85 protein-coding genes and 2 pseudogenes are annotated in these 88,011 nt (G+C 63.9%); 40 read left to right on the forward strand and 47 right to left on the reverse strand.

Annotated elements, in window-relative coordinates:
• The 3 genes and pseudogenes from B7G52_RS24050 to B7G52_RS10440 form a co-directional block, all read left to right on the forward strand.
• Positions 1-159 (forward strand): annotated as a pseudogene (locus B7G52_RS24050) (ABC transporter ATP-binding protein); the annotation flags it as partial.
• 138 nt (positions 160-297) lie between these two features.
• Entirely contained in the window at positions 298-1,182 is an 885-nt protein-coding gene (locus tag B7G52_RS10435) for a branched-chain amino acid ABC transporter permease (protein ID WP_096697542.1), read from the forward strand.
• 51 nt (positions 1,183-1,233) lie between these two features.
• Entirely contained in the window at positions 1,234-2,196 is a 963-nt protein-coding gene (locus B7G52_RS10440) for a branched-chain amino acid ABC transporter permease (protein ID WP_096697614.1), read from the forward strand.
• Between the two features lie 231 nt (positions 2,197-2,427).
• On the opposite strand, the gene B7G52_RS10445 is transcribed toward B7G52_RS10440, so the two are convergent.
• The 3 genes from B7G52_RS10445 to B7G52_RS10455 form a co-directional block, all read right to left on the reverse strand.
• A complete protein-coding gene (locus B7G52_RS10445) occupies positions 2,428-3,366 on the reverse strand; it encodes an electron transfer flavoprotein subunit alpha/FixB family protein (protein WP_096697543.1) in 939 nt (312 codons plus the stop codon).
• The gene (locus B7G52_RS10450) at positions 3,366-4,115 is read right to left on the reverse strand and encodes an electron transfer flavoprotein subunit beta/FixA family protein (protein ID WP_096697544.1); all 750 of its coding nucleotides are present in this window, start codon (positions 4,113-4,115) and stop codon (positions 3,366-3,368) included. Before B7G52_RS10450 ends, B7G52_RS10445 begins: the two co-directional genes overlap by 1 nt.
• 68 nt (positions 4,116-4,183) lie before the next feature.
• Positions 4,184-4,789: a TetR/AcrR family transcriptional regulator gene (locus B7G52_RS10455; protein ID WP_096697545.1), complete on the reverse strand. Its 606-nt coding sequence runs from the start codon at positions 4,787-4,789 to the stop codon at positions 4,184-4,186.
• Positions 4,790-4,934: 145 nt separating this feature from the next.
• On the opposite strand from B7G52_RS10455, the gene B7G52_RS10460 reads away from it, so the two are divergent.
• The 29 genes and pseudogenes from B7G52_RS10460 to B7G52_RS10600 all read left to right on the forward strand — a co-directional run bounded on the left by B7G52_RS10460 (position 4,935) and on the right by B7G52_RS10600 (position 39,632).
• On the forward strand, positions 4,935-6,071 hold the full coding sequence (locus tag B7G52_RS10460; RefSeq protein WP_096697546.1) for an acyl-CoA dehydrogenase family protein: 1,137 nt from the start codon (positions 4,935-4,937) through the stop codon (positions 6,069-6,071).
• Positions 6,072-6,141: 70 nt separating this feature from the next.
• Positions 6,142-7,350 carry an acetyl-CoA C-acetyltransferase gene (locus B7G52_RS10465; RefSeq protein ID WP_096697547.1) on the forward strand — a complete coding sequence of 403 codons (1,209 nt, stop codon included), beginning with the start codon at positions 6,142-6,144 and terminating at the stop codon, positions 7,348-7,350.
• Positions 7,351-7,395: 45 nt separating this feature from the next.
• Positions 7,396-9,528, forward strand: a complete 2,133-nt coding sequence (locus B7G52_RS10470) for a 3-hydroxyacyl-CoA dehydrogenase NAD-binding domain-containing protein (protein ID WP_096697548.1) — start codon at positions 7,396-7,398, stop codon at positions 9,526-9,528.
• Positions 9,529-9,579: 51 nt separating this feature from the next.
• The gene (locus tag B7G52_RS10475; protein WP_096697549.1) at positions 9,580-11,199 is read left to right on the forward strand and encodes an acyl-CoA carboxylase subunit beta; all 1,620 of its coding nucleotides are present in this window, start codon (positions 9,580-9,582) and stop codon (positions 11,197-11,199) included.
• An 8-nt stretch (positions 11,200-11,207) separates the two neighbouring features.
• Positions 11,208-13,169 carry an acetyl-CoA carboxylase biotin carboxylase subunit gene (locus B7G52_RS10480; RefSeq protein WP_096697550.1) on the forward strand — a complete coding sequence of 654 codons (1,962 nt, stop codon included), beginning with the start codon at positions 11,208-11,210 and terminating at the stop codon, positions 13,167-13,169.
• Between the two features lie 55 nt (positions 13,170-13,224).
• Positions 13,225-14,388, forward strand: coding sequence for an acyl-CoA dehydrogenase family protein (locus B7G52_RS10485; protein ID WP_096697551.1), 1,164 nt, complete (start codon positions 13,225-13,227; stop codon positions 14,386-14,388).
• A gap of 13 nt (positions 14,389-14,401) precedes the next feature.
• Positions 14,402-15,562: an acyl-CoA dehydrogenase family protein gene (locus B7G52_RS10490; RefSeq protein WP_096697552.1), complete on the forward strand. Its 1,161-nt coding sequence runs from the start codon at positions 14,402-14,404 to the stop codon at positions 15,560-15,562.
• Positions 15,534-16,502 (forward strand): MoxR family ATPase, encoded by a 969-nt coding sequence (locus B7G52_RS10495; RefSeq protein WP_096697553.1) that lies wholly within the window; start codon positions 15,534-15,536, stop codon positions 16,500-16,502. Before B7G52_RS10490 ends, B7G52_RS10495 begins: the two co-directional genes overlap by 29 nt.
• On the forward strand, positions 16,486-17,862 hold the full coding sequence (locus B7G52_RS10500) for a VWA domain-containing protein (RefSeq protein WP_170954739.1): 1,377 nt from the start codon (positions 16,486-16,488) through the stop codon (positions 17,860-17,862). The genes B7G52_RS10495 and B7G52_RS10500 overlap by 17 nt, the downstream gene beginning before the upstream one ends.
• Before the next feature lie 34 nt (positions 17,863-17,896).
• The gene (locus B7G52_RS10505) at positions 17,897-19,537 is read left to right on the forward strand and encodes an MBL fold metallo-hydrolase (protein WP_096697555.1); all 1,641 of its coding nucleotides are present in this window, start codon (positions 17,897-17,899) and stop codon (positions 19,535-19,537) included.
• Positions 19,538-19,575: 38 nt separating this feature from the next.
• Positions 19,576-20,067 (forward strand): PaaI family thioesterase, encoded by a 492-nt coding sequence (locus B7G52_RS10510; RefSeq protein WP_141397424.1) that lies wholly within the window; start codon positions 19,576-19,578, stop codon positions 20,065-20,067.
• Between the two features lie 31 nt (positions 20,068-20,098).
• Positions 20,099-21,880: an acyclic terpene utilization AtuA family protein gene (locus tag B7G52_RS10515; protein ID WP_096697557.1), complete on the forward strand. Its 1,782-nt coding sequence runs from the start codon at positions 20,099-20,101 to the stop codon at positions 21,878-21,880.
• Between the two features lie 45 nt (positions 21,881-21,925).
• A complete protein-coding gene (locus B7G52_RS10520; RefSeq protein WP_096697558.1) occupies positions 21,926-23,122 on the forward strand; it encodes an acyl-CoA dehydrogenase family protein in 1,197 nt (398 codons plus the stop codon).
• 29 nt (positions 23,123-23,151) lie between these two features.
• Positions 23,152-23,820, forward strand: coding sequence for a TetR/AcrR family transcriptional regulator (locus B7G52_RS10525; RefSeq protein WP_240523392.1), 669 nt, complete (start codon positions 23,152-23,154; stop codon positions 23,818-23,820).
• Positions 23,821-24,047: 227 nt separating this feature from the next.
• Positions 24,048-24,551, forward strand: a complete 504-nt coding sequence (locus B7G52_RS10530; RefSeq protein WP_096697559.1) for a MaoC family dehydratase — start codon at positions 24,048-24,050, stop codon at positions 24,549-24,551.
• Between the two features lie 80 nt (positions 24,552-24,631).
• Complete coding sequence (gene dctP / locus B7G52_RS10535; protein ID WP_240523393.1) at positions 24,632-25,639, forward strand: TRAP transporter substrate-binding protein DctP; 1,008 nt, start codon at positions 24,632-24,634, stop codon at positions 25,637-25,639.
• Positions 25,629-26,162: a TRAP transporter small permease gene (locus B7G52_RS10540; RefSeq protein ID WP_205853048.1), complete on the forward strand. Its 534-nt coding sequence runs from the start codon at positions 25,629-25,631 to the stop codon at positions 26,160-26,162. The genes dctP (B7G52_RS10535) and B7G52_RS10540 overlap by 11 nt, the downstream gene beginning before the upstream one ends.
• A gap of 11 nt (positions 26,163-26,173) precedes the next feature.
• Complete coding sequence (locus B7G52_RS10545) at positions 26,174-27,442, forward strand: TRAP transporter large permease (RefSeq protein WP_096697618.1); 1,269 nt, start codon at positions 26,174-26,176, stop codon at positions 27,440-27,442.
• Between the two features lie 19 nt (positions 27,443-27,461).
• Entirely contained in the window at positions 27,462-28,901 is a 1,440-nt protein-coding gene (locus B7G52_RS10550; protein ID WP_096697560.1) for an MmgE/PrpD family protein, read from the forward strand.
• Positions 28,902-28,915: 14 nt separating this feature from the next.
• Positions 28,916-30,091 carry an acyl-CoA dehydrogenase family protein gene (locus B7G52_RS10555; protein WP_096697561.1) on the forward strand — a complete coding sequence of 392 codons (1,176 nt, stop codon included), beginning with the start codon at positions 28,916-28,918 and terminating at the stop codon, positions 30,089-30,091.
• Positions 30,088-31,278: a CaiB/BaiF CoA-transferase family protein gene (locus B7G52_RS10560; protein WP_096697562.1), complete on the forward strand. Its 1,191-nt coding sequence runs from the start codon at positions 30,088-30,090 to the stop codon at positions 31,276-31,278. Before B7G52_RS10555 ends, B7G52_RS10560 begins: the two co-directional genes overlap by 4 nt.
• A 2-nt stretch (positions 31,279-31,280) precedes the next feature.
• The gene (locus B7G52_RS10565; RefSeq protein ID WP_205853049.1) at positions 31,281-32,045 is read left to right on the forward strand and encodes a GntR family transcriptional regulator; all 765 of its coding nucleotides are present in this window, start codon (positions 31,281-31,283) and stop codon (positions 32,043-32,045) included.
• Positions 32,038-33,261 carry an MFS transporter gene (locus tag B7G52_RS10570; protein ID WP_096697563.1) on the forward strand — a complete coding sequence of 408 codons (1,224 nt, stop codon included), beginning with the start codon at positions 32,038-32,040 and terminating at the stop codon, positions 33,259-33,261. The genes B7G52_RS10565 and B7G52_RS10570 overlap by 8 nt, the downstream gene beginning before the upstream one ends.
• A pseudogene (locus B7G52_RS10575) lies at positions 33,258-34,074 on the forward strand (CoA ester lyase). The gene B7G52_RS10570 and the pseudogene B7G52_RS10575 overlap by 4 nt, the downstream one beginning before the upstream one ends.
• Positions 34,071-34,769 (forward strand): class I SAM-dependent methyltransferase, encoded by a 699-nt coding sequence (locus tag B7G52_RS10580; protein WP_096697564.1) that lies wholly within the window; start codon positions 34,071-34,073, stop codon positions 34,767-34,769. Before B7G52_RS10575 ends, B7G52_RS10580 begins: the two are co-directional and overlap by 4 nt.
• 469 nt (positions 34,770-35,238) lie before the next feature.
• Entirely contained in the window at positions 35,239-36,360 is a 1,122-nt protein-coding gene (locus tag B7G52_RS10585; RefSeq protein WP_141397425.1) for an NUDIX domain-containing protein, read from the forward strand.
• Positions 36,357-37,469, forward strand: a complete 1,113-nt coding sequence (locus tag B7G52_RS10590; protein ID WP_096697566.1) for a nitronate monooxygenase — start codon at positions 36,357-36,359, stop codon at positions 37,467-37,469. The genes B7G52_RS10585 and B7G52_RS10590 overlap by 4 nt, the downstream gene beginning before the upstream one ends.
• A 13-nt stretch (positions 37,470-37,482) precedes the next feature.
• The gene (locus B7G52_RS10595) at positions 37,483-38,367 is read left to right on the forward strand and encodes a CoA ester lyase (protein WP_205853050.1); all 885 of its coding nucleotides are present in this window, start codon (positions 37,483-37,485) and stop codon (positions 38,365-38,367) included.
• Complete coding sequence (locus B7G52_RS10600) at positions 38,364-39,632, forward strand: acetyl-CoA hydrolase/transferase family protein (protein WP_096697568.1); 1,269 nt, start codon at positions 38,364-38,366, stop codon at positions 39,630-39,632. The genes B7G52_RS10595 and B7G52_RS10600 overlap by 4 nt, the downstream gene beginning before the upstream one ends.
• Positions 39,633-39,903: 271 nt before the next feature.
• Here B7G52_RS10600 and B7G52_RS10605 read toward each other — a convergent pair whose 3' ends face one another.
• The 20 genes from B7G52_RS10605 to B7G52_RS10700 form a co-directional block, all read right to left on the reverse strand.
• Entirely contained in the window at positions 39,904-40,215 is a 312-nt protein-coding gene (locus tag B7G52_RS10605) for an enoyl-CoA hydratase-related protein (protein ID WP_096697569.1), read from the reverse strand.
• Between the two features lie 165 nt (positions 40,216-40,380).
• A complete protein-coding gene (locus B7G52_RS10610; RefSeq protein ID WP_096697570.1) occupies positions 40,381-41,154 on the reverse strand; it encodes an SDR family NAD(P)-dependent oxidoreductase in 774 nt (257 codons plus the stop codon).
• A gap of 51 nt (positions 41,155-41,205) precedes the next feature.
• The gene (locus B7G52_RS10615; protein ID WP_096697571.1) at positions 41,206-41,949 is read right to left on the reverse strand and encodes an ABC transporter ATP-binding protein; all 744 of its coding nucleotides are present in this window, start codon (positions 41,947-41,949) and stop codon (positions 41,206-41,208) included.
• Positions 41,942-42,661 carry an ABC transporter ATP-binding protein gene (locus tag B7G52_RS10620; RefSeq protein ID WP_096697572.1) on the reverse strand — a complete coding sequence of 240 codons (720 nt, stop codon included), beginning with the start codon at positions 42,659-42,661 and terminating at the stop codon, positions 41,942-41,944. The genes B7G52_RS10615 and B7G52_RS10620 overlap by 8 nt, the downstream gene beginning before the upstream one ends.
• On the reverse strand, positions 42,658-43,668 hold the full coding sequence (locus B7G52_RS10625; RefSeq protein ID WP_096697573.1) for a branched-chain amino acid ABC transporter permease: 1,011 nt from the start codon (positions 43,666-43,668) through the stop codon (positions 42,658-42,660). Before B7G52_RS10625 ends, B7G52_RS10620 begins: the two co-directional genes overlap by 4 nt.
• 2 nt (positions 43,669-43,670) lie before the next feature.
• Positions 43,671-44,543 (reverse strand): branched-chain amino acid ABC transporter permease, encoded by an 873-nt coding sequence (locus B7G52_RS10630; RefSeq protein WP_096697574.1) that lies wholly within the window; start codon positions 44,541-44,543, stop codon positions 43,671-43,673.
• A 55-nt stretch (positions 44,544-44,598) separates the two neighbouring features.
• Positions 44,599-45,807, reverse strand: a complete 1,209-nt coding sequence (locus tag B7G52_RS10635; RefSeq protein ID WP_096697575.1) for an ABC transporter substrate-binding protein — start codon at positions 45,805-45,807, stop codon at positions 44,599-44,601.
• Between the two features lie 53 nt (positions 45,808-45,860).
• Positions 45,861-46,631: an SDR family NAD(P)-dependent oxidoreductase gene (locus B7G52_RS10640; RefSeq protein WP_096697576.1), complete on the reverse strand. Its 771-nt coding sequence runs from the start codon at positions 46,629-46,631 to the stop codon at positions 45,861-45,863.
• 14 nt (positions 46,632-46,645) lie between these two features.
• Entirely contained in the window at positions 46,646-48,157 is a 1,512-nt protein-coding gene (locus B7G52_RS10645) for an aldehyde dehydrogenase (RefSeq protein WP_240523394.1), read from the reverse strand.
• A 184-nt stretch (positions 48,158-48,341) separates the two neighbouring features.
• The gene (locus B7G52_RS10650) at positions 48,342-49,136 is read right to left on the reverse strand and encodes a crotonase/enoyl-CoA hydratase family protein (protein ID WP_096697577.1); all 795 of its coding nucleotides are present in this window, start codon (positions 49,134-49,136) and stop codon (positions 48,342-48,344) included.
• A complete protein-coding gene (locus tag B7G52_RS10655; RefSeq protein WP_096697578.1) occupies positions 49,133-50,149 on the reverse strand; it encodes an acyl-CoA dehydrogenase in 1,017 nt (338 codons plus the stop codon). Before B7G52_RS10655 ends, B7G52_RS10650 begins: the two co-directional genes overlap by 4 nt.
• Positions 50,146-51,297 carry an acyl-CoA dehydrogenase family protein gene (locus B7G52_RS10660; RefSeq protein ID WP_096697579.1) on the reverse strand — a complete coding sequence of 384 codons (1,152 nt, stop codon included), beginning with the start codon at positions 51,295-51,297 and terminating at the stop codon, positions 50,146-50,148. Before B7G52_RS10660 ends, B7G52_RS10655 begins: the two co-directional genes overlap by 4 nt.
• 3 nt (positions 51,298-51,300) lie before the next feature.
• Positions 51,301-52,323 carry a TRAP transporter substrate-binding protein DctP gene (gene dctP / locus B7G52_RS10665; RefSeq protein WP_096697580.1) on the reverse strand — a complete coding sequence of 341 codons (1,023 nt, stop codon included), beginning with the start codon at positions 52,321-52,323 and terminating at the stop codon, positions 51,301-51,303.
• A gap of 43 nt (positions 52,324-52,366) precedes the next feature.
• Positions 52,367-53,656: a TRAP transporter large permease gene (locus B7G52_RS10670; RefSeq protein WP_096697581.1), complete on the reverse strand. Its 1,290-nt coding sequence runs from the start codon at positions 53,654-53,656 to the stop codon at positions 52,367-52,369.
• Positions 53,653-54,216: a TRAP transporter small permease subunit gene (locus tag B7G52_RS10675; protein WP_096697582.1), complete on the reverse strand. Its 564-nt coding sequence runs from the start codon at positions 54,214-54,216 to the stop codon at positions 53,653-53,655. The genes B7G52_RS10670 and B7G52_RS10675 overlap by 4 nt, the downstream gene beginning before the upstream one ends.
• A 9-nt stretch (positions 54,217-54,225) precedes the next feature.
• Positions 54,226-55,017 (reverse strand): enoyl-CoA hydratase/isomerase family protein, encoded by a 792-nt coding sequence (locus B7G52_RS10680; RefSeq protein WP_205853051.1) that lies wholly within the window; start codon positions 55,015-55,017, stop codon positions 54,226-54,228.
• The gene (locus tag B7G52_RS10685) at positions 55,014-55,472 is read right to left on the reverse strand and encodes a MaoC family dehydratase (protein WP_096697583.1); all 459 of its coding nucleotides are present in this window, start codon (positions 55,470-55,472) and stop codon (positions 55,014-55,016) included. Before B7G52_RS10685 ends, B7G52_RS10680 begins: the two co-directional genes overlap by 4 nt.
• 10 nt (positions 55,473-55,482) lie before the next feature.
• Positions 55,483-56,655 (reverse strand): CaiB/BaiF CoA-transferase family protein, encoded by a 1,173-nt coding sequence (locus B7G52_RS10690; RefSeq protein ID WP_096697584.1) that lies wholly within the window; start codon positions 56,653-56,655, stop codon positions 55,483-55,485.
• A gap of 4 nt (positions 56,656-56,659) precedes the next feature.
• Positions 56,660-57,826: an acyl-CoA dehydrogenase family protein gene (locus B7G52_RS10695; RefSeq protein WP_096697585.1), complete on the reverse strand. Its 1,167-nt coding sequence runs from the start codon at positions 57,824-57,826 to the stop codon at positions 56,660-56,662.
• Positions 57,823-59,049 carry a CaiB/BaiF CoA-transferase family protein gene (locus tag B7G52_RS10700; RefSeq protein WP_096697586.1) on the reverse strand — a complete coding sequence of 409 codons (1,227 nt, stop codon included), beginning with the start codon at positions 59,047-59,049 and terminating at the stop codon, positions 57,823-57,825. The genes B7G52_RS10695 and B7G52_RS10700 overlap by 4 nt, the downstream gene beginning before the upstream one ends.
• 190 nt (positions 59,050-59,239) lie before the next feature.
• Between B7G52_RS10700 and B7G52_RS10705 the strand changes: the two genes are divergently transcribed.
• The 8 genes from B7G52_RS10705 (at position 59,240) to B7G52_RS10740 (ending at position 66,029) form a co-directional block, all read left to right on the forward strand.
• Positions 59,240-60,511 carry an MFS transporter gene (locus tag B7G52_RS10705; RefSeq protein ID WP_096697587.1) on the forward strand — a complete coding sequence of 424 codons (1,272 nt, stop codon included), beginning with the start codon at positions 59,240-59,242 and terminating at the stop codon, positions 60,509-60,511.
• 7 nt (positions 60,512-60,518) lie between these two features.
• A complete protein-coding gene (locus tag B7G52_RS10710) occupies positions 60,519-61,256 on the forward strand; it encodes an IclR family transcriptional regulator (RefSeq protein ID WP_096697588.1) in 738 nt (245 codons plus the stop codon).
• A gap of 340 nt (positions 61,257-61,596) precedes the next feature.
• A complete protein-coding gene (locus tag B7G52_RS10715; protein WP_096697589.1) occupies positions 61,597-61,917 on the forward strand; it encodes a hypothetical protein in 321 nt (106 codons plus the stop codon).
• 35 nt (positions 61,918-61,952) lie between these two features.
• The gene (locus tag B7G52_RS10720; protein WP_096697590.1) at positions 61,953-62,210 is read left to right on the forward strand and encodes an IS3 family transposase; all 258 of its coding nucleotides are present in this window, start codon (positions 61,953-61,955) and stop codon (positions 62,208-62,210) included.
• 41 nt (positions 62,211-62,251) lie between these two features.
• Positions 62,252-62,737, forward strand: a complete 486-nt coding sequence (locus B7G52_RS10725; protein WP_141397426.1) for a DDE-type integrase/transposase/recombinase — start codon at positions 62,252-62,254, stop codon at positions 62,735-62,737.
• 301 nt (positions 62,738-63,038) lie between these two features.
• Positions 63,039-63,857 carry an IclR family transcriptional regulator gene (locus tag B7G52_RS10730; protein WP_096697592.1) on the forward strand — a complete coding sequence of 273 codons (819 nt, stop codon included), beginning with the start codon at positions 63,039-63,041 and terminating at the stop codon, positions 63,855-63,857.
• The gene (locus B7G52_RS10735) at positions 63,854-64,615 is read left to right on the forward strand and encodes an enoyl-CoA hydratase-related protein (protein ID WP_096697621.1); all 762 of its coding nucleotides are present in this window, start codon (positions 63,854-63,856) and stop codon (positions 64,613-64,615) included. Before B7G52_RS10730 ends, B7G52_RS10735 begins: the two co-directional genes overlap by 4 nt.
• A 7-nt stretch (positions 64,616-64,622) precedes the next feature.
• The gene (locus B7G52_RS10740) at positions 64,623-66,029 is read left to right on the forward strand and encodes an MmgE/PrpD family protein (protein WP_170954741.1); all 1,407 of its coding nucleotides are present in this window, start codon (positions 64,623-64,625) and stop codon (positions 66,027-66,029) included.
• Between the two features lie 9 nt (positions 66,030-66,038).
• Here B7G52_RS10740 and B7G52_RS10745 read toward each other — a convergent pair whose 3' ends face one another.
• The 24 genes from B7G52_RS10745 to B7G52_RS10860 all read right to left on the reverse strand — a co-directional run bounded on the left by B7G52_RS10745 (position 66,039) and on the right by B7G52_RS10860 (position 87,839).
• On the reverse strand, positions 66,039-66,875 hold the full coding sequence (locus B7G52_RS10745; protein ID WP_096697622.1) for a 1,6-dihydroxycyclohexa-2,4-diene-1-carboxylate dehydrogenase: 837 nt from the start codon (positions 66,873-66,875) through the stop codon (positions 66,039-66,041).
• 20 nt (positions 66,876-66,895) lie between these two features.
• The gene (locus B7G52_RS10750; RefSeq protein ID WP_096697594.1) at positions 66,896-67,402 is read right to left on the reverse strand and encodes an aromatic-ring-hydroxylating dioxygenase subunit beta; all 507 of its coding nucleotides are present in this window, start codon (positions 67,400-67,402) and stop codon (positions 66,896-66,898) included.
• On the reverse strand, positions 67,399-68,733 hold the full coding sequence (locus tag B7G52_RS10755; RefSeq protein ID WP_096697595.1) for a Rieske 2Fe-2S domain-containing protein: 1,335 nt from the start codon (positions 68,731-68,733) through the stop codon (positions 67,399-67,401). Before B7G52_RS10755 ends, B7G52_RS10750 begins: the two co-directional genes overlap by 4 nt.
• A gap of 61 nt (positions 68,734-68,794) precedes the next feature.
• Positions 68,795-69,154: a non-heme iron oxygenase ferredoxin subunit gene (locus B7G52_RS10760; RefSeq protein ID WP_205853052.1), complete on the reverse strand. Its 360-nt coding sequence runs from the start codon at positions 69,152-69,154 to the stop codon at positions 68,795-68,797.
• Positions 69,155-69,254: 100 nt separating this feature from the next.
• Entirely contained in the window at positions 69,255-70,277 is a 1,023-nt protein-coding gene (locus B7G52_RS10765; protein ID WP_096697597.1) for an amidohydrolase family protein, read from the reverse strand.
• A complete protein-coding gene (locus tag B7G52_RS10770) occupies positions 70,277-70,999 on the reverse strand; it encodes a TetR/AcrR family transcriptional regulator (protein ID WP_096697598.1) in 723 nt (240 codons plus the stop codon). The genes B7G52_RS10765 and B7G52_RS10770 overlap by 1 nt, the downstream gene beginning before the upstream one ends.
• A complete protein-coding gene (locus B7G52_RS10775; protein ID WP_170954742.1) occupies positions 70,992-72,221 on the reverse strand; it encodes an MFS transporter in 1,230 nt (409 codons plus the stop codon). Before B7G52_RS10775 ends, B7G52_RS10770 begins: the two co-directional genes overlap by 8 nt.
• Positions 72,222-72,229: 8 nt before the next feature.
• Complete coding sequence (locus B7G52_RS10780) at positions 72,230-73,042, reverse strand: SDR family NAD(P)-dependent oxidoreductase (protein WP_096697600.1); 813 nt, start codon at positions 73,040-73,042, stop codon at positions 72,230-72,232.
• Entirely contained in the window at positions 73,039-73,950 is a 912-nt protein-coding gene (locus tag B7G52_RS10785) for a VOC family protein (protein ID WP_096697601.1), read from the reverse strand. Before B7G52_RS10785 ends, B7G52_RS10780 begins: the two co-directional genes overlap by 4 nt.
• Positions 73,951-73,961: 11 nt before the next feature.
• On the reverse strand, positions 73,962-74,453 hold the full coding sequence (locus B7G52_RS10790) for an aromatic-ring-hydroxylating dioxygenase subunit beta (protein ID WP_096697602.1): 492 nt from the start codon (positions 74,451-74,453) through the stop codon (positions 73,962-73,964).
• Positions 74,454-74,469: 16 nt separating this feature from the next.
• On the reverse strand, positions 74,470-75,744 hold the full coding sequence (locus tag B7G52_RS10795; protein WP_096697603.1) for an aromatic ring-hydroxylating dioxygenase subunit alpha: 1,275 nt from the start codon (positions 75,742-75,744) through the stop codon (positions 74,470-74,472).
• 80 nt (positions 75,745-75,824) lie between these two features.
• Positions 75,825-76,529 carry an ABC transporter ATP-binding protein gene (locus B7G52_RS10800; protein ID WP_096697623.1) on the reverse strand — a complete coding sequence of 235 codons (705 nt, stop codon included), beginning with the start codon at positions 76,527-76,529 and terminating at the stop codon, positions 75,825-75,827.
• Positions 76,519-77,280 carry an ABC transporter ATP-binding protein gene (locus tag B7G52_RS10805; RefSeq protein WP_096697604.1) on the reverse strand — a complete coding sequence of 254 codons (762 nt, stop codon included), beginning with the start codon at positions 77,278-77,280 and terminating at the stop codon, positions 76,519-76,521. The genes B7G52_RS10800 and B7G52_RS10805 overlap by 11 nt, the downstream gene beginning before the upstream one ends.
• 1 nt (position 77,281) lies before the next feature.
• The gene (locus B7G52_RS10810; RefSeq protein ID WP_096697605.1) at positions 77,282-78,310 is read right to left on the reverse strand and encodes a branched-chain amino acid ABC transporter permease; all 1,029 of its coding nucleotides are present in this window, start codon (positions 78,308-78,310) and stop codon (positions 77,282-77,284) included.
• Positions 78,307-79,170, reverse strand: coding sequence for a branched-chain amino acid ABC transporter permease (locus tag B7G52_RS10815; RefSeq protein WP_096697606.1), 864 nt, complete (start codon positions 79,168-79,170; stop codon positions 78,307-78,309). The genes B7G52_RS10810 and B7G52_RS10815 overlap by 4 nt, the downstream gene beginning before the upstream one ends.
• 75 nt (positions 79,171-79,245) lie before the next feature.
• Positions 79,246-80,442, reverse strand: coding sequence for an ABC transporter substrate-binding protein (locus tag B7G52_RS10820; RefSeq protein WP_096697607.1), 1,197 nt, complete (start codon positions 80,440-80,442; stop codon positions 79,246-79,248).
• Between the two features lie 284 nt (positions 80,443-80,726).
• Entirely contained in the window at positions 80,727-81,800 is a 1,074-nt protein-coding gene (locus tag B7G52_RS10825) for a 2Fe-2S iron-sulfur cluster binding domain-containing protein (RefSeq protein WP_096697608.1), read from the reverse strand.
• Positions 81,801-81,904: 104 nt separating this feature from the next.
• A complete protein-coding gene (gene paaI, locus B7G52_RS10830) occupies positions 81,905-82,369 on the reverse strand; it encodes a hydroxyphenylacetyl-CoA thioesterase PaaI (protein ID WP_170954743.1) in 465 nt (154 codons plus the stop codon).
• A gap of 372 nt (positions 82,370-82,741) precedes the next feature.
• Positions 82,742-83,146: a non-heme iron oxygenase ferredoxin subunit gene (locus tag B7G52_RS10835; RefSeq protein WP_240523395.1), complete on the reverse strand. Its 405-nt coding sequence runs from the start codon at positions 83,144-83,146 to the stop codon at positions 82,742-82,744.
• 28 nt (positions 83,147-83,174) lie between these two features.
• Complete coding sequence (locus tag B7G52_RS10840; RefSeq protein WP_096697611.1) at positions 83,175-83,954, reverse strand: ABC transporter ATP-binding protein; 780 nt, start codon at positions 83,952-83,954, stop codon at positions 83,175-83,177.
• A gap of 5 nt (positions 83,955-83,959) precedes the next feature.
• Entirely contained in the window at positions 83,960-84,769 is an 810-nt protein-coding gene (locus tag B7G52_RS10845) for an ABC transporter ATP-binding protein (protein ID WP_240523396.1), read from the reverse strand.
• The gene (locus tag B7G52_RS10850) at positions 84,766-85,782 is read right to left on the reverse strand and encodes a branched-chain amino acid ABC transporter permease (protein ID WP_205853053.1); all 1,017 of its coding nucleotides are present in this window, start codon (positions 85,780-85,782) and stop codon (positions 84,766-84,768) included. Before B7G52_RS10850 ends, B7G52_RS10845 begins: the two co-directional genes overlap by 4 nt.
• A 9-nt stretch (positions 85,783-85,791) precedes the next feature.
• A complete protein-coding gene (locus B7G52_RS10855) occupies positions 85,792-86,667 on the reverse strand; it encodes a branched-chain amino acid ABC transporter permease (protein ID WP_096697612.1) in 876 nt (291 codons plus the stop codon).
• A 2-nt stretch (positions 86,668-86,669) separates the two neighbouring features.
• Positions 86,670-87,839, reverse strand: coding sequence for an ABC transporter substrate-binding protein (locus B7G52_RS10860; RefSeq protein WP_096697613.1), 1,170 nt, complete (start codon positions 87,837-87,839; stop codon positions 86,670-86,672).
• Positions 87,840-88,011: the final 172 nt, after the last annotated feature.

Genomic DNA, 88,011 nt, shown 5'->3' on the forward strand with positions numbered 1-88,011 from the left:
AAGGGTTACACCATCGTGCTGGTCGAGCAGAACTTCCGCTTCGCCGCGCCACTGGCCGACCGCTTTTACGTGATGGAGCACGGCACCATCGTGAAACAGTTTGCCCAGAACGAGCTGACCCAGAACATGGGCATGCTGCAGGAATACCTGGGCGTGTAACACCCGCTCGGCGCCAGACAAACCATTTTCGCTTTTTGCCCCCAACTCACCAGGAAACCCCATGAAACTCAAAACCCTCGTAGCCGCTCTGGCCAAGTCCAAATGCTCGCTACTCAAGAATTAAGCTGACGGGTTTTCATGGAAATTTTCGGTATTCCCCATCAAGCGTTTCTGGGCCAGTTGCTGCTGGGCCTGGTCAATGGCGCGTTCTACGCCATGCTCAGCCTCGGGCTGGCGGTCATCTTCGGCCTGCTGGGCATTGTCAATTTTGCGCACGGCGCACTTTATATGCTGGGCGCATTCGCCGCCTGGATCATGCTGGACAAGTTCGGCATCAATTACTGGTTTGCGCTGGTGCTGGCCCCGCTGACGGTGGGTCTGCTCGGTGTCGTGATCGAGCGGCTGTTCCTCAAACACCTGTACAAGCTCGACCCGCTGTACGGCATGCTGCTGACCTTTGGCCTGGTGCTGATTGCCGAGGGCATTTTCCGCGAGCTGTACGGTGTCTCGGGGCAAAATTACAACGTGCCGGAACTGCTGTCCGGCGCCACCAATCTGGGTTTCATGGTGCTGCCGAACTACCGCGCCTGGGTGGTGCTGGTGTCGCTGGTGGTCTGCCTGGGCACCTGGTTCCTGATTGAACGCACCCGGCTCGGCGCCTACCTGCGCGCCGGCACCGAAAACGCCGCGCTGGTGCAGGCCTTCGGCATCAACGTGCCGATGATGGTGATGCTGACCTATGGCGCCGGCGCCGCCCTGGCCGCGCTGGCCGGTGTGCTGGCCGCACCCATCATCCAGGTCAACCCGCTGATGGGCTCGAACCTGATCATCGTGGTATTTGCGGTGGTCGTGATTGGCGGCATGGGCTCCATCATGGGCTCGATCCTGACCGGTCTTGGCCTCGGCGTGGTGGAAGGGCTGACGCGGGTCTTTTATCCGGAAGCCTCCAACATTGTGGTGTTTGTCATCATGGTAATCGTGCTGATGGTCCGGCCTGCGGGCCTGTTCGGCAAGGAGGCCTGAGCCATGAGCAACGCCACGACCGCGGTTACCCCCCAGACCCCCAAAGCCCTGATGACCAAAGCTGCCCAACTTATTCGAATCACCTACATCGCGCTGCTGATCCTGGCGCTGGTGGCGCCCCTGCTCGGGCTCTACCCGGTGTTTTTGATGAAGCTGTTGTGCTTCGCCATTTTTGCCGCGGCTTTCAACCTGCTGCTGGGTTTTACCGGCCTGCTGTCGTTCGGCCACGCGGCGTTTTTCGGCTCAGCCGCTTACGTCACAGGCTGGTTCATCAAGGCCCAGAATTTCACGCCAGAGCTGGGGATCCTGGCCGGTGTCATTGCCGCCGGTCTGATCGGCCTGGTGGTCGGCATGGTGGCCATCCGGCGTCAGGGCATTTATTTCGCCATGATCACGATGGCCCTGGCGCAGATCGTTTATTTTGTTGGCCTGCAAGCACCTTTTACCGGGGGTGAAGATGGCCTGCAAGGTGTGCCGCGCGGCGCGCTGCTGGGCCTGCTGCCGCTGACGTCGGACACCACCATGTACTACCTGGTGGTTGCGGTGTTTGTCGCCTGTTTCCTGACCATCTCACGCATCGTGCATTCACCGTTCGGCCAGGTGCTCAAGATGATCCGAGAAAACGAGCCGCGCGCGATTTCCCTGGGCTATCAGGTGGACCGCTACAAGCTGCTGGCTTTCGTGTTGTCGGCCGCGCTGACCGGCCTGGCCGGCGCGCTTAAAACCGTGGTGATGGGCTTTGCCACGCTGTCCGACGTGCACTGGTCGATGTCGGGTGAAGTGATCCTGATGACGCTGCTGGGCGGCGTCGGCACCTTCTTCGGCCCGGTGCTTGGCGCCGGCATTGTGATCTCGCTGCAAAATCTGCTGGCCGACAAAGTCGGCTCCTGGGTGACTGTGATCATCGGCGTGATTTTTGTGCTGTGCGTGCTGACCTTCCGCAAGGGGATAGTCGGTGAACTGCAGGCGTATCTGGAGCGGCGCCGGCGCACTGCGGCAGCGCCTGACGCTTAACCTTAAACAACACCTGGGCTGGTACGGCTTCCACCATCATGCCAGCTTGAGCATTGCCGCGTACGGCGTCTTGCGGGCCCAACGGCTGCACCATCCGGATGATGGTTAGTAGAAAAAAACATCACCTAACGCTAGGCGCCTGTCCTACCCACACATTACAGACCTCGGGACAGTCCAGCGGTCGCACCGTCTCGTGCCATCCCGGGGCCCGCGCGCCGGCAACGCAGCGGCCTATAGAGCCGCCACCAGTTCCGGCACCGCGACGAACAAATCGCCCACCAGGCCATAGTCGGCCACCTGGAAGATCGGTGCTTCGGCGTCCTTGTTGATCGCAACGATCACCTTGCTGTCCTTCATGCCGGCCAGGTGCTGGATGGCGCCCGAGATGCCGACCGCCACGTACAACTGCGGCGCCACGATCTTGCCGGTCTGGCCGACCTGGTAGTCATTGGGCGCGTAGCCGGCATCGACGGCGGCGCGCGAGGCGCCGATCGCCGCGCCGAGCTTGTCGGCCAGCGGCTCCAGCACGGCGTGAAATTTGTCGGCCGCGCCCAGGCCACGCCCACCGGACACGATGACCGATGCGGCGGTGAGTTCCGGCCGTTCCAGCTTCACGACCTCACGTCCGACCAATGTGGTCAACCCGAGATCGCCAGCCGCGGCCAGCGTCTCGACCGCCGCCGTGCCGCCCGCACCGACCGGGTCGAAGGCGGTGGTGCGAATGCTCAGCACCTTGATGGCATCCTTCGATTGCACGCGGGCCAGCGCGTTGCCGGCATAGAACGGGCGCTGGAAGGTGTCGGGCGATTCGATGGCGATCACGTCCGACACCTGGGAGGCGTCCAGCAATGCCGACACACGCGGCAGCACGTTTTTGCCAAAGGCCGTCGCCGGCGCCAGCACATGGGTGTAGCCAGCATCGGCGCGCACGCGTGACTGCACCAGCGCGGCCAGGTTCTCGGCCAGATGGGCTTCGTAGTACGCCGCGTCAGCGTGCAGCACCTTGGCGACACCCGCGACCGCCGCCGCGGCCTGGGCAACGGCCGCGCAGTTGCGGCCAGCCACCAGCACATGAATATCACCGCCGATGCGCGTGGCCGCAGCAATCGTGTTCAGCGTTGCCGCTTTGAGTACGGTGTTGTCGTGTTCCGCAATGATCAGGGTTGTCATCAGATCACCTTCGCTTCTTCTTTGAGTCGTTTGACGAGTTCGGCCGTGTCGGCTACCTTGATGCCGGCCTTGCGCGCCGCCGGCTCGCTGACGTGCAGTGTCACGGTGCGCGGCGCGATGTCGATGCCGAGCTCGGCCGCCTTGATCACCTCCAGCGGCTTTTTCTTGGCCTTCATGATGTTGGGCAGCGTGATGAAGCGCGGCTCATTCAGGCGGAGGTCGGTCGTGATCACGGCCGGCAGCTTCATGGCCAGGGTTTCCAGGCCACCGTCGATCTCGCGCGTGATGGTGGCGGTGTCGCCGCTGATCTGCACCTTGGAGGCGAAGCTGGCCTGGGCCCAGCCCATTAGCGCGCCAAACATCTGGCCAGTCTGGCCAGCGTCGTCATCGATCGCCTGCTTGCCGAAGATGGCGAACTGCACGCCTTCTTTGGTGGCCACGTGCTGCATCAGTTTGGCCACCGCCAGCGGTTCGAGCCCGGCGTCGGTTTCAATCAGCACGCCGCGATCGGCGCCGATGGCCATCGCGCTGCGCAGCGTCTCCTGGCAAACGGTCGGGCCGCAGGACACGACGATCACTTCAGAAGCGACACCGGCCTCCCTGAGGCGCACCGCCTCTTCGCAGGCAATCTCGTCGAACGGGTTCATGGACAATTTCTGGTTCGCGAGATCGACTCCCGAACCGTCGGACTTGACGCGGGCCTTGACGTTGTAGTCCAGCACCCGCTTGACGGCGACCAATATCTTCACTTTATCTCCATGTGATTAAAAAAACAAACAATTCAAAAACGGCAGGAACGGGGCCGAATCCTGCCCGTTCAATCACGGTTCACTCCCGATGCGGCCACACGAGGAAACAGCATCGTGTACATGCGCTGCGCCAACGCATCGACGTCCAGTCGCCCGCCAGGCCGGTACCACTGCGCCGTCCAATTGAGGGCACCGAGCACCGTCTGGCGCACCAGCACGACATCGGCGTCGACCAGGCCCAGAGTCGCGGCCTCGTTGATCGGCTCCATCCACAAGGCCTCGTAGGCGTCGCGTGATGCCATCACCCGGGTCTGCGCGTCCGGCGACAGGCTGCGCCACTCGTAGAGCAGCACGGTCATGGCGTCGAGCCGCGGACCGAGCAAGGCCTTCAGGTGGCTGCGCACCATCGACAGCAGCCGCTCGGGCAGCCGGCTCTCTCCAGCCAGCCCGTGGCGCACCGACGCCATGATGTCGCGAACACCCTCCTCCATGATCGCCACCAGCAACTCCTCCTTGGTGGCGAAGTGATAGAAGAGCGAGCCCGAAGTCATGCCCATGGCTTGGGCAATCTCGCGCACCGAGGTGCGCTCGAAGCCCTGGCGCCGGAACCGGCTCGCCGCGGTCGCCAGGATCGCGTCCCTGCGCGGGAGTGGGTTGTTTCGCTCCTTTGTCATGCCGTATACTATAGCATCTAACAAGCGTTTGGTTGATGATTTTATCCATCGCGTGTTGGGAGCTTCCGGCGCCTTTCCGCGTGGACGATCCACTCTTCGCAAGAGTCGGCCATGCCAGCGTCAATCTGATTTCAAGGACAGACCCATGCTCAATCGCACCATCTTCGGTGAAGAACACGAACTCTTCCGGGACCAGGCTCGCCGCTTTCTGGAAGAAGAAGTCATCCCCCATCACGCCGGCTGGGAAACCGATGGCATCGTGCCGCGCGCCGTCTGGCGCAAGGCCGGCGCCGCGGGCCTGCTGTGTCCCGCCATACCCGAGCAATACGGCGGCGGTGGCGGCACGCGCCTGCACAGTGCCGTGCTGATTGAAGAAGTAGCGCGCGCCGGCACGAGCGGAATCGGCTTCGGCCTGCACTCCGACATCGTGGCACCCTACATCCTGGCCTACGGCACCGAGGAGCAAAAGCGCAGCTGGCTGCCGAAAATGGCCACCGGCGAGGTCATTGGCGCCATCGCCATGACCGAGCCGGGCGCGGGCAGCGACCTGCAAAACGTACGCACCAGCGCCGTGCGCGACGGCGACGAACTGGTCATCAACGGCCAGAAGACTTTCATCACCAACGGCCAGAACGCCAACCTGGTGATCGTCGTCGTCAAGACCGATCCGACGCTGGGCGCCAAGGGTACCTCGCTGGTGCTGGTCGAGACCGATCGGCCCGGTTTCACGCGCGGGCGCAACCTTGAGAAGATCGGCATGAAGGCGCAGGACACCTCGGAACTCTTCTTCGACGGCGTGCGCGTGCCGGCCGGCAACATCCTCGGCGGCGAGGGCAAGGGCTTTTTCCTGCTGATGCAGGAACTGGCCTGGGAGCGCATGCAAATCGCCATCGGCGCGGTGGCAGGCGCCGAGGCCGCGCTCGAATGGACGCTGGCCTATACCAAGGATCGCAAGGCCTTCGGCCAGCGCGTGATCGACTTCCAGCACAACCGCTTCAAGCTCGCCGAAATGAAGACCGAGGTGCAGATCGCACAGGTCTTTGTCGACCGCCTGCTCGGCCTGCTGATGGACGGTCAGCTTGATGCGGCCACCGCCGCGATGGCCAAGTACTGGACCACCGACCTGCATTGCAAGGTGATCGACCAATGCCTGCAGATGTTCGGCGGCTTCGGCTACATGTGGGAGTACCCGATTGCCCGCGCCTATGCAGATGCGCGCGTTGCACGCATCTACGGTGGCGCCAACGAAATCATGAAGGAAATCATCAGCCGAACGCTGTAGCATCCGCCGCCAGCCGCTTTCCGCCATCTTGCCTATCGCTTCCATAGATTCAAAAAGAAGGAAACCCACCATGACCGACGCATTCATTTACGACGCCGTGCGCACGCCGCGCGGCAAGGGCCGCAGCTCGGGTGCGCTGCACGGCACCACGCCCATCAGTTTGGCCATCACCGCGCTGCAGGCACTGCGCGACCGCAACACCCTGGACACCGCCTTCGTGGACGACATCATCCTCGGCTGCGTCGAACCCGCCGGTGAGCAAGGCGCCGACATCGCGCGCGTTGCGGCCATCGCCGCCGGGTACCACGAGAGCGTTGCCGGCGTGCAGGTCAATCGCTTTTGCGCCTCGGGGCTCGAGGCCTGCAACATGGCCGCCGCCAAGGTCATGTCGGGCCAGTCGCCGCTGGTCATCGGCGGCGGCGTGGAGAGCATGAGCCGCGTGCCCATGGGCACCAGCGGCGGCGCCTGGGCGATTGACCCAGCAGTGGCGATTCCGACCTATTTCGTGCCGCAGGGCATTTCGGCCGACCTGATTGCCACCCTTTACGGCCACAGCCGCAGCGACGTCGACAGCTACGCGGTCGAAAGCCAGCGCCGCGCTGCGCTCGCCTGGGCCGAGGGCCGCTTCGCCAAGTCGATCGTTCCAGTCAAGGACGTGAACGGTTGCATCGTACTTGAGCGCGACGAACACATGCGCGCCGAAACCACACTAGAGTCGCTCGCCAAGCTGGAGCCGGCCTTCAAGGTGCAGGGCGAAAAATACGGTTTCGACGCGGTGGCCGTGCAGCGCTATCCGGAGATCGAGCGCATGGTGCACGTGCACCACGCCGGCAACTCGTCGGGCATCGTCGATGGCGCGGCCGCGGTGCTGATCGGCAACGCCGAGGTCGGTAAACAGCTCGGCCTGAAAGCCCGTGCCCGCATCCGCTCGTTCGCGTCCATCGGCAGCGAGCCCACCATCATGCTGACCGGCCCTTCCTACTCTGCGGAAAAGGCGCTCAAGCTCGCCGGCATGAAGGCCAGCGACATCGACCTCTATGAATTGAACGAAGCCTTCGCCTCGGTCGTGCTGCGTTTCATGGAAGTGATGAAGGTCTCGCACGACAAGATGAACGTCAACGGCGGGGCCATCGCGATGGGGCACCCCCTGGGCGCGACCGGCGCCATGATTCTGGGCACCCTGCTCGACGAACTCGAGCGGCGCAAGCTCTCCACCGGCCTGATCACGCTGTGCGTGGGCGCCGGCATGGGCACCGCCACCATCATCGAGCGCGTCTGAAGCCCCGGCACGACGCGAACCTCATCACAGACCTGGACCACCACCATGACGATTGACTACAAGCTTGATGCCGACGGCATCGCCACCATCACCTGGGCCATGCAGGACGTGCCCATGAACGTCCTCAACCAACAATCGATTCCTGCCTTCGCCGACGCCGTGAAGCGTGCCCAGGCGGATTCCGCCGTCAAGGGCGTGATCGTCACCTCGGCGAAGGCGGACTTCATTGCCGGCGCTGACCTCAACATGGTGCTGGCGCTCAAAGATGCCGCTGGCATGCTGGATTTTGTGTCGTCGTTACACAGTCTGCTGCGCGGCATCGAGACGGGCGGCAAGCCATACGTGGCGGCCATGAATGGCACCGCGCTGGGCGGCGGCTATGAAATTGCGCTGGCCTGCCATCGGCGCATCGCCGCCGACAACCCCAAAGCACTCATCGGGCTGCCCGAAGTCACGCTCGGCTTGCTACCAGGCGGGGGTGGCACGCAAAGGCTGCCACGCGTGATCGGCGTGCGCAACGCCCTGCCCTTCCTGCTGGAAGGTAAGAAACTCGCACCCAAAAAGGCACTGGAAGCCGGCCTGGTTGACGAGGTCGTTCCGGCCGATGAATTGCTCTCTCGTGCCAAGGAGTGGTTACTCGCCGACGGTGCCAAGAACGCCACCAGGCCATGGGACCAGAAGGGCTTCAAGCTGCCCGGAGGCGCTGTGCAAAGCCCCGCCGGCTACGAAACCTTCACCGCAGGCAACGCCATGCTGCGCGCCAAAACCTTTGGCAACTATCCCGCACCTGAGGCGATCTTGAACTGCGTCTACAACGGCTGCCAGGTCGACATCGACACCGGCTGCAAAGTCGAAATGCGCGAATTCGCGAAGCTGGCGACGGGGGTCGAATCCAAGAACATGATCCGCTCGCTGTTCTTCGGCATAGCCTCCGCCAGCAAGCTGGCCTCGCGGCCTAAGGGCGTGCCCAAGGCCAGCTACCGCAAGGTCGGCATTCTGGGGGCCGGCATGATGGGCGCGGGCATTGCCTTCGCCGCCGCGGAGGGCGGCATGGACGTGGTGCTGCTCGACAGCAGCACCGACGGCGCGGCCAGGGGCAAGGCCTACAGCGAAGGCCTGTGGAACAAACGCGTTGGGGCCAAGCGCCTGACCGAGGCCGAGCGTGATGCCAAGCTCGCGCTGATCAAACCGACCACCGACTTTGCCGACCTGGCAGGCTGTGACATCGTGGTCGAAGCGGTGTTTGAAGACCGTGCCATCAAGGCCGACGTGACGCGCAAGGCCGAGGCGGTGATCGCCAGTAGCGCGATCCTTGCCTCCAACACCAGCACCCTGCCAATCAGCGGGCTGGCTGAAGCATCGACGCGTCCAGCCAACTTCATCGGCTTGCATTTCTTCTCGCCAGTCGACAAGATGCCGCTGGTGGAGATCATTCGCGGCCAAGCCACCAGCGACGATTGCCTGGCCCGTGCCATGGATTTCGTCAAGGCGATCCGCAAGACGCCCATTGTCGTCAACGACAGCCGCGGCTTCTACACCAGCCGCGTGTTCTCCACCTACGTCGGCGAGGGCCTGGCGCTGCTGGCCGAAGGCGTGAAGCCGGCCCTGATCGACAACGCCGGGCGCATGGCCGGCATGCCGGTGGGGCCACTGGCGCTGGCCGACGAAGTCTCGCTCGAATTGATGGCGCGCATCCGAAAACAGACCGCCGCCGACCTCGGCAAGGCCTACCAGCGCAGCGCCATCGACGACGTCTGCGACCGCATGGTGGACAAGTTGGGGCGACTGGGTAAAAAGACCGGCAAGGGCTTCTACGACTACCCGCAAGATGGCCAGAAGCAACTGTGGGCAGGCCTGGCGCAGGAGTTCCCGCTGGCGGCCACGCAACCCACGGTCGAAGAGGTCAAGCAGCGCCTGATGTTCATCCAGTCGGTCGAAACCGCACGCTGCCTCGAAGAGAAAGTGCTGCTCGCACCCATCGATGCCGATGTCGGCGCGATCCTGGGCTGGGGCTTCCCAGCCTACTTGGGTGGCCCGATCGGCCAGATCCACAGCCTGGGGGTGTCCGCCTTTGTCAAAGCCTGCGAGAGCCTGGCCGAGCGGCACGGTGCGCGCTTCGCGCCGCCGCAACTGCTGCGCCGCATGGCCGACCATGGTGAGCGTTTTTACGACCTGTAAGCAGGCCTGTTACCACATTCGTTCACTGCGACCTTTCAGCGAGAACCGCCCATGCCCGCCATTCAAAGTCAAGTCGACCCGCAGTCAGAGAGCTTCCAGCGCGAGCGCGCACAGATGCTCGCGCTGATCGACAGTTTCCGCACGCTCGAAGACCGTGTGCGCAACACGTCGAACAGCCAAGAAGCCAAGTTCCGCGCCCGCAAACAGCTGCTGCCGCGCGAGCGCATCGCGCTGCTGCTCGACCGCGGCTCGTCGTGGCTGGAGTTCTCGACCCTCGCCGGTTTCAGGATGCACGACGACGACGGCGAGAAGAACGTGCTGGGGGGCGGGATCATCTGCGGCATCGGGGTGGTGTCGGGCATCCGCTGCGTGGTGATCGCCTCCGACAGCGCGATCAAGGGCGGCACCATCACGCCGATGGGCCTGCGCAAGAGCCTGCGCGCCGAAGCCATCGCACTGGAGAACAAACTGCCGGTGGTGCGACTGGTCGAATCGGGCGGCGCCAACCTGATGCATGTGGGCGAGGTGTTCATTGACGGCGGCCGCGGCTTCGCCAACCAGGCGCGGCTGTCAGCCAGGGGCATTCCGCAGGTCTGCGTGATGCACGGCCACTCGACCGCCGGCGGCGCCTACCTGCCCGGCATGTCCGACTATGTGATCATGGTGCGCGGCCGCGCCAAGGCCTTCCTGGCCGGCCCGCCCTTGCTCAAGGCCGCCACCGGGGAGGTTGCCACCGACGAGGAACTGGGCGGTGCCGAGATGCATTGTTCCATGTCGGGCGTGGCCGAGTATCTGGCCGAGGACGATACTGACGGCATCCGCATCGCGCGCGACATCCTGGCGCGTCTGCCCTGGAACGAGTGTTTGCCGATGCGAGCGGTGAAGACTTGGAAAGAGCCGCGTTATCCGGTCGAGCAACTGGCCGGCGTCGTGCCCACCGACTTCCGCCAGCCCTATGACATGCGCGAACTGCTGGCACGGTTGATCGACGACTCCGACTTCCTTGAATTCAAATCGCTGTACGGCTCCAACACCGTGTGCGGCCACGGCGCCATCGAGGGACACCCGTGCGGCTTCATCGGCAACAACGGGCCCATCGACCCGCAAGGCGCCACCAAGGCGACCCAGTTCATCCAGCTGTGCTGCCAGTCGGGCACCCCCATCGTCTACCTGCAGAACACCACCGGTTTCATGGTCGGCAAGGAGGTCGAGCAAGTCGGCATGATCAAGCACGGCGCCAAGATGATCCAGGCCGTGGCCAATGCCACCGTGCCGCAGATCACCATCATGACCGGCGCCTCCTTCGGCGCCGGCAACTACGGCATGTGCGGCCGCGCCTACGACCCGCGCTTCATGTTCGCCTGGCCCAACGCGCGAGTGGCGGTGATGGGCGGCGAGCAGGCCGCCACCGTGATGCGCATCGTCACCGAGGAAAAATTAGCCCGGACCGGCCAGGAGCCACCGGCTGCCGCAATGGAAGCCATGAAGAAGGAAATCCTGGCACGCTTTGACATCGAATCGCATTCGCTGTTTGCCACCGCGCGCCTGTGGGACGACGGCATCATCGACCCGCGCGACACCCGCCGCGCGCTCGCCACTACCCTGGCGGTGTGTCGCGAGGCCGGGTTGCGGCCTCTGAACTCGAACACCTTTGGCGTGGCACGGATGTGAGAACCCTGATGAACTTCACCAAAATTCTGATCGCCAACCGCGGAGAAATCGCCTGTCGGGTTATCCGCACAGCCAAAGCACTGGGCTACCGCACGGTGGCTGTCTACAGCGAAGCCGATGCCCAAGCGCTGCATGTTGCCATGGCCAACGAGGCCGTGTGCATCGGCCCGGCGCCGGTCCGTGAGAGCTACCTCAATGTCGCGGCGCTGCTGGCTGCGGCGCACAGCACGGGCGCTGATGCGGTACACCCCGGCTACGGATTCCTGTCAGAGAACGACGGCTTTGCGCAGGCTTGCCTGGACGCCGGGCTGGTATTCATCGGCCCGGACCCGCAGGCCATCCTGAAAATGGGCAACAAGGCCGGCGCCAAGCGTCTAATGCTGGCGGCGGGCGTGCCCTGCGTGCCGGGCTACCAGGGAGTGGACCAGTCCGATGCCACATTGCTCGCACAGGCACGCGAGATCGGTTTCCCGATCATGGTCAAAGCGGCGGCGGGCGGTGGCGGACGCGGCATGCGGCTGGTCGAACACCCGCAGGACCTGGCGGTCGCACTGGTCAGTGCCCGTTCGGAAGCGGGTAATGCCTTCGGCAGTGAAGAACTGATTCTCGAACGCGCGGTGATCGAACCGCGCCACGTCGAAATCCAGGTCTTCGGCGACCGGCACGGCCACATCATCCACCTCGGCGAGCGCGATTGCTCGATCCAGCGTCGGCACCAGAAGGTGTTCGAGGAAGCGCCCTCCCCGGCGGTCACGCCCGAGCTGCGCGCGCAAATGGGCGCGGCGGCGGTGGCGGCTGCGCGCACCGTGAACTACGTCGGCGCCGGCACGGTCGAGTTTCTGCTGGATCGCGAAGGGCATTTCTACTTTCTGGAGATGAACACACGGCTGCAGGTCGAACACCCGGTGACCGAGTGCATCACCGGTCTGGACCTGGTGGCGTGGCAGATCGCCGTGGCCCGTGGCGAGCCCTTGCCGCTGACGCAGGAGCAAGTGCAATTGAACGGGCACGCCATTGAAGTGCGCCTGTATGCCGAAGACCCGTACGCGGGCTTCCTGCCGCAAAGTGGCGATGTTGCGCTCTGGAGCCCGCCCACGGGCGAGGGCGTGCGCGTTGATCATGGACTGACATCAGGTCAGACCGTCAGCCCGCACTACGACCCCATGATCGCCAAGATCATTGCGCACGGCGCGACCCGCGACGAGGCCCGACGACGCCTGATCGGTGCGCTGCAACGCACCCGCCTGCTCGGCCTACCCCACAACCGTGCCTTCCTCGAAGCCGTGGCCGGCCACCCGGCCTTCGCCGCTGGCGAAACGACCACTGCCTTCATCGCCCAGCACTTCGACAGTGCGGCGCTGGTGCGGCCCCAACCCGACTCGTTGGCGTTGGCGCTGGCCAGCACGCTGTGGTTCGAAGCCAGCGCCACGCCGGTCGCAGCCGCGCCCTGGCGCTCCAGCGGACCGGCACGCTGGCCGATGCTGATCGGCGAGGGAGAACACCGCCATGCCGTGCACATCACGGTCACAGGAACCCACAGCTACACGCTCGAAGTGGGCGCGGCGCTGCACCACATCACCCTCAGCGGGCGCGAAGGCGAGTGCCTGCGCCTGATCGCCGATGGCGTGCAGCAACACGCGGCGGCGGTGTTTGCCGGCGACGTGTTGCACCTGGAACTGGGCGACCTGAGCGCCAGCTTTGAAGACCTGACCTATGCCCCACCGGCCGCGGCTTCAGGAAGCGCGGAGTCACGGGTTCTCGCACCCATGAATGGACGGGTGCTGGCAGTTGACGTCCAAAGTGGCGACATGGTCACCAAGGGGCAACGCCTGGCGGTGCTCGAAGCCATGAAGATGGAGCATCAACTGCTGGCCCGTCGCGATGGCGTGGTGGACCAGGTTGCGGTGCGCGCTGGCGACCAGGTTGCCACGCGCGCATTGTTGGTGTCACTGATCGAGCAGCCTGATTGAGGCGCGCACCGCTCTGCACGCACGACACACGCCACACCCACGAGGAGTAAAACCCATGCCTGCCGAAACCCTGCCTGCCAAGAGCCCCTTCTATACGCCCGAGCACCTGGCGTTCCGTGACGCGATGCGCCGCTTCGTCGCCAGGGAAATCAGCCCGCATGTGGACGCCTGGGACGAAGCCGAGTCCTTTCCTGTCGAGTTGTACCGCAAGGCGGCCGAAATCGGCCTGTTGGGCCTGGGTTTTCCCGAGCGCCATGGCGGCAACGACGGCGACCTGTTCATGACCATCATCGCCGCGCAGGAACTTGCGCGTTGCGGTGCTGGCGGTGTCCTGGCGAGTCTGCTGTCGCACACCATCGGCTGTCCACCCATCGTCAACGTGGGAAGCGAAGCGCTCAAGCAGCGCGTATTGCCGCCGGTACTGCGGGGCGAGAAGATCAGCGCGCTCGGCATCACCGAACCCTCCGGCGGTTCGGACGTGGCCAACCTCAAGACCACGGCGCGCAAGGATGGCGACCACTACGTCGTCAACGGCTCGAAGATATTCATCACCTCCGGCATGCGCGCCGACTTCTACACCGTGGCGGTGCGCACTGGCGGGCCGGGGCCAGGCGGCGTGTCACTGTTGCTGATCGAGAAAGGCACGCCCGGCTTCGCGCAAACGCCTTTGAGAAAAATGGGCTGGTGGTGCTCCGACACTGCTGCCCTGTATTTCGATAACTGCCGTGTGCCGGTGGAGAACCTGGTCGGGCAGGAGAACCAGGGCTTCAAAGCCATCATGAAAAACTTCAACCGCGAGCGCATCTTCCTCGCCGCCGGTGCCAACGGTTTTGCCCATGTCTGCCTGGACGAAGCGCTGGCCTGGTCGCGTGAGCGCGAGATGTTCGGCGGCAAGCTGATCGACCAGCAGGTCACCCGCCACAAACTCGCCGACATGGCCATGCGCGTCGAGGCGACGCAGGCCATGCTGGAATTGCTGGCCTGGCGCGTCGAACAGGGCGACACACCGGTAGGCGAAATCTGCCTGCTGAAGAACCAGGCCACTCAAACCATGGCCTATTGCGCCAGCGAGGCGGTGCAACTGCACGGCGGCGCCGGCTTCATGCGCGGTGTCAAGGTGGAGCGCATTTACCGCGAAGTCAAGGTCAACGCCATCGGTGGCGGCGCCGAAGAGGTGATGCGCGACCTGGCGGCACGCCAGCTCGGCTTTTACGCCTAGCCTGCACTTGCAAATGAACCGCTCCGAGTCCCCGGCGCAAACCCTGCCAGACCCGGCACGGCCCGAGGCCATGCGCCGTGCCCTTGCCGACGCGCCAGCGCCTGACTGCGCGCACGGCTTCCCTCGTGCCTGGTGGCGTCACCTCGGCGCCAGCGGCCTGCTCGGTGTGGGCTTTGACCGCGATGGCGAGCCGTCCGTCGCAGACGCCCCGCAGGTCAGCGCGCTGGCCGGCATCGTCGCCCGGGAATCCGCCAGCCTGGGCCTCGGCATGGCGTGGATGATGCAGCAGATGCTGGGGCGCTTCGTGCTGGCGCCGAATCTGCGTAGCGACCGGCATCGTGCCCTTTTGGCATCCATGACGCGGGGCGACGCGCTGCTGGCACTCGCGATCTCCGAGCCCGGCGCAGGCGCGCACCCCAAACACCTGAGCTGCCGGGCGGTTCAGTACGGCAGCGACTGGATTCTTGACGGCCACAAGGCCTTCGTCAGCAACGGCCCGGCCGCCGATGCCATCATCGTGCTGGCCGTCAGCGGCGAACACGAGGGGCGCAAGCGCTTCGATGCTTTCGTCGTTGAGGCCAACACACCGGGCCTGGCCCGCGAACTGGACGACAAAGTGCGCGGACTGGCACCGCTCGGCCATTGCGGCCTGCGCCTTGTCGGCTGCCGGGTGCCGGACAGCCAGCGCCTGGGCGAGCCGGGACAGGCGTTCGACACCATCGCGCGGCCGCTGCGCGCGATCGAAGACGCGCTGCTGCTGGGGGCTATGCTCGGCGCCATGCAAGCCGAGCTGGATGCCCTGGCACGCTGGTTCCGCAATGCAGCCCGCACGCCGGCTTTGACCCGGGACCTGGGTGGCTTGCAACTCGAACTCGACGCCCTGTCACCCGTGGCCCGTCATGCTGCCCAGCACCTGGACCAGCACGGGCCGGACGAGGCGCTGGCGGCGTTCAATCTGGGCGCGCGCCGCCTGTTTGATCGCTGGCAAGGCGCCTGTGAATCCTTTGCCGCGGCCCTGGACGACCATGAACCGGCCCTGCTCACCCTGGCGCGTGATCTGCGCCTGGTGCTGGGCATAGCCCGCGGCATCGCCGAATCCCGACAACTTCAAGCCGGCGAAAAAATGCTGCGCCCCAAGGAAACCCATGAAAACACTTTACCAACCCCACTTTGATTCCATCGATGGCCTGGCGCAGCGCCTGGCTGCGGTCGACTACATTGCGAGCCGCGAAATCGCCACCACCGTCTATCTGGGCTTCAACCTGGAAAAGCCGATCCTGGTCGAAGGCCCGGCCGGCGTCGGCAAGACCGAACTGGCCAAGGGCATGGCCGAGATTCTCGACGTGCCCCTGATCCGCATGCAGTGTTACGAAGGCCTGGACGAATCCAAGGCCTTGTACGAGTGGAAATACGGCAAGCAGTTGCTGTACACGCAACTGCTCAAGGACAAGCTGGGCGAGATGATGCAAGGCGCGGTGGGACTGGCGGCGTCCATGGACCGGCTGCATGCGCACGACGACCTGTTTTTCAGCAAACATTTTCTGGAGCCCCGCCCGCTGTACCAGGCCCTGCACCAGGAGCGCGGCTGCGTGCTGCTGATCGACGAGGTCGACAAGTCCGACCCCGAGTTCGAGGCTTTCCTGCTCGAAGTGCTGTCGGACTTCCAGATCTCGGTGCCCGAACTCGGCACCATCAAGGCCAAGGTCAAGCCCATCGTCTTCCTCACCAGCAACAACACGCGCGAGATGAGCGACGCGCTCAAGCGTCGCTGCCTGCATTTGCACATTCCATTCCCCGAGGCGAAGCTGGAGCGGCGCATTCTGGAGCGCCGCGTGCCCGGCTTGTCGGCAACCCTGAACCGCGAGCTGGTCGCCTTCATTCAGGCGGTGCGCCAGATGGACCTGAAAAAGCAGCCCTCGGTCAGCGAGACCATCGACTGGGCCAAAACGCTGCTGCTGCTGCACGCCGAACACTTGAGCCTGGACATGGTAAAGGGCACGCTCAACGTCTTCCTCAAGTTTGAGCAGGACATTGCCTCGGCCAGTGAGCAACTGCCGGCCCTGCTGCAGCAAGCGCGCAAGGATGCGGAGAGTCCCCGTGCAAGCCACGCTTGAAGACTTTTTCAAGGCGCTGCGCGGCAGCGACCTCGAGATCAGCCTGAACGCCCAGATCGATGCGGCGCGCGCCGTGGAGCTGGTGGGCTGGAGCGACCGCACCCTGCTCAAAAGCGCGCTGGGCACGACACTGGCGAAAACCACCACGGATCGAGCCCTTTACGACGAGGCCTTTGATCGCTTCTTCCGTTTCAGTTCCTTCGAAAACATGGCTGCGCAAGACCTGCCGGGCCCAGCCCGCGATGACCAGGCCGCAAGCGGTTCCGGCGGGCCGGGCGGCTGCCAGGGCAGCGGCGGCCAGACCTTGTCGCAGTTGCTGCTGTCGGGTGACTCGGCGGCACTGGCCAAGCGCATGCAGGAAGCCGCGCGCGAGGTGGGCCTGACCGACATCTGGTTCTTCACCCAAAAAGGCTACTACACCCAGAAGATCCAGCAGGCCATGGGACTGGAACTGCTGGACCGCGAAATCTCTGACGCCAAACGCCAGACGCTGGCGCCCGAGCGCGCCATAGAACTCGAACTGGCGCGCAAACGGTTGTTTGTAGAGGTGCGCAATTTTGTCGAGCGCAAGCTCGCGCTCTTCGGCACGGCACCCACGCGCCAGTTGCACGACGACTTCCTGCAATCGCAAAAGCTCTCCAACATCGAAAAACGCGATTTCGCGCGCATGCACGTCATTGTCAGCAAGATCGCCAAGCGGCTGGCCGATCGCCACTCGCGGCGCAAGAAAAAGCGGGTGCGCGGCCAGCTCGACTTCCGCAAGACCCTGCGCAAGAACGCCGCCTACGACGGCGTGATGTTCGAGACCTTCTGGCGCTCCAAAGTGGTGGACCGGCCGCGCGTGGTGGCCATCTGCGACGTCAGCGGCTCGGTACGCCAGTACGCGCGCTTTTTGCTGCTGTTCCTGCACAGTCTGGGCGAGCAGGTGAGCGACCTGCGCAGCTTCGCTTTCACCAACCACCTGGTCGAGGTGAGCGACACCTTCGAGTCGCTGCCGGTCGAACAGGCGGTCGACAAAGTGATGCAGGCGGTGGGCGGCAGTGGCACCGACTACGGGCAGACGCTGCTCGACATCAAGGCGCAGTTGCTCGATGACATCGATCGCCGCACCACCGTGCTGATTCTCGGCGACGCGCGCAACAACCGCGGCCAAGCCCAGGCGCAAGTCATGCAACTGCTCTACCAGCGCGCGCGCCGGGTCATCTGGCTCAACCCCGAGCCGGTCTCGTTCTGGGGCCTGGGCGATTCGGAGATGAAGCGCTACGCCCCCTATTGCCACATCGCGCGCGAATGCAATTCCCTCGCACACCTGGAAAGCACGCTCGACGCCTTGCTGCGCACCCACTCGGCCAGCGCCTGAAGCCCATCCCACCCACGCTCAACGGACACTGCCCATGGCCCGCCCCACATTGCAACTCCACCCCCGCAAAGAGCCGGTCACCGCGCACCCGGCCGCCACCCTGCTGCTGCTGCGGGACGGTGCGCTTGGCGTCGAAGTGTTGATGACCCGGCGCTCGCCGACAGCCAGCTTCCTGCCCGGCGCCTATGTGTTTCCCGGCGGGCGCGTGGACCCCGACGACCACCAGGCGCACACGCTCGCGCGTACGCCCGGCACAGGCGGACGCTACCGCACGGCGGCGCTGGCGGCGCTGCGGGAAACCTTCGAGGAACTCGGCATACTGCTGGCGGTGCAGGCCGATGGCAAGCCCATCACCCGCACCCACCTTCAAGCGCTGGACCGCCGCCAGGCGCTGTACCCGCAACTGCAAGCCAAGGGCTGGTCACTGACGCTTGATCAGGCGCGCATGCTGGCCTGCTGGACCACCGACCGCAGCGTGCCCAAGCGTTTCGACACCGCCTTCTTCGCCGCGCTCATGCCGGACCAGCAAGACCCGGTGGCCGACGAAATGGAACAGTTCGAGCCCGTCTGGGTCAGGCCCGAGGATGCTCTGACGCAGCACCAGGCCGGCAACTTTTTCATGATCTTTCCCACCATCCGTACCTTGCACTGGCTGGAGGATTTCGCGCAGGCCGAGCAGGCCCTGGCGGCTTGCACTGAGGACGATCCGCTGTGGAATTCCTGTCCGCGCGGCGGGCTGGTCGGTGGTCAGCCAACGCGTTTCATGGAGCACGAAGCGCCGTACGGCGAACTCGCGCTGGTCTGCCCGGACGGGCAGCTCGCGCACCCGCTGGACTGGCAACACGAGCGGCCGGTGCCCCTGTTGCGGCACCTGCATCGCCTCACCGCCCCCAACGCCAGCGTCATGACCGGCCCCGGCACCAACAGCTACATCGTCGGCAATGCGGCCAGTGGCTACATCGTCATTGATCCGGGCCCCTTGCTGGAGGACCACATTGACCGCCTGCTGGCCTTCACTGCGGGCAAGGTCACCGCCATCATCTGCACCCACTCACACCCTGACCACTCCCCCGCGGCACGCCCCCTGGCCCAGGCCTGCGCCCTGGTGACGGGCCGGACACCGCCCGTGCTGGGCCTGGCCTCCGCCGCCACCGCCCGCTCTACGGCAGCATTCACCCCCGACCGCGCCCTGGCTGACAGCGAGCGCCTGACGCTGCATGATGGTGAACACGCCATCACCCTGCGCGTAGTGCATACGCCGGGGCACGCCGCCAACCACCTCTGTCTCATCCTCGAAGAAGATGGCTTGCTGTTCTCCGGAGACCACATCCTCAGTGGCAGCACCACCATCATCGACCCGCCGGACGGCGACATGAGCGCCTACCTCGATTCGCTGGACCGCCTGGCCCTGGCCTGCAAGCAAGATCGCATCGAATTCATCCTGCCGGCGCACGGCCATGTCATCGGCGAGGCCGCACAGGCCATCGCGCAGCTCAAGGCACACCGTCTGCGGCGCGAGGCCAAGGTACTGGCCGCCATGCGCTGCGCACCGCGAGCCGGCCTGGACGCGTGGCTACCTCTCGCCTATGACGACACCCCCAATGCGCTTTGGCCGCTGGCCAAGCGATCGCTGACGGCCCATGTGCAACGCATCGAGCAACTGGCGATGCTTTGAATCCCATACGCTTTTTAGACAACCCACAGGAGCCCAATTTGAATACCAACGCCCCCCACCTTGACCGCATCGCCGCCTGCAAGCGAAGCTGGAACGATAGCCCCTTTCTGAAGGCGCAAGGGCTGGAAGTTGAAGAAACAGCCGTAGGCCGGGCTATTGTGCGACTGCCTAAAGCCCTCCCCACCCAACGCGGCGGCGGTGGTTCGGACACCGTGCTCAATGGCGGCGTCATCTCTTATATGTTTGACGGCGCGCTTGGCTGGGCCATCATCTCCTCGCTGCTGGCCATGCCCGAGGCGGCCGACATTGACCCCTTCGAGCTGCGCCAGTTCACGATCAACCTCGACATCACCTTCCTCAACGCCGCCATGGGCGATAGCTTCGAGGCGCGCGGCAATGTTGTGCGCATCAGCCGCACCACGGCATTTGCCGAAGGGGAGTTCCTGGATGCCAATGGCACAGTCTGCGCCACCGCCAAGGGCATCTGGCGCGTGTTCTGGCCGCGCAGTATTGCCACCACCCCGCGCTGACCCCGCTCCCCCAAAAAAACCGGAAATATTCATGAAACAAACCACCCTTCGCATCGGCAGCGCCTCGGGCTTTTGGGGCGACAGCGAGTTCGCCGCCGCCCAACTGGTGCAGCGCGGCAACATCGACGTCCTGGTGTTCGACTACCTGGCCGAAATCACCATGTCGCTGCTCAGCCGCGCCAAGGCCAAGGATCCGGCACTGGGCTATGCACCGGATTTCGTGGCCACCCTCCAGCCCCTGATGAAGGAGCTGAAGTCGCGCGGCATCAAGGTCATTGCCAACGCCGGTGGCGTCAACCCGTCCGCCTGCCGCGCCGCGCTGGTGGCGGCGGCGCAGGCCGAAGGCGTTGACCTGAAAATCGCCGCCGTGCTGGGTGACGACCTGATGCCCCAGGTCGAGGCACTGCGGGCGGCCGGTACCCAGGAGATGTTCGCAGGCAGCCCGTTCCCGCAAAAGGTGATGAGCGCCAACGCCTATCTCGGCGCCTTCCCGATTGCGGCCGCGCTGGCGGCCGGCGCCGACATCGTGGTCACTGGCCGCTGTGTCGACAGCGCGGTCACGCTGGCGCCGCTGATCCATGCCTTTGGCTGGACCGCCGCCGACCACGACCTGCTCGCGCAGGGCAGCCTGGCCGGCCATCTGATCGAATGCGGCACGCAGGCCACCGGCGGCAACTACACCGACTGGGACACGGTACCGGGCTGGGACGACATGGGCTTTCCCATCGCCGAGTGCCGCGCTGACGGCAGCTTCGTCATCACCAAGCCCGAAGGCACGGGCGGGCTGATCTGCCCGTCCACGGTGGGCGAGCAGATGCTCTATGAAATCGGCGACCCGCGCGCCTACATCCTGCCCGACGTGGTGTGCGACTTCACCGGTGTGACACTCACACAAATCGGCCCCAACCGTGTCGAGGTCAAGGGCGCGCGCGGCCTGCCTCCCACCGACCAGGCCAAGGCCAGCATCACCTACGCCGACGGCTTTCGCGCCATGAGCCTGTTCATGATCGGCGGCATCGATGCCGGGCCTAAGGCGCAGCGCGTGGGCGCGGCCATGCTGGCGCGCATGCGGCGCCACTATGCCCAGCGCGGCTGGCCCGACTTCACCGAAACCAGCATTGAAGCCATCGGTGCCGAAGACACCTACGGCCCCCATGCGCGGCCCGATGCGCGCGAGGTGATGCTCAAGATCGGCGTGCGCCACCCGGTCAAGGACGCGCTCGAACTGTTTTCGCGCGAAGTGGCGCCCATGGCCCTGATGTCGGCCCCGGCCATCACCGGCTTCACCGGCGGGCGGCCCAAGGTGCAGCCGGTGGTACGGCTATTTTCCTGCCTGGTACCCAAAACACAGGTGGTGGCGAGCATCGACATGGGCGAGCAGACCGTGGCAGCACCGCCATGGCTCGGAAAACCGTTTGATCCGGCGACCCTGCCCCAGGTCGACGGCCCGCTGCCCGCTGCCGATGCCTTTGCGCGCGGCACGCGCACGGTGCCGCTGGTGCGACTGGCGTGGGGACGCAGCGGCGACAAGGGCGATGCCGCCAATATCGGCATCCTGGCGCGCCAACCCCATTACCTGCCCTTCATCCGCGCCGCCCTGACCGAGCAGGTGGTGGCAGCCTGGTTCGCCCACCTCGTCAAGGGCAGCGTGCAGCGCTTTGACCTGCCCGGCACGCACGCGCTGAACTTTCTGATGCACGAAGCCCTGGGCGGCGGCGGCATCGCTTCGGTTCGCATGGACTCGCAGGGCAAAGCCTTCGCGCAGATGCTGCTCGACTTCCCGGTGCCGATTCCGGCTGACATGGCACTTTGACAACTTTCGCCCCCAGCCCCCCAACCCAAGACGGAGACACACACCATGAACACCCCGGCCACCACCGCCATTGGCAACACGGCTTCTGCAAGCCTGCGCGAGCGCATTCGTGACGTGCAGGAGGCCGCCCGCGGCGTCACCACCCTGTACCCGCGCAGCTACATTCTCCAGTGCATCAAGGAAGATCGCTTCCCCGACGAGCTGTGGCAAAAGCTCGGCGAGTTCGGCCTGCTCGGCCTGTCCGTCCCGGAAGAGTACGGCGGCTCCGGCGGCGGCGTGCTGGAGATCACCGCGCTCAACGAGGCGCTGGCGCTGGCCGGCGTGCCCACCCTGTTCCTGGTCGTCACCGGGCTGGGCCGGGTGCCGATCATGCGCCACGGCACACCCGAGCAAATCAAGAAATACGTCACACCGACCTGTACCGGCGAGAAGAAGCTGTGCTTTGCGATCACCGAACCCAATGCCGGCACCAACAGCTTCGCCATGACCACGCTGGCCACGCCCAACGCCGACGGCGGCTGGACGCTCAACGGCCAAAAGGTCTTCATCTCCGGCGCGCGCGATGCCGACTACATGCTGGTGATCGCACGCACCACCAAGGCAGGCGAGGTGAAGCACCGCACCGACGGCATCTCGCTTTTCGTGCTGGACATGAAGACGCCCGGCATCCAACTGACACAACTCAACATCCAGGTCGAAACCGCCGAGCGCCAGTACATGGTGTTCTTTGACAACGTCAGGCTGCCCGCCGACGCGCTGATCGGCGAAGCCGGCAGGGGCGCCAAGCTGATGTTCGAAGGCCTGAACTCGGAGCGCCTGCTGGCCGCTGGCGCCGCCATCGGCCTGGGCGACTATGCACTGGCCAAGGCGGTGGCCTACTCAAAAGATCGCAAGCCCTTCGGCAAGCCGATCGGCTCGTACCAGGCGCTGCAGCACCGCATGGCGCAGGCCAAGGCGCAGATCGAGGCGGCGCGGCTGATGACCTACAACGCGGCCGAGCGCTTCGACGCCGGCGAAGACGCCGGTGCGCACGCCAACATGGCCAAGCTGCTGGGCTCGCAGGCGGCGGTGGCCGCCGTCGAGGCCGCGCTGCAAACCCACGGCGGCTACGGGTTTGATCGCGACTACGACATCATCACGCTGTGGCCCATGATCCGCTTGCTGGAAATCGCACCGATCAACAATGAGATGCTGCTCAACTACATCGGCGAACATGTGCTGGGATTGCCCAAGTCATACTGAGCCGATGGCCGCCGTGCCCACCTTGCGTCTTGATTCGTTTGCTGAAAATGTGCGCCACACGCTCCCGATCTGACCACTCAGCGGTCAAGCGGCCGAGAGGCCGCCCACGCAAGACGCTGGAAGAGCGGAATGAGGGCCTCGGCCGCCAAGCCATCATCAAGGCCGCGGCCAAACTGTTTCGATGCCACGGCTTCAACGGCACGAGCACGCGCGACATCGCCTGCGCCGTCGGCATGCATTCCGGATCGCTGTTTTATCACTTCAAAAGCAAGGATGCGCTGTTGTACGAAGTGATGCAGGAAGGCTTGCGCAGCGCGGTGGCGCGCCAGATGATCGTGCTGCTTGCCGAACATGACGCTGCGACCACGCTGCGGCAATTGATCCGATCGCATTTCGACACGCTGCTGGGACCAAACAGCGACTTCATGCAGGCGGTGCTCTACGAGTCCCGCTCCCTCAACACTCGGCAGCGCAACGTCATCGCGAAACTGCAAGGTGATTACGAGGCCGCATGGACGCCGGTGCTCCAGGAACTGTCGTTGACCGGCTGCCTGCAAGCCGAGGTGCCCCTGGCGCGTCATTTGCTCTTTGGTGCACTGAACTGGTCAGTACAGTGGTTCGACGCAAAAAATGGGGCTTCGCTTGATGACCTGACTGATGCAGTGATGGCGCTGATGATACGTAAGAAGTCGCGATAGCGCATGGCTCATGATCGGTCTTCACACCAAGCCTTCGGCTGCCAAGTGGTCGTGAGCCACCAAGCGCACGAAAATCCCGACAGACTCCCCAAGGAGACATTACGACTGGGCGCCGTCAACACGAAGTAAGTAATGTCGAAGTAAGTACAGTATTGACAAGCCATTTTTGGCAACTCATAATGTCCGGACATTAGGATGTTCATCACAAAAGAATTCCAGAAAACAACATGATCAAAACGACCGCCCCCACCCGCCACCGCGCCAGCCTTGGGCGCTACTTCGAAGACTTCGTCGTCGGCGACGTCTACGAGCACTTCCCCGGCCGGACCATCACGGAGACGGACAACATCCAGTTTTCCCTTCTCACCATGAACAACCACCCGATGCACTGCGACCACGCCTTCGCCGCCAAGAGCGAGTTCGGAAAGCCGCTCGTGAACAGCGGCCTCACGCTCGCGATCGTCCTCGGCATGACTGTCGCGGACGTCAGCGGCAAGGCCATCGCGAACCTGGGCTGGACCGATATCCAGCTCATCGCCCCCGTGCATCCCGGCGACACCATTTACGCCGAATCAGAGATGCTCGAGAAACGCGAGTCGAAGTCGCGCCCGACACAGGGCATCGTCACCGTGCGGACCATCGGCAAGAAGGCCGATGGCGTCGTGTTCATGTCCTTCGTGCGCTCCGTTCTCATTCCCAAGCGCGGCCACGGGGTACAGGACATCGTCTGAGCCGTTCCACCCCGGGGACGGACGAGCGAGCGATACCCAGCTGCGATCACGCAGCACCAACCATAACCAAAGGAGACAACATGATGAAGCGTTTTGTTTTGAGGGCGGCCACCGCCACCATCGCCACTGTCCTCGCACTGGCCGGCCCGGCGCTGCAGGCCACCGAAATGGTCCTGCCCAGCGAGGTCGCCGCCACGCACTGGAAGACCAATTACATGAACGAATTCGCCGAGACGGTGAAAAAACGCACCGACGGCGCGCTCGTGGTCAAGGTCTTCCCGGCGAGCCAGCTCTACAACGACCAGGACGCGATGGCCGCCCTGGGCACGGGGGCGGTGCACATGGTGTGGCCGGTGTCGGTGCGCCTCGAGACCATTGACCCGCGCACCGGCATCATCAACCTGCCCTTCGCGATCACCGACGAGCAGATGATGAACCGCTGCTTCGCCGACGGGCTGACCAAATTCATGAGTGCCTACGTCGAGCCGAGGAAGCTGCAGGTGCTCGGTTTCCTGCGTACCTCGGACCTGATGTTTCTCTTTCGCGACCGCGACGTCCAGAAGCTTGAGGACATAAAGGGAACCAAGGTGCGTGTAACCGGCGGAAAGGTGTTCCTGGACACCATGCGATCCCTCAACACCAGCCCGGTGTCGATGGCCGCGTCCGAAATGAGCACGGCGCTGGCGCAAGGTGCCATTGACGGCATCTTCACATCGCCGGCCGGCTGGGCCGAGATGGTCGGCATGACCGCCAAGTACGCCTGGTACGTGCCCGGCATGTCGGTCGCCACCTATGCGGTGGTGGTGGACAAGGTCTGGCTCGACGCCCTGCCCGCCGCGCACCGCAAGGCAGTGACGGATTCGATCGATGATATCTCCCGGCGCCAATGGGCCGAGGCCATCGAAATCGACAAGAAGCTGATCAAGAAGATGACCGACCAGGGTGCCGTGTTCCGCACCGCGTCGGCAGTCGAGGCCAAGCGCTGGAGGGAACGGGCCGTGCCGGGCAACAAGACCTTCACCGACAAGTACCCGGACGCGGCGCAGAAGCTCGCAACGCTCGACAGGTCGTGCTCCGGTGGCAAATAATAGCCACCCCGCGAGCGGGTGGGACCGGTTCGAATCCGGACCGGTCCTCAGCCTCGCCGCGTTCCTGTTCCTGGCCGCTACCGTTGTGATGCTGTCGGAGGGGCTCAACCGGTCCCTGCGCGACGTGAGCTTTTTCTGGGCCGAGGAGTCGGTGCGCTTCCTCATGATCTGGGCTTTCTTCCTCACGCTCGGCGTGGCCGGCCGGCGCGGCCACCACATCCGCACCGAGATGCTGGTCGACGCGATGCCGCCGCGCATCCGCCGTGCCATGCATTTCGCATCGGTGATCGCGGGCCTGACCTTCAGCGCGGCTCTCTTTGCCGCGTCCGTGCCGCAGCTGGTGCGCTACTACACGATGGGCATGATGTCGGAGTCGAATCTTGACATCCCGCAATGGGTGGTGTTTCTCGCGATGCCGCTCGGGGCATTGTTGCTCGGGGGCTACTACGCGAGCTCGCTGGTGACGGTGCTGCGCGGCCGAGACCCGTTCGCCACCAGTGGGCCCACGGGCTCCGAACTCTGATGGAGTCCAACATGCTGATGCTTTTCGCCGTAGCGCTGATGCTCGCGCTCCTCGCCATTGGTTCGCACGTGACGGTGGCGCTGGGCCTGGTCGCGACCGGGCTGATTCTCATGATCGACGGCGTACCCCTGACCGTCGTCGCCCAGACCGCTTTCAAATCCGTCAACAGCTATCCGCTGATGGCGGTGCCGATGTTCATCCTGGCGGGCAACCTCATGATGCGCGGCAACATCGCCGGCCTCATCATCGACCTGGTCGGCAGCGTCGTGCGCGCCGTCCAGGGCGGACTCGCACTCACCGTGATGGTCACCTGCGTCTTCTTCGCGGCCATCTCGGGCTCGAGCGTGGGGTCGGCGGCGGCCATCGGCGCGGCCACCATCGAGGGCCTGAAGCGCGAGGAATACCCGGCGCGTTTCTCGGCCGCCATCGTCGCGGTCGGCGGCACGCTCGGGCTCATGATACCGCCCTCGCTGGGCTTCATCCTCATCGGCTCCATCGTGGGTCTGCCGGTGGACAAGCTCTTCATCGCCGGGGTCATGCCGGGCCTCATGGAGGCCGCGTTCCTCCTCGGTGCGGTGGCTTGGATGTCGCGGCGCTATGGCTACGGCATCACGACAACCCGTGCCGACTGGGGCGGTTTCGCGAAGCGCCTGCCGAAAGCGGGCGCCGCAGTGCTCATGCCCGTGCTCGTCATCGGCTCCATCTATACCGGCTACCTCACGCCCACCGAGGTCTCGGCCTTCGCCGCCATCTACGCGGCGATCCTGTGCCTTCTCGTCTACCGCAGCGTCACCGTGGGCGGTGTCTGGACAGTGGTGAGGGATTCGGTGCTGCAGACCACGATGATCTTTGCGGTCGTGATGGGCGGAAGCCTCGTGGGCTTCGTGCTTGCGCGCATGGGCGTCTCGGCCGGCGTGGTGGAGTACATCACCGGCATCAACATGAGCGCCTGGCAGTTCCTGCTCGTGGCGAACCTGATCCTGCTGGTGCTCGGCATGTTCCTGGACGGCGTGGCGATGATCGTGCTGACCTCTCCGCTGCTCTTCCCCATCGCCACGGCGCTCGGCATCAACCCGATCCACTTCGCCGTGATCATGGTGGCCAACGTGGAAATCGCCACGCTCACCCCGCCCATCGGCCTGAACCTTTTCGTGATGAGCGGCATCGCGAAGCTCCCTGTCCACGAGGTGGTGCGCGGCGTACTGCCGTTCTACGCCGTGCGTCTCACGGGGCTCATGCTGATCACCTATATCCCCGCAATTTCCCTGATGCTTCTGTAGCACGCCTGAAAGGAATCCCATGTCAGATCTATCCATTCCCGCAGACAAGTTGCGCGAAACGGCCGCGCAAGGCCCCACCATCGCCACGACGCTCGCCGCCTTCGCCGAGAGCCTGCGTCCTGAGGCGATTCCCCCCGCCGTCCTCGAGCGCGCGAAGTATCTTATCCTCGACGCCGTCGGCATCGCGCATGCCTCCACCCGCTACGAGTTCGCGCACCGCTCGCTCTCGGCGGCCACCGAGCTATCCGCAGGGATGGGCGACACGCCGGTGATCGGCCTGTCCGCGCGGCTGCAGTTGCGCGACGCGATGCTCATGAACGGCATCCTCGTGCACGGCCTCGACTACGACGACACGCACGTGCAGGGCGTCATCCACTCGACCGCCGCCTGCTTCCCCGCCGCGCTCGGCGTGGCGGCCCACGCAGGGCTCAGCGGCGGAGACCTCCTCACGGCCTACGTGGTGGGCATGGAGGCGGGCACGCGCCTGGGCTCGGTCGCCAGGGGCGGCTTCCACCAGATCGGCTTCCACCCCACTGGACTCGTGGGCGCCTTCTCCGCCACGCTCGTCGCGGGTCGCCTGTTCGGCCTCAACGCCCAGCAGCTCGCCATGGCGCAGGGCATCGCGCTGAGCACCGGCTCGGGCAGCCTCGAGTTTCTCAACGACGGCGCATGGACCAAGCGCATGCACCCCGGATGGGCCGCGGGCGCCGGCCTCACCGCCGCCTCGCTGGCGCGCCACGGTTTCGTCGGTCCGAAGCAGGTCTACGAGGGCCGCTTCGGCCTCTTCGCGAGCCACCTCGGGCAGTACGCCAAGGACATTGACCTGTCGCTCGCCACCGCCGGGTTGGGCGAGGTCTGGGAGACCGCCAAGGTTGCAGTGAAGCCCATTCCCGCCTGCCACTTCACGCACGCCTGCGCCGACGCGGCCGTCATCCTTCGCGACAGGCATGGCCTTGAGCCCGCCGACATCCGCTCGGTGCGCGCGCTCGTGCCGCAGGAAGTCGTGAAGACGGTGTGCGAGCCGGTGGCCACCAAGAAGCGCCCGCAGAACAGCTACGACGCCCAGTTCAGCATTCCCTACATCGTCGCCACGGCGCTCGCCCGCGGCAGCTTCGGCCTCGCGCACCTCGAGAGCGCGGCGCTCGCCGACACGGAAGTGCTGGCCCTCGCGCAGCGGGTGGAGTACGAGGTGGACCCGGCGTCCCCCTTCCCGAAGTACTACTCGGGCGAGGTCATCGTCACGACCCACGACGGGCGCGAACTGCGCCACCGCGAGGAGATCAACCGCGGTGCCGCCGACCGCCCGATCTCCGGCCCCGACATCGAGAAGAAATTCATGGACAACATGCTGCTCGCCGTGTCCAAGAGCCGCGCCGAGCAGGTGCGCGACCTCGTGCTCAGCATGGACCGGGGCCTGCAAGCCCGTGACCTCGCCGAAGGCCTCGCCGCCCGCGGCTGAATGCCACCTCTCACATGACGCAAAAAGGAACGCCCGTGACACCGGAACAACAGCAAAACGAACAAATGATCCTCGACTCGGTCGACAGATTCCTCGAGGCCGAGGTGCGCCCGCACGCCCACCGGCTTGAGGCGGCAGACGAGTACCCGCAGGCCATCGTGGACAGGATGAAGGAGCTGGGCCTGTTCGGCTGCATCATCGACCCCGAGTACGGCGGTTTCGGCCTGTCCACCACGACTTACGCGAAGATCATCGAGCGCATGTCGGTGGTGTGGATGAGCGTTTCCGGCATCCTCAACTCGCACCTCATCATGGCCGCAGCCGTGCAGCGTAGCGGGACGGAAGCGCAAAAGCGCCACTACCTGCCGAAATTCGCCACCGGCGAGTTGCGCGGCGGTGTCGGCCTGACCGAACCCGACTGCGGCACCGATCTACAGGCCATCCGTACCGTGGCCGTGCGCGACGGCGACCACTACGTCGTGAATGGCGCTAAAACCTGGATCACCAACAGCCTGTATGGCAACACCCTCGCGCTGCTGGTAAAGACCGACCCGCAGGCGCAGCCGCGCCACAAGGGCATGAGCCTGTTCATCGCCGAGAAGGGGCCGGGCTTCAAGGTCGAGAGGAAGCTGGAGAAGCTCGGCTACCGCGGCATCGACACCTGCGAGCTGGTGTTCGAGGACTACCGCATCCCGGCCGACCGCCTGATCGGCGGTGTCGAGGGCAAAGGCCTGCAGCAGGTGCTCAGCGGCCTGGAGCTCGGGCGTATCAACGTGGCCGCGCGCGGGGTGGGCGTGGCGCGCGCGGCGCTGCAGGACGCTGTCGCCTATGCGCAGACCCGCAAGACCTTCGGCAAGCCCATCTGCGAGCACCAGGCTATCCAGCTCAAGCTCGGCGAGATGGCCACGCGCGTGGAGGCATCGCGGCTGCTGGTGGAGTCGGCGGCCAGTGCCTATGACCGCGGTGATCGTTGCGACATGGAGGCCGGCATGGCCAAGTACTTCGCCACCGAATCGGCGATGGAAAACGCGCTTGAGTGCATGCGCATCCACGGCGGCTACGGCTACTCGAAGGAGTACAACGTCGAGCGCTACTTCCGCGACGCGCCGCTGCTGCTCATCGGCGAGGGCACCAACGAGATGCAGCGCATCATCATCGCCAAGCAACTGATCGAACGGAACCCCGCATGAGTTTGCCTCTTACCGGCGTTCGCATCATTGCCGTCGAGCAGTACGGCGCGGGGCCCTTCGGCACGCAACAGCTGGCCGACATGGGCGCGGAAATCATCAAGATCGAGAACCCGGTCGAGGGTGGGGACGTCGGCCGACTGGTCGGTCCGCACTACTTCGGGCCGGGTGACAGTCACTTCTTCGAGGCCTTTAACCGCAACAAGAAGAGCCTGACGCTCAACCTCAAGCACCCCGAGAGCCAGGCCGTGTTCGCCGATCTGGTGAAAAGCGCTGACGCAACTTTCGACAACCTGCGCGGCGACTTGGCGAGCAAGCTCGGTCTCACCTACGCGGACCTCGGGGTGCACAACCCGCGCATCGTCTGCGGACACCTGTCGGCCTACGGGCGCACCGGCCCGCGCGCCGCGTGGCCGGGCTACGACTACCTCATGCAGGCCGAGGCCGGCTACCTTTCCCTCACCGGCGAACCCGACGGCCCGCCCGCGCGCTTCGGGTTGTCGATCGTCGACATGATGACCGGCGTCACTGCGATGACGGGGCTGCTGGCAGGCATCATCGACGCGCGCGCCAATGGCAAGGGGCGCGACATCGACGTGAGCCTGTTCGACGTGGCGCTCACCAACCTGAACTACGTGGCCGCGTGGTACCTGAACGAAGGCGTTGTGGTGCGACGCGAGCCGCGTTCTGCGCACCCCTCGCTCACGCCCAGCCAGCTCTACCGCACGAAGGATGGCTGGCTCTTTGTGATGTGCAACAAGGAGAAGTTCTGGCCCCTGTTCGCGCAGGCGATCGGCAAGCCGGAGTGGGCGGCACACCCCGATTATGCGAACTACAAGGCGCGCCTGGCCAACCGCGACCAGCTCACCCGCGAGCTCGACGCGGTGCTGGGCACGGCAACCACTGCCGAGTGGCTGGAGCGGCTTTCCGGCACCGTGCCGGTGGCCCCGGTGTACGACGTGGCCCAGGCCTTGGACAGCCCATTCGTGCGCGAGCAGGGCTGCATCATGGAGGCCCCGCACCCAGCGCGCGGAACGATCCGAACGCTCGCCTCTCCCATCCGTTGCCCCGGCGAGACGGAGAAGGTTGGCATCGCGCCGGCGATGGGCGAACACACGAGGGAACTTCTGCACGGGCTCGGTTACGATGAAGATCGTATCGACCACCTGTCCAAATCCGGAGCCATCTGAACGTGCAATCTTCTTCCCCCCTGCTCGCGCGTCAACCCCAGTATGCCCTCGTCGCGCAACGCCTCATCGAGGACATCACCAGCGGCCGTTATCCCGTGGGGAGCCTCATGCCCACCGAGTTTGACCTGTGCACTCAGTTCGGCGTGAGCCGCCATACGGTGCGTGAGGCGATCCGCCGATTGCTGGAGCGCGGACTGGTCACGCGCCAGCGGGGGATTGGCACGACCGTGAAGGCGAACCGGGTGGCGAGCCGCTATGTCCAGACCACCGCGACGATCGCGGACCTGCCGCGCTACGTCGAAGACACACTGCTCGTTACCACGCAGGCCGAGGACGTGATCGCAGACGAGGCGCTCGCCGATCTCCTCAAGTGCCCGCCCGGGCAACGCTGGGTGAAGGTGACGGGCTTTCGCCATGCCGACAAGGACAAGCTCCCGATGGCGCTCACCGACATCTACATCAATGCAGCCTACGGGGGCATCCGCAAACTCATCGGCACGCTGAAGGTACCAGTCTACACACTGATCGAGAAGCAGTACGGCCTGACCATCGTTGAGGTGCAGCAGGAGATCAGCGCCACCATCATTGGCACGGCCGACGCCAGGCGCCTGAGCGTCAAGCCGGGCTCAGCGGGCCTCGTCGTCACGCGCCGCTACCTGACTGACAATGACCGCACCATTGAGGTGGCCATTAACCTGCACCCGGCCGACCGCTTCTCCTACTCAATGTCGATGCGCCTGCAGATACCGGCCGATGCGGATGCGTAGCACGCTGTTTCCGCTGGCCGCGACGCTCGCGGTGCAAGTTTTTGTGTCGATGGCGGTGGTAACGGTGCCTGTGCTTGCCCCGGCCGTGGCGGCCGAAACCGGCGTTTCAGCCAGTTACGTCGGTATTTTCATTGCGATGGTGTACGGCGCCAGCATGGCCGCGAGCCTCGTGTCCGGCCCGCTGGTGCAGCGTTTCGGCGCCATCCGCCTGAGCCAGGCCTGCCTGATGGCCTGCGCGGTCGGGCTGGCCTGCGTGGCCACGGGGACACCCGCCTTGTTCGTCGTTGGCGCCATCTTCCTTGGCGCGGGCTATGGCCCGGTCACCCCGGCCAGTTCGCATATCCTCGCCAGGAGCACGCCGCCGGAGAGGCTGTCACTCGTTTTTTCGCTCAAGCAGACCGGCGTGCCGCTCGGCGGTGCGTTGGCCGGTGCCGTGGTGCCGACGCTGGTGCTGTGGGGTGGCTGGCGCGCGGCTGCACTCGCGGTGGCCGGCGCCTGTCTAGCTACCCTCGCCCTCGCCCAACCCCTGCGCGAGGTGCTCGATGCCGACCGCGACCCCGCGCGGCGGCTGGCGGCATCCAGCCTCGCGAAGCCGCTGCACTACACGCTGGGCGACTCGCTGCTGCGCCGCCTGGCCTTCTGCTCGTTCTTCTTCGCGGCGCTCCAGCTGTGTCTGATCACCTTCCTCGTCACGCACCTCACGCTGAACGTCGGCATCTCGCTGGTCGAGGCAGGACTCATGCTCGCTGCCGCGCAAGTCGGCGGCGTGGTCGCGCGCGTCGGCTGGGGCGTGATCGCGGACCGCTGGGGCCGGCCCATGCGTCTGCTCGGCCTCCTGGCCATTGCCATGGGGGCGGCCGCAGTTGCGACGGGGCGTTTCACGCCGCAGTGGCCGCTTGCCTCCGTCGCCCTGGCGTGTGCTGCCTTCGGCGCCACGGCGATCGGCTGGAACGGTGTCTACCTAGCGCAGGTGGCGCGCCTCGCCCCGCCGGGCAAGGCCGGGGACGCCACAGGCGGATCCCTGGTATTTACCTACGCTGGCGTCCTATTCGGCCCGCCGGCGTTCACTTTTCTCGTCGGATGGGGTGTGAGCTATGCGTCAGCTTTCGTAGTGCTCGCCGTGCCGGCTGTTGCCTGTGGGCTGTGGCTGATTTGGCGGGACGGGAGTCGAAACGAGCCCGGGCGCGGCGCGCCCGGCAAACTGGAGAACGGATGATGGATCGGTCTTATCTGTTCGTGCCCGGCAACCGGCCGGAGCGATTCGACAAGGCGTATGCTGCGGGAGCGCACGCGGTGATCGTGGACCTGGAGGATGCGGTGGCCCCGGCCGACAAGGCGGCCGCGCGGAAGGCGGCGCGTGCCTGGCTCACGGCGGAGAAACCCGTGTGGCTGCGCATCAACGGCCCCGAAAGCGAATGGTTTTCCAGCGATCTCGACCTGGTGGCCCTCGCCGGCGTGAAGGGCGTGATGCTTCCAAAGGCTGAGGACACTGTGGCCATCGCCGAAATCCGCGGCCGGGTGCGCGCGGGCGCACGCATCATTCCGCTCATCGAGTCAGCGCTGGGCCTGTGGCGGGCCGAGGCCATCGCCTGCGCGGAAGGCGTCGAGCGCCTCGCCTTTGGCTCCGTCGACTTCCAACTGGACACCGGAATTGCCGGTGAGCGCGAGGAACTGCTCTTCGCTCGCTCGCAGCTCGTGCTCGTCTCGCGGGTCGCGGGCCGCGGGCCGTCTCGCACCGGTGGACGGCGTGACGGTCGCTCTAGACGACGAGGCCGTGCTGCGCGAGGACGTGGAGCGCGCGCGGCGCCTCGGTTTCGGGGGCAAGCTCTGCATTCACCCGAAGCAGGTGGCGGGCGTGAACGCGGGCTTTCGCGCCCCCGACGCGGACCTCGCGTGGGCGCGTCGCGTTCTCGAGGCGGCAGATGCCGCTGCCAATAACGCAGTTCGCCTCGACGGCAAGCTCATCGACCGACCGATCATAGACCGGGCGCGCGCAATCCTCGCCGTCGTGGAGGGGCCGCGATCATGATCACGGTGCCGAAGGAAGTCATCGTCGACGAGATCGAGCTATTGCGACGGCTGGTGCCGCTTGCCGGTGCGCGCGTGGTGGAGCTCGGATGCGGCAGGGCGGACGTCGCACGGCGTATGCTGGAACGACAGCTTGTGGCCTCGGTGACGGCGTTTGAAGTCGACGAGGTGCAGCACGCGCGCAACTTGGCCGATCCGCATCCGGCAGGCCTTCACTTCCTGGCGGGCAGCGCCGAAGATATTCCCTTGCCAGACGCCTCTTGCGATGTCGTGATCATGCTGAAGTCGCTGCATCACGTCCCCATACCCCGGCTCGACCGGGCGTTTGCGGAAATTCGGCGCGTGCTGGTTCCTGGCGGCTATCTCTATGTCTCGGAGCCCGTGTACTCGGGGGACTTCAACGAGATCGTGCGGCTCTTCCACGATGAAGGCAGCGTGCGCGCGGCAGCTTACGACGCGCTGCAACGCGCCGCCGCAGGATTGCTCACCCATGTCGAGGAGACGGTCTTCAGTACGCCACTCACGTTCCGTGACTTCGACGATTTTATTGACAGGATCGTTCGCGCGACGCACTCCACTCTCATTCTCGAGGGTGAAACACTTGCCGAGGTCCGCCGCCGCTTCAATCGCTTCGTAACTCCGGAAGGCGCTCGTTTCGTGCGAGAGATGCGCGTCAATGTGTTGCGGCGGCCGTAGCGACCGGCCGAGCTAGACCTTACCGGGCACCTCGATGGCTTCACGCTGAAGCAGGCGCCCCCGATGTCGTTTGCCGCCGTCTGGCGTATCCGTGGGCGAGTTGCCTCACCGGATGCTGGCTGTGTCTCGGAAATACGTTGACATCGCCTGCGGCCTGACTGACTGCTCGGATGTCGCAGCGCTGACCATTGACGAGACTTCATGCGCCATGCGCCACAGTTATGCCACCCGGGGCACTGACGCCGATGCCAGGCGCATTTCGGCACACTAAATTGGTCGATACAGTGGTTCGACGCAAAGCAGGGAACCCGCTTGATGACCTGACCGATGCAGCGATGGCGCTGTTCATAGGCAAGAAGTCGCGATAGTCAGCATCCGTCCGGATTACGTTGGGACTCGACGCTTAGGCTTTGTTAATAAATAAGAATTGACTTTTTTGATCACATACAAGTATTATTTGTCCACTATCATGGACAAAATCACACCCCGCAATGCAGCCACGGTCGCTGTGGCTCGCGACGGCCCCGCCGGCCTCGAAACGCTGCTGCTGCAGCGCGCCGAGCGCGGCGACCATAACAGCGGCGCCTGGGTGTTCCCCGGCGGGCTGGTCGATGCAGCGGACGCCGATGTACCTGTTAGCGGCCTGTCGGACGAACAGGCAAACGCCACTCTCGCTGTGGAACAAGGCGGGCTCGCGTTCTACGTGGCCGCGATCCGCGAATGCCTGGAGGAAGCGGGTCTGCTCTTCGCCACAGACGGCATAGGCCAAGGCGTTCACCTGAGGAGTGACGCCGGGGCGCGCCTACTCGATCTGCGTCCAGCGCTTCAATCCGGCACCGCCTCGATGGCAGAAGCCTGCCGCGAGCTGCAGCTGCGCCTCGCTGCGGACCAGCTTTTTTATGTCGCGCACTGGCTAACCCCGGTGGGGCGCACGAAGCGCTTCGACACCCGCTTCTTCGTGGCCATCGTGCCGCAGGGACAGGAGAGCGCACACGACCAGGTGGAAACGCTGGACCACATCTGGATCCGTCCTTCGGCTGCCCTCGCACCTGAAAACACCCGGCGCCTGATGACACCGACGCGCGCCGTGCTGGAACTGCTTACGCGTTTCGCGGACACGGCAGCCCTCGTCGAATGGGGGGGGTCATCACGCGAAGTTATGCGCGTGCTGCCGCGCCTTGCCACTGGGGAGTCCGGCCAGCGTCCCGTCCTGCCGCATGAGGCGCCTTGGGAGGAAATCGGTCTGATCGATCCCGAGGGCAAAGGCACCGCCTGGTGCGAGCCGCGCGCCAACGTTCCGGTCCGGCTTTCGTCGACGCTGTGGCGCGTGATGGCCACGAACGGCGCGAACACCTATATCGTCGGCACCGAAGAGTGCGTGGTCGTCGCGCCGGCAAGCGCAGCCCGGGCCCACCTCGACGCCGTCATCGCCGCACTGGCAGGACGCCTGACCACCGTCATTTGCGATGATGAGGATCAAATTGCAGCCGCTGAACAGCTGCAGCGACTCACCGGCGCCGCGCTAGTCATCGCACCGCGGCGCGGCTTCCTGCGGCTCCTCACCGCTTCCTCCCCAGGAAACAAGCCATGAAAAACCGCCTCTGCGAGATGTTCGGCATCGAAGTACCGATCTTCGCATTTTCCCACTGTCGCGACGTTGTGGTCGAAGTGTCCCGTGCCGGTGGCCTGGGTGTCCTCGGCATGGCGCGCATGAGTGCCGAGCGTGTTCATGAGGAGCTGACATGGATCGACGAGCACATCGGCGGCAAACCCTACGGCGTCGACATCCTGAACCCTGCAAGCTACGAGGACTTCGGTGACCGCAAGTTCGATCCCGAGCGCCTGTTTCCGCAGGAACACCGCGATTTCGTGCGCAAAATGCTCGACGAAGCCGGAATCCCGCCTCTGCCGCCCGCCGATGCCGACCGCATCATGAAGGCGATGGTAGGCGAGTTCACATTCACGCCCGCCGAGAGCGCGAAGATGCTCGACGTCGCTTTCCGGCACCCGATTAAGCTAATCGTCAACGCGCTTGGCTCGCCCTCGAAGGAGCTTGTCGAGCGGGCCCACGCGAAGGGCGTGAAGATCGCGGCGATGGCTGGCGCCCCCAAGCACGCGCTGCGCCACAAGGAAGCGGGCTGCGATTTCGTTATCGCCGTCGGCACCGAGGCCGGCGGGCATACAGGCAGCACCACCTCGATGGTGCTGTGGCCGCGAGTTGTCGATGCGGTGGCGCCGATGCCCGTGCTCGGTGCTGGCGGCGTCGGCCGGGGCCGTCAGATGGCGGCCGCACTGGCGCTCGGCTGCGAGGGCGTGTGGTGCGGCTCGGTCTGGCTCAAGACGCGCGAGAGCGAAGTGACGCCCGAGATCAAGCAAAAGATGTTCGAAGCTGGATCCGAGGATGCTGTTCTCACCCGCACCGTCACTGGCAAACCCTGCCGCACCCTGCGCAGCAGCTTCACTGACGCGTGGGAACAGCCCGGCGCGCCCAAAACGCTGCCAGCGCCTCTGCAGGCCCTGCTGTGGTGGGGCCAGGGCCGCACGCGCGTCGAGCGTGTGCGAGCAAAGGAATTCCTCACCTATCCTGTCGGCCAGATCGTAGGCGACATGACCGAAGAAACGTCCGTGCGCAATGTCATCCACGACATGCTGCTCGAATTGTCCGAATCCAAGGAGCGGCTGGATGGCCTGCTCGATTGAAAGTCGAAAACACATGATGATGATCCGAAGCCTCTTCTTCGCACCCGCCAACCGGGCCGACCTCGTTGCCAAGTTTCCGCGCTTCCCGGCCGACTGCTACGTCGTGGATCTGGAAGACGGCACGCCGCTGGCCGAGAAGGAACCCGCGCGCGCCGGGCTGGCCGCACTGGTGGCGGCAGCGCGCAAGCAGCCGGTGGACGGGTTACTGACCGTGCGGGTGAACGAGCCCGAATCGGACCAGTACCTCGAGGACCTGGACGCCGCCCTGCGCGCCGACATCGATGGGATCGTCATTCCCAAACTGGAAAAGGTCGAGCAGCTCTATCCGGCGCTGCATCTCATGCGTCGCCTCGACCGTGACGCGCCGCGCGCGGCGCCGCGCTTCATCGTGGGTGGCATCGAGTCGATCACCGGCGTGACCAATTCGGCGGCGCTGTGCGCCGCGCATCCGGCCATCGCCGCCGTCTACTTCGGCGCGGAAGACCTGGCGAGCGACCTTGGCGCCCGCCGCACCGCCGATTCGGCGGAAGTGGCCTACGCACGCTCGCGCGTGCTGCTGCACGCGAAGGCAGCCCGCATCTTGGCGCTCGACCAGGCCGTGCTGGAAATCCGCGACGACAACCATTTCGAGCGCGACGCCACCACGGGCCGCGACATGGGCTACGACGGCAAGATCTGCCTGCTGCCGCGCCAGCTCGAGGTGGCCAACCGGGTGTTCCGCCCCAGCGACGCCGAACTCGATCACGCGCGCCGCCTCATCGCACGCTACGAGGAAGCGATGGCCCGCGGCATCGGCACCATCGATTTCGAGGGCAAGATGGTCGACGGCCCGCTCCTGAAGCGCGCACAGCGCATGGTCGGGTTCGCCAACGCGCTGGCCGCGCGGGGAACGAAATGATCCGCATCGACCCCTCCAGCCTCGACCTGCGCGAATGGATCCGCAAGGGCGACCACATCCTCGTTGCGCAAGGAACGGCCGAGCCGCAGACGCTGACCGAAAAGCTCGTCGAACAACGCGCCGAACTCGGTGGCGTGAACACCTTCCTTTGCGCGATGTTCTCGGACACCTTCCAGCCCGGTGCGGTGGACGGCCTCGGCCTACGCGGCATCGGCGGTGTCGGCACCAATCGCCGCCTGATCAAGGCCGGGCGGATGCGCGTCGTACCGGCGCATGTCTCACAGATCCCTGCGTTCATCGAAAGCGGCGCCATCGGCTGCGACGTGGCGTTCGTGCAAGTCAGCCCGCCTGACGAAAGCGGCCGGTACAGCCTCGGCCTGGCGGCGGACTACACGCGCATCGCCGTGGACAAGGCCAGGATCGTCATCGTCGAAATGAACCAGCAGGTGCCGCAGTCGCTCTGCGACGGCGCCCTGACCGAAGCCGACATCGACGTGCTGGTCGAAACGGACCGCCCGCTCCTGGAGCTGCCGTCAGCCGCCGTTGGCGACCTCGAGCGGCAGATCGCCGCGCACGTGGACCGGTTCATCCCGGACCGGGCGACGCTGCAGGTGGGCATCGGTGCGATCCCCGAGGCCATCATCGCGATGCTGTCCAGCCGCAAGGACCTGGGCATCCATTCCGGCATGGTGGGCGACTCGGTCGTGGACCTGATGGAGTCCGGCGTCGTGACCAACGCGTACAAGGAGATAGACCCCGGCGTCACGGTGAGTGGCGTCCTCTTCGGCACGCGCGACAAGCTCTATCGCTTCGCGCACCGCAACCCGGCGCTCCGGCTCAAGCCCATTCCCTACACGCACGGCACGTCCGTGCTGTCGCAGCTCTCGCGCTTCATCTCCGTCAACTCCGCCATCGAGGTTGACCTGACGGGTCAGGTCAACGCCGAACTGGCTGGCGGCGACTATGTGGGTGCGGTCGGCGGGCAGGTCGACTACGTGCGGGCCGCGGGCCAGTCACCGGGCGGCGCGTCGATCATCGCCTTCCCGAGCGCGGCCAAGGGCGGCACGGTGCCGCGCATTGTCGCCAGGCTGGGCGGCCCGGTCACGACGGCGCGCGCCGATGTGGACATCATCGCCACCGAGAACGGCGCCGTGCGGCTGCGCGGCCTGGACCTGCAGCAGCGGGTGCGCGCGATGATCGACCTGGCTGCGCCCGACCACCGGGAAGCGCTGGCTCGCCAGGCGCGCGAGATGTACGGCACCTGAAGGCCCGACCAGATACTGGCGACAGTCCCTAGGTTAAGTTCTCCAAAAATATCTTCCGCACAACTGCGGTAAACACGATCGAACAGATGTCCCGCCGCGCGCTGAGCGGCTCGGCGGTCAAGAGCAGTTCCATCAAGGCGCGTTACTGCACCATGTTCACAAGCCGCGCTGCCCGCGGCATGCCGCGGTCGACCCGAGCCTCGGTGAGGCCAAAGGTGGCGTGCTCGGCGGCCAGGCACAGGTCATCTGGGCGAACAGCCAGCCGCAGGCATTAGGCCACACCATTCACCGCCGCGATGGTCGGCTTGGTCACCGTCAGGCTGTCGCCAATGATCGGAAGGAACCACCGCGGCGGGACGCCGAGCGCATTCTGCGCCGCTTCCATGAGGTCCATGCCGGCACAGAACGCGTTCCCGCCGGACCCGGTGAGGATCGCGGCGCACGCGCTCTCGTCTGCCTCGAATCGTTCGAATGCCTCGTACAGCCTTTTGCGCACGCCTTCGTTGATGGCGTTCAGTTGCGCCGACCGATCGATCGTGATCTGCACAATCGCACCTTGCTGCTCGTAGCGGACTTCGCTCATGCCGTGGCCTTTCGTCTCATCATCGCCGTGCGGCGACACACCACGACGACGCCGACCGCACCCGGCTTGTCGGCGAGCCGGCAATACAGCACGTAGCCCTGCGCGAACCGGCGCGCAGTCTGTTGAAACTCGCGCTGCTGCGCGCTGAGCTGGAAGTCCGTGGTTTCAGGTGACGAGGAAGCCGCCGTCCACTGGCAACAACACGCCGGTAATCGCCGAGGCATCATCGGAGCACAAGAACAGGCCGGCGCGCGCGATCTCCTCAGGTTGCATCATGCGACCCATCGGCACCTTGACCAGGAAGGCCTTTTCCAGGTCGGCGGGCGAGATCACTTCCGGATTGCGGCCGACGAACGACGGCCACAGCGGCGTTTGTACCGGCCCCGGGCAGATGGCATTGGCGCGAATGTTGTACCGACCGTTGGCCAGCGCGATGCACTGCGCGAGGATCTGCAGGCCGGCCTTGGCGATCGAGTAGCTCGGCGAGGCCGGCGAGGCCTTGACGCCCGAGGCCGAGCTGGTGAAGAGGATCACGCCGCCGCCGCCCTTGCGCATCACAGGCAGCACGTGCTTGGCGCCGAAGAAGCCGCCTTTGACGTGGATTGCGATCTGGCGGTCGAACTCTTCCTCGGTAGTCTGCTCGATCGAGCCCGGCCCAGCGATGCCGGCGTTGTGCCAGAAGATGTCGACGCGGGCGTATGCCTTGACGGCCTCGTCTACCATCCGCTTCAGGTCGGCTTCCTTGCCGGTGTCGACCCGCACGAAGATCGCATCGCCCCCGCCCTTCTTGATCTCGTCGACTACGGCCTGGCCGTTCGCCTCGTGGATATCGACGACGACCAGCTTCGCGCCCTCGCTCGCGAACAGTAGGGCCGCGGCCCTTCCCATGCCTGAGCCCGAGCCGGTGATGACGGCCACCTTGCCTTGCACACGTCCCATGGATTGTCTCCTTTCAGTGATTCTTCAGTGTTTCCATCGCGCCGAGCCATCTCACAAAGAGCTGTTCTCGGCAAAGTTTTCAGCGCCGAGATAGGCACTGCGAACCGCCGCGTTATTGACCAACTCGCTGGCGGCACCTTCCAATACCACCTTGCCACGAGCCAGTACATAGGCAAAGCTGGCCACCTCAAGGGACAGGCCGACATTTTGTTCCACCAGCAAAATGGCGATGCCTCGCGCCCGCAATCCATTGAGCGTGGCAAATATCTCGCCAACGATGCGCGGCGACAGTCCGGTGGAAGGCTCGTCCAGAATCAACAGCTGCGGCCGGGTCATGAGCGCACGGGCAATGGCTACCATTTGCTGCTCGCCACCCGAGAGACTACCGACCAGTTGCCGCGATCTTTCCTTTAGTCTGGGAAACATCTCAAAGCATTCGGCTAAGCCTTCTTTTCGGCCTGCCTTTGCACCGCCGAAAGTTCCGCCGGCCAGCAAGTTTTCTTCCACAGTCATTTCAGGGAATAGTCTTCTGCCTTCGGCAACAGTGGCAATGCCAATCCGCGTTCTGACGTAGGCTGCATGCTTGCCGATGTCCTCGCCATCGAATCTGACCGTTCCGCTGGTGATCGGCAACAAGCCATTGATAGCCTTGACGAGCGTCGTTTTACCGGCACCGTTTGAACCAATCAATGCGATGATCGAGCCCCTTCGTACTTCGAGGCTTACATCATTGAGCACAGACAGCCTACCGTAACCCGCGCTCAGGTGTTTGATGTCCAGCGCAACGTCATGCATGTTTGTTTCCTAGGTAAGCTTCCTGTACACGGGCATCGGCCAGCACCTCGCTTGCCGTGCCGACAGCGAGAACCTCGCCAAAATTGAGGACGACGACCTGGTCGCACAAGGCCGTCACGGTCGGAACGGAATGTTCGATCACCAAAAGACCGAGGCCCTCATCACGCAGACGCATGAAACGCTCGTGCATCTGCGCGGCTTCAACGGGCGTGAGCCCGGCCAGCATTTCATCCAGCAGCAACAGTTTGGGTTCCGTGGCCAAGGCACGGGCCACCTCCATCGCACGCAGGTCTGCCACACTCAAACCATCAGCATCCCGGTCGCCCAGATGGCTAATGCCGACGCGCTGCAGTACTTCGCTGGCCTTGTCCCGCGCCTTGGCGGTCCCTGGGTGCCGCACCATCGCGCCGACCATGACGTTTTCCAGAACGGTCATGCCTTCAAACGGTCGCACAATCTGGAAGGTACGGCCCATGCCCAGCCTACAGATGCTATGCGGCGGCAACGTCTCGGTGCGCACCCCAGCCAGAGTCACCGTTCCTGAATCGCAACGATGGAATCCAGAAATGCAGCCAAACAAGGTGGTCTTGCCGGCACCGTTGGGACCAATGACGCCGACAATTTGCCCGGCCGCCACCTTTAGCGAGACGTTTTGCAAAGCCTTCAATCCACCAAATGCCTTGCTTACGCCTTGAACATTCAGCAGCATCATAACGGGCTCCCCCCGAGTCCGGGTGCAACGGGCAATGCCGGGTCGGCAGTGTCGGTTGTGCGCTTTTCCGTCCGAAAAATTCTCAAGGAGGCCAGACCTTGTGGCAATGCCAGCGCCACGACGATCAACAACAGCGCATAAACGACCGACGGCGCTCCAGGAAGCGAAGTACCGAGCACCGTGCGGATGGCCTCGCCCAGCGGCAACAAGAGCGCCGCGCCCAGGATCGGCCCCCACAAGGTTCGCATGCCACCGATGATGCAAAACACCAGTATCTGTATCGACAGGTCAACGCTCAGCACCGAGCGCGGATCGACGAATGAAATGTATTGGGCATAGAATGCGCCACCCAGCGCGGTCAGCATCGCCGAGATGACAATCGCCAGCAGCTTGTAGCGAAACGCCGGAATACCGAGCGCTTCTGCCGCTTCCTCGTTGTCACGCAACGCTCGCCAGTAGTAGCCCACCCGCATCGTCAGCAGCAGCCGTCCGATGACGAGAACGGCAATCAACAGGATGGCGGCGATGACGGCATACGGCCATTTCTCGCGAAACTGCAAATAGCCCCATCCCCAATGCGCAAAGTCCAGCGACAGTCCGTCGGAGCGTCCCAAAGGACGCGATGCACCGGCCGACAGGTAAGCAATCTCGGCGCAAGCCAGGGTCAGCAGACCAAAATAGTGGCCCTTCACTCTGAAACGAAAGCATAGCGCGCCAATGACCAGCGCCATCACAGCCGCCAGGGCTACGCCAACCAACGCGCTGATCCACGGTGACATGCCATGGGCTGAATACATGTAGGCTACCGTGTAGGCCCCGGTTCCGGCAAACAGCGCATGTCCGAGCGACATGAGCCCGGTATAGCCAGCCGCCAGGTTCCACGACACCCCCCAGTAGCCATAGAGCATGATCAAAATGAGGACGTTCATGATGGCGCGATCACCCATCCCCACATAGAAAGCAATGGCGGCAAGCAGCACTGCCGCCCCGATCAGAACAGGCTTCATAGTTATTTCCTTGGCACCAGAAGACCTTGCGGCCGCCAGAGCATGACGACGACCAGCAGGCCAAACGGAATGGCAGCGCCGAGCGATGCGGGCAACCAAACGCCAGCCAGGCGTTCGGAGACTCCAACCAGTAGTCCGGCGACGATAGCGCCAAAAAAATTGCCGAGGCCACCGGCGATGACAATCACAAACGCGATGAGGGTAAATTGCGTACCGACGGTAGGATTCACGTAAAGCATCGGAGTGAGCAAAGGCCCGGCGACGCCCAGCGTTCCGATGCCGATGATGGTCGCCCACAACGAGACACGATGCAGGTTAATGCCGCTAAGAGCAGCGCCTTCGGGGGACTGCGACACCGCACGCATCATCAGGCCGAGGTCGGTAAATCTTAGCAAGCCATACAAGACCGCAATCAGGACGATGGATGCAGCCGCAGCAACCGCATGCGGCAGTTGCAAGGAAACGAAGCCCATCGAGATCGCCCGGTTGGCCCACTCTGTATTGACCACGAGGTTGTCGGCCTTGAACCCCATCAGTGCCAGGTTCTGGATCAACAACGCGACGCCGATGGTGACGGCGATGGAGCTAATTTCCGATTTCCCCATGATGCGTTTGACGACCAGTTGGTACAGCAGCGCACCCACGAGGCCCATCAACGGCACCATCCAGACGATGGATGCCACTGGATCGACCCCAAACAAGGACCATGCAAAAAAGGTCCCGTACATGGCGAGCATCAGGAAGTCGCCATGCGCGAAATTGACCACGCGCATGACCCCGAACATCAGCGTCAGCCCCACGGCGATGAGGGCGTACAGCCCGCCCGAAAGCAAGCCGCTTACGATGGCCTGCAACACGACATCCATTGAATTCATAGTTCACGCCTTTAGGCTGTTGTTGGGTTCAGAGCGGAGCGGATCCGGCCTACGCTTACTTGTATGGAACGATCGCGCCAGCGGCCACCTCGGGGGGCCAGACGGTCACAAATTTGCCGTCTATGACTTGGGCGACCACACTGCCAACCAAATGCTGACCCGCAATATCAAAGCCAAACAACTGCCTGCTGGGCAGCAGCGTGAGCGGTCCAGTCGCGGATTTCAGAGTTGCCAGCGCATCCCGAACGGCTTGTGGCTTGGTCGACTTGGCTTGCTCGATCGCCTCAATGATCGCCCAAGTGGAGACGTAAGCCTGAGCCGACGTAGGCGGAGGCATGGCTTTGTATTTGGCTTCAAATGCCGCCACGAATTTCTTGACCGATTCTTTGTTGACGTCGGGCATCCATTCGACCACTCCGAAGCTACCTTCAACGGCCTTGCCGCTTTGCAGAAGCGCAGGCTGCACCTGCCCCTGTCCGTAGCCGAGAACCAAAGGCTTGAAGTTCTGCGAAGCCATCGTACGGAACAGCACGATGGAGTCGTTCACATAGGCGGCCATGACCACGAGGTCGGCGCCAGCGGCGCGCATCTTGGTGACCTGTGTGGAGAGATCGGAAACGCCGGTCCTGAAGCTGTCATCAGCTACCACGGCGATATTTTTGGCGGCAAACAGCGCCTTGTAGTTGTCGGCAACCGATTGGCCATAAGGCCCGTCTTCATAAATGACGGCGACCTTGCTCACGGCGGTCCCACGCGTTTTCATATAGTCCAGAAAGCGGCCGGCATCTTCGACCGCCCATTTCGCTTTGGGACTAACGCGGAAGACATACTTCATGCCCTTTTCGGTGAGGTTGTCGGCAACCGCGCTGGTAATCACAAAAGGAACGGCATTGCGCTCGGCGACTTGCGCCACCACGACAGTGACGGCCGAACTCCAGGCGCCGGTAAGCGCACTCACCTTCTCGCGTTCGATCAGACGCTCGGCTTCACCGCGTCCCGCCTCCGGTTTGGACTGGGTGTCTGCGACGACGAGTTGCACCTTGGCGCCATTCAGCGAGCGAATGCCGCCGCGCGCATTGATCTCCTCCACAGCCAGCTCGTGGCCTTTCATGAGCCAGCCGCCATCCGACGCGGTAACGCCGGTGAGCGGCGCCAGCACGCCGATCTTGACCGTCTCCTGTGCCAAGGCGGTGCTGGTCAGGGCGCCCAGCGCCAAGCCTAGGCACAATGAATGAATAGTCTGTTTTTTGAAAAATTTGAACATGTTGTCTCCTTTTAGTTTAGAAAATACCCGCTTTCTGTGGCAGCGGGCTTGTGTTACCGACTGGTAAATCCACCATCGATGGGTAGCGCCACCCCGGTAACGTACGAGGCGTCGTCAGACACCAGCCAAAGCGCCGCTTTGGCCACCTCTTCAGGCTGGGCCACACGCCCGAGAGGAATGCTGGCAACGAATTTGGCCTTGTTCTGCTCCGCGAGGGCGGCGTCACCGCCACGCGAAAGAAAACCCGGCAGCATCGGCGTATCGACCAGTCCCGGGCAGACGACATTGACGCGAATGCCTTCCGGACCCATGGAAAGTGCCAGCGACTTCGCCAGACCCACAATGCCGAACTTGGCCAACGAGTAGATCGGGCTGAACTGCGAACCGACGAGACCGGAGATCGATGCCGTAAACAGAACGGAACCGCCCTGACGTTGCCGCATATACGGCAGCACTTCTCCGACCGAGACGACGGCAGACCGCACGTTCAAATCCATCGCATGCTGGTAGGCATTCATGTCGAGACCCTCGAAGCCGCCCGGCCCTGGCTCGCCGGCATGGGCCCAGAGGATATCGATGCCACCCATGTGCTTCGCACTATCGTGGATGATCCGACGGCATTCGGTTTCGGACATCAGGTCGGCAATGACGGCGTGCGCCTGGCCACCGGCCGACTTGATCTGAGCGACCGTGGCCTGCGCATTTTTCTCACTGTAGTCGACGACGCAGACCGTGGCACCTTCACGTGCAAACAGTAGCGCGGCGGCTTTTCCCATACCCGACCCTGCGGCGGTGATGACTGCAAGTTTTCCTTTTAAACGCATGATTGGCTCCTTAGTTAGTTGGCGTACATATCGGGATAATTACCCGTCAAATTCACAACGGTTGAACGGGTCTGGAGATAGGCATCAACCGCTTCCATGCCGTTTTCACGGCCTAATCCACTCATCTTGAATCCGCCATACGGGATGGCCCAACGGATATACCGATAGGTGTTGATCCAGACCGTGCCGGCCTGGATGCGTGAAGCCACGCGATGCGCGCGTCCGATGTTTTGCGACCAGAGACCGGCCGTGAGGCCATAGTCGGTATCGTTGGCGATCGCAATCGCTTCCTCTTCGTCATCAAAAGGAATCACCGAGACCACCGGGCCGAAGATCTCTTCCCGGGCCACGCGCATCTTGTTGTCAACATTGGCGAACACCGTGGGCGCGACAAAATAGCCTGCGCCAAGATCGCCCTCGGAAATGCGAGCCCCTCCGGCCAACAACGTTGCGCCTTCACCTTTTGCGATATCGATGTAGCGCAGCGTCTTGCTGAGCTGCTCGGCATGCGCCTGCGGCCCCATCTGCGCGGCAGCATCTTTGGGCATGCCGACCCGGATCCGCCCGGCCCGGCGAGCCAGTTCCTCTGCGACCTGTGTGTACACGCTGCGCTGAACCAACAGCCGCGACCCCAAAGCGCAGCTCTGGCCGCACACCGCGAACGAACTATGCGTGGCCGCATTGATCGCATGCGCCAGATCGGCATCATCGAAGATGATGTGAGGCGACTTGCCACCGCACTCGAACGAGTAACGTTTGAGATTGACCGCACCGGTTCGCATGATCTCCTGCGCCGTTCTATGCTCACCTGTAAATGATATCTTGCTTACACCAGGATGCGCGACTAACCGAGCGCCCACGGTCGGTCCGATACCGCTCACGATATTGATGACGCCCGGGGGTACGTCGCAGGTTTCCAGCAGACGCGCAAACTCATACGCGGATACCGGCGTTTGCTCAGCAGTTTTGACAACAACCGTGCACCCCGCCGCAAGCGCTGGAGCGAGTTTCCATGTCATGGTTAAGAGAGGCACGTTCCACGGCACAATCGCACCGACGACACCGACCGGAACGCGTGTCGTATAAGCCAGCATGCCATCCTCGATCGGGATCGTGCGGCCTTCAAGTTTGTCCGCCATGCCCGCAAAATAATAGTAGTACTGGGCCTGCACACGAATGTTGGCCAGCGCATCGCGCAACAACATCCCGTTGTCTCGAGACTCAAGTTCGGCGAGGCGCTCCGCATGCGCTTCAAAGAGTGCGCCAATGCGCCGCAACAATGCCGCACGCTGCGCCGGACTCCAACGCGACCAAGGCCCCGCCAGCGCTTCCTGCGCAGCAGAGACAGCACTGTCAATATCGCGAACGCCGGCGAATGCAACACGAGCCCAAACCTTACCGGTTGAAGGGTCTATAGATTCATTCTGCTCGCCGTCAATCGGAGCCACCCACTGCCCTCTGATATAGAGTTTGTCTTGTGTATATATCTCCGTCACGCCAGTCTCCTTCGTCTGATTAAATTCCAATTTTTCTTCTCAAGCACACCAACGCTTCAGAAGGCTTCTCGCGATTCAATGTGGGCTCCAGTCAATTTACAGTCCTGCCGGCGTCCTCAACCTGTACCTGCGATATCGATACTCACGGGCATACCAATACGCTCCTCCAACTGATTCCCCAACCCAGGGTCGCCATCGTTGGCGCAGCCCGGACCTAAAAGTCGTCGCCGAAGACCGGCTTGCGCTTTTCGACGAAAGCGTTCACGGCCTCGACGTGCTGCGGGGTCTTGTGCGCCAGCGCCTGGAAGCCCGCCGACATCTCCAGCAGGCTTTCCAGCCGCATGTGCTGGCCCTCGCGCAGCAACCGCTTGCTCAGGCGCAGCGCGCCGCCCGGGTTCGCGGCGATGCGGCTGGCGAGCGAGCGCGCCTCGTCCATCAGGCGGTCCGCCGGAACGACGCGCGACACCAGCCCGCATGCGAGCGCTTCCGCCGCGGTGACCGAATCGCCGGTGAAGGACATCTCCGCTGCTTTCGACATCCCGACGACACGCGGCAGCAGCCATGCACCGCCGTCGCCCGGGATGAGGCCCACCTTCACGAAACTTTCCGCGAATGAAGCCGCCTCGGACGCGATGCGGATGTCGCACATGCAGGTGAGGTCGCAGCCGGCGCCGATCGCCGGGCCGTTCACGGCGGCGATGGTCGGCACTTCGAGGTTGTAGAGGGCCGTGGCCACGCGCTGGATGCCTTCGCGGTACCACGTTCTCAACGCCGCGGGCGACGCGTCGAACAGCTCCCGCATGTGCTTGAGGTTGCCGCCCGACGAGAACACCGTGCCGGCGGCCGTGAGGATGACGGCGCGCACCGAAGCATCCTTGGTGATTCGTTCGCAGGCCTGCACGAACTCCTGGGGAGCCATGTTGCCGGTGAGCGCGTTGCGCGTTTCCGGCGAGTTCATCGTCAACGTGACGACCGGGCCGGATTGTCCGTAAAGAAGGAAGGGGGTCACGCGGAGATCTCCTCGTTGGTGGGAATGAGGCTGGCGCGCATGAATTCCAGCGCGCCACGGCCGTCGGCGATGAAGGCACGCCCGAGTTCGCGGTTCCAGTGCTGCTCCGAGCCGAAGTCGGCGCGCCATTCGTGGAGGCGCCGGGTGAAGAGTTGTAGGTCGAGTTCGGCGGTGACGCCGATGGCGCCATGGATCGCATGCGCCAGTGGCGCCGCAAGCGACGCGGCTTCGCTCGCGCGGGCCTTCCCTGCCGCGGCGCGCAGGGGCTCGGGCAGGCAGCCCGCAGCCGTGCAGCCGATCTGTGCCGCCATTCGGGTTGCCGCGACATTCTCGGCCACGACGGCGAGCTGGTGCTGGATCGCCTGGAACTTGCCGATCGGCTTGCCGAACTGGACCCGGTCGTTAGCGAACGCCACCGTCATCGCCAGCACTCGTTCCATCGCGCCCGCGAGCTGCGCCGCCGTGATGGCCGCCCCGGCCGCCATCCAGTCGACGCGGGTGCCGGCGCGGATGGTTTCGGCGGGCAGTGTGTCCCAGTGGAAATCCGCGCGCAGGCTGCCATGGATGCCGCTCGGCTCGCGCCGGGCCGCAGCCACGGGTAACAACAGCCAGCCATCGCCCTGCGACAGCGCAACCCACTGCGCCGTCATGCCGCAGGGCACTTGGTGGCCACGCACACCGCCTTGGGGAAGGGTTTCAACACGCGCCGCGATCGCGATAGGCCCCCCAGGCGCGCTGGCGCCCTCCTGCGCGAGTAAGGCCCGCACGAGAAGCGTCGCAGCCACGGGCACAGGCAGCACAGAGGCGCCCGCCAACACGAACAGTTCGAAGGCCTGGGCCAGAGAGAGTCCCGCGCCGCCCGCCTCTTCAGGCACCATGGCATCGAGGAAGCCGGACTCCTCGAGCCTCTCCCACAACGCGTCCGCCTTCCCGCCTGCCTCGATGGCGCGCACGGCCGACAAGGGGAATGCATCGGCGAGGAGACGCTCGAAATGCGCTGCCAGATCGTTCATCGCAACCCCAGACCGCGGGCGATCAGCCCACGCAATACTTCGCGCGTGCCGCCGCGCAGTGAAAAAGTCGGCGCGAACTGCGTCACGTAGGCAAGCGTGCGCATCAGCGCCGGCGAGGCCACGTGGCGCGTGTCGCTCGCGATTGCGTCGGCAATCGCAATCGGGATGTACTGTTCGAGCTCGGTGCCCAGGTCCTTGACCAACGAGGCCTCGGTCATCGGGCTGCCGCCCGCACCGACCCGCGCGGTCACGGCCACGGACATGGAGCGCAGCGCCGCCAGGTGGCCGACGATGCGCCCGGCCAGCGCCAGTGCCTGCTCGTCCGGCGCCCGCACATCGCGCAGGTGATCGATCCAGGTGTCAAGCAGCACCATGCTGGAATAGAGCCGCTCCGGGCCGCTGCGCTCGAACGCGAGTTCCGCGTTGACCTGCTTCCAGCCGGAGCCTTCCTCGCCGATCAGGGCGTCGTGCGGGAGTTCCACGTCATCGAAGAACACCTCGCTGAAGTGGCGGTCGCCGGTCAGGTCCTCGATCGGGCGCACGGTGACACCGGTCGCCTTCATGTCGATCAGCAGTTGCGACAGGCCCACTTGCCGGTCCTCGGGCGTGCCCGAGGTGCGCACCAGCGCGATCATCCAGTGCGAGTGGTCGGCGTTGGTCGTCCATATCTTCTGGCCCTTCAGGCGCCAGCCGTCCGGCGTGGGCGTCGCCCTCGTGCGCACGCTGGCCAGGTCCGATCCGGACTGCGGCTCGCTCATGCCGATGCAGAAGAAGAGCTCGCCCTTGCAGACGCGCGGCACGAAAAAGCGCCTCTGCGCCTCGGTGCCGAAGCGCAGGACCATCGGCGCGCTCTGGCGCTCCGCGATCCAGTGGGCGGAAACGGGTGCACCGCGCGCCAGCAGTTCCTCGACGAGCACGAAGCGGGCGAACGCATCGCGCCCGCCGCCGCCGTATTCCTGTGGCAAGGCCATGCCGATCCAGCCGCGCTCGCCCAGGGCGCGGCTGAAGTCCGCGTCGAAGCCGAGCCAGGAGCGCGCCCGCCGGTCGGGCGGCACGCCGCGCAGCTTCTCGTCGAGGAAGCTGCGGACTTCGGCACGGAGGGCTTCCGCCTGCAGCGGCAAGGGCTGCAGGGACAAGGTCTCGATCACGCCTTACTTCAGGCCGGCGCGGAAGGCGTTGAGGATCTCGGTGCCAGGCTTGCCGCGCTTGTCGAGCGTGTCGGCCCAGTCCTTGGCGACTTCCTGCGAGAGCGCAGCCAGCGTCGCCTTGTCGGCGGCGGGCAGCGGCGTGAGCTTCACGCCGGCTGCCTTCACCTTCTCGATGTCGCCCGCTTCGTCCTTTTCCACCTGCAGGCAGACGCTCTTGGTGAACTGTTCGCCCATCGTGGTGAGTTCCTGCTGGACGGCCGGCGGCAGCGACTGGAAGCGCTTCTCGCTGATGACCCAGTTGGCCACGAAGGTTCCGAAGTTCTCGCCGATGGTGCCGGCCTTCGACAGCTTGTGGATGTCATAGGGCGGCAGGCTGTTGAACGGAAACAGGACGCCGTCGATGGTACCGCGCGAGAGCGACTCATACACCTCGGGCGTGGGCATCAGCACCGGCACGGCCTTCATCTTCTTGAGCAGCAGCTCCTTGGCGGAGCCCGAAGCGCGGATCTTCATGCCCTCCACTTCCTTGAGCGTCGTAAACGGCTTGCGCGTGACGACCTGATAGGGTGGCAGCACGATGGTGAACAGCAGGCGCACGCCGTTCGGCTCGAACTCCTTCTTGGACAGCGTGCCGCCCGGCTTGGCCAGGTTCCAGTACGCCATGGTCGCCATGCACGAACCGGTGAACTGCAGCGGCAGCTCGGCGACGACGGACAGGGGCATCTTGTCCGACACGAAGCCCGGGGCGACATAGGCGATGTCGACCACGCCCGCCTGCGTCAGCGCCAGCAGGTCCTTGGCCTTGCCCAGCTGTTCGGCCGGGTAGTACTCGAACTCGTAGCCCTTGGCGGCCGGGTTGGCCTTCAGCCGCTCGATCATCGGGAGCGTAAAGTACTTGGGCAGGTAGTGGCCGACCGGGAACGAGTCGGCGATCTTGATCTTGACGGTTTGGGCGTGCGCCCCACCGGCGGCAAGGAGCGCCGCGGCGGCGATGGCCAGGGGCGCCTTGTGAATGAGCTTGGACATAATGTAACCTTTCGTTATGGTGAGGAAGAAAGCGGATCCGGCTTCAGGGCGCCATCTGTTTGGGCAGCCACAGGATGATGGAAGGGAATGCGACCAGCACCGCCAGCAGCATCAGGTGGCTGATGACGTGCGGCCAGACCCCCGCGAAGATTTCCTGCAGGGGGCGCTTCGCGTAGCGCGCGACGACGAAGACGTTGAGCCCCACCGGTGGCGTCACGAGGCCGACCTCGGCGACGACGATGACGATGACGCCGAACCACACCGGATCGAACCCCAACGCCTTGATCAGGGGCAGCACGACCGGCACCGTGAGGATCAGGATGGCGACCTGGTCCATCAGGCAGCCCAGGACGAGGTAGCCGAACAGGATGATCACCAGCACCATCCAGGGCGACACGCCGAGCGAGCCGACCCAGTCCACGATCATCTGCGTGCTCTGGGTCAGGGTCAGAAAGTAGCCGAAGATCTTGGCGCAGACGATGATCATGATGATCATGCAGCTCGCATGCGCCGCGTGCGTGAGCGCCTTGGCTAGGCTCTTGCGGTTGACCGTTCCCTCCTTGATCGCCAGAAGGAAGGCCCCGAAGGCGCCGATGCCCGAGGCCTCGGTCGGCGTGGCGATGCCGCTGTAGATGACGCCGGTGACGGCCATGAAGAGCACCAGCATCGGGCCGACGACCTTCAGCGAGCGGATCTTCTCCATCATCGTGTAGGCCTGCCCGCGGGGCGCCGAGGACGGGTCGATGAGGACCAGCGCCCAGACCGTGGCCATGATCGTGAGGGTCACGAGGATGCCGGGAATCACGCCCCCAATGAGGAGCTGGCCGATGTTGACGTCGGCAATGATGCCGTACAGCACCAGGGCGATGCTGGGGGGAATCAGCATCGCCAGCGTCCCGGAGATGGCGACCACGCCACCTGCGAGCTTGGGGTCGTAGCCTTGCTTGAGCATGGCCGGCATCGTGGTCGACGAGAGGGTTGCCGCGGAGGCGGTGCTCGAGCCGGAAATCGCGCCGAAGCCGGCCCCGGCGAGCGCGGTGGCCATGCCCAGCCCGCCCGGTACGCGGCCCACCCAGGTCTTGGCGGCGTGGAAGAGGCCGTCCGCCACCCCGCTCAGGATGACGAACTCCGCCATCAGGATGAACATGGGAACAGAGATCAGTTCGTAGCTGCCCGCGGTGGACAAGGGGGTCGTCGTGATGACGCCCGCCAGCACGTCGAGCCCGCCGATCATGAACAGGCCCAGGCTGCCCGCGATCGCCAGCGAGAATGCGACCGGCGTCCCGAGCGCCAGCAGAGCAAACAGCAGGAGGGTAATACCGGCAGCGATCATTGCGCCGTCTCCTCGGTGCCGGCGATGGGTGGCAGCGCCAGCAGCTCGCGACCGCTCGCGAGCGTGCCCAGGTAGCCGATGGCGTTGAGGATCAAGCGGATCGTGAGCAGGCCGAACCCGATCGGCAGCATGATGCTGATCGTCCAGGTCGGGACCGCCAGACCGCTTGTCGATTCGGCCGCTGTCGCGAGGTCGGCCATCGTGTTGCGCGCCGAGACCCAGGTGCAGATGGCGAACGCGGGGATCGAGACCAGCGTGGCGACCGCCTCGAAGACATACCGCGCACGGGGGCTGATGTAGTTGTGGACGATGTCGACAGACACGTGGGCGTGGGCCTTGAGGGTGTGCGACACCGCGAAGAAGAAGAGCCCCGGCATCAGGTAGCTGGAGACCACTTCATAGGCCCACTGGATGGGCGCGTTGAAGAGGTAGCGCAGGGACACGTCCGCCACGACGATGAACATCAGCGCGAAAAGCATTGCGCAGCCGACGAACATCACGACGTTGTCGATTGCATCGACGCCACCGCGGATCGTTTGGTAAGCAATTGGTTTTGTCATCCGTTTTCCTCAACGCCCTTTCCAGGCGGGTGTTCTTTTTTCTCGGAATGCGCGAGGACCCTCCTGGGCGTCCTCGCTCAGGTAAACCTTCTCGAAAAGGTGCGTCGCCGCACGCTGCGCGGCGGAGCGCCCCATCTCGTTAGACAGGTAGACGAGTTCGCGGGCGGCCCGCACCGTCAGCGGCGCGTTGGCGGCGATTCTTGCGGCCATCGCCATGGCGCGCGGCAGGACTTGTAGCCCCGGCACCACGTGATTCACGAACCCGATCTCGTACGCACGCTGCGCAGTAATCGGCTCGGCCGTCAGCAGCAATTCCATCACGGCCCGCTGCTGCACCATGCTCATGAGCGGCGCTGCCCAGGGCATGCCGCGTCCCACCCGCGCCTCGGTGATGCCGAAAGTCGCGTGGTCGGCGGCGATGCACAGGTCGCACATCTGGGCCAGCAGCCAGCCGCCCGCGAAGGCCAGCCCGTTCACGGCGGCGATGGTGGGCTTGGTCACCCGGATGCTGTCACCTATGATCGGCAGGAAACCCGGCGGCGGCACCGCCAGACCCGATTCGGCGGCCTCCTTCAAGTCCATGCCGGCGCAAAAGGCCTGGTCCCCGGTTGCGGTGAGGATGGCGACCAGCGCCGAGTCGTCCTGCTCGAAGCGCTCGAATGCAGTGAAGAGGCCGGAGCGCACTTCGCCGCTGATCGCGTTGCGCTGGTCGGGCCGGTTGATCCGGATCACGACCACGGACCCGTGCTGCTCGTAAAGCAGGCTCGGATTGATCGCTTCTATGCTTCCGGGCGCGTTCATGCAGTCACTACCTTGCGCCGCATCATGGCCGTGCGCCGGCAGACAGCCACGATCTCGCCGCGCTGGTTCAGACCCGTGTGCTCGAACTCGACCAGACCGGTGTCGGGGCGCGACTTGCTGGCACGCACCGACACCACGCGGGTGCGGGCCTTGAGCGTATCGCCATGGAACACGGGCTTGGGAAAACGCACGTCGGTCATGCCCAGGTTGGCTACCGTCGTGCCCATGGTCGTGTCGTTCACCGTCATGCCAACCAGGATACCCAATGTGTACAGGCTGTTGAAAAGGCGCTGGCCCCATTCGGTGCCGGCGGAAAAATGGGCGTCCAGGTGCAGCGGCTGCGGATTCATCGTCAGGAGGCTGAACAGCGTGTTGTCCATTTCCGTGACGGTGCGCGACCAGTCGTGCATGAATTCTTGGCCCTCAAAAAATTCCTCGAAATGCAATCCTGCCATGTTGTCCCTCCTATGTCTTCAGGTCATACCCGCAGCCCGTAAGTTCGCCCCGCGGGACGCCCCAGGCCGCTGCCCATTCCTCACCACCGTCTTGCCCAGGCGGCTCGGGCAGGTCGGGGACGGTGGCGCTGAAACGTGGTGCCGGCGCCGGCTGGACGACGCCCGCGATCTCGATGAAATTGCGGCGCGCGGCGCTGTGCGGATGTCGTGGCGCTTCGGTCGGCGAGAGCACGGGCGCGAAGCAGCTGTCGCTGCCTTCGAGAATTTCGCACCACTGCGCGCGGGTTCGTGTTTCGAAGATCGCCGTCAGGCGCCCACGCAAGTGCGGCCAGTTCGCCCGATCGTCGAAAGCGGTCAGGTCCAGCGCGTCGATGCCGGCCTCAGCGAGCTTTTTTCGAAACACCTGCTGGAACTTCGCCTCGATCGGCGCCAGGCTGACGTACTCACCGTCGGCGCAGCGATATACATCGTAAAAGGGCGCGCCAGAGTCCAGCAGATTGGTGCCGCGCGGGCCCTTTTGAAGCCCGGCGGCGATGAGCCCGTGCAACGGCGTCATCAGCGCACCCACACCATCAACCATCGCCGCGTCGACTACCTGCCCTTGCCCAGTGGCGCGGGCATGGAGCACCGCGCTCACCATGCCGAAGGCCAGCATCAGGCCGCCACCCCCGTAGTCGGCGACCAGATTCAACGGCGGCGTCGGCGGGCCGCCTTCACGGCCGATCGCATGCAGCGCGCCGGTGAGCGCCAGGTAGTTGAGATCGTGGCCCGCGGCGTGCGCGAGCGGGCCTTCTTGGCCGAAGCCGGTCATGCGGCCGTAGATGAGTTTCGGATTGTCGGCCAGGCACACATCAGGGCCGAGGCCGAGGCGCTCCATCGTCCGGGGACGGAATCCTTCAATGAGCGCATCCGCCCGCGCCACAATGCTGCGAGCCAGAGCCAGGCCAGCCCCGCCCTTCAAGTCGACGCGCATGGACCGCTTGCCGCGTTGCAGCAGGTCGAACTGCGGAGGGCGCGGAATACCCAGGCTGCTGGGCTCGGTGCGGTCCAGGCGCAGCACCTGCGCCCCCAGGTCGGCCAGCAGCATGCCGCAGAACGGCGCCGGGCCGATGCCCGCGAACTCGACGACGCGCAGCCCTGCCAAGGGGCCGCTTCGCGCAAGGTCGTGCGTGCCGGCTGCCATGGGGTCAGTACGACTTCGGCAAGCCGAGCACCCGCTCGGCGATGTAACAAAGCACCAGCTGCGGGCTGATCGGCGCGATACGCGGGATCAGCGATTCGCGCAGGTAGCGCTCGACGTGGTATTCCTTCGCATAGCCGAAGCCACCGTGCGTCATCACTGCCTGCTGGCAGGCATTGAAGCCCGCCTCGCCCGCCAGGAACTTCGCCGCATTGGCGCTCGCGCCGCAGTCCTTGCCGCTGTCGTACTCCCACGCCGCCCTCATCACCATGAGGTTGGCCGCCTCCAGTTCCATCCAGTTCTGCGCGAGCGGGTGCTGGATGCCCTGGTTCATGCCAATGGGGCGGTTGAAGACGTTGCGATCCTTGGCGTAGGCCGTGGCGCGCTGCAGAGCCACACGGCCCAGCCCCACGGCCTCGGCCGCGATCAGCACGCGCTCCGGGTTCATGCCATGCAGGATGTATTCGAACCCACGACCTTCCTCGCCGATCAGGTTCTCCGCAGGGATTTCGAAGTCCTCGAAGAAAAGTTCGTTGGAATCGACGCACTTGCGTCCCATCTTCTCGATCTCGTGCACCGTGACCCGGCTGCGGTCGAACGGCGTGTAGAAGAGGCTCAGGCCGTGCGTGGGCTTCTTGACCTCTTCCAGCGGCGTGGTGCGTGCCAGCAGCAGAATGTTGTCGGCCACCTTGGCGGTCGAGATCCAGACCTTCTGACCGTTGACGACATAGCGGTCGCCCTTCTTGACCGCGCGCAGTTTCAGTTGCGTCGTGTTCAGGCCCGTGTTCGGCTCGGTCACGCCGAAGCAACTCTTGGCCTCGCCCCGCGCCACCGGCGGCAGCATGCGGCGCCGCTGTTCCTCGTTGCCGAAGACGGCCACCGGGTTCAGACCGAACAGGTTGATGTGCACGGACGACGCGGCCGACATGCCGCCGCCCGACTGGGTGATGGCTTGCATCATGATGGCCGCCTCGGTCACGCCCAGCCCGGCCCCGCCGTATTCCTCACCGATGCACATGCCCAGCCAGCCATCGTCGGCCAGCGCCCGGTAGAGCTCTTCGGGGAAGCGCCCGTCATGGTCGCGGTCAAACCAGTACTGGTCATCGAATTGCGCGCAGATGCGCGCGATGGCCTCACGGATGCTTTCCTGTTGTTCGCTCAGTTCGAAATTCACGCTGTGTTTTCCTTGGAAGAGGGAGCCGGCGGGGCCTGCACGGCGCCGCTGGCGAGAAACGAATCAATTTCCTCGGCGCTGTAGCCGGCCTGGCGCAGAATCTCCACGCTGTGCTCACCCTGGCTGGGCGCATGCTTGATGGGGCCGGTCGGCGTGCCGAAGAAGCTGACAGGGGCGCGCATCGAGCGGATGGTGCCCTCGGTGGGGTGCTCCACCGTAGTAAAAAACCGGGTGGCGGTGAGGTGCGGATCCTCGAGCACGCTCTCGAAGTCGTGCATCGGCATCATCGGGATGTCGGCCTCTTCCAGCACGCGCATCCATTCGGCCGTCGTGCGCTCCCCGAAGATGTCCGAGAGCCGCTCGTAGACGAAGTCGATGTTGCGCGAACGGTTCGCGAACGTGGCAAAGCGCGCGTCTTCCTTTTGCAGGGACTCGCGGCCGATGGCGCGCAGAAAACCTTCCCACTGTTTGTCGTTGTAGACAAGGGCGCAGATGTAGCCGTCCTTCGTACGGTAAGGACGCCGGTACGGCGAAAGCTGCCGCGCGTAGCCACCACCGTCGAGCGGAGGCTCGTACGTCAGGCCGCCGAGGTGGTCGCCGAGCACGAAGCCCACCATGGTCTCGAACATCGGGATGTCCACGCGCTGTCCACGGCCGGTGCGGCCCCGCGCGATCAGGCTGGCAAGGATGCCGCCCACCGCCGTGATGCCAACGATGCGATCCGCCATCGCCGTGGGCACATAGCGGGGCGTGCCGTCGCTGGCGCGGGCAATCAGGTACGAGAGCGTGGACGCACCCTGTATCAGGTCGTCGTAGGCGGGCCGCGCGGCATAGGGGCCATCCTGGCCGAAGCCGAAGAGGCCGGCGTAGACGATGCGCGGATTGATCTTTTCCACGGCCTCGTAATCCAGGCCGAGACGCGCCATCGCTTGCGGGCGCACGTTGTAGACCAGCACGTCCGCTTCGGCGATGAGTCGATGAAGCACCGCGATGCCTTCGGGACGCTTCAGGTCCAGCGAGAGCGATCGCTTGTTGCGGTTGGTGTTAAGGAAGATGGGCCCCATGTCGTCATGGCGAGCAGGCCCGATCTGGCGCACGACGTCCCCTTGTGGCGCCTCGACCTTGATCACGTCGGCGCCCATGTCGCCGAGCGCCTGCGTGGCGAACGGGCCCATGAGGACCGACGTCATGTCGATGATGCGAATGCCGTGCAAGGGTCCCATCGGGGCGTATTCTCGTGGTTGAGGGAAGGTTAAATTCAACAGGCTGACATCATTGTTCATACCAGTGGACATTTTGTCAATAGGGTATTCACCGATCAATGGTGGAATTCTCTAGTGAAAGTGGCCTGAGATAGCGAGCATACATCGCCATGGCTAGAATTCATATTCATATACCTGTACATTACATTTCATGTACAAGAATGCAGTCAATCCTGCTGCAAGCGCCCGCTTGCCGGCCCTGGTGCTGGGGCTCTGCTTCCTTTTCAATTTCCTGGCCCGCGGCATAGGCGACACGTTCATGGTGTTCCTGCTGCCGCTGCAGGCCGAATTCGGCTGGCAGCGGTCGCAGATGACGGGCGTCTATTCAACTCTGATGGTCATCAGCGGCTTGAGTTCGCCGCTGGCTGGGCTACTGATCGAGCGCTGGGGGCCGCGCAAGCTGTATTCGGTGGGCATCGCCGTGTTGGCGTGCGGCTACTTCCTCGCGGCATTCGCAACGAAAATCTGGCACTTCTACTTGTACGTGGGATTACTCGGCGGCCTGGGCGCGGGCGCGATCGGCATGGTGCCCGCCACCGCCCTGCTGAGCCGGTGGTTCTCGCACCGGTTCGGCGCGGCCACCGGCATTGCTTACGCGGGATTCGGTTGCGGCTCGCTCGTGATGGTGCCCCTCACGCAGGCGTTGATCGATGCCTCGGGCTGGCGCGCCACCTACCGGTGGGCTGGCGAAGCCTTGCTGGTCGTGCTGGTCCTCTCGCAGTTCATCCCCTGGCGGGCCATCCTCGTGGGGCGCGCCGATCCGCTGTCGCCCAGACTGGCTCGCGGCGCGGCCGACGCGAAGAGCGCGTCCGCGGGGTTGCGCTCGGCATTGGGGCAGCGGCGCTTCTGGCTGATGGTGCAAATCATGTTCTTCACCGCCGTGGGCATGTACCTCGTGATCGTCCAATCGGTTGCCTATCTCGTCGACGTGGGCTTCCCGCCACTGAAGGCGGCGAGCGCCTTCGGGGCCGCGGGCATGCTATCCGTGGTCGGCGTGTCCAGCGCCGGCTGGATCGCCGACCGCTTCGGCTACAAGCTGTCCGCCACCGCGAGTTTCATCGGCACGGCCTCGGGAGTCGCCATGCTTTACAGCCTCTCGTTCGGGCCCAGCACCGTGCTCCTCGCGTGCTACGTTCTGTTGTTTGGACTCTTCCAGGGCGTCCGGGGGCCACTCATCGCCAGCCTGAGCTCGCGGCTCTTCGCGGGCCCCGGCCAAGCGGCGATTTACGGCGTGATCTACGCGTGCATGGCGATCGGCTCCGGCATCGGCGCCCTGCTCTCCGGGGTGCTGTACGACGCAACAGGCAGCTATAGCCTGGCGTTCATGCTGTCACTCGGGTGCCTGGCCATTGCGGCCGCGCCGTTCTGGACGTCCGACCTGCTGCGGCATAATCGGGCCGCCGATCAATCCACCCTTCGATAGATAACCTGTGAACGTCAAACAAGCTGCGAACGTGCTCGATCTGCTCGAGTTCTTTGCCAAGCACCGCCAGCCGGCCACGCTTGCGGAGGTGTCGAAGCTGCTCGAGTGGCCGCGCTCAAGCACCTTCAACCTGTTGGGTACGCTGGCGGCGCGCGGGTTCCTCTATGAGCCGCGCGCCCGCGGTGGCTACTATCCCTCGCCGCTCTGGTTCTCGCTTCTGCAGCAGATCGAAAGCGCGGAGCCGATCCCCGAGCAACTGCGAGAACTGCTTCACGCCCTTGTCCAGCGCACCGGCGAGACGGCGGTGCTGGCCGCCTCGAGTAGCGCATACGCCGTGTTCCTGGATGTAGTGGAATCGCCCCATGCCATCCGCTATACCGCTTCGCCAGGCAAGCTGGTCCCACTTCATGTGACGGCCACCGGCCGCGTCCTGTTGTCGCAAATGACGACCGCTGAACGCTCGGCCGTGCTGCGGCGGGCGAACTTCGAGCGCTATACGCCCTCCACACTCATGAGTGTGGCCGCGGTCGAAAAGGAAATCCAGCGCTCGCTGGAGCGCGGCTGGTTCGAGGGCAACGCCGAGTTCACGCCGGACTTGGGCGGCGTAGCGCTGCCTCTGAAGATGCCGCACCGCCAGTTCGCCCTGCTGTTGGCCGGGCCGATGTTCCGCGTGGGCGAGCGCACCAAGGAACTGGTGGAAGCGATCAAGGGCGAGATCGAGCGGCACTTGGGAAATCCCACATGACAGCGCCGGCTCCGCCCGGCATTCATTACAGATGAGCTTCACGGCAGATTGCCGCGGGACGGTTTGGAGCATCGCCAGACTTTGATCGTGAATCGTCCACCGCACCTAAGCCCGGACGCCGCGATCCCCCCAAAAGAGCCGACTCGACACTGACGACAAGCGCATGTCATAGCAAGCTAGGTATCTGGCGCTCCCGAGTTCGACACTTTGCGCCACCAAATCACCTCTCTTCCCAATAGAAACAAGGACTTAGCAGCGTAATTCAAATTATCTGTGGTGGCACGTTTGAAGTTGACCCCATTTCGCGGACACCTTATTGTTCTCAAAGAAGGAGTCCAAAATGCCTATTACCAAACCGCCGTATCCGGCGCAATTTCGCCAGCAAATGGTCGAACTGGTGCAAGCTGGGCGCAAGTCCGGTGACCTGGTCAAAGAATTCGGCTGTCACATCACCAGCATCTTGAGTTGGGTACGCAAGGCGCAGCCGACCTCAGCCGCGTCGCCAACCGATTCTGGCCCACTGAGCGCGGTTGAACGACAGGAACTCATGGAATTGCGTCGCAAGTACCACCAAGTCCAGATGGAACGCGATATCCTGGCAAAGGCTACGGCCTGGTTTGCCAACAACGGCGACAAGACGTTCACGTCGTCTACGCGCTGATTGAAGCAAATCAGGCCGAACTCCCCGTGCGGACCATGTGCAAAACACTCAGAGTCTCCGCCAGCGGCTATTACGGCTGGCAGGGACGTCCAGTCTGCAAGCGCCAGCAGGCCAATACCACTTTGGCTGCAAAAATTCGTGAGGCATTTGTCGCCAGTGACGAGACCTACGGTATGCCTCGCATCCGCGCTGAGTTGTTGGATGCCGGGGTGGTGGCCAGCCGCAAGCGCATCGCCCGCTTGATGCGCCAAGGCCACATGCGGGTGTCAGCCGCCGACGCAGCTACGTGGTAACCACCCAGCGTGATGTGCGCCAGCGCCCGGCACCAGACCTGGTGAATCGGGAATTTGTGACCACGGACATCAACCAGTTGTGGGTGGCCGACATGACCTACATCCCGACGTGGACCGGCTTTCTGTACCTGGCCATGGTTATCGATGTCTTCAGCCGAAAGGTGGTGGGTTGGGCCTTTGGCGAGCGCATGACAGCCGACTTGGTGATTCTGGCGCTCAACATGGCACTGATGACCAGGAAGCCAGATTCTGTGATTCATCATTCAGATCAAGGCAGCCAGCGCCTGGCCACGCTGTCGGTCTCGCACCTGTACAACCTGCGCAAGAGCACCGACTACCAGGCCCAGCGGGTGCGCTTCACCAAGACCCGAGCGGTGTGCAACCCCATTGGCGTGCGCAAGGCCCCACGGCCCAACGGGCGCGCTGGCTGGGTGCGCATCGACACCGTGCACCAGGGCGACCTTGATGGCGTCAAGGGGGTGTACTTACAGCGCCGAGCGCTGACTGTGCGGCTTCTCCTTGCATGACCGCACTTAAAACACATTCCTAAAATATAGTCAACTCTCTTATTTTGACGCGAGTCCTTAGCGTGCTTTGTTCTCCGTTTTCTGAAGCGACCCCATCTGTATCTCCACCGGTCAAGTCGAGCTTCCTCCACGATGCGTTGCCAGGAAACCCCCGATTGACGGTTTTGCATCCTAACGTTATTCTCATATTTGAACAAGTATTCTGATATCAGAATCAACAGGAAGCATTGATCCAATGAGCACTCCAAAAGCCGCCCGGCGGAAACGAACGGGGGTTGCACACCGGGTAGACGGGGTGCCGATGTCGCTGACACGTGTGCTGCGACTGCTGCAGCTGCTGGCCGACCAGCCCTTGGGCATGGCCCTTGCGTCGCTGTGCGTGTCGATGAATGCACCGAAAACCAGCGTGCTCTCGCTGTTGCGAGGCCTCACTGCGCATGGCTACCTGCAACGCAGCGACGCGGTGTATCGATTGGGCCCCGAATCGTTCTCTCTTGGGGCTTCGCTGGTTTCAGCCAGCTCGCTCGACGTCGTGGCCATGCCGTTCCTGAGCGAAGCGGTGGCGAGATCCGGCGAGACAGCATTGATCGCCAAGATAAACCGCGCAGCGGGTCAACTCATCTACAGCCCAATCATCGAGAGCACGAAAAGGATTCGATACGCTGTACCGGCCGGAACGACACGACCGCTGTTTGCCTCGTCCGCCGGGCGCGTGCTACTCGCGTTCCAGGACGACGCATGGCGCGACGAATATCTGCAAAGCACCGATCTTCGTGCAATGACGCCGCGCTCCGTCACCGACCGAAAGCAACTGGCGCGCATCATCGAGCAGGTTCGAAAAACCGGCGTGGCCGTCACGATCGGGGAAGTCACACCGGATGTGGCCGGTTTTTCGGCCCCGATCTTCGAGCCCGGCGGCCGTGTGAATGCGGCGCTGATCATTGCCGCGCCTATCGAGCGCGGTCGCGTTGCGGCTGCTGACCTGCAGCGCCTGGTGATGGAACTCGCCGCAAACATTTCGCGTGCGCTCGGCTACCGTCCGGAACCGGACCCGCGTGAATTGGCGGCACGCGACCACAAAGAACCGAACAACAACTTGACCAGGAGATTGAGCCCATGACCAACGAACTTCTCTACGAGGTCAGCGACGGCATCGCCGTCATTACCATCAACCGCCCCAAACGCCGCAATGCGCTGAACCGCGCCGTGCGCGAAGGATTTTTCGAGGTCTGGCGCCGCTTCGAAGCCGACGGGCAGGCCCAGGTGGCCATCCTCACCGGGGCCGGTGACAATTTCTGCGCCGGCATGGACCTTGTGGAAGCCGCCGACACGCAATTGCGCATCCCGCCAGCGGGCTTCATCGCCGTGCTCGGCGACAACATCGAGGTCACCAAGCCCGTCATCGCCGCCGTGCAGGGCTATGCCTATGCGGGCGGTTGGCTGCTGTCGCAGATGTGCGACCTGTGCGTGGCGGACGAAACCGCCAGGTTTGCCATCACCGAGGCCAAGGTCGGACGCGGCATGCCGTGGGCCGCGCCGGTCATCCACATGCTGCCGCAGCGCATCCTGATGGAAGTCGCGATGACCGGCGACCCGCTGACAGCGCAGCGCGCCTACGAACTCGGCTACATCAACCGCCTGATGCCCAAGGGGCAAGCATTGCAGGGCGCCAAGGAACTGGCGGCCCGGCTCATGGCCAATGCGCCGCTGACAGTGCGCGCGGCCAAGGAAATGGTGCGCCTGTCCACCGAGATGGGCCGCACCGCCGCGCTGCGCGCCTCCAACCGTGCGTTCGATGCCGTCTACCTCAGTGAAGACGCCTTGGAAGGCCCGCAGTCTTTCCGGGAAAAGCGCAAACCGGTCTGGAAGGGGCGCTGAAATGAGCGTGACCACGACCACAAAACCCGCACCGTCGGCCGCCGTCCAAACCTCTGGCATCACGCGGCAACTGGCCGCACGCAGCGCTGCCCTGTGCTACAACGATCTGCCGGAGGATGTGCGCCTGCGGGTCCGGCAATGCCTGCTCGACTGGATCGGGGTGACGCTGGCCGGCGCGTGTGAGCCGCTGGTTCACATGCTGGCCGAAGAAGCCCGTGAACAGGGAGGCCACGCCCAGGCCACCGTCGTCGGGCACGCCATGACGACCTCCAGCCGGCAGGCGGCGTTGATCAATGGCTCGGCCTCGCACGCGCTCGATTACGACGACGTCAACATGGCCTGCACCGGCCATCCCTCGGTGGTCCTGATCCCGGCATTGCTGGCCCTGGCCGAGTCGCGCGGCGCCAGCGGAAGCGACTTCATGACCGCCTTCGCCGCCGGCTATGAAACCATGTGCCAACTGGGGTTGGCGTGCGGCGACGCCCAGTATTCCAACGGCTTTCACACCACGGCCACGCTCGGCACGCTCGGCGCGGCCGCCGCCTGCGCGCGCTTGCTTCAGCTCGACGCCGATGACACCGCGACCGCGCTGGGCATCGCCAGCACCATGGCGGCCGGGCTGAAATCGATGTTCGGCACCATGTGCAAGCCCCTGCATGCCGGGCGCGCCAGTGCCGACGGACTGCAGGCAGCCCAGTTGGCCGCGCGTGGTTTCACCAGCCGTGACGACGCCATGGAATGTCCGCAAGGCTTCGTGGCGACGCACGGCGGCACCGCATCGCTGGAAGCGGCCCTGGCCGCGCCGGACAGCGGCTGGCACCTGCGCCACAACCTGTTCAAGTTCCACGCCGCCTGCTACGGCACCCATGCCGCCATTGAGGCCGCGCGCCACTTGCGCCTGCAACACGCGCTGCGGCCTGATGACGTACGCCGCGTGACGGTGCGTGCCAGTGCCGCCAGCGAGGGCGTGTGCAATATCGCCGAGCCGCGCACCGGGCTGGAGGCCAAGTTCAGCCTGCGCCACACGGTGGCGATGGCGTTGGCGGGGGTCGACACCGCCGGACTGGACTCGTTCAGTGACGAGGCCGTGCGCGCGCCTGAGGTAGCGGCCCTGCGTGAGCGCGTGCAAGTCTTGCTCGCGCCACAATGCCCGGAGCTCACACTCAGTGAGGTGGTAATCGAAACCCAGAGCGGCGCCGTGCTGCGCCAGCGCCACGACAGCGGGCGCCCGGCCAGCGACCTGCTGGAGCAGCAGCAGCGCCTGGAGGAAAAGTTTCGCCGACTGGTCAAGTCCGTGCTCACACCTGACGAGAGCGACGAACTGATCGATCTGGTGGCACGGCTCGACCACCTGAGCGATCTCTCGCCGCTGGCCGGCATGCTGGCCCGCCAGACCTGCGGCGACCGGCACTGACTGACGGCGTCAGCCGAGGTCACCGCCGGCCACCGGCAGCGTCACGCCAGTGATGTAGCTGGCCTCGTCCGAAGCCAGAAACAAAATGGCCGCCGCCTGTTCGTCGGGTGTGCCGTAGCGTTTCATGAAGGTGGACTCCACGGACTGATCGACAATCGCCTGGTACCAGGCGCGCTCCTGCTCCGACATGGACCCGGTATTGCGGGGAATGCGCCGGGGCCCGACATCGGTGCCACCAGGGGCGACGGCGTTGACGCGGATGCCCTGCTGCGCATACTCGAACGCCAGGCAGACCGTGATCGCATTCACTCCGCCCTTGGCCGCCGAGTACGGCACCCGGTGGATGCCGCGCGTGGCGGTCGAAGAGACGTTCACGATGCTGCCGCCACCCTGCGCCAGCATATGGGGCAGCACCGCATGGCAGCACCACAGCGTGGGGAACAGCGAGCGATTGATCTCGGCGCTGATCTGTTCCTCGCTGTAATGCGCGAAGGGCTTGACCCAGATCGTGCCGCCCACATTGTTCACCAGCACGTCGATGCGTCCATCGATCGCGTGCGCCTTGGCCATCGCCTTCTTGCAATCCTTGTACTTCTCGACATCGACCAGCAGCGCCGTCGCCCGGTGGCCCGCAGCCAACAGCTCGTCGCGCACTTCCAGCACGATCTTCGAGCGATCCAGCAGCACGACGTGGGCGCCCTCCCCGGCCATGGCCAGTGCCACGGCACGGCCAATGCCCTGCGCCGCGCCGGTAATGACGGCGGTCTTGCCGCTGAAGCGCAAGCGGTTGCGCTGGGGTGCGGCCTTTTTTACGGCCTTTTTTCCTGTCTTTTTGGGTGTGGCCATGGCCCCCTCCGTGAATTTCATCAAACGCTGTAGATGTCAAGCACCGTATCAATCAGGTCGTTCAGCACGATGATCTTCTTCTTGCCAATGCGCCAGCCGCTGCCCGAATCCTTGGCCTGCGGCAGAAGCAGGTATTCGTAGTGCCCGTAAAAGCTCTGCGAGCTGCTGTTGCGGAAAAGATGCGTGACCCAGTTCGCCTTCACGATGCAGCGTCCCTCGGCATCCAGGGTGGCACGCACGTTCGACACCATGTGGCAGGTGCGCGGCAACGGCGTGGAGGCGGCCGAGCGGCCGGTGCGCAGCCGGAACACACGGTCCTCCAGGCCGGTGCGGTCGCCGTAATACATCAGCGAGACTTCGTTTTGCGGGTCGCTGGTGTACTCGTCCTCCGAGTCCCAGGCCGGGATCCAGTACTCCGCCTTGGGGTCGAACAGGGCCAGCCACTCGTCCCAGCGGCGCTCATCGACATATTCGGCCTCGCGGTACAGCAAGGCGGTTACCGAGTTCAGCAGTGTGGTGTCGCTCATGATTGGGCTCCCTTGGATTGCGCCTGCATCAACTCGGCCCAGCGCTGGTGCTGGGCAATGAAGATGCCTTCGTCCGACACCTTCGCGCCACTGCTGCCCGGCGCAATGCCGAGTTCGACCGCGACGTCGTCAGGGCCGGGGATCTCGTGCGCGGCGCCGCGCGACATGTCGCTCCAGCGCACGATGCTGTGGCTGCGGCAGCCCTTCTGCGTTTCGTTGAACTCGGACAGGTCGTCTGGCGTAGCCATGCCCGACGCGTTGAAGAAGTCCTCGTACTGCCGGATGCGCTTGGCCCGCTCTGCCGGCGCTTCACCGACCGGTGCGAAGCAATAGATGGTGACCTCGGTCTTGTCGACCGACAGCGGCCTGAACATGCGGATTTGCGTGCCCATCTGATCCATCAGGAACATGTTGGGGTAGAGTAGCAGGTTGCGCGAGCGACCCACGGCCCAATGGGCCTTCTCCTTGCCGATGCGCGCCTCGAGTTCTTCGCGGCGCGCATAGATGGGCCGGTCCTGCGGATTGGTCAGGTCGGTCCAGATCACCGTGTGCCCATTGCCGAGGTCGTAGTAGCCGCCGCGGTTACGCGTGAAGTCGCCCACCGCCATGACCTTGAGCGCCTTTCCCTCGGCGTTGATCTTGGCGCGGTTCTTGATCATCTGCACGTAGTTGGCATGGACCGAGTCGACGTGGTAGCCGTCGACACCGTTCTCGGCCTGCAGCTTCCAGTTGCCTTCGAAGGTGTAGACCGAACGACCCTTGAGCACCTCGATGCCGGCGGGCGCCTGCTCGACCACGATGTCGATGAAGGTCTTGCTCTCGGCCAGGTAGTCTTGCAGCGGCTCGGCCTCGCGGTTCAGGGTAGCAAACAAAAAGCCGCGGTAGCTCTCCAGCCGCACCCTGGTCAGGCCGCGCTTGCTCTTGTCGAAGCCCTCCGGGTAACCAGCTCCCTCCTCGTTCATCGCCGCCAGCAGATTGCCTTGCGCGTCGTAGGCCCAACCGTGGAACGAGCAGACGAAGTTGCTGGCACTGCCTTTGGAGGTGCGGCACAGCGTGGCGCCACGATGCGAACAGATATTGACGAAGGCGTTGAGCTTACCGGTCTTGTCGCGGTTGACGACAATCGGCGCGCGACCGATCCAGCCGGTGATGTAATCCTTGGGTTTGGGCAACTGGCTTTCGTGCGCGACGTAGACCCAGACTTTTTCCCATATCTGGCGCTGTTCGATCTCGAACAGTTCCGGATCGACAAAGATACGACGGTCCACGGCGCGCAGGCCGTCTTCGTGGTGAATGAACTCTTCCAGCAGGGGGTTCGGGGCAGCATCCATGGCATTTCTCCTTCAGGTTGATCGACCGGAGGCGGCTGGGCCGCCCCCACAATAAAAACATTCAGACCGGGGTATCGGCACAGGTGCCGGCATCGAGTGCTGCGAAAACCTGCTCGTCTTCGACCTTGACCGGATAGACCGTCAGGGCCTTGGTGCATGGAAAGGCGGTAGCGGAACCAGTGCGGATATCAAAGCAGCCACTGTGAAACGGACACTCGATGTCACCATTGATAATTTCTCCGTCCGACAAAGACGCTTCGCCGTGGGTGCAGGTGTCGTTGATCACGAAAAATTCATCGGCAAGACGCACCAGGGCCAAGGGTGGATGGCCCCCAAGATTGACCTGCAGGGCGCAACCGGGCTCCACGTCTGTGGTTCGCGCGATGAAGGTCATTGGCTTGGTAATACTCACAATACTCACAAAAGACTCCGGATTTCCAGATAAAGTTTTTCAATGCGCCCGAACCGGCTGGCTTCCGCCATCCGAACAAACTGAACAACGTGGGCCAGCGCCGCAGCCTTCATGCTGTCCCCTGCAAGCCCAGCCAGCGCGCCGCGTTGCCGTGGCGCAGCAGCGCCAGCGCCGGCTCGTCCAGCGCCAGGGCCGCCAACCGGCCGACCGGGTCCGGGTCCATGATCGCGAACGGGTAGTCACTGCCGAGCATGAGCTGCGTCGGCCCGAATGCGCGCAGCAGGTAGGCGATGGTGGATGTGTCGTAAACCAGATCGTCGTAGTACATGGCGCGGGCGGCCTCGCGCGGCGCCGTCGGCATCGCCGCCTGCAGCGCCGGGAAGCACTCCCAGGCATGCTGCAAGCGGGGCAGCAACTGAGCCAGCGTGCCGCCGCCATGGCTGAAGGCGATGCGCAGGCGCGGACAGTGCGCCAGCGTGCCGCCGGTGAGCATGGAAGCCGCCGCCAAGCCGACCTCGCCCGGGAAAGCCAGCGCCTGCTCAAGAATGGGTGGGCCGACCAGCCGATCCATGCCAGCCGGCCGCAGCGCATGCACGAAGATGGCGGCACCCCAGCGTTCGGCGGCTTCGAAGAAAGGAAGAAAGCGCGCGTCGCCGATGCTCACGCCATTGATATTGCTGCCAATCTCCACCCCGGCCAGACCGAGCTGATGCAGCAGGAAATCAAGCTCCCGGATCGCCAGATCAACGTCCTGCAGCGGCACCGTGCCCAGGCCTGTGAAGCGGGCCGGCGCGGCCTGCACCATGCCGGCGATCGCATCATTCAGAAAGCGCGACAAGACCTGCGCATCCTCGCCGACCAGCCCATACGACAGCAACTCGGGCATCGGCGAGAGCACCTGCCGCACGATGCCCATGGCGTCCATGTCGGCCAGCCGCACGGCACAGTCCCAGCACTGGTGCGACACGGTGCGATAGACCTGGCCGTCCAGCATCACATGGCGGTGGCAGGGCTGCGCCTCGGTCATCGACGGCCAGCGTACGCCCAGCCGATGGCCCAGATAGGGCGGAAACTCCGCCGGCACGACGTGCGTGTGAATATCGACGTTACCGACGAGAACGGAAGGGTTCATCAGCGCCGCTCCTGGACGGATCCGGCGTCGGCGCCGGGTTGGCGCGGCGACGGACCGATGGACTTGATGTAGGCGCCCACCATGTCCTGCCACAGCGACAGCAGTTGTGCCACGCGCTCGGGCTCGGGCGACCACAGCGCACGAATGCCCAGTCCGCGCACCAGGCTGACGGTGAGCAGCAACAGGTCCTCGGAAGCCGCCTCGGGCAGACCGAGTTCGCGCATCACCGACAACCACGCCTGCTCGACCGGCCGCCTGTAATTGCGCACCACCTGCACGGCGGCTTCCTTCAGCGCCGGGTCCTTGCCGCCGGCCAGCAACATGTCCAGTCCGACATAAAAATAGTCGCTGAAATAAAACGCCGACGCGTCCTTGATCAAGGCTTCGAGCGGTCGATTCGATTGCTTCGCCGTTTTCGCCAGCGCCAGCCCATGGGCGAGCGCCAGTTCGAACACATGCTCCATGGCCGCGACCACGAGTTCGTGTTTGCTCGGAAAATGATGCACCTGCGCGCCCCGCGAAACGCCCGCGCGCCGGGCCACTTCGGGCGTGGTGAAGCCGGCAATGCCGCGTTCCTTCAATACCTCGAAGGCGGCGGTGAGGATGCGCTGCTTCATCTCGTCGCTGCGCGCCTCCTGCGTGCGACGCACCCTGGGCTGCGGCGTGGCCGAACCGGACCCGACCAGGTCGCGCCCGCGCGCTGCGCGTGAAGTCTTATCCATGGGCCACCCTCGCGGCGGCACCGGGCCGCATTTCAGGGGCCCGCGCGGCCAGCACAATCAACAGCGCAGACAGCGCCGAGGTCAGCAAGTAGGCCGGTCCGACTCCGCGCCAGCCGCTGGCCGCGACCAGCGTCGCCGCCAGTGGCGGGCCCAGCAACGCGCCGATATTCGATGCCTGCACCACCAGGCCGTTGACTGAACCAAAGTTCTGCCGCCGTGCGGCGACAGCGGGCACACAGGCATAAATGGAAGCCGGCAGCACCCCGCCGATGAAGGAAAAAACAACGCACAGCGCGAAACGCAGCGCGGGACCGACGTCCGCGGAGAAAGCAGCCCAACCGGTGACACCCATGACCAGGCCGGAGCCCAGAATCAGCTGCGCGGGCGCAAGGCCCCGCTGCGACAGGTAGCCGCCCAGCCAGTTGCCCGGTGCATTGGCAATGATCACGGCCGCGACAACGAGCGTGGCCTGTCCCAAGCCCAGGTCGAATTCATCGTGCAGGAAAGTTGGCAGCCACACCATCATCGCCATCCATTGCAGCGTGTAGACGGTGAAGCAGCCGGCCAGCAGCCATGGCGTGGTCGCTCGCAGACCGTGCAACAGGCCGGGCGCGGTCTGCTGCGCCGCCGCGGCGCGGCCGCTGCCCGGGAAAGCACGCAGTACCGCCAGCAACAGCAGCACCGACCCAAACACCCCCATCCACCAGCCACCGCGCCAGCCCAGCAAGCCGATCAGCAGCGGCGCGGCCAGCAGCATCGCCGTCATGCCCAGCGCTGTGTAGCTGCTCCACAGTCCGAGTACCAGGCGCTGGCGCGGCAGCCCGGCCACTTCGCGCATCAGCGCCGGAGCGGCCACAACGATGCAGACAAAGCCAAGCCCTTCGACCACGCGCGACAAAAACAGCAGGCCGATACCGACACTGCTGGCACCGAGCAGGGCGCCCATGCCCAACGCCAGCAGGCCGAGCTTGAGAACCGTGCGCCGCCCAACCCGGTCGGCTACCAGGCCGGCCGCCAGCGCGATGAGCGCGGCAATCAGGTTGAACACCGAAGAGATCCAGCCGAGCTGCACCAGGCTCGCGCCAAAATGGTCGCGCAACGCCGGCATGGCGGGCGGCAGCTTGCCGACCTGGGTGGCGGCGAAAATACCGCACAGCAACAACAGGCCGACCCGCGGCCAGTCGGTGTCGGCCGGCTGCGCCGGGGCCAGTGCAGGTTTCATAACGTTCATCACGGCATCGTACTGCCGCCGTTGACACTGATCACCTGCCCGGTCACGAACGACGCTTCGGCCGAGGCGACGTAGCTGACCATCGATGCCACCTCGGCCATCTCGGCGGCGCGCCCCATGGGAATGATGCTGAGGAATTTGTCCACCAGCGCCGGATCCTTCTGCCCCAGCTCGACCAGTTGCGGCGTGCTGACCGCGCAGGGCGCCACCGTGTTGACCGTGATGCCGTCGCGCGCGAACTCGCGCGCCAGGCCGGTGGCCAGCGCATGCGCACCGCCCTTGGCGGCGTTGTAGGCGGCGTGGTCCCACAGGCCGCTGTACACCGAGTCAGCGCCCAGCGTCACGATGCGGCCATAACGCTGCGCCTTCATCGTCGGCAGCGCGGCGCGGCAGCACCAGAGCACCGTCCACAGGTTGCGGTCAATGGTCTGCTTGAGCGTCTGCGGCGTGTGTTCGAGAAACGGCAGGATCACGCCGCCGCCAGCGTTGTTGACCAGAATGTCGATGCGGCCAAAGGCGGCCAGCGTGGCGGCCATCAATTCGTTGGCCGTGGCTTCCAGCGACAGATCGCCGACCTGCGTGATCACCTCGGCCCCGGCTTCGCGCACCGCCTGGGCGCTAGCCGCAAGCCGCTCCCCATCGGTATCGGCCAGCGCCAGGCGGGCACCGTCGCGCGCCAGCCGCAAGGCGATCTCCAGCCCGATGCCGCGCGCCGAGCCGGTCACCACCGCCACCCGGCCGCGGTGCGGTTTGGCCTGGGTGGCCCAAGGTGCCGCTTGTGGCGCCGGGTTCGATGGATGGGTGGTGTTCATGTCGACTCCTGCGCTTCAATCGCGCCGACCTTGGCGAATTCCGGCTTGGGCACGCTGCCCCAGGTATCGAGCGCCAGTGGGTGTGCCTCCAGCATGCGCGCCTCACGCGCGCCCTTCTCTGGAAACTCCTCCATGCCGAAGCTGTACTCTACCGTCATGCCGTCGGGGTCGAGGAAGTACAGGAATATGCTGCCCGAGGGCTTGTGACGGCCCGGCCCGAAGACGATTGGCACGTCATGCTTTTGCAGCCGGTTCATCGCGATCCCGATGTCATCCATATCGCTGACCATGAAGTTCACATGGTTGAGGTGGTTGCCTCCGGCCGAACGGCCAATGGCGAACGAGTGATGCAGCGGGTTGGGCTGACAGCGCATGAAGGCAAAGCGGCCGGCGACGAAATCGGACACCGCAAAGCCCAACTGCGTGGTCAGGAAGTCCGTCATCTCGTCAAAGCGATCGACCGACAGCACCACATGGCCCAGACGGGCGATCTTGGTCACGCTCTGGCGAAACGGCAGCGCCATCTGCAACACCCGGGTGTAGTACTCGAAGGTCAGGCCCGAGTTCGGTTCGACGTAGCGCAGGCCGTCGCCCTGGCGCAGCGCAGCGCGTTCTTCAACCGGTATATCTTCGACCGCCAGCCCCAGGCTCGCGAGGTGCTTGCGTGCGTGCTCCATCTCGGCCCGGCTTTCGAGCTCGAACGCAATGCGCTTGACGCCCGGTGCGGTGGCCGGATACAACACCACGTTGTGATGATCGGCGCCGCAGCGAAGAAATGCCGGGCCGGCGCCGAACGGCTCCGACAGATCGAGTCCGACCATGTCAGTATAAAAACGGACCGAGCGCTCGAGGTCGGTCACATTCAGGGCCACATAGCCCAGCTTTCGATAGCGGAAGGGGATGCTCATGGCGGACCTCTTTAGAGAATGATGCTCACGCGCCCTTGCGGGCGCAGCGAATCGAGGTCGAGCGTACAGCGCTTCCTGGCGATGCGCAGGCCGGCGTCGCTGCGAACGATGGCATGTTCGCTGCTGCCGATATAGGTATCGGTCACGCCGGACTTGGTGCGGTAGGTGACGAAGGCGCTGCTCACCCGGCAGCGGTCGCCGCTGCTGTCCAGGATGCGCACATTGCTCACCAGATGGCGGGTCTTCGAGCGCGGGTATTCCGCAAAGGCTGTTTTCTTCATCAGCCGCTTGACGCGCTCGCTCAGGCGGAAGGCATCGTCGGCAATGAAGAACAGATTGTTTTCCGGGGATGCGTCCTTGGGCAGATCGGTGGATGGCACCTCATAGCGAGCGTCGGCGGTGTAGAGGGCCAGCCACTCCGGCAGTTGCCAGTCGTCGAGCAGGGCTGCCTCAAGGTACAAAAAGTCTTCAATTTCGCCGCGGGTGAATGCTTGTGCTTGCATGGTGGGGGCCTCCTCTTCAGCGTGCGTTGTTGGCTTGTTCGATGCGGGCGTTCCACTCGGTCCAGAAGGCGCGCATCTGGATTTCGTCGTCCATTGCCGGCTGCGCCTTGCCCATGCCCTTGGAGATGTCGTTCCAGCCGGCCTCGCGCATGTTTTCATAGCCGGCCTGGCACTGCTGCAGCGCCTCGACGTCGTCGGGCGTGGCGAAGCCGCCCGGCCCCAGGAATTCGAGAAAGTTCTCCAGCCGCGACTTGCGCGACCATTCGCTTTCGTCCGCCGGCGCCAGCGCCCAGGCATTGACATGCAACTGGTTAGGGGCAAGCGGGTAAAAAGTGCGCACCGTGACCGCCATGATGTCGTTGATGATCAGGTTGGGGAAGATCAGCAGGTTGCGGTTTTTCAGCGCGATGCGCTGGGCTCGTTCCTCGCCAAAACGCTGGGTCAGGCCATCGACGAGGCGACCGATATCGGCCTTGCCCTGCTCGCCCCAAGCCGGAATCCACTGCCCGATCGGACGACCCCAGGGACCGGTGTATTCGATCACCGCATGACCGTTGCCCAGGTCACGGCCCACGCCCACCAAGCCCACGGCAGCTAGCGAACCGGCGGTGCCCTTCAGGTAGTCAAGGTAACTCGCATGGGTGGTCGCGGCGTGGTAGCCGTCGATGCTGTTCTCGACCAGCAGCTTCCAGTTGGCACGGATGCTGTATTCCTGCGTGCCGCCGACAATCACCATGCCGGCTTCGGACGGGTCGGCCACCAGGTCCAGGTATTCGCGCGCATTGCCCAGGTAGGTGGGCAGATCAACGATGTCGGGGTCAAAGGCCACGAAGTAAAAGCCGCGGTATTCCTCCAGCCGGGGAGCCGGCACCAGGTTCGCGCCGCCGTGGTCGTTGAAGCCGTCGCAATAGGACTCCTTGCCCGGCTGGCTCTTGAGCGCGCCGTCGCTGCCGAACACCCAGCCGTGGTAGAAGCACTGGAAGTTCTTGGCCTTGCCCGCGCGGTCGCGGCACACCGTGGCGCCGCGATGCGGGCAGGTGTTCATGAAGGCGTTGACCCGGCCGTCGGCATCGCGGTTGAAGATCAGGTTGCGCCCGGCCACCGTACGGGTGACGAACTGGGCCGGTTCGGTGACCTCCGAGGCATGCCCCAGATACAGCCAGCAGCGGTTGAAAATGGCGTCACGCTCGGCTTCGAACACATCGGTGCTGACAAAGGACGCGCGCGGCACCTTGAACAGGTTTTGCGTGTTGTCGACATGCAGCTTGATGACTTTGGAAATGTCTTTCATGGGGTGTTTTCCTTTTCCAGGCGGGTAAGATGTCGGTCTGAAATTCGGGACAAGGCGGGTGTGGGCACGGCGGCGGCGCGTCACACCCCGAGGTAGTGGTTCAACAGGGCCTGATCGGCGCGCAGCGTGGCACTCGGCCCCTGCGCCACCACGGCGCCGCGTGACATGACCGCGACCTCGTCGGCCACGTTGAACACGGTGTCAAGGTTCTGGTCAACCACGATCAACGCCATGCCGCTGCCCCGCAGCGAGCGCAGCACCGCCTGAATTTCGTGGACGATCAACGGTGCCAGTCCTTCGGTCGGTTCGTCGAGAATCAGCAAGCGTGGGTTGGTGAGCAGCGCACGGCCAATGGCCAGCATCTGCTGCTCGCCGCCGGACAAGGCGTCGCTGCGGTTGCGTCGGCGCTCGCCAAGGCGAGGGAAGACGTCCAGCACGTGCTCCAGCGTCCAGCCGGTCGCTCCGTTGGCGGGTGGCCGGGCCGCCAGCGTGAGGCTCTCCATCACGGTCAGGGACGGGAATACCCCGCGGTTCTCGGGCACATAGGCGACGCCCATCCGCGCGATCTCGTGCGTGGCCCGCCCGGCCAGTGACTGGCCGTCGAACAGTACCCGACCGGCGACCAGCGGCATCAAACCAACCATACTGCGCAGCGTGGTGGTCTTGCCCGCGCCGTTGCGGCCAATCAGGCCGAGAAAGGTCGATGCGTCGGCGCGCAGACTGACGTCGTGCAGTACCGGTGTCACACCGTAGGCCGCGGAAATGTTCTGCAGCTCAATCAAGATGACGCCCCTTGAAATAGATCTCCTGCACCCGCGCGCTGTCACGGATTTGATTGGGTGTTCCCTGTTCAAACAGAGCACCCTGCTCGAACACGAACACGTGGTCGGTCAGGCCTTCGATCACCTTGAGGTCGTGCTCGATGATCACCAGGGTCAGCGCCCGGGGCAGGCTGGCGCGCAACATGTCGACCACCGCATGGGTTTCCTCTTCGCTCATGCCGGCGGTGGGTTCGTCCAGCAGCAACAGCCGCGGCTCGGTGGCCAGCGCCAAGGCAATCTCGAGTTGGCGCAGCTCGCCATACGACAGCGCCGTGGCTGGTGCCGCCGCCTTGGCGGCCAGGCCGACTTTCTCGACATAAGCCATGGCACGCTGGTCGAGGTGGCGGTCGCGCGAGCGCGGCGTCCAGAAATCAAAACTGCGCCGCAGCTCGCGCGACTGCACCGCCAGCCGCACGTTCTCCAGCACACTGAATTCGGGGAACACGCTGGTCTTCTGGAAGCTGCGGCCAATCCCGAGATGGCTGCGCCGCTCGGCCGACAGTGCCGTGATGTCGGTACCGTCGAGGTGGATCGATCCCGAGGTCGCCGTCAGGGTGCCGGTCAGCAGGTTCAGCAACGTGGTCTTGCCCGCTCCGTTGGGGCCGAGCACGCCGTAGCGTTGGCCCGGCAGCAGTTGCAGGTCGACGTTGCGCAAGGCCAGGAAGCGGCCATAGGCCAGCGTCAGACCGCGGGTTTCGAGCACCGGTGCCGTCATGTCAGCCACCCTCTTTCGGCAACGCCGGTACTGCGTCGGCGCCAGGCCGCTGCGCGCCCGGACGGCACCAGCGGTGCCAGGCGTTGGTCAGTAACGGCACCAGCCCGTTGGGTGCATAGAGCACCATCAGCACAAACACCATGCCCAGCACCAGGCGCCAGTGGTCGGTCAGCGCGCCCAGGTAATGAAACAGCGCCAGAAACAGCGCGGCCCCGACCAGCGGGCCGTACAGGCTGCCGATACCGCCCAGAATCACCATCAGAATGACCTCGCCGGACGTGGTCCAGAACAGCAGCGCCGGGTCTACCAGACTGAACAGGCTGGCGTGCAAGGCGCCCGCGACTGCGGCAACAGCCCCAGCCATCACGAAGCCGATCAACTGAAAACGCCGCACCGGGTAGCCGAGCGCCCGCATGCGCATGGGGTTCTGGCGGATGCCGGCAAAGACCGCGCCCAGCGGCGAAGCATCCAGGCGCTTGAGGCCCAGCAACAGCGCGATCAGCAGCAGCAGCGCGACGTAGTAAAAGGTGATGCCGTTGTCCAGCGACAACCAGTCGGGCACACCATCCCCCGCCCATAGCGAAGGACGCGGGATCGACGAAATGCCGTTGATGCCGCCCGACCAGGCCTGCGTGGACAGCACCAGCACGTAGAACAACTGGCAGAAGGCAATCGTGATCATGACAAAACCGACGCCCCCCAGCCGCAGCACCATCGCCCCCACGACCAGCGAGACCACGGCGCCCACCAGCAGCGCTGCTGCGAGCAACACAAACAGGTTCTCGGCCACGTGGCGCAGCATGAAGGCGGCCAGATAAGCACCAACGCCGAGGAACAGGCCATGGCCGAAACTGATCAGGCCGAGGCGGCCAATCAGGATGTTCAGGCTCAACGCGAACATGCCGGTGATCAGGATCTCGATCGCGAACTCGGTCTGCGTGCCGCGCGTGGAATGTGGCAGCGCGACCGCGATGACCAGCAGCGCCAGGAGCGGCCAGTGCTTGTACTTGTACTTGTACTTGGGGTTCATCGGGCCACGCTCCCCATGATGCCTTGCGGCCGAATCAGCAACACCGCCACCAGGATCAGATAGATCACCGCGGTGGAGAACTCGGCGGCAAAGACCTGGCCGACCACGGTCGCCGCGCCGATCAGCAGGCTCGCGATCAGGGCGCCGGCCAGCGAGCCCATGCCGCCGACCACCACCACCACCAGCGCGGAAATCAGTATCTCGCTGCCCATGCCGGGATAGGCGTTGAAAATCGGCACCGCCAGCACGCCAGCCAGCCCGGCCAGCGCGGCGCCCACGGCAAATACGCCGCCGAAGAGCCTGCGTACATTGATGCCGAGGGCCTCGGCCATTTCACGGTCGTCAACGCCAGCGCGCACCATGGCCCCCAGGCGAGAGCGACCAAACGCCAGCAGCAATGCCGCGATGACCAGGATGCCAACCGCCACCACGAAGACGCGGTAAGTGGGCAGCGACACACCGGCCAGCACCACCGAACCGGCAAGCTCGGGTGGCAGCGTCAGCGTCTGGATCGGGGCACCCCAAATGATGCGAACCAGTTCGTCAAAACAGAACACCAGCCCGAGCGTCAGCAGCACCTGCGGATACATGCCGCGGCCGTAGGTACGCGAGAGCAAGGCGCGCTCGACCAGCACGCCTACCGCCGCCGTGAGCAGCGGCGCCAGCAGCACGGCAAGGTAGAAGTTGCCGATGCCACGTGCAATCGTGATGCCAAAATACGCACCCACCATATAGAGCGCGCCATGCGCGAGGTTGACGACGTGCATCAGGCCGAAAATAAGCGACAGGCCGGACGCGATGAGAAATAGCAGCACACCCATTTGCAAGGCGTTGAGAATCTGCTCGATGATGATCTGCATGGTGATTTGACGTATTCAGGGCCGAACCCCGCGCAGGCCGGCAACGCCGGCGCGCGGGGGGTCAGCTTGTCCGACTTACAGCGTGCAGCCCTCGCCCTTGTCAGTCACCTGCTCATAGGTTTTCAGGATTTTGTGGCCCAGTGTGCCGTCAGCGCGCTTGATGACCTCGCCGACATAGATGTTCTGCACCACGTTGCCGGTCCTCGGGTCGATGCGGAAATAGCCGCGCGGGCTGTCCACCTGGATGCTGGTCAAGGTCTTGCGCACCTTGGCCTTGTCGCTCAGATCACCCTTGAGCGCCTCCACGGTGGCGAGCATCAGCTTGGCCGTGTCGTAACCCTGCACGTGCATGACGTGCGCCACCTTGTTGTATTTTTTCTGGAACCGGGCCTGGAAGGCGCGGTTGCGCGGTGTGTCGAGGCTGGCCATGTAGTGGCCGCTGACCAGCACGCCGAGCGCCGCGTCGCCCATCGCGGGGAAGAACAGCTCATCGGCCATGTAGACCGGCCCCATGAGCTTGAGCTTGGGTCCGCGCACGCCGGCCTGCGTGACCTGTGTGATGAATCGCGGCGCGGCACTGCCGGCCAGGAAGGCCCACACCATGTCAACCTCAGCCTGCTTGGCGCGGATGCTGGTGATGATCGGCGCGAAGTCAGCCGTGCCCAGGGCCGGCCACTCCTCCTGCGGCGCCTTGCCACCCTTTTCCATGAAGCCCTGGCGGAACGCGCCCGCCTGCTCCCGGCCGGAATCGTAGTTGGCACTGACCGTCAGCGCCGACTTGCCGATGTTTTCAGCCGCGTACTGACCCATCGAGTGATTGACCTGCCAGTTCGAGAACGAGGTGCGCACGATGTACGGGCTGCAGTTCTTGCCGGTGATCTCGTTGTTGCCGGCATTGGCCACCAGCAGGAAAGTTTTGGACCGGTGGATCTCGTCGCGGATGGCTCCCACCACGTGCGAGGCAATCGGCCCGACGATGAAATCAACGTTGTCGTCCTTGGTGTAGCGGCGCACCATCTGCAGCGAGACCTTCGGGTCTTCCTTGTTATCCTCCTTGAGGACCACGATCTTGCGGCCCGCGACCTGGCCGCCGGCCTCTTCGATGGCGAGGTCAAAACCCTCCTTGACCGCCTCGCCATAGACCGCAAAAACCTGCGAAAAGGGGAGCAATAGACCCACCTTGAGGTCTTTGCCTTGGGCGGCAGCGGGCGTGCTGGCCGCGAACGACAGGGCCATCGCAGCGGCCAAGACGGTATTTTTGAATGCTTTCATGTTCTCTCCTTTTGTTGCTACCGAGCGGGATTGAATCAACCCGGATTTCGCCTGAACTCGATCAGCACAAAAAACAAACAGGTTAGCCTGTTTAAGTGCCACTACAGTTAAAGCCCGGTTCGGGGCGAACCATCCGTCCAAACCTCAAATGAGCCATAGCGATATTATCTTTTTATCTTTTTATCTTTCTATTATCGATAACCCTAATAATTGTCGAGATTCCTCTTGATTCGATCACTTAATCGCGTGCCATCGAACATCCGCCCTCTTGCTTTTTGCTCATCTCAGACCTGGCTTCGTTCAAAAAAGCGGTCGGCAAAAATGTTCTCTGTTGCCACGCCCAGTCGAGACAGCAGCGCCTCGGCGGCGTCCACCATGGGCGGCGGCCCGCACAGATAGGCCTGGCTGTCCGCCAAGTCGGGCGCCTGCGATGCATAGTCGGCTACCAGCCCGCGTGCGCCGCGCCAGTCGCTATCGTTCGGCTCGGACGAAAGGACCGGCAGAAAACGAAATGCAGCGCCCCATTGACCTGAAATTTCATCGATTTCCGACAGGCAGTAGAGATCGGCCTGGGTGCGGGCACCGTACAGCAAGGTGACGGGCCGCGCACACCCAGCGCGACGCGCATGTTCGAGAATGCATTTGAGTGGCGCCAGTCCGCTGCCGCCCCCGATGCAAACGATCGGGGCGTCGCCATCGCGTAGCCGGAACCCGCCTTGCGGCCCCCGCACCTGAACCGGCGCACCAAGACGATCACCAGCAAACAGCCAGCCCGTGAACACTTCCCCAGGTACCCGACGAATGTGAAAACTCACCTCGTCGGTTGATTCGCAGTTCTTGGCGTCCGCAAACGAATAGCTGCGCGCGCCCTGAATGGCCTCGACGCTCAACTCGGCATACTGGCCGGGCACAAAGCTGATGGGCCGGTCCAGCCGCAGCTTGAGTTCCACGATATCGCCGGTAAGCGGCGCCACACGCGCGATCCGGCCGTCAAATGCCTGAGCGACAGCGACCGGCTCCGACAGCGAGAGCAGCCAGATCGACAGGTTCGAGCGGGGCAAGGTCTGGCAACCGAGCCTGAAACCGGCTTGATAGTCCGCCCCGGACAACGCGCGCGCCGATGAGTCGAGCTCGGAGATCCTGCCTTCATCGAGCCGATAGCGGCAGCTACCGCAGGTTCCAACCTTGCAGTCATGCGGAAAGCCGATGCCGCTTTCCAGTGCCGCCTCCAGCAGCGTTTTTCCAGAAGGCACTGCGAACTGCAATCCATGCGAGCTGACCGTGATCTCCAGGGGCTCTTTTTTACCAAACATATTTGGAATTCCAGCGAGCATGCACAAGGCTCTGATCACTTTCATCCGATACTCCTTTTCCTTGGTCGGAATCGAAGCATCTACGACCACAGCAAACGGACGAGCTTGTGTGAGTCCCCCGACAGAGCCGGGGCTTACCTTGTAACGAGTTATTCAGCGTGCTCTGCCTGCTGCAGGCCGACGATCACTTCACCGCTAATACGATAGCTCTTGCCCCGAAACAGCGCTATGGTTTTCCCGCCACGCGTGCGTACCGTGACGTCATAGACACCGGTGCGACCGGACAGAGAACGTTCGACGGCTTCGGCCTCCAGGATGTCGCCCTCCTTGGCTGGCGCCAGAAAGTCGATGTGGCAGGCAGAAGCCACCGTGTTTTGATTGTAACTATTGCAGGCGTAGGCAAAGGCGCTATCAGCTAGGGTAAAGATGTAGCCGCCGTGACAGATATGGTGGCCATTGACCATGTCCGCACGCACAGGCATGGACGTCATGGCGTAACCGGGCTTGACACCGAGTATTTGCATAGCCAGTGCATTGGTGGCGCAGTCGCGAGACCACATGGCAGCGCAGACTTCTTCGGCCAGCGCCTGCGGATCAGGATGTTGTTCAATCATGGGAATTCTTTCCGGCAAAAAATATTTCAAGGGCATCAGATCAAGGCCACACGATAAAACGGCCTGGGGGCAATAACAATCTTCAGTTTATTTTGAAGCAAAGCTTTTGATGGGACAGCCTTGGTGCGTGACCCAGTTCGCCTTGACGGTGCAATGGCCGTCGACGTCCAGAGTGGCGCGCGCATTCGACCCCTCTGACAGGAGCGCGACACCAGCTTCAAGGTAGCCGAGCGGCCGGTGCGGTCACAGTTGTCCGTCAGCAAGACCTCCTTCGTAGCGAATGAATCCGTCCAGCCGGGAGGTGGGGCAGCATCCACGCCATTTTCTTCAGCTTAATCGACGAAAGCGGGTTGTCCACAATAATAAAAACTTTCAGACGGGGATATCGGCGCAGGTGCCGGCATCGAGCGCCGCGAAAACCTGGTCGTCTTCCACCTTGACCGGATAGACCGTCAGGGCCCTGGTGCACGGAGAGGCCGTCACGGCACCGGTGCGGATATCAAAGCACCCACTGTGAAAAGGACATTCGATTTCACCATCGATGATGTCCCCCTCCGACAAAGACGCTGCGCCGTGCGTGCAGGTGTCATCGATCACGAAGAACTCATCGGAGAGGCGCACCAGCGCCAGCGGTGCACGCCCCCCGAGATTAACTTGCAGTGCGCAACCAGGTTCCACATCTCCGGTTCGCGCGATGAAGGTCAGTGACTTGGCATTACTCACAAAAGACCCCTGATTTCCAGATAAAGTTGTTTCAATGTGCATGGTCGTATTCATGTTCAATCCTTCCTCTGTTGGCCATGCGTCATGCGAGAGCAGACAGTGATTCGCCCAAACCGAAGTAGGCTTCCCGCACCGCGGGGTCCTGCATCAGGCTCTCGCCCTCACCGGCGCGCACGATACGCCCCGTCTCAATGACGTAAGCCCAGTCCGCCATCGGCAGCGCCACGTGCGCATTCTGCTCAACCAACAGGATCGTCATACCCTCCCGCCGCAACCGTTTGATGACAGAGAAGACCTCTTCCACAATCAGCGGCGCCAGTCCCATTGAGGGCTCATCAAGCAGGAGCAAGCGCGGCTTGCTCATCAAGGCCCGCGCAATCGCGAGCATTTGCTGCTGCCCACCGGACAGGAGACCGGACGCTTGCGCCTTCTTGGCGACCAAGGCAGGAAAAAGGTCATAGATGCGCTCTAATTCACGTTCAACTTCTACCCGAGGGCGCAGGTACCCACCAAGACGAATATTAGCCTCCACTGACAACTCACCGAAAACCCGACGCCCCTCCGGGCAGTGCGCCATGCCGTGCGCCACCCGACGGTACGCCGCCATGTCGACGATATTTTCCCCCGCCAGTTCGATGCTACCGCCCGCTGCTGGCTGGAGACCGGAAATCGTGCGCAACAGGGTGGTTTTTCCAGCGCCGTTGCTACCCACCAGAGCGACCAGGGCGCCTTCCATGACCTCGATTGAAATATCTCGAAGACAATGAATATGTCCGTAAAAGGTGTTGAGTTCATTGACGCGCAGAAGCGGCTTGCCGGTTGCCGAGCGAGCGGAATGTAGTGCTGATCCGTTGTTTAACATGATTTTCAATGGTTCGTGCCGAGATAGGCTTTGACAACTTCCGGATCGCGAACGACAAAATCCGGTGTACCTTGTGCAATCTTTCGCCCGTAGTTCAAAACAATGACTTGATCGGAGATTCCCATCACAAGCTTCATGTCATGCTCAATCAACACGACCGTTATATTGTGCTCAGTCAGGCGCTTGATCAACTGACCGATCTCGACCGTTTCGCGCTGGTTCAGCCCGGCGGCCGGCTCATCGAGCAGAAGAAGCCGTGGCTCCGCCATCAGCGCGCGCGCAATTTCCAGCCGTTTGAGCGCACCATACGAGAGTGCGTCCGGCATGGTTTGAGGGTCAACCTCAACACCGACCATCTGCAGCAACTCCCGTGCTCGCACGCTCAGATCACTGTCTCGCCGCACCAGCTCGGGAGGCCGAAAAATACCTGCCCATATTCCCGCACGCGCGCGCGCATGCGCGCCTAGCAACACGTTCTCTTCGATCGTCAGATTGCGAGCGATTTTCAGGTTCTGGAATGTCCGGGCCACGCCCAGCTTGGCCAGGTGATGCGGAGGGAGCCTAGCCAAGCTGCGCCCAGCAATGAACACTTCGCCGGCGCTGGGCTGATACAGCCCGCTGAGCACGTTCAACAGCGTCGTCTTGCCAGCGCCATTGGGACCAATCACCGAATGCACCTGCCCGGCGCACAACGAGAACGAAACGTCCTCCAGCACGGCGGGGCCCCCAAAGTGTTTATGCAGCCCTTGCACACGCACGATATCGTTCACGCTGCGATCAGTAGCCAACTCAGCAACGTCTAAATGCGTACTCATGAAGCCTTCCTCCCCTTTCGACCTCGATACCAGGCCGTCAATGTCGGCACCATGCCACGCGGCAAGAGCAGCACAGTGGACAGCAGGATCAGGCCGACCACAAGAACCTCATATTCGGCCGCCCCCGCCAATAAGTTGGGTAGCAAAGTGACAATGACAGCACCCAACACGGCCCCGGCAACCGACCCAATGCCGCCGATGACCGCCATCATCACGAATTGAACCGAGTGCGTGAACGAGGCCGAAGCAGGGGTGATAAAGCCCGCATAATGGGCGTATAAGGCCCCCATCAATCCGGTCAACGCGGTCGACAACACGAAAACCCGCACCTTGTAGCCGCGTACATCAACACCGACGGAAGTCGCGGCGATCTCGGCATCATGCAGCGTACGAAGGGCGCGACCGGCAGGAGAACGAAGCAGGTTGTAGGACCCGACAGTGGCGAACACCAGCACGAACAACAACACGAAATACCATACCATCTCACCTTGCAGTGAAAAGCCCAAAACGCCAAACGGCACAACCGACATACCATCGGGCCCGCCGGTCAGATGCTGCTCGTTGCGCAACACAATACTCAACATCATGCCGATGCCGAGCGTCGCCACGGCAAGATAGTAGCCTGACAAGCGCAGGAACAAACGCGCAACACACCAGCCAAGCACTGCCGTTCCAAGCACCGCCAGCGCCAGCGCCAGCAGCGTGGGCAGCCCTTGCGGACCACCAAGGTAGGCCGAGACATAGGCACCGAACGCAAAGAAACCGGCGTGACCCAGGCTGAGCTGCCCGGTCGTACCGAGCAACAGCGTCATGGAAATGGCAACCACTGCGTTGATCATCACCAGATTGGCGACGGCAATATAAAAAGAATTGGAAATAAGGATAGGCACCAAGGCCAAGGCCAAGACCAAAACAAATAGCAGCGAGTAGCGTGCAAATACCCTTTGGCCGATCACGCTCTTGATTGGAGCTGCGGCTACGCCGGACGGTTTAATTAAAAGCTCATTCATCATGATTCATCTCTAAACTCTTTCAATCGGCGCTTTTCCAAGCAAACCGTTCGGTTTGACGAGAAACAGCAAGGTGATCATCAAGAAGGGGACCGCATCCTTGTATGCTGACGACAGATAGCCCGCCGTCATCGACTCACCCAGGCCAATCAGCAAGCCGCCGAGGACGGCACCGAGTGGACTGCCCATGCCGCCTATGATGGCCGCGATGACCGCCTTGAGGCCGACCATCACACCAACGTCATAGTAGGTATAGGTAATTGGCGCCGTCACGATGCCACCGACCGCGCCAAGGGCAGCGGCAAAGGCAAAGGCCAGCATCAACACACCGCGCACATTAATCCCCATGAGCTGGGCAGTCTCCGGATCGAGCGACGCTGCCACAAATCCACGCCCAGCCCGGCTGTAGCGAAAAAACCAGCCCAAAATCAGCAGTATCACAACTGTGATGCCGATCACCCACAAGACCTGCGGCAGGATGGTCGCCCCCCCGATCATCAAGGGATCATTGCCACTGAAGGCCGGAACCGAGCGCGTCTGTGTACCCCAAAAGACATGCACCACGCCGCGCACGACCATTCCAAACGCCACCGTCATGATAATGACCTCAAGCAGACCTGACCGCTCCAAAGTCCGTGAAAACAACTTTTGCAGCAGCAGCGCCACCGCCAGCGTGACCGCAATGGCGGCGGCCATGGCGGGCAACAGCGGGATTCCAGCCTGCATCAGAACAGCGGTAGTCATGCCACCAAGCATGACCGACTCCCCTTGAGAAAAGTTAAGTGCCCCGCTTGCGTTGTAGACGAGCATGAAACCGAGAGCCACCAGTGCATAGCGTGCGCCCTCGGTCAGACCGGCAAAGAGAAACTGAATGAATGCGGCGTCCATAATCACTCCTTTTCAACGAGTTTCCATCGACCATTCTTGACCTGTACGATCCGCAAGGAGTCGGGGGTCAAGCCAACGTGGTCGGTCTCGTTCATCCGGAAATGCCCTGTCACACCCACAAAGTCGTTGCCTTTTTCGATGGCATCGCGAATTTTGGCGGGCTCGATACTGCCACTGCGCCGCACCGCCTCCCGGATGGCGAAGAACGCGTCATGTGCAGTACCCGCAAAGAAGGAAGGGGCTTCGTTGAATTTGGCGCGGTAGGCCTTCACATAAGCCTGCACCACCGGTTGCTGGGGGTCGCTGGTGGGCAATTGATCCCATACCAGGAGGGATACATTTGCCATGATCATGTCTTCCGCCGCACCGCCCGCCAATCTGACAAAATCGTTCGACGCAAGGCCATGGGTTCCGTAGTGCGGCACGGTGATGCCGAGTTGCTTGTAGTTCTTGGTGGCAATGATCGCCGGCTCGCCGAAGCCACAATTCAAGACTGCCTGCAAACCCGGCTCCTGGCGCAGCTTGGTCAGCTGTACGGTCATGTCCGTGTCCTTGGCGTTGTAGGACTCATCGCGCAGAATCTTGACGCCTTTTTCCGGTGCCAATTTCTGCGCGGCTGAGAGACAGGATCGACCGAACGCATCGCTGCCGGCAATGATGCCGATGCTCTTGATACCGCGACCCAGCATGTGGTCGTACAGGCGACTCACCACCATCGCATCGGTATGGATCGTCTTGAATACAAATTTCTTGACCGGCTCAACAATCGCAGAACCCGCACCCAACGAAACCATGGGGATACCCGCCCGCTCCACCAGCGGGATGGCCGACATCGTCGGGCCCGTCAGTGAGCAGCCGATGATGACGTGAACCTTGTCATTCTCGATCAGACGCTTGACCAGCGTATTGGCACGCGATGCATCCGATTCGTCATCGTAGCCGCGGAACTCAACTTTGCGGCCATCGATGCCGCCAGCGGCGTTGATGGCTTCGACGGACATCTCGACGGTTTTCATGGCGCCAGCTCCGGCGTAGGACGCTGGGCCAGTAACGGAAAAACATCCACCGATTTTCAACGGCGGCTTGGTTTGAGCTGCCGCCGGCAACAAGGCGGACACACACACGACGGCGGTAGCCATCAAACATTTCATGGGTTTACGTAGTTTCAACATTTTTGTCTCCTGGGGTTTCACGTTTTATGCACGGGGGTAATTTTCAAGGGGGTACTTGACGGGGCTCTACAAGGTCAAGCAATTTCGAGTTGCCAGGGCAGGGGCACTGCACCGCCAGACAGCCATTTCTTCAACTCGCCTTTCTTCAGCTTGGCGTTGGATGTCTTGGGCA

It is taken from the genome of Polaromonas sp. AER18D-145, assembly GCF_002379095.1.
GTDB lineage: Bacteria > Pseudomonadota > Gammaproteobacteria > Burkholderiales > Burkholderiaceae_C > Polaromonas.

What these genes read in the sequence shown, in the direction of transcription:
- B7G52_RS10705 (WP_096697587.1), top strand. Translation starts at nt 59,240, where the DNA reads ATGTACAAGAATGCAGTCAATCCTGCTGCAAGCGCCCGCTTGCCGGCC.
- B7G52_RS10460 (WP_096697546.1), top strand. Translation starts at nt 4,935, where the DNA reads ATGCTCAATCGCACCATCTTCGGTGAAGAACACGAACTCTTCCGGGAC.
- B7G52_RS10550 (WP_096697560.1), top strand. Translation starts at nt 27,462, where the DNA reads ATGTCAGATCTATCCATTCCCGCAGACAAGTTGCGCGAAACGGCCGCG.
- B7G52_RS10795 (WP_096697603.1), bottom strand. Translation starts at nt 75,744, where the DNA reads ATGAAAGACATTTCCAAAGTCATCAAGCTGCATGTCGACAACACGCAA.
- B7G52_RS10475 (WP_096697549.1), top strand. Translation starts at nt 9,580, where the DNA reads ATGCCCGCCATTCAAAGTCAAGTCGACCCGCAGTCAGAGAGCTTCCAG.
- B7G52_RS10860 (WP_096697613.1), bottom strand. Translation starts at nt 87,839, where the DNA reads ATGTTGAAACTACGTAAACCCATGAAATGTTTGATGGCTACCGCCGTC.
- B7G52_RS10480 (WP_096697550.1), top strand. Translation starts at nt 11,208, where the DNA reads ATGAACTTCACCAAAATTCTGATCGCCAACCGCGGAGAAATCGCCTGT.
- B7G52_RS10585 (WP_141397425.1), top strand. Translation starts at nt 35,239, where the DNA reads ATGGACAAAATCACACCCCGCAATGCAGCCACGGTCGCTGTGGCTCGC.
- B7G52_RS10465 (WP_096697547.1), top strand. Translation starts at nt 6,142, where the DNA reads ATGACCGACGCATTCATTTACGACGCCGTGCGCACGCCGCGCGGCAAG.
- B7G52_RS10850 (WP_205853053.1), bottom strand. Translation starts at nt 85,782, where the DNA reads ATGATGAATGAGCTTTTAATTAAACCGTCCGGCGTAGCCGCAGCTCCA.
- B7G52_RS10615 (WP_096697571.1), bottom strand. Translation starts at nt 41,949, where the DNA reads ATGCATGACGTTGCGCTGGACATCAAACACCTGAGCGCGGGTTACGGT.
- B7G52_RS10730 (WP_096697592.1), top strand. Translation starts at nt 63,039, where the DNA reads ATGTCGCTGACACGTGTGCTGCGACTGCTGCAGCTGCTGGCCGACCAG.
- B7G52_RS10680 (WP_205853051.1), bottom strand. Translation starts at nt 55,017, where the DNA reads ATGAACGCGCCCGGAAGCATAGAAGCGATCAATCCGAGCCTGCTTTAC.
- B7G52_RS10720 (WP_096697590.1), top strand. Translation starts at nt 61,953, where the DNA reads ATGTGCAAAACACTCAGAGTCTCCGCCAGCGGCTATTACGGCTGGCAG.
- B7G52_RS10515 (WP_096697557.1), top strand. Translation starts at nt 20,099, where the DNA reads ATGAAACAAACCACCCTTCGCATCGGCAGCGCCTCGGGCTTTTGGGGC.
- B7G52_RS10750 (WP_096697594.1), bottom strand. Translation starts at nt 67,402, where the DNA reads ATGAGCGACACCACACTGCTGAACTCGGTAACCGCCTTGCTGTACCGC.
- B7G52_RS10690 (WP_096697584.1), bottom strand. Translation starts at nt 56,655, where the DNA reads ATGGCAGCCGGCACGCACGACCTTGCGCGAAGCGGCCCCTTGGCAGGG.
- paaI (WP_170954743.1), bottom strand. Translation starts at nt 82,369, where the DNA reads ATGATTGAACAACATCCTGATCCGCAGGCGCTGGCCGAAGAAGTCTGC.
- dctP (WP_240523393.1), top strand. Translation starts at nt 24,632, where the DNA reads ATGATGAAGCGTTTTGTTTTGAGGGCGGCCACCGCCACCATCGCCACT.
- B7G52_RS10855 (WP_096697612.1), bottom strand. Translation starts at nt 86,667, where the DNA reads ATGGACGCCGCATTCATTCAGTTTCTCTTTGCCGGTCTGACCGAGGGC.
- B7G52_RS10485 (WP_096697551.1), top strand. Translation starts at nt 13,225, where the DNA reads ATGCCTGCCGAAACCCTGCCTGCCAAGAGCCCCTTCTATACGCCCGAG.
- B7G52_RS10625 (WP_096697573.1), bottom strand. Translation starts at nt 43,668, where the DNA reads ATGAAGCCTGTTCTGATCGGGGCGGCAGTGCTGCTTGCCGCCATTGCT.
- B7G52_RS10445 (WP_096697543.1), bottom strand. Translation starts at nt 3,366, where the DNA reads ATGACAACCCTGATCATTGCGGAACACGACAACACCGTACTCAAAGCG.
- B7G52_RS10805 (WP_096697604.1), bottom strand. Translation starts at nt 77,280, where the DNA reads ATGACGGCACCGGTGCTCGAAACCCGCGGTCTGACGCTGGCCTATGGC.
- B7G52_RS10595 (WP_205853050.1), top strand. Translation starts at nt 37,483, where the DNA reads ATGATGATGATCCGAAGCCTCTTCTTCGCACCCGCCAACCGGGCCGAC.
- B7G52_RS10555 (WP_096697561.1), top strand. Translation starts at nt 28,916, where the DNA reads ATGACGCAAAAAGGAACGCCCGTGACACCGGAACAACAGCAAAACGAA.
- B7G52_RS10470 (WP_096697548.1), top strand. Translation starts at nt 7,396, where the DNA reads ATGACGATTGACTACAAGCTTGATGCCGACGGCATCGCCACCATCACC.
- B7G52_RS10735 (WP_096697621.1), top strand. Translation starts at nt 63,854, where the DNA reads ATGACCAACGAACTTCTCTACGAGGTCAGCGACGGCATCGCCGTCATT.
- B7G52_RS10780 (WP_096697600.1), bottom strand. Translation starts at nt 73,042, where the DNA reads ATGAACACCACCCATCCATCGAACCCGGCGCCACAAGCGGCACCTTGG.
- dctP (WP_096697580.1), bottom strand. Translation starts at nt 52,323, where the DNA reads ATGTCCAAGCTCATTCACAAGGCGCCCCTGGCCATCGCCGCCGCGGCG.
- B7G52_RS10530 (WP_096697559.1), top strand. Translation starts at nt 24,048, where the DNA reads ATGATCAAAACGACCGCCCCCACCCGCCACCGCGCCAGCCTTGGGCGC.
- B7G52_RS10715 (WP_096697589.1), top strand. Translation starts at nt 61,597, where the DNA reads ATGCCTATTACCAAACCGCCGTATCCGGCGCAATTTCGCCAGCAAATG.
- B7G52_RS10630 (WP_096697574.1), bottom strand. Translation starts at nt 44,543, where the DNA reads ATGAATTCAATGGATGTCGTGTTGCAGGCCATCGTAAGCGGCTTGCTT.
- B7G52_RS10790 (WP_096697602.1), bottom strand. Translation starts at nt 74,453, where the DNA reads ATGCAAGCACAAGCATTCACCCGCGGCGAAATTGAAGACTTTTTGTAC.
- B7G52_RS10820 (WP_096697607.1), bottom strand. Translation starts at nt 80,442, where the DNA reads ATGAAAGCATTCAAAAATACCGTCTTGGCCGCTGCGATGGCCCTGTCG.
- B7G52_RS10825 (WP_096697608.1), bottom strand. Translation starts at nt 81,800, where the DNA reads ATGAAAGTGATCAGAGCCTTGTGCATGCTCGCTGGAATTCCAAATATG.
- B7G52_RS10435 (WP_096697542.1), top strand. Translation starts at nt 298, where the DNA reads ATGGAAATTTTCGGTATTCCCCATCAAGCGTTTCTGGGCCAGTTGCTG.
- B7G52_RS10815 (WP_096697606.1), bottom strand. Translation starts at nt 79,170, where the DNA reads ATGCAGATCATCATCGAGCAGATTCTCAACGCCTTGCAAATGGGTGTG.
- B7G52_RS10745 (WP_096697622.1), bottom strand. Translation starts at nt 66,875, where the DNA reads ATGGCCACACCCAAAAAGACAGGAAAAAAGGCCGTAAAAAAGGCCGCA.
- B7G52_RS10840 (WP_096697611.1), bottom strand. Translation starts at nt 83,954, where the DNA reads ATGTTAAACAACGGATCAGCACTACATTCCGCTCGCTCGGCAACCGGC.
- B7G52_RS10765 (WP_096697597.1), bottom strand. Translation starts at nt 70,277, where the DNA reads ATGAACCCTTCCGTTCTCGTCGGTAACGTCGATATTCACACGCACGTC.
- B7G52_RS10685 (WP_096697583.1), bottom strand. Translation starts at nt 55,472, where the DNA reads ATGGCAGGATTGCATTTCGAGGAATTTTTTGAGGGCCAAGAATTCATG.
- B7G52_RS10440 (WP_096697614.1), top strand. Translation starts at nt 1,234, where the DNA reads ATGACCAAAGCTGCCCAACTTATTCGAATCACCTACATCGCGCTGCTG.
- B7G52_RS10505 (WP_096697555.1), top strand. Translation starts at nt 17,897, where the DNA reads ATGGCCCGCCCCACATTGCAACTCCACCCCCGCAAAGAGCCGGTCACC.
- B7G52_RS10560 (WP_096697562.1), top strand. Translation starts at nt 30,088, where the DNA reads ATGAGTTTGCCTCTTACCGGCGTTCGCATCATTGCCGTCGAGCAGTAC.
- B7G52_RS10775 (WP_170954742.1), bottom strand. Translation starts at nt 72,221, where the DNA reads ATGAAACCTGCACTGGCCCCGGCGCAGCCGGCCGACACCGACTGGCCG.
- B7G52_RS10600 (WP_096697568.1), top strand. Translation starts at nt 38,364, where the DNA reads ATGATCCGCATCGACCCCTCCAGCCTCGACCTGCGCGAATGGATCCGC.
- B7G52_RS10495 (WP_096697553.1), top strand. Translation starts at nt 15,534, where the DNA reads ATGAAAACACTTTACCAACCCCACTTTGATTCCATCGATGGCCTGGCG.
- B7G52_RS10455 (WP_096697545.1), bottom strand. Translation starts at nt 4,789, where the DNA reads ATGACAAAGGAGCGAAACAACCCACTCCCGCGCAGGGACGCGATCCTG.
- B7G52_RS10570 (WP_096697563.1), top strand. Translation starts at nt 32,038, where the DNA reads ATGCGTAGCACGCTGTTTCCGCTGGCCGCGACGCTCGCGGTGCAAGTT.
- B7G52_RS10605 (WP_096697569.1), bottom strand. Translation starts at nt 40,215, where the DNA reads ATGAGCGAAGTCCGCTACGAGCAGCAAGGTGCGATTGTGCAGATCACG.
- B7G52_RS10835 (WP_240523395.1), bottom strand. Translation starts at nt 83,146, where the DNA reads ATGAATACGACCATGCACATTGAAACAACTTTATCTGGAAATCAGGGG.
- B7G52_RS10580 (WP_096697564.1), top strand. Translation starts at nt 34,071, where the DNA reads ATGATCACGGTGCCGAAGGAAGTCATCGTCGACGAGATCGAGCTATTG.
- B7G52_RS10675 (WP_096697582.1), bottom strand. Translation starts at nt 54,216, where the DNA reads ATGACAAAACCAATTGCTTACCAAACGATCCGCGGTGGCGTCGATGCA.
- B7G52_RS10610 (WP_096697570.1), bottom strand. Translation starts at nt 41,154, where the DNA reads ATGGGACGTGTGCAAGGCAAGGTGGCCGTCATCACCGGCTCGGGCTCA.
- B7G52_RS10755 (WP_096697595.1), bottom strand. Translation starts at nt 68,733, where the DNA reads ATGGATGCTGCCCCGAACCCCCTGCTGGAAGAGTTCATTCACCACGAA.
- B7G52_RS10845 (WP_240523396.1), bottom strand. Translation starts at nt 84,769, where the DNA reads ATGAGTACGCATTTAGACGTTGCTGAGTTGGCTACTGATCGCAGCGTG.
- B7G52_RS10545 (WP_096697618.1), top strand. Translation starts at nt 26,174, where the DNA reads ATGCTGATGCTTTTCGCCGTAGCGCTGATGCTCGCGCTCCTCGCCATT.
- B7G52_RS10700 (WP_096697586.1), bottom strand. Translation starts at nt 59,049, where the DNA reads ATGGGACCCTTGCACGGCATTCGCATCATCGACATGACGTCGGTCCTC.
- B7G52_RS10620 (WP_096697572.1), bottom strand. Translation starts at nt 42,661, where the DNA reads ATGATGCTGCTGAATGTTCAAGGCGTAAGCAAGGCATTTGGTGGATTG.
- B7G52_RS10810 (WP_096697605.1), bottom strand. Translation starts at nt 78,310, where the DNA reads ATGAACCCCAAGTACAAGTACAAGTACAAGCACTGGCCGCTCCTGGCG.
- B7G52_RS10490 (WP_096697552.1), top strand. Translation starts at nt 14,402, where the DNA reads ATGAACCGCTCCGAGTCCCCGGCGCAAACCCTGCCAGACCCGGCACGG.
- B7G52_RS10785 (WP_096697601.1), bottom strand. Translation starts at nt 73,950, where the DNA reads ATGAGCATCCCCTTCCGCTATCGAAAGCTGGGCTATGTGGCCCTGAAT.
- B7G52_RS10640 (WP_096697576.1), bottom strand. Translation starts at nt 46,631, where the DNA reads ATGCGTTTAAAAGGAAAACTTGCAGTCATCACCGCCGCAGGGTCGGGT.
- B7G52_RS10670 (WP_096697581.1), bottom strand. Translation starts at nt 53,656, where the DNA reads ATGATCGCTGCCGGTATTACCCTCCTGCTGTTTGCTCTGCTGGCGCTC.
- B7G52_RS10520 (WP_096697558.1), top strand. Translation starts at nt 21,926, where the DNA reads ATGAACACCCCGGCCACCACCGCCATTGGCAACACGGCTTCTGCAAGC.
- B7G52_RS10590 (WP_096697566.1), top strand. Translation starts at nt 36,357, where the DNA reads ATGAAAAACCGCCTCTGCGAGATGTTCGGCATCGAAGTACCGATCTTC.
- B7G52_RS10635 (WP_096697575.1), bottom strand. Translation starts at nt 45,807, where the DNA reads ATGTTCAAATTTTTCAAAAAACAGACTATTCATTCATTGTGCCTAGGC.
- B7G52_RS10655 (WP_096697578.1), bottom strand. Translation starts at nt 50,149, where the DNA reads ATGAACGATCTGGCAGCGCATTTCGAGCGTCTCCTCGCCGATGCATTC.
- B7G52_RS10770 (WP_096697598.1), bottom strand. Translation starts at nt 70,999, where the DNA reads ATGGATAAGACTTCACGCGCAGCGCGCGGGCGCGACCTGGTCGGGTCC.